The following is a 112,348-nucleotide window of genomic DNA, read 5'->3' as shown; positions in this document are numbered from 1 at the left end:
ATTTGGGCTTCGCTACCGCCGAAGCGAAGCGGGCCGGACGACCGTCGAAGCCGAAGCGCACACCCGAGGAAGAGCGAGAACATCAGCGCGAGAAAAAGGCCCGGCAGCGGGCAGAAGCGAAGGCGAAGAAGGTGGAAGCGGCATGATCGACGGGAACCTTCGCCTATACATTCCCCACAGCCTTCGGAGCGACGTGGCAATCATCGAGTGGGCAGCGGATAATCCCGAAGCAGTAATTCACGGGTCTAGCTCTCTGGAATTCGCTAACGAGGAAATGGCAATCTTGTTCTGGCTCCGCTTCGGCGATGATTTCTACGCCGCCGCAGCCGCCGACGCTGCCAAGGTTGAAAAGCATCGCGAATTGCAGCGATTGAGAAGGCAGAAAATGCGAGAACGAATTAAGCCTGCCACCTGACCAACAGAGAATGCCCCGGACCATCGCGATCCGGGGCAAGTCGTAGTTTGAAAAGAAACAGTCTTAAAGACCTTCCTCTTATATCATCTTTCGAAATTAAGTCCAAATATAACCATGTATTGCCAATGATAAATAAAAGCATCAATCATTATGGTGCTTTAATTATGATTACCGTTACTGCATTCGGCCAGGCAAACCGGCCGACCACTTCCCCCGAAACTTTCAAACCGATCCCTGACTTCACCCGCTACCGCGTTTCCGACCAGGGCCGCATCGCTACCGCTTCCGGCGCGATCATGGCCGACTACGACAGCGGCAAGGGTTACCGCCAGATCGTCCTGATCGACGACAACGGCAAGGCCCGTCACATGTATGTCCATCGCCTCGTCTTGATGGCGCACGTCGGTCTTCCACCTTCGCCGACCCACCAAGCCGCACATTGGCCCAACGCCGACCGCGCCGACAATCGGCTCGCTAATCTCCGCTGGGCCACGCCCCGCGAAAATTCCGCCGATAAGCGTCGCGCCACCACCCCGACCACCCTGCATTGAGAGCCACAGACAATGATCACATTCGACCTTTCCGCCCTCCTCGACTTCCCGTCGATCGTCACCGAATTCGCCGAGGAATTCTGCTTTGATTATGACATCGAAAACATCGGCGATTTCATCGCCCGCGCTTCGAAGCGCATCGGCGCCGACCTCGACGCCGCCATTTACGCCACCGTCCAGGTCATCGACGGCCGCCTCGTCCTGCAAGCGTCGCCGCATCGCCGTGCCCTTGGTCATTTCGTCCAGGCGCACCGAGACATGATCGCGGAGGGCGTAGCGTGACAAACGAAATCATCGCGGTCTGCTATTCGACGGTTTGCCCGTTTTTCCACGTCACAGCCGAAGACGTGACCGACCTGAAGGCTCGGGTAGAAACGATGGCCGCCGAATATCGCGCTGCCTTCCCCACTCGCGCCGCCAACGGCTTCGATACAGCAATTTACCGGACCATGACGCGCGAAGACTACGATGCAATGATCGCGGAGGGCGCGGCATGACCATCGACCGAACCATCACCCACCGGCTGATCACCATCGAGACCAAACTCGACCGCGTCGAAACCAAGCTGGACCGGCTGCTGTCAATGCTCGACCCGGACGGCCCGGATCAGACAGCGATGCATCACGATCTCGAAGCGATCTTGTCGTCGATCGGCCAGGCCGTGCTGACCCCTGCTGCCAGGGAGGTGAAGGGATGACAACTACGACTTTCACACTGCCGCGATCCCTCTTGCAAACCCGCGACCTGACCTTCCGTGAATGGTCGCAGGGGAAGCGTGGCGAACGCCTGGTCGGCCGCTTGGGTGTTTGGATAGAAGAGAACGCCCACGCAGATCATCGCATCGACGGCCGGAAGCTGACGTTCACTGATGAAGTCGATGCGGTCTTTTTCGCCCTTATGTGGCGAGACACAATCTCGGACGAACTATCGGCCGAAGAAGAACAGATGGCCGCCGTTCGCAAAGCCTTTGGATGGACACCCCGCCACCTTTACGCGGCCGTGACCTATTCATCGCTGATCGGTTTTGCGCGTTGCTATGCTGGGGGACAGTCTGCGTGACCGAGCGCCAAACCCTTGCCACTGCCTGGGGCCACCATGGCACCTACCAATGGTCCGAAGCCGATCAGGTATGGCACGGTCGGGTCGAGACGATCGACAACGACATCATCAGCTTCGAAGCCGATACGGAAGAAAAGATCGAAGCCGCGTTTCGTCAAGCCGTGCTGGAAACCCGCGCTCTTGAAGAAATTCGTTCACTGACCGAGGCGCTGTGATCCACCACCGTCTGGCCCGCCTGATAGCCCTTGCGGACGCTGCCGATCGTGGCCTGGTCAAAACGGTGGACGTGACGGGCTGGCCCGACGATCGGGTGATGGCCGCCCTGACCGACCTCGATGTCGTCGTCCTGGTCGAACCGATCACCGAAGATTGGGTCACCCCGACCGGGACCGTCAAGCGAACCGTCCCGGCCGGAACCATCGGCGCAATCGTTGCGACCTACCCAGATGGATCGCGGGAGGTGGAATTTCCGACGACGACAGCGCGGGTGACGGCTGGCCAGATACGGCCGGTCGAACGGCGGGAATGACGGGGCGCGATGACGATAGCCGGAAAATTCCGATCCGTCGATAAATCAAAAATATCGACGTTCCACGCCACTAACGGTAGATCAGGTTATCAACTGTTAGGAACCTGTCCGAGACAAAAATTTCATTCACCGAGTTGACGCTCGGTCCTCGATTATGCCTCTTCTGTATTTGTCCCCAGATTGGACAACAAGAGGCTTCGATGGGAGAACTACGTCTCGCACATTACTATTACCGATGTCCATTCCCACCATCCCCGGCATCATGACCGTCGAGGAATTCGCCACATATCTCCGCGTCAGCGCCAAGACGGTGCGACGCATCATCGCCAGCGGCGAGCTTGCCGTGATCCGGGTCCACAGCATGACCAGGATCACGCGCGAGGCCGTCGCCGCTTACCTTACCGATCAGACACGAAAGACGACCCAATGTCCGCACCAGCAAAGCCCGAAGGCAAACGCCCAAAGAACTGCCACGCCGTCGAAGGTTCGCCATACTGGCAATACGAAATCATCATCGCCGGTCACAAAGAGCGCGGTTCAACTCGCTGTCGAAAAGCGGGCGACGCGGCGGACTTCGTAGCTGCGCGCCGCCTGGCGCTGAAAGAGGAACTGGCGGCGCGCGCGTCTGGCAAAAAGATGACGAAGGGGCCGATTAGCCTCCAGACCGCCTGTGATCGATACTACGAAGACAAGGCCGCGCAGCAAAAGGCAGCCGACACCTATCTGGCGCAGATGGCTTCGCTGGTCGCCATCATGCCCCCCGATACCCATTTGCACGATATCGATCACGCCTTGCTGCTGGACTATCGCCGCAACCGTCAGGCCGAATCCAAGCGCGTTCTCGCTGGGGCGACGATCAACCGGGAAATTGAACTGCTGCGTCGGGTATGGCGCCACCTCGACGATTTGGGCTTCGAATGTGGCGAACAACCCAAATGGGCCAAAGCGATCGACAGGGGGGCGGAAGTCGAACGTATCCGCGACCTGACGGCTGACGAAGAGACGCGGTTGATGGAAGCCTTGTCGGCCATCAGCCCCGAGCTTTGCCTGGTCGTCGAATTCGCCTTGATCGCCGGACAGCGCAAGAGTTCCATCATGTCGCTTCGCCGGTCGATGGTGGACCGCCAGGCCAACCGCGCGACGATCCTTCTCAAGACGAAGGGGGAGGCGCCTCGGCCGCACACTTTCCCCCTGACTTCCCGCGCGTGCGAAATTCTCGACGCCTTCCCGCCTGTGGCCGGAACCGATGCTGTCTTCACATATACCTGCCGCCGATCAGCACCCGCCAAGCAGGGACACCCGCCACGCGTGAAAGGACAGCGCTACGAATTCTCGCGCGATGGCTGGCGGCGGGATTGGGCAACCGCCCTCAAAAACGCGGGGATCGAAGATTTCAAATTCCACGACCTGCGCCACTCGGCCGCGACCCGGATCATTCGCAAAACAGGAAACCTCAAGATCGCGCAGAACCTGCTGGCGCACACCGACATTGCGCAGACGGCCCGATACGCCCACGCGTTTCACGGCGACATTTTGGCTGCGATGGAACTGGTCGCGTCCTGATCAACCGACCGCTGCTAACGAACGGAAGCCCCCGGTGACGGGGGCTTTTTTGTTTCCGGGAAATCCGATCCCCAGAATTTCCCCAGAATTTTTTCGCGAGACGAGGCCTCCATGCCTCGCTATAGACCGCGAACCCGCTGATTCGGCGGGTTCATCACGGGGCAGACCAGGGAAAATCACTCTGGGGAAATTCTGGGGATTTTGGGTTTTTCCCTGTCCCGAATGGTCCAAACTGGGGTGATCTAGGGGAGAAGCCGGTTTGTGAAAAACGGCAGAAAACCTAGGAAAATGGCGGTTTTAAGCCCGTCGGGGAGTAGCGCAGTCTGGTAGCGCGCCTGCTTTGGGAGCAGGATGTCGCAGGTTCGAATCCTGTCTCCCCGACCACTTTCCTTTCCTACAGTGTCTCAACCTGTCCCGAAGCTGTTGCAAACGCACAGCTTTTTGGCCATGCGCCCATCCCGGCGCGTCCTATCCCGGTTCACCCCTTCCCGCATAATGTGGGGGCGTTCCGGGGGCGCGCGCTTCAGGCAATGGGGGCGTTGGATGCTGACGGACAAGGAGTGCAAAGCAGCGAAGGCCGGGGCGAAGCCCGTCAAGCTGTTCGATGCGCACGGTCTGCACCTGTTGGTCAGCACGACAGGTCACAAAAGCTGGCGCCTGAAATATCGGATCGGCGGGAAGGAAAAGCAGATTGGCTTCGGGGCGTACCCGGAAGTCAGGTTGCAGGAAGCACGCGAGAAATCGGCAACCGCGCGCAAGGCGCTGAACGAGGGACGCGACCCGGCGCTGGAATTCAGCACCAAAGCGAAGCGCCGCGCATTGGCGACCGATCCAGACAACAGTTTCGAGGCGGTAACGCGCCGCTGGCACGCATTGCAGGAACCGCAATGGAAGCCGCGCCATGCAGCGGAAGTCTTGAACAGCTTTCAGCGGGACGTTTTCAAGGCCTTGGGTGCGCTGGATATTCGGCACGTCAGGGCGCAGAACGTCCGCGAACTGCTGGTGGGCGTGCAGTCGCGCGGCGCGCTAGAAACTGGACATCGCCTGCTGCAACGCATTTCGGCCGTCTATCAGTACGCGATTGCGGAGGAACTGGCGGAACTCGATCCCACGGTCGCGGTCGCGCATGTTTTGCGCAAGTTCTCGAAGAAACGGCAACCGGCGCTGCTCTCAATTCCGCAAGCGCGCGCGTTCTTGCGTGCATTCGAGGCGTTGCCGGGCTTCCCCACGACGAAACTGGCATCGCGCCTGTTGGCGCTGACGGCCGCTCGGCCGGGCATGGTGCAAATGGCCGAAGCGCACGAATTCGAGCAATTGGACGGATCGGAACCGATCTGGCGCGTCCCTGCTGCCAAGATGAAGCTGCGGCAGGACGAATCTCAACAGGCAGCGTTCGACTTCATTCTGCCCCTATCGCGGCAGGCCGTGGAAACGGTCAGAGCGGCCATGGAGTTTGCGGGCAGACGGAAATATCTGTTTCCATCCGCCCGGCACTCGCATCGGCCGATCACGGACAACGCGCTGAACGTCGCATACCGGCGCGTGACCGGCTGGGAAGGCAAGCACGTTCCGCACGGATGGCGGGCCAGCTTCAGCACGATCATGAACGAGCGGGCGCTCGATCAGGAACGGGCGGGCGACCGGGCAATCATCGACCTGATGCTAGCGCACGTCAGCAAGGGCGTGGAAGGGCGTTACAATCGCGCCGCGTACATGCCACGACGGCGGCAGATTGCGCAGGAATGGGCCGATTTGCTGTGCGAGGGCTTGGCCGCGCCGGTAACGCTGCTGGACATTCCGCGCCACTGACCTTCGCGCAGGAGGCCGCACGATGAGCGCGGTTTCCTTCGGATCGCTTCTGGCCGGTACGGCTGCACAGGCCGTTGCTGAAGCGAGGGCGGGCGTATGGCGTTGCAGCTATGACGTCGATGCGGCACGGGCGAATGTCGCCCGCCCCTTCGGCGATGGCAGCGTAGCTCAATCGCTCGCAACGATCGATGCGATTGTTGCAACTGCGAAGACTTGGGCAAAAAATTTCAAAGAGGCGGGCAAAACGCACCCTCTCACTTGCAACATGATCGAAACGCTTTCGTGCTTGCTGCGCACGCATACGAATTTCAAGACCGGCGCCTGTGAGGCGACCTATGAAATGATTGCCAAGGCAACCGGCTTTGCCCGCGCGACGATCCATCGGCATCTGATCGCACTTCGCGATTTGAAGTGGCTTGATTGGGTTCGTCGTACCAAGCGCACCGATGAAGGCCGCGACGTGCAGACGGCCAGCCAATACTTCTTTGAAATCAGCCGCCTGCCGCTCGCAGCGCAAATCCATCTGCGCCAGTTGCTCAAGAAAAAGGGCATCACCATGAAGGACTGCGCTGACCGTCAAGGGTCTGGGCCAGTTCCGAACCGCGCACAGCGGTTGGCGGAACGTCTCGCAAAGGGCTTCAAGGGCGCGGTCGACACCATGCGTGGCAAACGACACAAGGTGCTGATGGCCGATGCGGCTTTCGTCAGGGCTGAAATGGAGGCGCTGGGGGACGTTCCCACAGACAAGTGGGCTGAGATACGCCACCCCGGCGATTTGGCCTCTCAGGAGGCTTACAACGCCCGCCTTGGCATCCGCCCTTTTTTTGAATTACAGAGTCTCACCCTAGCCATTGATACCCCGCTGATAGGTCAAGATAATATGGAATGATGCAGCTTAGGGCTGCATCATGCGAGTTTGACGATAAAGTGCGCGCCGATAACTAGCCAATCCGACTGAAGACAGTGCCAAGCGGCACCGTTGAAGGGACGGCTACGCCGCCCCTATGCTTGCCAGAGGGGCAAGAGGTTGGGATGGTTTTCATCCTCTGGCGCCGCGCGTGGGGAAAGGGCGCGCAGGGATGCGTTTTGGTGCATCATAGTGCATCAAACCCCTTCCGGGGCCTTTTCGACCCAGAATGGCCCGTTTCGGGCCTCCTGCGCCGCGTAGCGGCCTGACCGGCTGCATAAAATCGATACAAAGAGCGCGAGGGCGGGGCGTGGGGGCAATCGCGGCGCGCGGGGCGGAATGGGCCTCAAAATCTTTGGTGGCGGCCGTCCTGGGCGATCTGCGCCGGGCGCGAAAAAGGGGCCGGGGAACGCGCCCCGGCCCCTGTCAGAGCCTCCGTAGCAATTCGTGCGACCGGCCGCACAAACTCGGCGGCCGCGCTTGGCGGGGCTGTGGCGCGCCTAGCGCGGCTTTCGGCCTGCCTTCTTCGTCAGTAGATCGTTGATCGCTTCTTCCAGCAGCGCTTGGACCGTCGTGTCCTCCTCGACTGCCAGTAAGCGAAGCCGCGTGCTGACCTCCGGCGCGAAGTGGCCGCCGATCATCTTCGTACCTTGGCGCGCGGGCGTCACTGTAGACGTGCCGGTGGCGGCCGAACGGCCGCCCCTTTTCCGCGCTGGCTGCGGCGTCGCTCGATCATCGGCGGCCGATGGCGCCGCCGCTGCCGGAGCCTCCGGCGCCGACGCGCGATCAAGCACAGCCTTCAATGAATTGGTCGCACTCTTTTTCGTCAAGGCGTTGGCTCCTTCGACTCGCCATATAGCCGGTTACACGTATACGTGTAGAGGGCCATAATTTCGGCGGCCGCTGCGCCCTTTGGTTCAAACTCCTGCGCAGCCAGCCCCATCGATTGCGCGCGAAAATAGGCTTTGCGGTTCCCTATGGTCGCCGGGCAGACTTCGGCGCCTAGCTGCTCAATCGCGCTGATCGCGTCGGCCGTCTCCTGCCCCTTTGGCGATACGAATGTGAGAACCACGGCTGAAGGCTTGGCCAACTGGCGGACAAGGGCGAGCGTATGGGTCATGCTCATGGTGTCGAAAACGGCCGCCTTCGTCGGGATCAGCACAAGGTCGGCCTGTTCGGCCGCCTGAAATGCCACGTCTCGCGCCACGGCCGCGCCGTCGATAATCACAAGGTCCGTGCCAGCCTTACGCGCGGCCGCGATGACCGGGCCAAGGCGCACGGCCTGAAGTGATGACACCGCCGGGGTTTCGCCTTCCCGCACATCGCCCCAAAAGGAAGCCGTGGCCTGCGGGTCCAAGTCCAGCACAGCGGTTGATTTGCCATCGGCCTCTGCGGCGACCGCAAGGCAGGTTGCCAGCGTCGTTTTGCCCACGCCGCCCTTTTGCGAAAGAATAGCCACCACCTTCATATGATACCGCTCCTTTTCATTGTATGCGTGTATACAGGTATACGACTTGGTTTACCGGCCGCGTCGCTTTTCTTCGTCCCGGTGACATTCCTGACAGCGCCATGGCCCCCGCGTGCCGTCTAAGCTGAAGGAAGGATGGCATGTGCCGCAATCGGCGCATCCATCCGGTTTCCAGTTGACGGTCGCTACCGGTTGCGGTCGCGCGGTACTGCGCATGGTCATGCTCTCGGCTTCCGCTTCCATTGCTCAAACGCTTCGGCGTGCGTCGGGCATAAGTCTTTGTCGGGCGCTGGTGACATGGTGCAGCGCTCGCACAGTGGCTTGTCGCATGTGGCTGAACCGCGCGCCCTTTCGTGTTCCTTGGCGTTCGGCATCTTCCAGTCGCACAGCAGCGTCGCCGTTCGGCCGCATCTGCATTTTTGCCGGGGTTGGCGCATTCCACATATAATTGCGCTCCCCCCGCCCGGCAGAGGTACATGCTCACAGGCCATACCAGTCACTCCCTACCGGACACAGGCTCATTGTCGGCGTCCAGGTAGATCAATTCCCAAGTTGGATGATAAAGGCCCACGTAGTCCGGCGTGTCGTCCAGTTGGATGCGCAAACGGCCGCTGTCGGCGTCAACTATGGTGCCGGGCTGGTCATAACCGCATCCGCTGTAGACGACGCGGCCGCCGATCTGGGCAGGCACGCTGTAGCGCCGCTGAATATATTCAATGCTCACGACGGAATAACCCCGCGCTGATGCACTCATGAAAATAGGCAACAGCAGCATCGGCCGCTTCGCGGAAGCCATCGCCCATCGGTAGCTGCCCGCCACCGGCGCCTTGGATGATATTCAATTGATCCAGTGCGGCCGTAGCTGTCAGGTTTGTTGGCGCCCTCATCCCGGTGCATTTGCAAGCGATCCGAAGCGCCAGTTCGTCGCGGGGTACTTCGATCATGAGAAGCCTGCGCTTTGTTTTGTCGGTCATGCCCCGGCCCTTCCGATGGCGCACATGCAAAACAGCATGGCGGTGCTGATCATCGCGAAACCGGCAGCGCTGAACCAACGCGGCATTTCTAGCGGTAGCTGCGGCTCCGGCGCGCGGGGCGTCAGCAATTCGGCGGGAACATCGAAAGAGCGGCGGGCGGCATATTTGCCGCGAACGTCGTAGGCGGAACGGGGCGCACGCGGCGCGGCAGGATCAAAGCGCATCATGGTTATTCCATTCCCAAGGCGGCAAGGTAGGTGTCGAGGATGGCTTGATCTTCCTGACGCTGTTCGGGCCGCATCTTCCGCAAGCGGATGATGATGCGCATCATGCGGGCATCGTAGCCGGTCGCTTTGCCCTCCAAATAGACATCCTTGATGTCATCGCTGATGCCCTTCTTTTCTTCTTCCAACCGCTCGATACGCTCGATCATCAGGCGCAGCTTGTCGTCCGGCGCGCGATGCGCTGTCGGCAGTTCGACAGGTATGGTCATTTGTTCTTCAGCCGGGCGTGGCGCGGGGGCGTCGGCCGAAAGCAACTGACGTGCGCCGACATGATTAGGCGCGGACACGATGCCCTCACGCTCCATCTGCTCGATCAGTTTCGCAGCGGGATTGTAGCCGATGCGCATCTGGCGCTGGAGCCATGATGCTGCCGTCTTGCCGTGCTCCTGCACCAAAGCGACGGCGCGGCAATAGTCGGCGGTCAGGCCGATGTCGGGCGCGATCATTGCAATTCCTCGTTCGGATCGATCGCGCACTCGCCGCAAAAGACATAGGTGGCGGCATCGATATAGGAGATGACCCAACCGGCGGGCGCGGTGGCCTCTCGCCGGATTTCGGTGGTTTCACAGCACGCGCACGTGAAAGAGAATGAGCGAAAAACGGGTGGTGTTGGGCTTCCCAATCGGGCGGCCTCTCTCGGATCAATCATGGATCAGGCTCCGGCATTTCGGACTTGCGATGGGTGGCCAATGCTCCCGTTTCGCTTGTCTATACGTGTATACGTGGCGACGTGTATACACAAACGAAAAGATGCAATTTCCTCAATTGAATGCGCCCAATTGAGTAACGAAAAAGGCCGCGCTCCATGTGTTGGAACGCGGCCGCTTCGGACTAGAGAGATTATCGGACGATCAGCCGCCTAAGCGGCCTTGGCAGGAACTAGAGACGCTATATCCTCCGGCTCATCGAATGTTACCACGTCCCTGCCAAGCCATTCGTTCAACTCGGCCAACCGTCCCTGAATTGGCTTGATTTCTAGGCGATAATATGAACGCACCGCATCGATTACATTACCGAAGCCGGTGCCATTCTTCGGGACGATCCCCAAAAGTTGCGGCGGCGTGCGGTGCGCCGAAAGCATGTCGTCGCGCGTCACTTCCTTGATGTTGAGGAATTGATCGTTCGCCGCCACCTCCGCAATCGGGATAATCTTCACGCCATCGGGCTTGCCGTTCGGAATATGCAAGTAGAGGTTGCGAAAGTTTCCGGGGCCTTTGGCATTCTTCAGGGCCTTACGTAGTTCGTTGCTGTCCTCATTCTGCATGCCTGCCTCACTGACATACATGATGAAACCGGCGTGGCTCCCGTTCAGGTAGTAGCGGCGCCGGAACAGTGTGGCGTTTTCGTTCAGCAGGCCCGATTGCAGCGCCGATAGATATTCCGGCATCCCGTAGATTTCCTGAAGCGGGTCGGGTTCCAGCAAGTGATGGACGCTGCCAGCTTCCAGCAAATGGGGCTGATAGGTCAGCATACCGGGCTGGACGAACCAGAATTCTCCCTCTTGAAGCCCTACGCGCGTCCATGCCGCCGGGCTGGGCTTCAGGCGCAGCGTCGTGCCAAGCACATTGCGCTGATGCTCGATATAGGCGTTTCCGAAGATGAGGAAGTCGAGCACCCATCGTGCGAAATCGGCCCGGCTCAACATTTTGGACGGTTTGAAGCTGGCCGTCAGCAGATTGCGCTTTAGCAGGATCGCGGATTGATGGTGTGAGGCCATGCGATAGGCTTTGCCCAGACCAACCGGGCTGATCGGCGGATCATACCATTTCGCGCCGCGTACCACCTCGAACATGTCGAAAAGCTGGCTCCGGTCGAGCACGCTCTCCGGTGCGCCAAACTCGTAGGCGCCCCAGCCTTCGGTGGTGGGAATGGTCGCCATATCAATAAATCTCCATGGTGGATGAACCGTCTGGGCTTTCGCTGCTGTCCAGCGGCTCGAAATAGAGGGCGTGCATGACGGCCCACGCCACGTCCGCGTGGCCGACGCCACCGGAGCGACTTGCGGTATAGGTGATGCCCTTGCTGGTGAATTCTGGCTTGATGGCCATGAAGGCCTGCAGCATGTCCATCCAACCGGCATCGAATTCCAGACGCCCGGCGCTGATGACGTTTTTGGCCTTCAGCACCATGGAAGTCTTCAGCGGCACTGAATAATGATAGGCGTGCGCGAGCGGGAACCACTTTGACACCAAGGCATGGACAGCCTTGCCCGCGCCGGTGGTGTCGATCCCGATCCGCGTCACATTGTATTTGCCCGCCATTTCCTTGATCGCGGCGGCCTGCCCCTCGAAATCCAGCCCCTTCAGGCGCTTCTTTTCGAGCACGCGGAATTTGCCGCCCGGCTTGGCTGGCGGGGCGATAACGACCAGCGCCGCCTCGTCGGCCGTGGCGCTCTCGCTCGCGTTCGGATCATAGCCGATCCAGACTTCACCGTTGCCGAAAGGGCGAAGATCGTAAGGGCCAAAGTCCTTTTGCCACTTGTCCCAAGCGTCAACCATGCACCGCCGCATGAGCGCGAACGGGAACATGCTCTGACTGTCATCAAGGAAGATGCAGCGAAATAGCTGATCGAATTCATCGACCGCATATTGGAAGGCAAGCTGATCGCGGTTCGCGAGATTGAACCCGCCTTCTATGGCGTCGTCCAGCGTGACAATCTGGCGCCAGATGCCATCCGGCCCGACCACCCCAGCCTTCAGGGCGTTGTGGCTTATGTCCACCCTGACCTTATCGGCCTTGGCCCGGCCACGATTGAATCTGTCGCCTGACCACATGGGATAGGCTTCATGGTCGAGCGTGGACGGCGTGGAGAAAAGGGTTACCGTGTAGCGCTCATGCGTCGCCATGGCGGACGCGACCTTGAACAATTCTTCAAAGCCGTAAATCCAAAAGCATTCGTCAACGATGACGTCGCCGGGATAGCTTTGCGCGGTGCGGTAATTGGTCCCAAGGAAGTGAAGCTCGAACGGGTCGAGCATGTTGCCCTCTTCATCGGTGCGCTGCACGACGATGGGGTCGCCCTTCAGGATGACGCCGCAAACTTTCTGCACCCACTGGACGATGTAATTTCGGAATACGTGGGCCTGCGAGCGGCTAGCCGATATGAATAGCTGATTGTTGCCGGTGTCCAGTCCGCGCAGGAACCGTTCGCGGGCGAAATAGTAGGTCGCGCCAATCTGGCGCGACTTCAAAATCATTCGGGTGCGCAGATGGGTGGTGGACAGCCAGAATGATTGATGCCCGAACATTTCATCGCGCATCTGTGCGCGCAACTGCTCGGCCATTTCATGCGTGATAAGGTTTTTGGACGCCGCCTTTTTGTCCAACACATGTGGCGCATTTCGATTGCGGACCTTGGGATTTAGGTCAGCCTCATTGCCGCCATCGGCATATTTCCGGCGCCGGTCGAACCGCTCAAACTGGCGGCCCAACAGGTCGATTTCTTTGAAGTCCGCGCCGGTTTTCTTTTCCTTGGCGATCAGCATCAAATAGCGTTCAAGCGTGCCTTCCTCAGCACGCTCTATCGCGCTGGCCTGATCCCATTTATTGCGGACCTTCCAGCTTGAAACTGTCGCGTAGGGCAAGCCTAACTCTTCGGCGATCTGGCTGATTGCCCAGCCCCGCCAATAAAGGGACCGCGCTTCCACCTTCTGCGCAATCACGGGCGCGATCCGCACAACGTTGCCCGCGCCATCGTTGGGCGCGGCACTGTCGTCTGCCGCATCGGGCAGCGCTTCAGGCGGCAAATCTTCGTCCATGCTGCAACGCTGGGGGAAGGCCGCCTCTATTCACAGGCGCGGCCGTTGTGGCGCCCTTTGGTGACAACGCGCGCGCGTTGTTTTCAGGTGGTTTTCGGCCTGATGTGGGCCAGTCAACGCCGCCTATTTTCTGGCGTCACTGGATCAGAGCAACAGGAGCAACCCATGGCGAAAGCCCGATTTTTCCGCGTCGCCACCGAAGGCGCCACCACCGACGGCCGCGTTATCGAACGCGCGCATATCCAGCAGATGGCGGACAGCTACAGCCAGACCACGCTCGCCGCCCGTCTGAACGTCGAGCATATTCGCAGCATCTCGCCGGATACCTCTTTCGGCTCCTACGGCGATGTCCTGTCGCTGAAAACCGATCAGGTGCAGCTGAAGGTCGGCGACAAGATGGAGACGCGGCTTGCTCTCTATGCCGAAATCAAGCCGCTCGACAATCTGCTCGCGCTCTCCAAGAGCGGTCAGAAGCTGTATACCTCCATCGAAATCAATCCGAATTTCGCGGGCACCGGCAAGGCCTATCTGGCCGCCATCGCCCTGACAGACAATCCCGCGAGCCTCGGCACCGAAATGCTGCAATTCTGCGCAGGCAAGGGCGCCGCTTCGCCTCTGGCGCAGCGTAAACAGCACCCGGAAAATCTTTTCACCGCTGCGGAGGAAGTCACGCTCGACTTCACCGACGAAGCGGCGCCGGACAGCGGCTCGGACAGCTTTTCGGCGTTCTTCGCCGCTTTCAAGTCGATGTTCACCGCCCACAATCCGGCGCCGCCCGCCCCGGCAGCCCCGGCCCCTGCGGCGGCCGTGGCGGGCGCCGGTGATGACGCGGGCAGCAAATTCACCGCCGACGCGCTGGGCGCCGCGCTGCTGACCTTCACCGAAGCGACCGGCAAGGCCGTGGAAGGCTTGGAAGCAAAGCACGGCGACACCGCCGCGCAGCTTGCCGAAATCAAGGCCGCAATGGAGCGCATCGCGCCGCACAGTTTCACCGCTCGGCCGCCCGCAACCGGCGCCGACAATCTCGAACGCGCCGACTGCTGATCGGCGCCGTCACCTTCTGCCCGCGCAAACCCCTATTATTCGCAAGGATTTCCCATGAAGCCGATTACCCTTGAGCGTTTCACCGCCTATGTCGGGCAGATGGCGACCCTGAACAACGTCTCGCCCGAAATCGCCGCCACCAAGAAATTCACCGTCGCGCCCTCGGTCCAGCAGACGCTGGTCAACCGGATGCAGGAAAGCGCCGATTTCCTGAAGCACATCAACATCATTCCGGTGGACGATCAGAGCGGCGAAGCGCTCGGCCTCGGCATCGGCGGCACGATTGCTGGCCGCACCAACACCGCCGGGGGCAACCGCCGCACCGGCGTCGATCCGACCGCCATGGATGGGTCGGAATATGAGTGCAAGCAGACCAACTTCGACACGGCCCTGCGCTATGACAAGCTGGATATGTGGGCCAAGTTCCCCGATTTCGAGACGCGCATCCGCGACCTGATCGTCACCCGTCAGGCGCTCGACCGCATCATGATCGGTTTCAACGGCGTCAAGGCCGAAGCCCAGACCGACCGTGAAGCCAATCCGATGTTGGAAGACGTCAACATCGGGTGGCTGGAAAAGATGCGCATCGATAACGTCAAGCGCGTGCTGTCGGCCGTGCAGGGCGGCAAGGTCGCGGGCAAAGTGTCCTATGGCACGGACGGCGATTTCAGCAGCCTTGACGCCATGGTCTGGCGCGCCAAAAACACGCTGTTGCCGTCGTGGGCGCGCAACGCGCCGGGCCTTGTGGTCATCGTGGGCGACGACCTGTTGGTCGACAAGTACGGCGCCATCATGGATCGCAGCGAAGGATCGCTCGACACGCTCGCAAAGGCGGCCGTCATGGCCGACAAGCAGCTTGGCGGCCTGCCGTCTGTCCGCGTCCCCTACTTCCCGGCAGATGCGTTCAAGATCACGACGCTGGATAACCTGTCGATCTATTATCAGGAGGGCAAGAACCGGCGCCTGATCCGTGACGAACCCGATCTGGATCAGGTGACCGATTACCAGTCCTCCAACGAGGCTTATGTGGTCGAAGATTATAGCTTCGCCTGCATGGTGGAAAATATCGTCGAAAAGAACGCCGCCTAATCCCTCCCTTCGGGGCAGGCGATTTTCCCCCCTTGCGCCTGCCTCTCTAGCCCCGCGCTGTTTCCGCCTTTTCCAGCGCGGGGCTAGTCCCTTCATTCCAAGGATTTCCCGATGAAGTGTCCATTCCGCGCCCATATGGAACGGGTTTCGGCCGCCGCCGCCGCAACCGGCGCTATCATGGCCGCCGGTGGCCTTCCCTCGGCCGAACAGGGCGAAGGTGCGAGCGAATATCGCCTGATGCTAGCGGCGCTCGGCAACGATCTGCGCCAGCTTTCCAATATCCAGTCTCTCGAACGCAAAATCGACGCCAAGCGCGGCATGATCGACCGCTATCGTGACTGGATCGCGGGCGCGCTGACCGCCGAAGCCCCGGCACAGGACGAAATTGTCACCACGATGCTGGTGTGGTCGATCGACCTGGCTGAATGGCCCTTGGCGCTCGATCTGGCCCGCCACGCACTGGCCCATGGCCTTGCGCTGCCCGAACGCTATCGCCGCACCCCCGGCACGCTGATTGCGGAGGAAGTGGCAGAAGCCGGGCTGCTACAGGCGCCGACCGTCGATCTTGCCACCTTGCAACAGGTGGACGGCATGACCGAATTCGCGGACATGCCCGATGAAGTGCGCGCGAAGCTGAAAAAGGCCATGGGCCTTGCGTTCAAGGCGCGCGCGGATGCCTTCGACCCCGAAACCGATAACGAAATCGCGGGCGGCAAAGGCGCCCTGATTGCCGCCGCGCGCGTCCAGTTGGAGCGAGCGCTGGCGCTGGATGCCCGCTGCGGCGTCAAAAAGCTGATCGAACAACTCAACCGCGATGCCAAGAAACTGGCGACGGAGAAACCCGAATGACAGCCATCGTGACCGTGAAGGCCGTCACCCGGCCCGCCGAAGTGTTCCGCTTCCCCATGGATCAGGGCGAGCCGGGCGAAGGCGGCGAATGGCTCCATATTGATACCGTCGAACCGGGCGAAACCCGCGAATATTTCGCGCACAGCCGCAAGGCGATCATGATCCAGACCGTTCCCGATATTCCCGAATAAAGTTGCGCCACCCGCGCCGGGGGGCGGGAGATAGTCGGCGGCTTCAGCCTTGCTTGGCCAGAAGACTATAACCCTCACCCCCCACCCCTTTCTAAGGAGGCACCATGTCCGGCTCCCCGCTTATCTCCCGCCCCGCCGCGCCCGCGTCTCCAAGCGTATCGGTGCTCAAAGGCGATGGCTGGTGGCCGGACATCAGTTGCACTGAAATGCGCGATGCCCTGCGGATCGGCGAAGCCGTCACCCATGAACGGCTGATAGGCGCGCTGGAAAATGCCTTCATCAATGTGGCCGACGATTTGTCCGTCTGGCGCGCGGTACAGGAACAGGCAGGCTGCGCCAGCCTTGACGCCGTGCGACCAGCTGAAAAAGTGAACGGCAAAACGCGCCTGACCGTCCTTTTCACCAATGCCGTGCGCTATGCTGCGGCGGGCGAACTGGCCGACCACACCACCGACATGAGCGCTACCGCATCGGACGAAACCCGCGCCGAAGCCAAGCGAGCGACCGCCTGCGATTATGAAGCCCGGCGCCTTGCCGCTGTGCGCACCATCATGGGTGTGACGCGCGTTGCCGTGGAACTGATCTGATCGCGCTGCCATGACTGTTCCCGCCAATGCGCGCGCCAACGAAACCCTTGATGCCATCTGCTGGCGCGTCCTCGGCACGACCGCCGGGCATGTGGTCGAGGCCGCCTATGAACTGAACCGCAATCTTGCGGATATTGGCGTGGTGCTGCCTGAAGGCACGCCCGTCATTTTGCCGGAAGCGCCCAAATTCGGCGCCGCCATCCTCGAAACCGTCAGCCTGTGGGACTGAGGCAATGAAGCACGTCTCCCTGCGCGAAGCCATCTGCACCGCGCTCCCCGAACTGGCGCGCGATCCCGAACGCCTGTCCATGTGGATCGAAAAAGGCCGCATCCGTTCGCCCATGACGGACAGCCGGGATTTCGAGTGGGAATATACGCTCAACCTGACCGTGCAGGATTTCACCGGACACCCATCTATCCTGTTCCTGACGATCGCTGACTGGCTGCGGGTCGCCCAGCCCGAATTGCTACAGCCCACCGCGTCATCCGGCTTTCATTTCGAGGTGGACGTGGTGGACGATTCCACCGTGGACCTGCACGTCTGGCTTGCACTGACAGAGTGCGTCCGCGTGATCCGGAAGGAAGATGGCAGCGATGATCTGCAACATCTGGAGGAAAAGGCGGACCTTCTGCCCGATGATGCGAAGGGCGCGCGTCTCAAGCGATTGCTGATGAATGACGCCATGCTGCTGGCGGTGGAAGACTGATGGCTGATCTGGACGCGCTGGAACCGTGGCTCATGGACGTGATGGCGCGGGTGTCGCCGGGGCGCCGGTTGAACCTGTCGCGGCGCGTGGGGCAGATTATCCGCCGGGCGAACGCGCTGCGGGTGCTCGCGAATATCGAACCGGACGGCACCCCCATGGTGGAGCGCAAGCCCAAGAAAGAGCGGCAGGCGGAGAAAAAGCGCGGGCGGGTTCGGCCCGCAAAGGCCAAAGGCAAAATGTTTCGGCGGATCGAACTGGCGCGAAACATGGAAGTCCGCCCGGCGGCCGATCATGTGGAATTGGGCTTCAAGTCAAAGGTCGCCAAAACGGCCGAAGTCCACCATTTCGGTTTAGAGGATCTAGTCGACAAGCGACGTAAGAATTCGATCCGCACCCGCTACCCTGCCCGGCGGCTGCTGGGCTTTGGTCCCGGCGATACCAATACACTGATGGTGGAAATCATGGAATGGCTGGACGGCCGATAGGCTGACCGCCTTCACATTTTCGGCACCGGCAGATTTTTCAGCAAAAGCCTAATCCGGTTGCGCGCCGCGTTGGCATTTTGCGAACGCCCAATTTCGTTTTCCCCGTGGAGGGATTTCCAGAACCACACCAGCGTGTCACGCTCGACGCCCCAATCGCGCAGGAAGCGCATTGCCTCCACAACCCTTGCCCCGGCACCTGAACTATAGCCCGCCTGCTCGGTGGCGGTATCCACTATTTGGAGGGCTTCGCGCAGGTTCATATCGCGCCGTTAGCATAATGAGAACGGACAGGGAACAGGGGCAAAAGAGAGGGCGGCAACCTTGCGGCGCCGCCCTGCATGTCATTCCGGTATTGGATTGGGCAAATCCGGCGGCGGCTCCACCTCCCACGCTTCTGCCACGCCTGCATCGATCAGGGCTTGGGCATCCTCACGCACTTGGGCAAGTCGGAGCGAATTGCCGGTGAGCTGGTCGAAGTCCGCGCGGGTGACGGCAACCATGTCGGCTGTTTCACCGGCGCTGTCATGCTGTGCGGTAGCACGATCCGTTCCGGGCAAATCGGCACCGGCGGCGCGACCTTCAGGGCAGGCTTTGCGCACGCCGTTACCAGCAGCATAGCCAGCAGCGGCAGCGCGGCCCTGCTCATAATAGCTTTGTGATTGGACATTGGATGCCTCGGCAATATCGCGCGAAACCTGCGCGGGTTGATGGTTAGCGGCGGCCTGCGCGGCCGTCGCGCGGTCCTGTGCGCCCCTGACAATCCGCAACGCGGACTCTGCATGGTGCGCCCGGTCCTTCAGGCCTTCGATCTGGACGGGACCGAAGTGCAGGCCATCGGCGCGGATGGACAGGGCGGCGCAGGCGATCAGGAGCACGAATGCCACCAGACGCCAGAAATCCGCCACCAGCCAGCGGAATGCCCGTGCAGCGGCCGCGCGCAGGCTCGACAGGACGGACACCGCCGTCACGGTTGAAATCAGCGCCATTATGCAACGTCCTTTCTGCAAATGACCTGTTCGCGCGCACGGCGCTTCACCAGCCCATTGACGACGCGACCGCCTGCTTTGTTGAACCACGTCAGGCTGACGCAGCTTTTCTCGATCTGGCCCGCGTTGATCTGGCGCCGCATGGTGGATTTGCAGTAGGTGGGCCAGCCCACATTATGGGCCAGACTGACGGCTGCGAAGCGCACATGATCGCGGCGCGGCACCGTCAGGGCCAGCCCCGGCGTACAGCGCATGACATGCGTTGACGTGTCCACCAGACTGGCTTCCAGCATCGTTGCGCACTGGGCTTCGGTAAACGTCTTGCCGACCGTGATACCCTTGCCCGTCAGGCCATCGCAGGCGGTCGCAACGCCCACCATATCCAGATAGACCTTCAGATACTGCTTGCCGGAGATATGCCGCACAGTCGCGGCGCCATCCGTGGCGATCTTCGCCTCGACCTTGCGGCCGCTTTCGTCGTGGGCGACTTGCACGAACAGAAGCGAGGCCGTCGCGGCGCCGACGATTGAGGCCAGCGTGCCTTTCTTGAACAGGTTCATGCGGCGCCCCCTGTTTTTCGCTCATGGCGGTGCAGGAGGGTGGGGAGGAGGAAAACGGCCGCACCGATCACGGCGGAAGCCGCGGGGCGCAGGGCCATGGGGACATAGGCGATGAGGCCGGTCAGGATTTCCGGCTGTTCGACAATCGCCCCGGCGATGACGCCCGCGACAATCGCAAGGCGCACGCTCCAAAACCGCCAGAACTGGCGGACTTCTTCAATCAGGTTTCTCATGGGTGGATTGCTCCGTGCCAGCGGTGACGCCGTTCCGCCGCGCGAGAAGCCCCTGCACTGTCGGGGTTTCGTAAATGCGGATGGCGATCCAAATCACGGTCAATATGGTCGATATGTGGGGCAGCAGGCGCAAAAGCACGCCAAGCCATGCCGTGACTGCCAAAAGATCGACAGCGCCCTTTACCGCTGCTGGTAGGGCGTCCCACGCATCATTCATCTTCGCTGCACCAATCATCGCCAAGACCATCAATTTCGGATGATCGGACAAAGCCGGACGCGCGGCATTTGAACAACGCGCGGGCATTGTGGCCACGCCACGCCACAATGCGCGCGGGTTCAGAAGCCGTCGCGTTGTCGCCATTCCGGCTTCATGGCTATTGCATCAGACAGCTTCGCCGGGGTCGATCTTTCCCGCTTGCCCGCACCCGATGTGGTCGAGGCGCTGGATTTTGAAACCATCTATGGGGAAGCGGTAACGCAGTTTCAGGGACTGTTCCCCGACTTCGACGCAACGGTCGAAAGCGACCCGGTGGTGAAGCTGATCCAGCTTTTCTGTTACCGGGAATTGGTAGTGCGCCAGCGCGTCAATGACGCCGCCCGCGCTGTCATGGTAGCCTATGCCAAGGGCGCTGATCTGGACGCGCTGGCCGCCCTGTTCCGTGTCGAGCGCTTCATCCTTAGCCCGGCGGACCCGTACAACAATATTCCGGCGGTCTATGAGGCTGACGACGATCTGCGCCGCCGCATGGTGCTGGCGCCGGAGGGCTACAGCGTAGCGGGACCGGAGGGCGCCTATATCTATCACGCCCTGTCGGCCAGTTCCGACGTGCTGGATGCGTCCGCCACCAGTCCGTCGCCCGGCGTGGTGGTGGTATCGGTGCTGTCGCGCAGCGGCGATGGAACAGCATCGCAGCCCACGCTCGATGCGGTGGCGGCCAAGCTGACCGATCAGAGCATCAGGCCACTAACGGATCTCGTAACAGTCCAGTCGGCCGCCGTGGTGGGCTTCGACATCGCCGCCACCCTGTATTTCTTCAGCGGCCCCGACCGTTCCGTCGTGATGGCCGCTGCGGAAAAGCAATTGGCGGATTATCTGACCAACGCGCGCAAGCTGGGCCGGGACATCAACCGGGCTGGCATCATCGCCGCGCTGCATCCTGAAGGCGTGCAGAATGTCATTCTGCACAGCCCTGCCAATGACATCGTGCTTTCGCGCCAGCAGGCCCAGCATTGCGTTAGCATCACTATCCACGACGCCGGGGTGGCCGAATGACGGCCGCTTCCCTCCTGGCACCCAATGCCACGGCTCTGGAACGTGCGCTTGAAATGCTGGCGGCCGCCCGCCTTGGCAGCTTCGGCACGCCGCTGCGCGAAACATGGTCGGCGCAGAAATGCCCTGAAAACCTGTTGCCGTGGCTCGCATGGGGATTATCGATCGATCAGTGGTCGGCGGACTGGCCGCTGCATATCCGCCGCGCCCGCGTGGCCACGGCCATCGACATTCAGCGCCGCAAAGGCACGCCCAAATCCGTCATTGATGTGGTCAACAGCTTCGGCGGCAGCGTGAAGGTTCGCGAGTGGTTTCAGATGGACCCGCCCGGCGATCCTCATACCTTCAGCCTGTCCGTCGCCCTTGGCGGTCAGGGCAGCACGGCGCCGACCGCCGATTTCATAGATTCCGTCATCGCCGAAGTGTCTCGCACCAAGCCGGTGCGCTCGCACTTCGATTTCACCGTCGCCGTTTCGACCAGCGCGCAAATCGGCCTGCGCGCCGTCGCGCGGCCCGTCACCCATGCCCGTATCTGGTCCCAAGCCCCCGGAGCCTAAGCAATGCCCGTCAACATCATCGTCACCAATGCAGGGCGCGCGGCCATCGTCAACGCGCAGCACAATGGCACCGCGCCTGTTACGATTACGCAGGTTGGCTTGTCCGGCACAGCCTTGGTGCCGGTCGCGACCGCGACGGCGCTGGACGGGGAATTCAAGCGCGTCTCTGCCCTGTCGGGCGAAGTCGTGTCGCCCGATACGATCCACCTAAACATGACCGACGAAACGAATGCGGTTTACACCATGCGTTCCTTTGGCCTGTATCTATCGGACGGCACCTTGTTCGCCATTTATGGGCAACCCGATCCGATCATCAACAAGACGGCAACGTCGATCGGCGCGTTGACGGTGGACATCATCTTCGCCGACATTTCCGCTGCTGCCCTGACCTTTGGCAATGCGAATTTCACCAACCCGCCTGCCACCACCGAACGGCAGGGCGTGGTCGAACTGGCGACAGTTGCGGAAGCGAAGGGCGGCGCCGATACGTTGCGTGCGGTTACACCAGCGGCAGCAAAGCAATCTGTGGTGGACTGGATCGGCTACAATCCTCTCAGCCGCAATGGTGATATTGTCGCGGGAATATTGGGCTTTGGGGACAGCGCCTATAGCGTTTTCCGTGACGGCGCAGGCAATCCGTTCCTTACGTTCGATCAAGGCGACCATCTGGCTTATGATCGCGCTGGCAACGCCCTGCATGTCTCCATCGGAAATGTGACACGCGCAACATTCACGTCCGATGGTTGGGTGAATGCCCAGAGCGGGTTTTCTGTCGGGAATTCGCTGGTTTGGCACGCTGGAAATGATGGGTCTGGCAGCACGCTCGATGCTGACTTGCTCGATGGGCGCCATGCGAGCGCATTTTCTTTGCTGGATGGCTCAACCTCGTATGTCGGTAGTCTGAAAGTTCAGACCGCGAACGCGCTTTTGATGCGCCCCGGCGCGGGCAACTATCCGACGATTATCCATCGCACGGACGGCGCCCAATATTACATGCTGTTGAGCAATGCGGCGGCGGGCCTTTCCGAAACGTGGAACGACCTGCGCCCATTCCAAATCAACCTCTCCAACGGCCGTATCCAGTCAACGAATGGGCAGGATTTCTATGGCGGCACCGCCGTCAGGAATTCCCTGACCTTAGACGGCGCTGGCGTCTGGACTTCGGCAAATGATGGCGCTGGCAGCGGGCTTGATGCTGATTTACTCGATGGTCAGGACAGCAGCTATTACACAAATATTGCAGGACGATTGGGGTTCACTCCTGTCCGGCAGGGCGGCGGCATTGGGCAGCAAAGCCCGAATGCAAATATTGTCAGCATCGGATGGAGCAACGATGCGCGCCTGAAATGCACCGTCGATTCAACCAACCTCGGTAACTTCGTTTTCGACGCGAATTTGTCCAGCGGCTCGCTTGGCATCAACGGGGCATCTGTCGCCCGTAACGGCTCCCAGCTGTTCGGGCCTGACAATGATGGTAGCGGTTCGGGACTGGACGCCGATCTGCTCGACGGGCGGCAGGGTAGTGATTATTCGCTATTGGACGGATCGACGGTTTATACCGGCACCATTCAATCGACCGCGCAGAATGCCATGCTGCTGAAGGGCGCCGCCGGTAGCGTGCCGACCCTGATACAGCGCACCGATGGCATAAATTATTATACACTTATCAGCAATCCATCTGCCGGAATAAGCGCCGCTTACAACGACTTGCGCCCCCTCTCGATAGACCTTTCGACCGGGCGCCTGTCGTCTAACAATGGGCAGGTATTCCGGGGCGGCACCTTTGTCATCGGATCGCTGGCCGTCAACGGCGATAGCGTATGGACAGCGGGCAACGATGGCTCTGGTTCCGGCCTCGACGCCGATCTGCTCGACGGTCAGGACAGCACATATTACACCAATATTCCCGCCCGCCTCGGCTACACCCCTGTCCAGCAAGGAACGGGCGTTGGTCAGGGTGGCAATATCGTCAAAATCGGATGGAACGGCTCTGGGCGATTGAAGGCCACCGTTGATAGCGCGGATCAGGGCAATTTCGTGTTTGACGCACATATCACCGATGTGTGGCGCGCGGCCAATGACGGTAGCGGTTCGGGTCTCGACGCCGATTTGCTCGACGGGCAACAGGGCAGCTATTACACCGATATTGCAGGTCGCTTGGGGTTCCGTCCCGTTCGACAGGGAACCGGGATCAACCAAACCGCGAACAACAACATCCATATCGGATGGAGCACCGCATCGCGCCTGAAATGCACGGTCGATAATGTCGATCTGGGGAATATGGTCTTTGACGGTCACATTTCCGACGTCTGGCGTGCGAGCAATGACGGCGCTGGTTCGGGCCTTGATGCTGATCTGCTCGACGGGCAGGACGGTGGCTATTATTCCAACATTACTGCGCGACTTGGTTATACGCCCCTCAACAGGGATGGCGATACCATGTCCGGCTATCTCACGATCCGGCACACTTCCCCCACGCTGCTGTTGCGCTCGACATCGAACCTTTCCGCTATGCTCCATTGCTCCGGCGACCGTCTCTACTTCCTACGCGGGGAAATCGATGCTGGCACTTGGACATCCGTAGGCGGAACGTGGCCGCTCTCGTTCAATCTCACCAACAACGATGCTAATCTGGGTGGACATGTCTATGCCGCCGGGGACTTCTACGCCCGGAGCGGAAGCAAGGTCTGGGACGCAGGGAATGACGGTGCCGGTTCCGGCCTAGATGCCGATTTGCTCGATGGGCAGCAGGGCAGTTACTACACCGATATAGCGGGACGATTGGGCTTCCGCCCGGTCCGGCAGGGAACCGGGATTAACCAGACCGCGAACAACAACATCCATATCGGATGGAGCACGGCGTCCCGGCTGAAATGCACCGTCGATAGCAGCGACATGGGCAACTTTGTTTTCGACGGTCACATTTCCGACGTGTGGCGTTCGAGCAACGACGGGTCTGGTTCCGGCCTCGACGCTGATATGCTCGACGGCCTGCACGGCAGCAGCTTCGCGTTGCTGGATGGGAACAGCACCTTCACGGGCAGCATCCGATCGACCGCTAACAACGCGCTTTTGATGAAAGGCCCCGGCAACGTCCCGACGATCATTCATCGGGCAGATGCCTCCACATATTACATGCTCCTAAGCGGTGCCAACGGCGCCATTTCCGAAGCATGGAATGAACTGCGCCCGTTCCAAGTCAGCCTTACCAGCGGTCGCATCCAATCGACCAATGGGCAGGATTTCTATGGCGGCACCGCTGTCAGGCATTCTCTGACGCTTGACGGCGCTGGCGTGTGGACCTCGGCAAATGATGGCTCCGGCTCCGGCCTCGATGCCGATCTGCTCGACGGTCAGGATGGTAGCTATTATTCCAACGTCGCGGCTCGCCTCGGCTTCACACCTATCCAGCAGGGTGGCGGCTTCCAACAGGGCAGTAGCAAGATTTATATTGGCTGGGATGGTAGCCGACTACGGGCAACCGTCGATGTCACCGATCAAGGCGCGCTGCTGACAGATGGCCAGCTTGCAGGCGGCGGCCGCGAAGTGAACGGCGCACAGATGAAGCGCGGCGGCAACCACCTTTGGGGGCCTGATAATGACGGCTCCGGCTCCGCGCTCGATGCCGACTTGCTGGATGGCTATCAGGCGGACGCATTTACCCGCGTAGTCAGCCAGAACATGGCGGCAATCGACGGCTATCGCGTGTTTGCCGATGGCACGAAGGAATGCTGGACGCGCATTGCAATCGGGCAGCATCAGTACGCCACATGGAACCTGCCTGTTCCCCACGATAGCTTTGTGCATCCCACCCTTGGTTGCACGACAGCGCCCGGCAATTCCGAAGTGCAGGACAACACCGGAATTACCGCCATCAACGGCACCCCGCCTACCAGCATCACCTTCTGGAACGCGGATGACCGCACAATCACCGTCTATGTCCGAACCATTGGCCGTTAAAACACCTCGAAAGGAAAAACGAATGACCGAACTGACCACGAAAATCGGCACCTTCAACGCCGACGCCAAGACTGTTCCTGTCACCTTCACCAGTGGCGAAATCGTACATAAGCGCACCGTCAATGCGGTACTGAAGGCAAACGGCACCTATGACAAAGCGGCGACGGCCCTGCGCGTGGCCGAAGTCGCAAACGGCGTTGCTGCGAAGATCGCGGCAGGCGTGATTGTCGTTCCGCCGGTCGAGGAACCCGAACTGTCCGGCCCGGTGCCGGTGGTCGATACCACGACGGAAGCCGCCGCTTAATCCCCGTTGTATCTCGCGCGGCCACAACACACCCTCATGTGAAAGTGGCCGCGCCCATGCGCATGGTTCAACCATGCGAACACCCGAAGACGCCCCGACTGACGCCGATCAGCTTATCCGCTTCGGCACCATTGCGTCGGTCGATCTGGCCGCCGCGCGCTGCGTTGTCGATCTGGACGACGATAGCCACACGGCCCCCATCCGCTGGATTGAATTGCGCGCTGGCAAGACGCGCACATGGTCGCCACCAAGCAAGGGCGAGCAGATGGTCGTTTTCTGCCCAGCGGGCGAAATCGGCGCCGCCGTTGCCCTGCGCGGCCTGTCCAGCGATGCGTTTCCGCCTGCGGGCGCCACCCTCAAAGAACTGATCGAATTCGAGGATGGGGCTATCATGTCCTACGATCCGGTTGCGCACGCCATGGAAATCGTGCTGCCTGCCGGTGCATCGCTCGCTATAACCGCGCCGGGCGGTGCCACCATCACCGGCGATCTTACAATCAATGGCGAGGTGCGTTGCACCGGCACCGTGACGGCCGATTCCGATGTGGTCGGCGGCGGCAAGAGCCTCAAGGGCCATAAGCATACCGGCGTACAGGCTGGCGGCGCTCAGTCGGGCGCCCCGGCATGATCGGCATGGACCGCGAAACCGGCGCGCTGATGACCGGCGATCAGCATTTGCGGCAGTCCATTCGGGACATCCTGACAACGCCGCTCGGCACCCGCCCCATGCGCCGCGATTATGGCTCCCTTGTCCCTGAATTGCTCGACCGCCCGCTGCATGCCGCCACGGCGCTGCTGCTGGCTTCGGCGGCCGCAATGGCCATCGCCCGTTGGGAACCGCGCGTGACAGTGCGCAAGGTTCAAATCAGCGGCGATCTGGCCGCCGGGCAGGCAATCGCAACCGTCATCAGCCAGCGCAAAGGCGCGGCCGCCAACGCTCTTACCAACCAGACTATCCCCCTCACACGCTGACAGGAGCCGCCCATGCACGGTATCAAGACGAACCTTCTCACCTCGGCCGCGCGCAGTATCGCTGCGGTGTCCACGGCCGTTATCGGCATCGTTGCCACCGGCGGTGACGCGGATGCCAACGAGTTCCCGCTCGATCAGCCGCGCCTGATTACCGACGTGCGCGCCGCCATCGGCAAGGCAGGCACCACCGGCACGCTGAAAACGGCGCTGTCGGCCATCGCGGACATTACCAGCGCCCGCGTGGTGGTGGTCCGCGTGGCGGTCGATGCAGTCGATCAGAACGGCAAGGTGCTCGGCACCACCGCCGGGTCGGCGTATACAGGTATGCAGGCGCTGTTGACGGCAGAAGCCAAGACGGGCGTGCGCCCCCGCATCCTTGGCGCGCCGGGCCTCGATACCGAAGCCGTCACCAACGGCCTCGTTTCCATCGCGAAGCGCCTGCGCGGTTTCGTCTATGCGATGGCGGAAGGCGATGATCGCGATGAAGCCGTGGCCTATGCCAATGAATTCGGCGACCGCGAACTGATGCTCTTCTGGCCTGCAACCAGCGCGGGCAATGCTGACACCATCGGCCGCGCGCTGGGGATGCGGGCATGGATCGACCAGACGCAGGGCTGGCAAAAAACGATTTCCAATGTCGTCGTGACCGGCGTTACCGGCATCGGCAAGGATGTCAGTTGGTCCATGGACGATGAAAGCACGGACGCGGCCGTGCTGAATGAGGCCAACATCACGACGCTGGTGTGCTTCAACGGCTATCGTTTCTGGGGCAACCGCACCATGTCATCGGAGCCGCTGTTCGCTTTTGAAAGCGCGGTGCGCACGTCGCAGGTTCTTCAGGATACGTTTCAGGACGGGCTTTTCTGGGCGATGGACAAGCCGATTACGGCGGGTCTGATCAAGGACATGATCAGCACCGTCAACGGCGTCCTGCGCAAGATGGTGGCCAACAGCCAGATTATCGGCGGCAAGTGCTGGTATGACCCGGCCAAGAACAGCGGCACCGATCTCGGCGGCGGTCAACTCGCCCTCGACTATGACTTCACGCCTTGTGCGCCGCTGGAAGGCCTGACGGAAAATCAGGTCATCACCGACACCTATTATGCCGATCTGTCGAGCAGCATTTCGAGCGGCACCGCCGCCGCCTGATCGCCCGCGCCTCTCTCTCATTCATTTAGGAGCACCCGAACATGGGCTTTCCCTCGAAACTGAAGCGTATGAACCTGCACCTTGACGGTGTGGGCCACTCCGGCACAGTCGCCGAAGTCACCGTTCCCAAGCTGGTCATCAAAATGGAAGACTGGCGCGGCGGCGGCATGATGGGTCCGATGCAGGTCGATCAGGGCTTGGACAAAATGGACCTCGAATTCACGATGGGCGGCCTGATCGACCGCGCCGTGCGCCGCTTCGGCGCCAGCACCTATGACGCGGTGACGGCCCGCTTCTCCGGCGCCTATCAGGATGACAGCACGGGGCGGACGCGCACCGTCGAAATCACGGTGCTGGGCCGCTATTCGGAACTGGACTTCGGCAATGCCAAGGTAGGCGACGATACGTCGCACAAGTCCAAGCTGGCCTGCGCCTATTACCAGTTGGACGTGGACGGCCAGAACTGGCTGACCATCGACTATATGACCAACACCTTCATCGTGTTCGGTGTCGATCGCTACGCTGAAATTCGCGCGGCCGTCGCCGACTAAGCCTTTCGCCCCGGCGTGAATTTGCGGGCGCGCCGGGGCGGAAACCCTTTAGCCCGCACATATAGAAACAGGAATTTCCCGCATGGAACTCCCCGCGAACAAAGCCCCCGTCCTGCCCGGCACCGACAAAGCTGTCGTCATCAAACTTGTGGAACCGATCATTCGTGAAGGCGGAACCAACGTCGATACGCTGACGCTGCGCAAGCCCAACGCGGGCGAACTGCGCGGGCTGAAGGTGCCGGAAGTCGTCAATGGCGACGTGAATACCGTCATCGCCCTTCTGCCCCGGATCGCATCACCCGTGATTTCGCAGGACGAGGCGGAAACGCTCAATCTGGAAGATTTCGGCGAAATCACAGGCGCGATCTATGGTTTTTTTATGAACAGGGAAGCGAAGGCGAAGATTGCCCAGATGATGGGGGGCTAACCGTCGAGGATTTCATGGCCGACATCGCGGCAATCTTCCGGTGGCCGAAAACCGAACTGGAAGCGATGCCGCTCGATGAACTGTTGGCCTGGCGCGAACGTGCCATCAAGCGCTGGAATGCAATGCAGGGACAAGAATAGTGTCGAATAAACTAAATCTTGTTGTCCAGTTTACGGCGCTTGATGGCCTGTCGGGATCGCTCAGGGGCATGATTGGCCTTGGGCGATCCTCCAAAAATGAAATGAAGGATTTGGGTAGGGAACTGAATAAGGTTTCCCGTGAAGTCAAAGAATACGACGCCCGTATCCGCAACACCTCCGGCAGCGTCAACCATCTTTGGGACGCTCAAAAGAAATTGCTGGCGCAGGAAGATCAACTTCGCGCTAAGATCGCCCAGCGTCAGAAGCTGATGGCAATAGACGGCCGCACCGCCCGCGTGCAGGCGCAGGCCAATCGCTATAAGCAGGAAGGCCAACAGGGCCTGATGTGGGGCGCCGCCATGGCGTATCCGGCCTATGAAATGGCAAAGTCTGCGGGCGAATTCGAGGCGATGCGCAATCGCCTGCATATCCTTGGCCTGAACGACCGCACGGTCGACCATCTGACCGCCTATTCCAAGGCGATGAACATTGCCGGATCTTCGGCTAAGGAAAACCTCCGCTATCTGCTGGAGGCGCAAGGCGCATTCCGCGAAAGCGGCGAACACAGCATGGAAGAGCAGCTGCGCGGCGCGAAGGTCATGGCACCGCTCATGGCCAAGATGGCGGCCACCCTGCGCGCCACTGGCAAGCCACTGGACGAAGAACAGGAGCGTTACTTTCTGCGCTTCATCGAACAGGCAGGCGGCACCACCGATCCGCGCCGGGCTGCATCCCTGACGGATGGCCTTTTTCGGGCGATCCAGTCATCCGGCGGAACGGTTGACGCGGCCGCTTATCAGGGTTTCCTTGCGCGTGCGGGGACCGCTGGCATGAAGCTGTCCACGCGGTCGATGTTTGCGGATTTCGAGCCGCTGATCGCGGAATTGCATGATGCTGCGGGTGTCGGGCTTCAGACGGCCTATTCGCGCGTCAATGGCATGGTCAAGAATCAGGCGGCGGCGCGCGAAATGATCCGGCTTGGTCTTTGGGATCGGGACAAGATCATTTTCAATCAGGTGGGCGGCATCAAGGAATTCAAGCGCGGCGAAAACCCGCTGCGCGCCGATGCAGCTAACTCCATGGCCAGCGACCCAATCGAATTCTATCGTAAGTTCGTCCTACCTGCCTACCAGCAGAATGGCGTGAAGGACGTGCAGCGGGAGAACATGATGCTGTTCGGCCGTACAGGCGGGCAGTTATTCAACCTCATCGACAAGCAATTGCCGACCATCCTTCGGTCGCGTGACGCCTACGCCCGCACGCAAAGCCTCGATAAGGCCTATAACCAGACCAAGGATGGCTTCTTTGGCGAGGGCGGCCAGATGCGCGCCGCGTGGCAGGATTTTATGATTGCCGCTGGCTCCCAAGGTGGGCTGCTGGAAAACATGACCGGGGCGATCCGATTGGCTACCGGCGCCTTGCGCGCGCTGACCGACGCCGCCAACACCAACCCGACCGCGTTTCGCTGGATTGCGACGGGTATCGCTGCGCTGATCGGGATGCGTCTGGCCATAGCCGGGACCAAACTGGCATTCGGTGGCCTGCTGGGGCCTGTAGGGCAGCTATGGGGTGCGTGGAGCAAGTTCCGTCAGGTTGGGAGCATCGCGGCCGCGTTTCCCCGTCTGGCGGCCGCATTCGGCATTGTGCGCGGCGCCGCGCTGTTCATGGCGCAGGGCGTCATGCGTGCAGGCCTGATGATGCTGGCCAATCCGATGGTGCTGGCCATCACCGGCATAGTGCTTGCGCTCGGCGCCGCTGGTTATCTGATCTATTCTCATTGGGGACGGATCAGCGGCTATTTCCGTGATAACTGGACCCAAATCCGCAACATCATGCTCGGCGCCGTCGTGATATTCGCGCCGTGGATTGCCGCCATCGTCTATGCCGCATCGGTTGTTTACCGCAATTGGGGAACCATCATTGCGGCGACGGGCAGAATGGTCGGCTATGTCGGGTCCATTGTCGGCCCCTTCCTTCAGCCTTTCGTGGCCATCGGCTCGTATCTTGGCGGATTGGCAGGCCGCTTCTTCGGCTACGGTGTCGATATTGTCGGCGGCCTGATCCGGGGCGTCGCATCCATGACGGGCAGCGTCATCAAGGCATTTCTCAATCTTGCTGGCGCAGTCGGTGCGAAATTTGCGGCGGCGCTCGGCATCAAGTCGCCTTCCCGTGTCTTCATGGCCATGGGCGGTCATATCAATGACGGCTTGGCCTTGGGCGTCACGCGGACCAGCGGACGGCCGATGCAGGCTATGACGCGCATGGCGGCTGCGGTAGCCGGTGCAGGAGCGATCACGCTTCCAGCCCCCGCTCTTGCCGACGCCAAACCGCTTTCTGTCGCAGCGCAGCGTTTCGCCAATTCGGTTCCGGCAGGTGCGCTAACAGCCGCACAGCAAAGCCCCCGGCCGGTCACTATGCCGGCGCCCGCTGTGGTGCTCCAAAGCAGGCCCGCGCCAATCGCGATGCCTGCCCCGTCCGTCGCGCTTCAGGGCAGGCCGGTGCCGATCGCTATGCCAGCGCCCGTCGTGCTCCTTCAGAGCCGCCCAGCAACGATTGCGATGCGTGCGCCTGCGGTCATCCTTCAGAGCCGTCCGAACACGATAGCGGTGCGGGCGCCTGCCTTCATTCTGCAAGGCCGCTCGGCGCCGGTGACAATGCGCACGCCTGCGGTGATGCTTCAGAGCAGGCCGGCCCCTGTCTCGATGCGGGCGCCTGCGATCCTTCTTCAGAGCCGACCGGCCACGATGACCATGCGCGCGCCTGCGGTGGTGCTTCAGAGCCGCCCGGCGCCGGTGCCGATGCGCACGCCTGCGGTGATGCTTCAGGGCCGACCCGTTCCTGTAACGATGCGGGCGCCTGCGGTGATGCTTCAGAGCCGCCCCGCCACAATAGCAATGCGCGCGCCTGCGGTGATGCTTCAGAGCAGGCCTCTCCCTGTTACGATGCGCGCCCCTGCGGTCATTCTTCAGAGCCGCCCCGCCACAATAGCAATGCGCGCGCCTGCGGTGGCATTTCGGGGCAGGCCTTCGCCTGTCGTGACGCCACCGAATGCACCTCTCCCCCCGCGCAAGTCTTTCGCCCTTACGCCCATGGCGCAACGGGAAGGCCGCGAGAATGGCGGGAAGGCATTTGCCCCGCCCGCTGGCACGCTCGACCGTCTGGCAGCGGCAAGAACGCTGGCGATTGCGCCCACGGCTGCGTCCAGGCCGATCCGTGCCAGCCAGCCACCGGCGAAGATTGAAATTCACCTCCACCAGCAGCCCGGCGAAGATGCCGACGCGCTGATCCGCCGCATGATGGAAGCGCTGAAGCGTGAACAGCGCAAAACCAGCCTTTCGCAACACGCCGACGATTTCTGACGGGAACGCCCATGCTTGCCGCCCTTGGCCAATTCGTATTCGATACCAGCAGCGCGCTATTCGATCAGTTGGAGCGGCAGCGCAGTTGGCGTCACGCGCGCACGGATCGTTTCGGCGCTATGGCAGCAAGCCAATATACTGGACCCGGCGATGATCGCATCCGCCTCTCCGGTAGGCTAATCCCTGAGATTTGCGGCAGCTATTACAGCAGCATCGAAACGCTCGCCGAAATGGCAGGCACCGGGGATGCTTACCCGTTTGTGAAGGGTTCCGGTGATGTGCTGGGCCAGTTCACCATCGAAATTATCGATGAACGGCACACCAACTTGGTGGACACGGGACAAGCGCGAGCCGTCGATTTCACCATTGAACTAAGCAGGGTGCCAGAAGAATGAGCGGGCAAGCCTATGTCGAGCCGGTGGCAGCATGGTCGGTGATGCTGGACGGGAAAGACCTTGCCGACAAGATCGCGCCGCGCCTGTTCAGCCTCACGCTGACTGAACGACGCAACGAAAGCACTGACGAACTGGAATTGACCCTCAATGACCATGACGGCAAGCTGACCTTGCCAGCGCTCGGCGCCCTGTTGAATGTTTCCATCGGTTGGGAAAAAGGCACCGGCGTCCAAAAGGGCCTCGTCGGCAAGGGCAGCTTCAAGGTTGATGATGTCACATATGATGGCCCCCCGGATCGGGTAACCATCCGTGCTCGCTCTGCCGACATGGCCAGCGGCTTCCGCAACCGCAAATCGCGGACGTGGCATGGCAAAACGCTCGGTGCCATCGTCAAACAGGTCGCCGACGATAACGGGCTGACCGCTCGCTGCCATGCCGATCTGGCGGCGATGGTGGTCACCTCGGCCGAACAGTCAAACAAGAGTGATATGCAGTTTCTGCGCGACCTCGGCCGACGCTACGACGCTGTTGCGACGGTCAAGAACAAGAGCCTGATATTCTCTCCGATCAATGCGACCACGACGGCAACCGGAAAGCCGATAGGCTCTGTGAAGCTGTCTAAATCGACGGGCGACCATTACCGCTATTCCAAGTCGTCGCGCGAAAATGGGCAAGACGGCGCTGAAGCGCAATGGCACGATCAAGGGACCGGCAAACGCCACACACAACAGGAAGGTGGATCGAACCGGCGGCGCCTGAAACGTATCTATTCCAGCCAGAGTGACGCCAAGGCGGCCGCGCGCGCCGAAAGTAATCGGCTGAAGCGGGCGGCCGCGACCATGGAAATCAACATGGCCCTTGGCGATGCGACGATAACGGCGGGCATGGGCGCGACCGCATCAGGCTTCAAAGCAGAAATAGACAAGCACAGTTGGAAAATTGCCACAGTTAAGCATGTCTTTGACAGCCGTGGATTTCGCACGGAATTGGAAATGGAAGTGGCGGGTTAAACTTCGCCGAACGCGGCTATTCCAAGTGACGCCCGCACTGACGGCGCGACATCCTGTTTTCATTAAGCATTGCCAGAACTTCCTCTTTTCCTGAAGTTCCGCGCTTCAACCAATGTTCAGCTATGCGCTCAGGAGCGAAATATGCGTCTCCGCACTGGTCAATTTCTTGTTCCTGCGCGTCTGTTTGGGATGCTGGCGCGGCCGCGTAATAGTCAGGTGACACGGAATGGCAGGCGGATGAGATGGCCTTAGCGGCTTTGTCGGCCTCAGTTACGGGAAGCGCCATCAACGCCTTCTCTAACGCCTCTACGGCAACGTCACATTTTTTCATAGCGGCTAGCGCCGTCATCAATGTCACCGGCGGTTTTTCCTGAGTGACAGGCTTTCGCGGTGCGGCTTCCTCTTTCATTCGGGTTTCGCCTTGCGGTGCCATCATAGCTGCAAGGCTGACGCACGCCGCGAAAACCGCAAGAGCCGCAATTTTAATTTTAGTCATTGAATTGGCGCACCCCAACTGGATCGACACCCCAAGTTGGGGCGCCAGTTGGCGCGCGCTAAAACAGTCCGAACGATTCGAGCGAGTCTAAAATTTCAACATGTTGCCATGTATCAGCGTAGGATAGTATACAGGTATACGCCTATAACTTGCGCATGAGGCCCACGACCAATCCCATGATCTGTATGTCCTCGGCTTGCGCCATGTCATCCGGCAAGCTGGGGTTGTCCGTGATAAGGCGGACGCCGCCGGGCGTCGGGCGTAGGCGCGTGACCATGCACGTTCCTGCATAAGTATAGGCCCACACTTTGTCCGAAACGTCCAGCGTCTGCCGCGACGTGTCGATTAAGAGCATGTCGGTATCGGTAATGGTGGGCGACATGGCGTCGCCTAAGTCCTGTGCCACCATCAAATAGCGAGCGTCGGCCCGGCTGTAGCTATTTAGCAAGTCGCGACTGAAAAAACGATTATGTAATTTGACCGGGATGCCTTGGTGGATCATCCGGGTTTGCTGGGTCAAATCGATTTCCCGAAGCGCCACCATATCGGCTTCGACCTCAACCTTCAGGCACTCTTCGTCGGAAGTCGGCACGCGCGATGCACGCTGACGAACGAAATCATCCATCTTCAATAGTTCAGGCAGAGCATCTTCGGTAATCGGCGAACCATCAAGCGCAGTCATATTGATCTGCTGTTCGGTATCGCCATGCAGCCAAGCAACATTGACTTGCAGCGCTTGCGCGATAGCGCCGAAATGGCGCGTGGTATTCGTCTTGCCACTCAAAATCAGACTTACAGCGCCGGGCGTTATGCCTGCCCCCGCCGCTAATGCCGTCTGTCCCATCCCCAACTCGTTCATCCGCAGCTTGATGCGTGCAAGGCGGATCGGCGTGAATGAAACCTTTTGGCCGTCGCGCACCGGGCTTCCGGCCTTGAACGCGCCATAGTGGACGTTGTCCGAGTCCTTTTCGCTCATATTTTACTTAACCGCCTTGAGTAAAGGTTAAATTGCGCATATTCCCGTGCGATGCACAGGAACGACGCGCACGAATTTCCCCCGGCGTGGCTCTCGCCAATGCCGATTCGCGCTTGTCGTGTCCATTGCTTAATCGGTTGTTCGGTCAGAGCACAGTCTGAAGTGCCGGAGAATGGCACTTTTACGGCCCGTCATTGCCCTACCGGCACAATCCAAACCGTTAGAATCGTTGCTCATTTGTCACGCATTTGGCGGCACGCATTTGCGACGTTAACCATATTTTATTTAACTGACGTAAAGGAGGGCGACACTCAATCATGAGCGAAAATATAGCATTTCCCATGCCTAGATTGGCCCGTCGCAACTCCGATTTACGTTGTCCGCATTGCAAGATGCCGGGCCTTCGTCGTTCGAGCCAAGAGGTTGTGATAACCCTTCGGCAAATCTTCTATTCGTGTCCAAATCCGTTCTGCGCGCATTCGTGGAAGGCTTCGCTTTCCTACGAATATGGCACGTCGCCATCTGCCATCCCATGCCCGGAAATGGTCGATCTGCCTTTGAAACTGCCGCCGCGTGATGAGGTGATGGCGGCCGTCCGCGAGGCGCGGTTGCGCGATCACACCTTCGCCGTGGACCCGGCGCAAATCGACCTTTTTACCGCGCTGTCGCTCTAAGCCGAAGGAAATCCGCCATGAAAACCGTTGCGCCCGGCGATCTGCCGTCAATGCCCAATCCCGCTGCCGACCGCCGGACTCTGGCTATTCAGGTGGTGCGTGCCGCACTCGATAGCGGACCCGAAACAGTGGCTTGGCAGCTTGGCCTTGCCCCGGATCAATTCAAGCGCGCGCTGGCGAGCGCAGTCGCAGAATTTAATTTGGTCACTGCGGGCATCATCGACGCAGAACAGGGCGCGCGGATCGGCAGCGAAGGCCTTGCGGCTTCGATCCGCATCGCCGGAATTCGCATTGTGGCAGCGCAGCGCACACCGCGCGCAAATTGCGATCAGCGCTCGAAAATGGCGGGAGTGCATGGACGGCTGATAGCCGTCGATGAGTGCCACACCCGCCATGGAGCATTAAATGCCTGAAGCTGCCGCCCAGATTATCGCCACCGTCGATCTGGACGCTATCCGCGCCCTTGGCTTGCGGGTGGAAATCGTGGGCGACGCCATCCTGATATGCGGTGACAGCCTCCGCGCGCTCCCCTTCATTCGGGGCGCTACGGACGTGATGACCGATCCTCCATATAGCAGCGGCGGTGCTTTCCGTGGCGACCGGGTATCGGCTACCAGCCAGAAGTATCAGTCGCCGCAAGCGCGCGGACTCTATCCTGAATTTTCCGGGGACAACCGCGATCAGCGCTCGTTCGCTCACTGGTCGGCCTTGTGGCTCGGCGCATGTCGTGAAGCGGTGCGTCCCGGCGGCCTCCTTGGGTGCTTCACGGACTGGCGCCAATTGCCGACGACGACGGACGCCGTACAGGCCGGAGGCTGGGTCTGGCGCGGCATCGCGGTCTGGGACAAAACCGAAGGCACCCGCCCGCGCAAAGGCGCTTATCGCAATCAGTGCGAATATCTGGTCTGGGCCAGCAGCGGCCAGATGGGCAAAGATGGCGTTTGCGCACCCGGCGTGTTTCGCGTTTCGGTCAACAGCGAGAAAAAGCATCACATCGCAGGCAAGCCCACGGCGTTGCTGCAAGACCTGCTTGCGATCTGCGGCGACGTCATCCTCGATCCGTTCATGGGCAGCGGCACCACGGGCATTGCGGCCGTGCGGAGCGGCCGCAAATTCATCGGCATTGAAATGGATGCCGCCCATTTTGAAGTCGCCTGCGCACGTATCGCGGACGTGCAGGGCCTTGGCGAGCCGGAGGCTATCGCCGCATGACCGGCGCCGTCGCCATGTCAGAAACCGTCCAGGTGGTGCTTTGGCATCCGCACCATGGCGGCTATCTAGACAACAGCGGCGACGGCTACACCCGCCGGATTTCGCGGGCCGCGCGCTTTACCCTTGGCGATGCCAAGGCGTTGATGCGCGATCCGGCCAACTGTCATTTGAAGATTGAGGCTGTCGCGGCGGTGCCTGCTGTCGCCCCTGCGAACCGCGCGCCGCGTCGGTCGGACCTCTCCACAATGACCCAAGAGGAATTGCTACGCCGGGCGGTGAAAGCCCTGCGACCCACGGGGGGATCGCAGGTGCCGCGCTGGTTCGTGGTGATGGATGCGCTGGGCCTGAACAGCGCGGGGGCGATCAATTTGTGTCGGCGCCTCCAAATCGACCAAAACGAAAGGACGGACCGTTGATTTTGCGGAATATTTCGGGGGGACCGAAGCGCAAGCACTTGCCTGTTAGTGCGAATCCCATTAGTGCTTTTCTTGTCGGCGCGAAAACGGTGTCGGCGCGGGTTGATAGCCGCTTATTGTTTAGCGATCTTTCGCGCCATCGGTTTATTTCCGGTGGGCTTTTTTATGGTCGGGCGTACTGCGGAGGCGTTGAGCCTGCCGGTGCCGCTAAACGATCCGGTCTATCAACCCGGTATAGCCCGACCACCAAAATTCCCTTTGTTCGTCGGGCCTACGCTGGGGGCGCAGACTGATGAGCATTGTTTCCACCGCTGGAATGACCGGCACGCCGATCGATCACACCGCGCTTGATCCGCGCTATTCGATCACGGAAGCGGCAAAGCTGGAACTCGATACGCTTTTCGAGGCAATGCAGACTGTCACGCTGCTGGCGGAAATCCCCGACGAAAAGCGCGGCGATGACCTTGAAACCGCGCACTTCGCAGCCCTCTATCGCGCCATGTCGTTCCTCGGCAAGCGGGTGATGGCTGATGCCCGGATCGAATTCCCCGCCGGTCTGGTGAAGGCGGCCTCCTGATGTTTGAGCCGCACAAAGCCGCTTTCGCGCGCGATCACGCCAACACCGTCCTTCGGACCCCCGAAGTGACCAGCCTGACGGGCCTTAGCCGTTCGACCATCTATCGCTTGATGGGTGACGGCTCTTTCCCCCGGCAACGCAAGCTCGGCCCCAATTCGGTGGGCTGGCTGCATGGTGAAATCGCCAATTGGATCAACTCGCGCCCCATGGTTCACACCTGAATTTTGGGGGCGTTTCTGGGGGCGTTCCGCCCCCTCTTCTTGTTAAAAATCCAAGTAAATAGGGCTTCGCTAATGGTCAGTTCGGCTTCTGTCTCCCCGACCATTTCCAAATATTATCAGTTGGATATACGGCGTCGCTGTTACGGCTTCAGCGCGACGCCATTGATCGGCGGAAATCGTCCGTTCCGCCAGCCATGGCCATGTCGGCCTGAGCCACCGCCTCGCCGATCAGGATCAGGGTCGGGCGATCATCGGCAAAAGCCTGTGTCACCAGCGGCAGGAGATCGAGGCGCGTGCGCAACTGCTGTTCCTGCGGCAGCGAAGCATCGCAGGTGATGAGCGCCGGGGTCGCGCCCGGCAAGCCAGCGGCGATCAGCGCGCGGCTGAGTTCCGGAGCGGCCTCACGTCCCATATAGACGGCCAGGGTGCAGGCCGGATCGGCCAGGGCATCCCAATCCAGATCCAGCGCCTGGCCCCGGCGGCTATGCGCCGTCACGAACTGGACCCGGCGCGCAATGCCGCGCAGCGACAGGGAAATGCCCGCCGACGCCGCGACGGCGCTGGCCGCGGTGATGCCGGGGCAGATCCGAACGCGAACGCCGACCGCGCGCAGCGCCGTCATTTCCTCGGTCGAACGGGCGAACATCGCCGGATCGCCGCCCTTCAGCCGAACCACGCGCTTGCCCGCCAGCGCCGCCTCCACCAGCATCTCGTCGATCGTCTGCTGATCCTTCGAATGGCGTCCCGACCGCTTGCCGACGCTGACCCGTTCGGCATGATCGGGAATGAGGTCCAATATGCCCGGCCCGACCAGCGCGTCGCAGAAGATGATGTCCGCCGCGCAGATCAGCCTTTCGGCCTTGCGCGTCAGCAGGTCGGGATCGCCCGGCCCGGCACCGACCAGCCAGACGTCGCCCGGCGCGATGAGGTCATTCGGCTGCATGCAATGTCTCCTGAGAGGTCTGGGCCAGGATATTGGCGATGGCGGGGCGGCAGGAACCGCAATTGGTGCCCGCGCCCAGCGCCTTGCCGATCGCAGGCACGTCGACCAGCTTCTGATCGCGGATCGCCGCGACGATCTGGTTGAGGCCGATATCGAAACAGACACAGATGGTGGCGCCCTTGTCCGGCTGGCTACCCGGCCCGCGGGCGGCCAGAACGGTTGCGCCTACATCGTCGGCCGCCAACTGGCCGATCAGCCAGTCGCGCGAGGGCAACAGGCCGGTGCGGGTGACGAACAGCACGCCAGCCAGCCGGCCGTCCTGGATGATCGCGACCCGTCGGCTGCCGCGCACATGATCGATCGCCTCGACCCGCTCGCCCCTGGGCAGGCAGGCTTCCAGCCGGGCGGCATCGCCATTGCCGGCCAGTTCATAGAGTGCGCCGCCCAGCACCGCGACCCGCGTGGCCCAGAGGCAGGGCAGCTTCACTGGCTCCTGCCCGCGCAGGATCAGGAATCCCTGCCATTGGGTCGAGACCTTCTCGATCGCCGCCGGGGTCGACTTGAAACCGGGCTGGCCCGAATGCGGATCGACCAGCGGACGCGGCAGCAGGCCGGTACGTCCGCCGCTCGATATCTGATCGGTCCAGTGGATCGGGGTGAAGATTTCGCCCGGCCGCTGCCCGTCGCTGATGCTGACGCGGAAGATGCTGTTGCCCTGCGCGGTCGACACCCGCGCCAGATCGCGATCGGCCAGGCCCAGCGCATCGGCATCCTGCGGGTGGATTTCGACCAGCGGCTCCTCGCGATGACGCGCCAGCTTGGGCGCCAGACCCGTGCGGGTCATCGTATGCCATTGATCGCGATAGCGACCGGTGTTGAGCGTCAGCGGCCAGTCGCGCAGCGGCCCCTGCAAATCCATCTGCCTCATCAGCACCAACCGCGCTTTACCGTCCGGAGTGGGGAAATGCCCATCGGCAAAGGGCACCCCACCCCAGCGGAAACTGTCCATCGCGTCATAGGCATCGTTGCCGATCGCCGCCTGCGCACGCAGGTTGAGCAGCCGCTGCCCCTCATTCTGATAGGCGGTCAGACGCGCATGTTCGCGCCAGATGTCAGCCGGCCGATCATAGGCAAAGGCGTTTTTCCAGCCCATGCGGCGGGCGACCTGGGTGATGATCCACCAGTCGGGCCGGGCCTCGCCGGGCAATGCCATGAACGGGCGCTGGCGGCTGATGGTGCGGTCCGAATTGGTGACCGTGCCATCCTTTTCGCCCCAGCCGGCGGCCGGCAGGCGGACATGGGCATGGGCGCTGCTGTCGGTGTCGGCGATGATGTCCGACACGACGAGGAAGGGGATCGCCTCCAGCGCATCACGCACCCGGCCGGCATCGGGCAGCGAGACGGCGGGATTGGTCGCCATGATCCAGAGGGCCTTGATCCGGCCTTCATCGATGGCGCGGAACAGGTCGACAGCCTTCAGCCCCGGCTTGCTCGCCATCTGCGGCGCGGCCCAGAAGCGGCCGACGCGGGCGACATTTTCCGGCGCAAAGTCCATATGCGCGGCAAGCGTGGACGCCAGCCCGCCGACCTCGCGCCCGCCCATGGCATTGGGCTGGCCGGTGATGGAAAAGGGCACCGCGCCCGGCTTGCCGATGCGCCCCGTGGCGAGGTGGACATTGATGATCGCATTGACCTGATCGGTGCCGCGGATCGACTGGTTGATGCCCTGGCTGAACAGGGTGATGGTGCGCGGGGTCGCCGCGAACAACTCGAAAAAGGCCTTCAGCAGCGCCGGGTCGAGGTCGCAGGCCTGGGCCGTCGTCCACAGGTCATGGCCGGTGCGGACATGATCCCAGAATCCGTCGGGCGCGTTCACATGATCGGCCAGATAGGTCGGATCAGTCACGCCCTGTGCGTCGCACCAGGCGAGCAACCCGGTCATCAGCGCGACGTCGCTGCCGGGCCGGATCGGCAGATGAAGGTCCGCGCCCTCGCAGGTTTCTGTGCGGCGCGGGTCGATCACGACCAGCTTCGTGCCGCGCGCTGCGCGGGCAGCCTGGATACGCTGATAGACGATCGGATGGCACCAGGCGGTGTTGGAGCCGACGAGGAGGATGAGGTCGGCCTGCTCCAGATCATCATAGCTGGCCGGCACGATATCTTCGCCAAAGGCGCGATTATGGCCGGCGACCGCGCTCGACATGCACAGGCGGCTGTTGGTGTCGATGTTCGCCGAGCCGATGAAACCCTTCATCAGCTTGTTGGCGACATAATAATCCTCGGTCAGCAACTGGCCCGAGACATAGAAGGCCACGCTGTCCGGGCCATGGCGCTCGATCGTCTCGCGAAATTTCTTCGCGACCAGATCCAGCGCCTTGTCCCAACTGGCGCGGCGCTTGCCGATCATCGGGTGGAGCAGGCGGCCGGTCAGCGCCACCGTCTCGCCCAGATGGGTGCCCTTGGAACAGAGGCGCCCGCCATTGGCCGGATGCCCCGCGTCCCCCTTGATGATCACCGAGCGCGGCCCGGTCGGCGTGGCGGCAATGCCGCAGCCGACGCCGCAATAGGCGCAGGTGGTGCGGATCGCCTGTGCCATCAGGCCGCCTTTGCCGCGCTGGGCACGGGAATGACTGCTTCGCGCAGCAGGAAGATGCGCCCTGCCTCCACCTTGAGCGGAATGGTGGGGACGCAGCCTTCATCGCTGCCCAGTGCCTTGCCGGTCTTGAGCGAGATGTTCCAATTGTGCAGCGGACAGGCGACGACCGATCCATGGACGATGCCCTGGCTCAGCGGTCCCTGCTTGTGCGGGCATTTGTTGACCAGCGCGTAGAACTGGTTGTCCTGCGTGTGGAAGATGGCGATTTCCTCGCCGCCGCGCACCGGCAGGGTGCGGGCATTGCCGGGCGAGATCTGATCGACGGGGCCAATGTCCAGCCAGGTGCCGACTTGGGTGTTCGGGATCATGCGAGCGTCTCCATGGGGCGGACTTCGGCCAGATGCTGGTGCAGTTCGGCGTCCTCGCCGGCGGCGCGACGCGCCCAGGGATCGTCCTGCATGAACTGCTGGGAGAAGAGGAAGCGGGCGCGCAGTGCTTCGCGGCCGACATCATCGGCGACGATGCGGCTCTTCACATAATCGACGCCGACGCGCTCGATCCAGGGAGCGGTGCGCTCCAGATAGCGGGCTTCCTCGCGGTAGAGCTGGATGAAGGCGGCGCAATAATCCATCGCCTCCTGCTCGGTCGCGACCTTGCACAGCAGGTCGGTGGCGCGGACATGGATGCCGCCATTGCCGCCGACATGCAGTTCATAGCCGCTGTCGACGCAGACCACGCCGAAATCCTTGATCGTCGCCTCCGCGCAGTTGCGGGGGCAGCCGGACGCCGCGATCTTGAACTTGTGGGGCATCCACGATCCCCAGGTCATATGCTCCAACTTGACGCCCAGCCCGGTCGAATCCTGCGTGCCGAACCGGCACCATTCCGACCCCACGCAGGTCTTCACCGTGCGCAGCGACTTGCCATAGGCATGGCCCGACACCATGCCGGCAGCATTGAGATCGGCCCAGACGGCGGGCAGGTCTTCCTTCCTGATGCCGAAAATATCCAGCCGCTGGCCGCCGGTCACCTTGACCATCGGGGCGTTATATTTTTCGACCACATCGGCGATCGCGCGCAGTTCCCTGGGGTTGGTCAGCCCGCCCCACATGCGCGGCACGACCGAATAGGTGCCGTCCTTCTGGATATTGGCGTGCATCCGTTCGTTGACGAAACGGCTGCGCTGGTCGTCCTGATAGTCGCCCGGCAGCGCGCAGAGCAGATAATAGTTGAGCGCGGGGCGGCAGGAGGAGCAGCCCTCCGGCGTCGACCAGTTCAATTTCTGCATGACTTCCGGAATCGAGCGCATGTCCTGTGCCACGATTTCGCGACGGACATCATCATGGGTGAAGCTGGTGCATTTGCACATCGTCTTCGGCCCCGACTGGACATCGTCGCCCAGCGTCAGCGCGAGCAGGGTTTCGACCAGGCCGGTGCAGCTACCGCAGCTGGCCGACGCCTTGCAGGTCGCGCGGACCGCATCCAGGCTGTGCGCGCCCTTGGCGATGCAGGATACGACCTGGCCCTTGGCTACGCCGTTGCAGCCGCAAATCTCGGCATCGTCCGAGAGCGCCGCAACGGCCGCCTTAGGGTCCAGCGCGCCCCCTCCCGAGGCGAAGGCCTGGCCGAAGATCAGCATGTCGCGCATGTCGGCGACATTTTCCTCGCGCTTCAGCAAGTCGAAATACCAGCCGCCATCGACGGTATCGCCATAGAGCACCGCGCCGATCAACTTGTCGTCCTTGACGATGACCCGCTTGTAGACCCCGCGCGAGGCGTCGCGCAGGACGATATCCTCGCACCCCTCGCCGCCGGAAAAATCCCCGGCGGAAAAGACGTCCAGCCCCGCGACCTTGAGCTTGGTCGAGGTGACCGAGCCCTTGTAGCCCGAATGCTGATCGGTCAGGCCGTCGGCCAGGCTGCGGCACATGTCCCACAGCGGCGCGACCAGGCCATAGACATTGCCGTCATGCTCGACGCATTCGCCGACCGCCAGCACATCGGGATCGCTGGTGACCATATGGTCGTCGACCTGGATGCCGCGATTGACGGCCAGGCCGGCGTCGCGCGCCAGTGCGGTCGCGGGGCGAATGCCGACCGCCATCACCACCAGGCTGGCCGGGATTTCGCGGCCGTCCTTCAGCCGCACGCCCTCGACCTTGCCGTCGCCATAAATGGCTTCGGTATTGGCGCCGGTCAGGATGGTCTGGCCGCGGCCTTCCAGCGCGGTCTTGAGCAGCCAGCCCGCCGCCTCGTCCAATTGCCGCTCCATCAGCGTGTCCATCAGGTGGATGACGGTCACCTTCATGCCGCGCAGGGCCAGGCCATGGGCGGCTTCGAGGCCCAGCAGGCCGCCGCCGATGACCACCGCGCTGCCGCCATCGGCAGCGGCGGCGAGCATGGTGTCGACATCCTTCATGTCGCGGAAGCTGATGACGCCGGGCAGATCCTTGCCGGGCACCGGAATGATGAACGGATCGGAGCCGGTCGCGATCAGCAGCTTGTCATAGCCGATGGTGCGGCCCGACTGGCTGGAAACGGTTTTTGCGGCCCGGTCGATGGCCTTTACCGGATCGCCGGCGATCAGTTCGATGCCATTGTCGGCATACCAGGCGGCGTCGTTGATGACGATCTGCTCGAACGTCTTTTCGCCGGCCAGCACCGGCGAAAGCATGATGCGGTTATAGTTCACATAGGGTTCGGCGCCGAAGATGGTGACGCGATAGCGCCCTGCATCGCGGGCCAGCAATTCCTCGACCGCGCGGCAGCCGGCCATGCCGTTGCCGATGACGACCAGATGTTCCCGTGCTTGGCCCACGGGCGGCAGGACATTGTCCTCATCCTGCGTGACCGGGTCGATCCCGTCCTGAAAGTCCATCCCCGTTACTCCAGAAAAGAAAAAAGCCGCCATCCAGACCCTCGGAGGTTGAAACCCGAGAGTCTGGATGGCGGCTTTGCCATCATCTAGTGCCTTGCCGATCCTACCCTGAACCGTCGCAGCGATGTGAAGCGGGACATCCTTGTCCCTTGCAGTGCAGCATATGGGGAATCGCCCGAGCGCTCAAGCGATTCCTCTCATGGCTTTTCAATCAGATGCTCCAGTCGGCCTGAAGCCACAATTTCTCGGTATCGCTCGCCATCGCCCGCGCATCATAATGGGCGTAGCGCACCGACAGGGCCGTCCTGCGTAGCTTCGCAGATGCGATCAGGTCCCACTCATTGCCATAATGCTGGTCGAGCCGGTCGCTCTCAAACCTGTGCCAGGTCGCGGCCAGGGCGACGCCCGACAGCGGCCCTATCTGCTTCCAGCCATAGCCGGTGCCAACATAGAGGTCGCGCATGCCGTTGGCGGGCGTGGTCAGGAACTTGTCGGCCCAGCCCTGGAACTTGAAATTGGTGCCGAGCGGCGTCTGGAAGCTGGTGAGCGCAGCGCCATGGCTCGCGCCCAGCACCTCATAGCCGGCATTGAGTTTCCAGCCATGCAGGTCGAGCGTGGCGTCGGCCAGCCAGTAATCGGCGGCATAGTCATTGGGATTGCGGTGATAGTCCGACTGACGGGCATAGCTGAGCTGATAGGCGAGCTTCGCAAATTTGGAGAGCGGCTGGTTGCCCGCCAGGCGCACGCCATAGGTCTGGCTCGACAGGCGATAAGCCTGCACCGCCGCCTCATCCTGATCGACCAGATAGGCAAAGCCGCTGAGCGTACCCAGCGGCGTGGCATAAGAAAGATTGGCGAGGATATTGTCGCCGCTGACCGCCTGCTGGCGCGCGCCCTTGCCCTGAAAGCCCCAGACCGTGCGCACGCTCCACGCATAGGAGACGTCCAGTTTCAGTCCCTTGGCCGGGGTCAGTTCGGCCCGCACCGCATCGAAGGTCTGGCCATTGTCGCGAAAGGCGACATTGCCGACGAAGCGCTCGTCATCCAGCAATATCTTCTGCCGCCCGCCGGTCAGGGTCAGCGTCCTGGTTCGATATTGCAACTGGGCGATATAAAGGGCAACATTCTGCGGATCGGCGACCAGCGGCTTGGTCGCGGCATTGTCGAAACCGTCGAAATAACGGTCGATGATCGCCAATGTCCCCTGCCCCACCAATGTCGCCGACAGTGCGCCGCTGGTGGCCGTCAGGCCGGCGCGGGCCCGGACGGTCAGCGCGTCGGCCTGCTGCGCTAGGCCATCCTGATCGACATGTTCGTAGCGCAGCCGCGCCTCGGCGACGGGTTTCAGCTCGATCTGCTGGGCACAAGCAGGCCCGGCGACAGCCAGCGCGGCCGTCGTTGCGAGAAGATATTTCATGGATGATCGTCCCCCCTCGGACGGAAAGAGCGTGGCTCGGGGCGGCAGTGCTCAAAGGAGGCCGCCGCCCTCCTCTCCAACTCAGATGCGAGCGCCACTGGTCCAGTTGGCGCGCCACTTCGCCTTGACCAACGCCACGCCCAGCAGGGCCAGCACGGCAAGCCCGGCGAAGATCAGGAAGCCGGGCGCGAAGCTGCCGGTCAGTTGCTTGGCGAGGCCGAGCGAGCTGGCGAGGTAGAAGCCGCCGATGCCGCCCGCCATGCCGACCAGGCCGGTCATCACGCCGATTTCCGCCTGGAAACGCTGCGGCACCAGTTGGAAGACCGAGCCGTTGCCGGTGCCCAGCGCCAGCATGGCGAGGACGAACAGCGCCAACGCGCTGGCCAATGTCGTCGCCTGCGACACGCCGGCCAGCGCCAGCGCCGCGACGACATAGACGATCATCAGCGCCTTCACGCCGCCGATCCGATCCGCCAGCGCGCCGCCCATCGGCCGCACCAGCGACCCGGCGAAGACGCAGGCCGCGGTGCAATAGCCCGCGATGATCGGGGTCAGCCCGAACTGGTCGGTGAAATAGATGGGCAGCGATGCCGCCAGCCCCACGAAACCGCCGAAGGTGACGGCATAGAAGGCCATCAGCCACCAGGCATCCGCCGTCTTGAGCGGCTCGAAATAATCGACCAGCCGCTTGGCCGGCGGCGCGTTGGGCGCATCCTTGGCCATGATCATATAGGCGACGAAGACGATCGACAGCGGGATGCAGGCAAGACCCAGCACTGCATTCCAGCCAAATGCCTTGGCCAGCATCGGCGCGAACAGCGAGGCCAGCACCGTGCCCGAATTGCCCATGCCGGCAAGGCCCATCGCCTTGCCCTGATGCTCGGGCGGATACCAGCGGCTGGCGAGCGGCAGCGCGATCGCGAAGCTGGCGCCGGCAAAGCCCAGGATCACGCCCAGCACCAATGTGCCACCGAAGCTGTTGACGCCCATCAGCCAGGCCAGGAACAGGCCGGCGATGACGATGATCTGGCTGATCGCGCCCGACCGCTTCGGGCCGATGCGATCGACCAGCAGGCCGTTGACGACGCGAAGCAGCGCGCCGGCGAGCGTCGGTGTCGCCACCATAAGCCCTTTTTCCGCGGGCGTCAGCGCCAGCGTCTTGGCGATCATCGGCGCCAGCGGCCCCAGCAAGACCCAGACCATGAAGGCCAGGTCGAAATAGAGAAAGGCGGCAATCAGGGTCGGCGCGTGGCCGGCCTTCCAGAAGCTTGTCGTGGCGGGGCCCGATGCGGCCTCCCCTTCGCGGTCCCAATAAGCAGTAGCCATGATGCGTCCCCCAACCAATGGAATTGGAAACGAAAAAAGCCGCAGGCCGGACGCGCGCACTCATGGCGTGGTCCGGTCAGCGGCTTTGCTGCGAAAAATGGATGGAATGGCGATCCCACCCTTGGGACGGCGCATTCGTCTGGACGCGCCTCGTCGCGCGATCCTTTATCTTATCCCGTAGAATGCGTTATGTTGCAAGGCACAAATTCGCCCTTCATTTCAACGGAGGGGCGCAGAATCCCGCAGGAAATCCTCAATCCGTTCGGGGTCGAAGATTCGCCCGTCGAAAAAGCGATCCGGGCCAAGCGTCAGGTCGCCGCGATGGGCACCGACCGGCATCGGGGTCGTGAGCGCCCCTTCCAGTTTCATACTAGCGCCCGGCATCGGCAGGCCGCTATCGGCCAGCGCCCGGCGGAAAATATCCGGCCGGAAGACGGCGGCGGCCCGCGCCGCTGTTTCCGCATCATGGGCAACCATGCCCCAGCGCACCAGCTGCGAATAGATCCACAGCGCCTGGCTGCGCCAGGGGAAGGCGGTCGCTTCGCGCGCGAACAGCATGAAATCGGGATTGACGATCGGCGCGTCGCCGAGGCGCGCCACGATCCGCCCCGACAGTGCGCGCAGGATCAGGTCGGCCGGCTGATCGACATAGCGGGGGTCGGACAGGAGATCGGCGAGCGCCTCATGATGCGCCGGATCGTCGCACCAGACGGCCGACCGGGCGAGCGCGCGCAGCAAGCGATCGACCGTTTCCGGGTTCGCCTCCAGCCAGTCCTGACGAAAGGCCAGAACCTTTTCCACGCCGCGCTGCCAGATGCGTTCGCCGATCGCGACGGTTTCAGCCAGCCCGGCTTCGATCGCCGCGCTGCCCCAGGGTTCGCCGGCGATGAAGCCGTCAATTTCGCCCGCCCGCATCGCCTCGACCGTCAGCGAGGGCGGCAGCACGCGCAGCACGACATCCCGATCGGGATCGATGCCCGCGCTCGCCAGCCAATAGCGCAACATGATCGCATGGCTGGAAAAGCGGTGGACGACACCGATCACCGGCTTGCGCCGCCACAGCCCGATCGCGGCGGCGAAATCATGGGCTGTGCCCAGCGGGTCGGCGAGCCGCCGGGCGATGTCGGGTTCCAGCGCCCTGGCGAAGTCCGGCGCCATCACCAGCATATTGCCGTTGACGTTGAGCTTGTAGGGCGCGGCCAGTGCGGCGGGCTGCTGGCTGAGGCCAAGCGTCACCGCCACGGCCAGCGGCGCCAGCATCTGCGCGCCCTGCACCTGGCCATAGACCAGCCGGTCGCGCAGCGTCGCCCAGCTGGTGGTGCGCACCAGATCGAGCGCGATCCCCTCTTCCTCGGCAAAGCCCCGTTCGCGCGCGACCGCCAGCACGGCCACATCCGTCAGCGGCAGAAAGGCTATCCGCAGCAATTCGCTCATATGCCCCCTCCCAGCAGGTCGCTGGCGGTAATCAGCGCCTGCGCCACATCCACGATCTTCTTGCCCTGGTTCATCGCGCTCGACCGCAGCAACGCATACGCATCCTGCTCGGACAGGCTGCGCTGGTTCATCAGGATCGATTTCGCCCGGTCGATGACCTTGCGTTCGGCGAGCGCGGTGCGCGCCTCGTCCAGTTCCGACTGCATGCGGGCGAAGGCATTGAAGCGCCGTACCGCCAGTTCCAGCACCGGCTTCACCCGTTCCTTGCGCAGACCATCGACGACATAGGCGGATACGCCGGCATCGATCGCCGCGCCGATCATCGCATCATCGGACTGATCGACGAACATCGCGATCGGCCGAGCAAGCGCACGACTGACCGTCAGCATCTCCTCCAGCGTGTCACGACTGGGGCTGCCAAGATCCATCAGCACCACATCGGGCGCCATCCGCTCCAGCCGGGCAACGAAGGCGCCGCGGGGCGGGACGATATGAATATCGTCATAGCCCGCCTCACGCAGCCCTTCTTCCAGGACCGTCGCTCTCAATCCGCTGTCGTCGATGATGACAATTCGCATGGCGCCCCTTTGGATACGCCCTTAGCAGCAGTCCGACGGCTCAGGTCAATCGAAAGCGAACGGCAATCGCCGGATCATTTCCGCATGCCGCCGGCGACGATGTCGTCCACGTCATGGATGACGCCGTTCATCATCACCTTCTTCACCTTGAAGGTGTTGGCGATGTCGGCGCGCGGATCGCCATCGACCAGCACGATGTCGGCCAGCTTCCCGGCCTCCAGCGTGCCCGCATCCAGGTTCAGATCCTTCGCCGAATTGACGGTCGCGGTCTGGAGCGCCTGGAACGGCGTCAGCCCCGCGTCGACATAGGAGGAAATCTCCGCATGGAGATTGTTGGCGATCATCGTGTCGGTGCCTGCCGTCACCAGCGTGCCGGCATCATACATCTTCTTCAGGCTCTTATATTGCCCCTCCAGCAACGGGCGCAGCATGCTGGCCATCGGATCGGCTTCGGTGATCGTTTCCCGTGCCCAGACCGGATAGAGATTGAGGCGCGGGTCGTCCTTGTAGCCGGGATGCTTGGCCAGATAGGGCGTCATCGCGCCGAAATGGGTCGGCGTCAGCGTCCGGCCGCTGCGACCGAAAAGCTGGATCACATCCTCATAGGCCATGCCCTGCGGCCCCTGCTTGGGCGAATAGCCGCGCCGGCTGGTCGCGCCCATATGCTCGGTGCCATCCACGCCGGAAAAGGCGGCCGGGAAGATTTCATGGCCGCTGACCGGGATGCCCATTTCATGGGCGGCGCGCACGATCTGGCGCTGGAACAGGTCAGGCATGCGCACATAGCTTTTGATCATGTCATAATGAAGCGCGCGCATGCGGGTGAATTCCCGCTCCAGATGGGCCGGGCTGGAGACCGCCACGCCCATCTTGTAATAGACACGCTGCCATTCGAGCAGCGGCCCGGCGACATAGAGGCGCGGCGACAGGCGCACGCCCGATTCCGCCGCCTCGCGATCCTCCACCGCATCATAGATTTGCGTACCCGGATCGCGCACCGTGGTGATGCCATAGGCAAGCCAGGCCCGTTCCAGATTGGAGCCGAAATCCTTCTGGGCATGGGAATGATGCTCGATCAGGCCGGGAATGGCGGTGAGGCCCGTGCCGTCGACAAAATGCTCCGCCTGATGCAGCGCGGGATCATGGTCGCGGATTTCGGCGATGCGGTGGCCGTCGACGATGATGTCCTTGTCATGCTGGGTCACGTCATGGACGGAGTCGACCAGATTGCTGACATGGATGACGGTGCGCCCGGTCGGGTTGGCGATGCGATAGGTCAGGTCCAGCGGGATGTCGGTGATCGCACCGGTTTCGGTGTCGAGCGACTTCAGCTTGTCGGCCGACTGAAACAGGATCGTCTTGTTGTCGCCGGCCCAGCTCGGGAAATAGGAGATGTCGGAGGTGTAGGAGCGCGGCGGCCCCAGCGGCTTGCCGTCGGCGGCCACCGGCCAGATCTTCAGCAGCCCCTCATAGATGGCGGCCATCTTCGTCCCGTCGGGCGACCAGGCAGGGCCGCCGCCGGCGCGGGTATCCATCGACATATTCGGTTCGGGCAGTTGCCAGAAGGGTTTGCCCACGCCATCGGTCGGCACCATGTAGACCTGGTTGGTGCCCTCGCGGAAGCTGTTGGAATATTTGTAGGATAGCGGGATGGCGACATATTTGCCGTCGGGCGACCAGCTGGGGCTGCCGGGCTGGCCCAGCGATCCCTGAAGGCGGGTGATCTTGCCGGTCGCGACATCGACCACGCACAGGCCGGCGACGCCCCAGCGGCCGTCGACATCGATATAGGCGATCCGCGTGCCGTCATGCGACCAGGCGGCGCCCAACGGCTGGGTGTCGATATCGGTCAGCCGGCGATCCTTGCCGGTCTTCAGGTCGCGGATCCACAGCTGCGGCAGGCCACCGCCCTTGTCGGAGGTGTAGACCAGGCTCTGGCCATCGGGCGACCAGGCCGGATCGGTGTCGAGCGCGCCATCCTTGGTCAGATTTTCCGGCACCCCGCCCTTGGACGACATGACATAGAGATCGCCGAGCGCGGCAAATGCGATGCGGCTACCGTCGGGCGACAGGGTCGGATGGACGATGCCCAGCGCCTTGCGCGGCGCGGTCGAATCCCAGTCGCGCTTGGCGCGGGTGTAGCTGGGCTTCACCACCTCCAGCGTGGCAGCGAAGTTGACGGTCGACAGGCTGGTGCCCTTGCGGCTGCGGATTTTGCCGTCGGACACATAATAATAGCCGCCCTTCCCCCAGGACACACGGAAGGGGAAGACATTCTCGGCGCCACTGACGGCCTTGCCATCGACCTCCAGACGGCTCCCCTGCGCGTCCTGCACCACATAGGCGAGTTCGCCGCCGGGGCCGAAGGAGGGCGCATCGATCTTGCCCTGCACCTGCTTCAACAGGCTTTCCTGCCCATCGGCAAGGGCCGTGACATAGAGGGCGGTCTTGGCGCCGTCCGTGCCGGAATAGGCGATGCGCGCGCCGTCGGGCGACCAGCTGGGCATGCGATCCTCGCGCCCGTTGCTGCTGACCTGCTTCATCGCGCCGCTGGCGATGTCGAGCGTCCAGATGTCGTAATTGCCGCTGCGATCCGACGAGAAGGCGATTGTCCGGCCATCGGGCGACCAGGCCGGCTCGCGATCATCATAGGCGCCCTCGGTCAGCTTGCGCATGTCGCTGCCGTCCGGCTTGATCGTCCAGAGATCATAATTGCCGTCGCGATAGGAAAAATAGGCGAGGCGCGAACCGTCGGGCGACCAGACCGGCTGGCGGGCATCGTTGAAATAGTCGGTGATCCGCTTCGCCTTGCCGCCGCTGGTCGGGATGATCCACAGGCTGCCCTGCAGGTCCACGGCCAGCCATTTGCCGTCGGGCGATACCGACACCGCCATCGACGTGCCTTCATGCACATCGAACGCGACCGGGGTCTCGCCGCCGGGCGGGGGCAGATTGGCGGGCTGGGCATAGGCCTGAACGGCGCCGGCCGACAACAGGGCCAGCGACAGAAGCTTGAAGGCAGATTTCATCGGATCGATCCCCTTACCAACCAAATATATAGCGTTCGCGGCGCACATCCGCGCCACCGCGCAGCGTGCCGCTGCCTGGCACCACGCCGGCCGCGACGATGCCAGTCGACACCGCGAACGGCCCCAGCACGTCCAGCTTGTGACCGCGCGCGGTCAGATCGTCGCGCACCGCCTGGGGCACGCGATCCTCGATTTCCAGCACACCCGGCTCATCCTTCTTGATGCCGAAGGAGCCGTGGAAATGATTGGAATTGATCCGCGGCGCCTCGATCGCGGCCTGGAGCGGCTGGTTGAAGGCCAGCACCCGCAGCAGCACATTCATGATCTGCTGATCCTGATTGTCGCCGCCCGGCGTCCCGATCGCCAGATAGGGCTGGCCGTCCTTGAGCACCATCGATGGCGACAGAGTGGTGCGCGGCCGCTTGCCCGGCACCAGGACGTTGGGGCTTTCCGGATCAAGGTCGAACACGGTCAGGCGGTTGCTCATCGGCACGCCGGTATCGCCTGCAATATAGGCGCCGCCCAGCATCCAGCCGGAACTGGGCGTGCAGGAAAAGAGGTTGCCGTCCTTGTCCACCACTTCGATCGCGGTCGTGTCGGCGGTCGGCTTGGGCGGGGCTTTCAGCATATGCGGCGTGAATTGCGGCGTGGTCCGCGCCCTGCCCTCGAACGCCCAGGGATTGCCGAAGCGATGCTCCAGCGAGGCGCGCGGACCGATCTGCTTCGCCCGCTGCGCCGCATAGTCCTTCGACAACAGCCCCTTCATCGGCACCGTCGCGAAATCGGGGTCGCCAAAATACATGTTGCGATCGTCGAAGGCGAGCTTGATCGCCTCGGCAACGGTATGGAGATAGGGCGCGGAGCCCGGCTCCATGGTCGCGATCCCGGCCGCCTCGGCAATGTTGAGCGCCATCAGCATGGCCGGCCCCTGGCTCCAGAAACCCGCCTTGCAGACCTGATAGCCAAAGACGCTGGTCATCGCCGGCGCCTCGACCTTGCCCTTGTACTTGGCCAGATCCTCGTAGCGCATCAGGCCGCCGTCCCGCTCCATCGCGGCGCCGATCCGGCGGGCGATGTCGCCCTTGTAGAAGGCATCGCGCCCGGCCTGGATCGCGGCCTTGCGATCCTTGGTCTTCTTGAACGCCGCAGCATCGGCGTCGGCAATGATCCGCATCGTGCGGGCGAGATTGGGCTGGCGGAAAATTTCCCCGGTCCTGGGCAATTGGCCACCGGGATAATAGGCGTCGTAGGCGTCCTTATATTTGGACGTCGCCTTCTGCTGGCTGACGAACACTTCGGCCAGGAAATTATACATGACGAAGCCGTCGGCCAGCTCGATAGCGGGCTGCATCACTTCATGCAGTCCCATCGTGCCGTTGAGCTGGAGCGCGAGCGCCATCGCATCGACCATCGCCGGCACGGTGCCGCCATTGGGGCCATTGCCCGGAATGACGCCAGCATCGGCGAACTTGTCGGGCGTGGCCAGCCCCGGCGCGACGCCCTGGCCGCTGATCAGCGACACCTTCTTCGTCTTGCCGTCATAGATGATGGTCGGCGCTTCGCCGCCAAAGCCGAAATGCGAAATCTCGGTCACGGCCGCGGCAAAGACCGCCGCCACGCCCGCGTCGGTCGCATTGCCGCCGGCCAGCAGGATGCGCGTCCCCGCCGCCACGGCATAATGGCGCCCTGCCGCAACGATGCCGAACTGGCCGACGATCTCCGGCCGCAGCGTTTCGCCTGTGCTAACCAATCTGGTTGGCTCGATCGCTGCCTTGCCGGGCTTTGTCGGCGCATTGCCCGCCTGGGCGGAGGCTGGCCCAGCACCCGCGACCAAGGCCGCACCGGCCATGGCCGACGCCGCGAACTCCCGCCGGGTCACCCCCTGCTTTGCGTTATCGCTCATCGATGGAATCCCCTGTTTTCGGCCTGTCCGGCATCACCCGAGGGAAGGCGTTTGCCGGCCGATACGCGCAACAACGAGCCAACCCGATTTTTCCGCTATATGCCGGTAAATCCGATTTTATTTCAAAAATATTTCGAAACATATGGCGGAAATTTCATTCCCGTCAGTTTTATCGCAATGAACGCGCACAATGGTGGGTGTTGTGCCCGGAAAAAGCCTTGCCGTCGTGAGGGCGACAGCAGCAACGATTTCCCACGCAAGGGATGATGCCGGAACTCCAGTTTTTCGGGAGGGCCTGCAAATGCACTATCTGAACGGTCATCAATAAACATGGGTCGCTGCACGCGTCGTGCGGCGCCGACATTTGCCGACCTCCCCAATCTCTGAACCGGAAAGGCACCTTTGCCTAACGGCGCGAAGCTCAAGGCTTCATCACAGGGGAACAATAATGACGAGAGAAAGAGGAAAGACGCTTTTCGCCTTAACCACCGCCCTAACCAGTGCCAGTCTCTGGGCGTTGACGGCCGGCATGGCCCAGGCCCAGTCCAACACAGAAGCCGCCCCGCAGGCCGGTGAACCGGCCGCTGCGGAAATCGTCGTCATCGGTTCCCAGATCAAGGGCGCCAATACCGCCGGCGCGCTGCCGGTCAGCCTGGTCGGCGAAGAGCAGATCGAGGCCGTGGCCGCCGTTTCGGGCGCCGACCTCTATCGCTCCATCCCGCAACTGGGCGGCGTCACCTTCAACGAACAGGTGCTGGGCGGCGGCAACGCCAATGCCGCGCGCGGCGACGTATCGACCGTTTCGCTGCGTGGCCTGGGCCAGGGCAATACGCTGCTGCTGATCAACGGCCGCCGCACCGTGTTGCACCCGACATCGCAGGCGATCACCGGCGTCGTCGATTCCGGCGTCCCGACCTTCGGCTACAATGCCAACACCATTCCCGTCGGCAATATCGAGCGCGTCGAAGTGCTACGCGACGGCGCGGCGGCGCTCTATGGCTCTGACGCGGTTGCCGGCGTCGTCAACAATGTGCTCCAGTCCGATTACAAGGGCGCCAAGTTCGACGTCCAATATGGCGGCGCGGAAGGCACCAATCTGCGCGAATTTGCCGCCAATGGCCTGGTCGGCTTCGATTTCGACGAAGGCCGCGGCAATATCTCGATCTTCGGCGGCTATGCCCAGAAGTCGAAACTCTATCTCAGCGACCAGGATTATACCGCCAGCGTCGATCGGCGCGGCTATGTCGCCGGCACCTCCTTCGCCAATGTCGCGGCCTGGAACGGCACCAGCACCAGCACGCCCTGGGGCACCTTCCGCGTCGTCCGTCCCGGCGGCGGCGCCAATTTCCTCAACCAGACGCTCACCAGCAACGGCACTGCCTTCACCAACAGCTCGGGCCAGTTCCACATCCAGCCCAGCGCCAATGCCGGTTGCCGCATCGCTTCGGGCACACCCGACACCTGCTATGATGACGGCAATGGCGCGACGGAAATGTCGGGCGCGGATTCCAACCTGCGCTTCAATTCGCCGGCAACCTTCGACGACCTGACCGCCCAGCCCTCGGTCAAGCGCATCAACATCTTCTCCTACATCAACTATGAACTGTCGGACGCCCTGTCCTTCTTCGGCGAGGTCGGCTTCTATCGCGGCAAGACCAGTTCGACGATCGGCGCGCCCGGCTCGCTCGCCAACATCCCGATCACCGTAGCGGCCAATGCCTATTGGAACCCGCTCGGCCCGGTCGGATCGCCCAACCGCCTGCCCGGCCTCGATCTTTCGGTGGTCCCGGCCGAGGGCCTGCCGGTGCAGATCACCTCGCTCAGTTATGTCGACGTGGGATCGCGCAAGGTCGACGTGACCAATTACCAATATCGTTTCCTGGGCGGCCTGCGCGGCAGTATCGGCGATTTCGACTGGGAATCGGCCGGCCTCTACACCTGGGCCACGGCCAAGGACACGCAGGAGAATTTCTCCAACATGCTGCTGCAACAGGCGATCAACAAGACCACGCCCGACGCCTACAACCCGTTCAACGGCGGCTGCGTCGACACGCCCTCGATCGGCGACTGCACGCCCAACAGCCAGTCCACGATCGACAGCTTCATGATCGAGGCGACCCGCAAGACCCGCACCTCGCTGGCCCTGTGGGACTTCAAGGTGTCGAACGCCAATCTGCTGGGCCTGTGGGCCGACAACAGCATCGGCGTCGCGGCTGGCATCGAATGGCGGCGCGAAACCTATCATGACAATCGCTCCACCTATCAGGGCGGCATTGCCGGGGTCGACACCACCTACACCGACGCGGTCACCGGCGTCTTCTATGGCTCCGACCTTGGCGGCGCCAGCCCCAGCCCGGACGTGCGCGGCAAGCGCAACGTGAAGTCCGCCTATGCCGAACTCGCCATCCCGATCTTCAGCCCGGAAATGGAAATCCCGATGTTCCGTCGCCTGAACTTCCAGGTCGCCGGCCGTTACGAGGATTATAGCGACGTGGGCTCTGTGGCGAAGCCCAAGATCGCGGGATCGTGGGAATTGCTGGAAGGCATGATGCTGCGCGGTTCCTGGTCGCAGGGCTTCCGTGCGCCGAACCTGGAGGTCATCAACACCTCCACGCTCGACCGCGTCAATGGCGGCTTCGACTATGTGCTGTGCGATGCCGATGTCCGATCCGGGCGCGCGACGAACTTCTCCAGCGCGGTCTGCAACGTGTCGGTGCTGCGTCGCAGCGGCGGCAACCCGAACCTGAAGCCGGAAGAATCGACCAGCTGGAGCTTCGGCGCCGTGCTGTCGCCGAAACTGGGCGATGGCTTGGGCAAGGTCACCTTCACCGTCGACCGCTGGAAGATCCAGCAGAAGAATGTCGTGGGCCTGCTCGACTATCAGAATGCGCTCAACCTCGACTATCTGCTGCGCACCCAGGGCAGCAGCAACCCCAACGTCATCCGCCGCGATCCCACGGCGGACGATATCGCCCGCGTCGCCGGCACCGGCCTCGCGCCGGTCGGCGAATTGCTCTACGTCGTCGCCAATTTCCAGAATCTGTTGCCGGTCACCGTTCAGGGCATCGACTTCAATCTGGACTATTTCCTGCCCACGACGTCGGTCGGCACCTTCTCGCTCAACGTGAATGCCTCGCGCCTGATCAGCTATTATGTCGACGCCCCGGCGGGCGTGCAGCAGGTGATCGCGGGACAGGCCGCTGGCGAGATCAATGCCGGCGTGCCGATCCAGGGCGGCGGCGACGTGATCGGCCGCGATGGCCAGCCGCGCTGGCGGCTTTCGGCAACCTTCGACTGGTCGCTCGGCCCGTGGAAGATCGGCGCCTTCACGCAGTATATCGACAGCGTCTATGAAAATGGCGTGCGCGATGCGTCCGCCAATCCCTGGACGGTGAAGGGCCAGACGACGGTCAATCTCTATGGCCAATATACATTCAAGAATGATGGACCGTTGAACGGCACCACCGTTCAGATCGGCGCGCGCAACATCTTCGACAAGGATCCGCCGCTGGCATCGGGCGGCTATTTGTCGAACCTCTACCAGCCGCAGGCGCGCTACTGGTACACCAGCCTGAAGAAGGTCTTCTAAAGGCTTGCAAGACATGGGCACGGCGCGATGCTGCCGTGCCCATTTTCTCCTTTTCCTTTCCCCTGCAAGGTCGCTCCGCCATGTCCGATACGCCCCCATCCTTCCTGGATCGCCGCGAAATGCTGGCCGCCGGCCTTGCCGGCATGGCGCTCACCACCCTGCCCGGCCGCGCTTTGGCCCAATCGGGCGCACGCGCGCCCGATGCGCCTCGCACCGGCAGCGCCAGCGTCGCCGCGCACCGGGTCGAAGTGCCCATGCCGCATGGCGGCGTGACCGCCGGCCATCCGCTGGCGGCCATGGCCGGCACCCGCATGCTGATGCAGGGCGGCACCGCCGCCGATGCCGTGGTCGCGGCGATGGCGGTCATGAACGTGGTCGAACCCTGGGCATCCAGCGCGGGCGGCAACGGCTTTGCCACCTGCCTCGATCGCAAGACCGGCAAGGTCCAGTCACTGGCCTTCACCGGCGGCGCGCCGCGCCTGCTCGATCCCGATGGCGATCCCAAGGCGCTGGACCATGGCCCCAAGGCATTGACCGTGCCGGGCGCCTTTGGCGGCTGGATCGCGCTGGCCCGCCGGTTCGGCAAATTGCCGCTCTCGACCCTGCTCGAACCGGCGATCGGCTATGCCCGCGACGGCCACCCCCTCGATGCCTCCATCGCCATGTTCATCACGCGCGCGCAAAAGACGCTGGCGCTCTACCCGACCAGCGCGGCGATCTTCCTGCCCGGTGGCCAGCCCCCCGCCCCGCGTTCCATATTCCGCAATCCCGATCTCGCCCGCAGCTTTCAGGCCCTTGCCGACGCGGAGAGCCAGGCGCTCAAGGGTGGCGCCGATCGGGATCGCGCGCTGCAGGCGGCGCATAACTATTTCTATACCGGCCCGATCGCGCAGGAATTTGCCCGCTTCTCGACACAGACCGGTGGCTGGCTGCGGCTCGATGACCTCAAGGCCTATCAGCCGCGCTGGGACGATCCGGTCACGACCAATTATCGCGGGCTGGACGTCTATTGCAGTCCGCTCACCTCGCGCACGGGGCTGGAATTGTGCGAGCAGCTCAATCTGGTCGAGGGGTTCGACCTGGCCGCGCTGCCCGCCGACGATCCGCTCTTCACCCATTATCTGATCGAGGCGATCAAGGTCGCGAAGGCCGACGTCTATAAATATGCCGCCGATCCCAAATTCGCCAGGTCGCCGGTCGAGGGACTGCTGTCCAAGCGCTTCGCCGCCGAGCGACGCCAACTGATCGATGCCGCCCGTGCGGGCCTTTATCCCGAAGGCGGCAATGCCGCCGCCTTCGACCGGGCCGCGCTGGACCGGGCACGGCAGGATTTCGCCCATCAGGGCGACGATCACACGCGCGGCGGCGACACCACCAGCCTGTCGGCGGTCGATGCCGACGGCAATGCCATCGCGGTCACGACGACGGTTGGCGGCGGCTTCGGCACCTTCCTGGTGATGGGCAATACCGGCATATTGTTCAACAACGGCCTGCGCTTGGGGTCGTCCGCCCCCTATGCCGGCCATCCCAACAAGGTCGCACCGGGCAAGATCGCCCTGCTCGGCAATGGCCCGACCATCGTGCTCGACAAGGGCCGGCTGAAACTGGTCTTCGGCTCGCCCGGCGGCGAGACGATCGGCCAGACCCAGTTCCAGTTCCTGGTCAATATCGTCGATCGCGGCCTGCCGATCCAGGCCGCGATCGAGGCGCCACGCTTCGCGATCGACGCCGATCCCAATTTCTACAGGCCCGGCGCGGCGATCACCGTACAGGCGGAACGGCGCGTCCCCGATGCCACGATCCAGCGCCTGACCGCGATGGGGCACAAGATCGAACTGGTCGGCCCCTATGCGATCGGCAGCGTGCAGGGCATTTTGGCCGATGCGTCGGGCGCCCGCATGGCCGGCGCCGATCCCCGACGCATGGGCTATGCTGTGGGCTATTGAGCAAGCCGGCCAGTCGCGGCGACGCGGCTGACCGGCTTGCGTTACGGTTGTCCTATTCCGGCAAGCCTTCCTCGCTGGCCGCATGGCCGGTGGTGCGCAGCAGGCTGCGACCCCGACTATAGGCAAAATAGAGGGCCAGGCCAGCCAGGTTCCACAGGCCGAAACGCAGCAGCGTCTTTTCCGGCAGGCTGATCAGCAGATAGATGCAGCCGATAATCGCCAGCGTGCCGACCAGATAGGGCTGCGGGCAGCGAAACACGCGCTTCATCTCCGGCGCCTTGCGGCGCAGCGCCATCATGCAGCCGGCGACCGCGATGAAGGCGATCAGCGTGCCGGCATTGGCCAGTTCGGCAATCTCGTCGAGGCGGAAGAAGCCGGCGACGGCCGCGACGAAGAGGCCCGTGATCGCGGTGATGCGCGCGGGCGAGCCAGTCTTTTCCGAGACTTTGCTGAGCGACCGCGGCAGCAGGCCGTCGCGCGCCATGACGAAGAAGATGCGGCTCTGGCCATACATCATGACCAGGATGACGGAGGGCAGCGCCACCAGCGCAGCGCCCGCCACCAGCCAGGCGGCGACCGGATGCTCCAGCGTGCGCAGCACCAGCGCCAGTGGCTCGGACGAACCGGCCAGCGCCCGATAGTCGAGCGCGCCGATCGCCGCGACAGCGACCGCCATATAGATGAGGGTGCAGACCGCCATCGATCCAACGATGCCGATGGTGAGGTCACGGCCGGGATTGCGCGCTTCCTCGGCCGAGGTCGCCACCGCATCGAAGCCGTAGAAGGCGAAGAAGACGATCGCTGCCGCCGCCATCACGCCGCGCGTCATGCCCCCCTCCACATGGCTGACGAAGCCATAAGGCATGAAGGGCTGGAGATGGTCGGACTGGAAGGCGGGCAGCGCCAGCGCGACGAAGGCGGCGAGCGCGGTCAGCTTGATGACGACCAGAATGATGTTGAGCGTCGCGCTTTCCCGCGTGCCGGCGATCAGCATGCCCGCGATCGCCAGTGCCACCAGAACGGCGGGCAGGTTGACGATGCCGCCGCCATGCGGCCCGGCCAGCAGCATCGGCGGCAGACTGATCCCCGCCTGCTGGATCCAGCCGACCAGATAGCCCGACCAGCCGACCGCCACCGTGCTGCACGCCAGCGAATATTCCAGGATCAGGCTCCACCCCACGACCCAGGCCAGCGTCTCCCCCAGCACCGAATAGGTGTAGGTATAGGCGCTGCCCGCGGTCGGGATCAGCGTGGCCAGTTCGGCATAGGCCAGCGCCGCGCAGGCGCACACGGCCCCTGCAATGGCGAAGGCCAGGATCACCGCCGGCCCCGCCCGGTCGGCCCCCACGCCGGTCAGCGTATAGATGCCGGTGCCGACGATCGCCCCGACCCCCAGCGCGATCAGATGCGGCCAGGACAATGTCTTGCGCAACTGCTGATGCTGCGCGTGATGACTGGCGCCGATCGGCTTGATCGGTCCCCAAAATCCAGTGCTCAACCGAAATTTCCTTCCCTGTTCTTATGGACGTTCCGGTTGCTCGGTTATGGTTCAGTCGTCGGCGTCGAGCTGAACCATGAGATCGTCCATGGTTTTGCGGATATGTGCGACCGTGAGTTCGCGGATCAGTTGGCCGTCGCGGGCGAGCCAGGCGTCGAGCATCTCGCGATGTTCGTCATTGGCGCGTTCGTCGCGGCCAAGCGGCTCCAGATGCTTGCGGACATAGCGTTCCGACAGGATATGGAGCCGTTCGAGAATATTGACCGACAGCGGCTGGCTGCTGGGACGCAGCAACGCCATGTGGAAGGCGCGGTTGAACGCCCCCACCCCGTCGCCACCTTCGTCGGTGACCTGATAGAGGGTGGCCAGCGTGTTGATCGCCGCCTGATGCTCCGCCTCGTCCGCCCGTTCGGCGGCCAACGCCATCACATCGGGCTCCAGCTTCAGGCGCAGCGCATAGACTTCGTCCGCCTCCACCCGGTTGAGGCTGCGCACGAAGAAACCGCGATTGGCCTGCGACTTGAGCAGCCCTTCCTGCTCCAGTCGGGCGAGTGCCTCGCGCAGCGGAATCTTGCTGATCCCCAGTTCGGCGGCCAGCGCGTCCTGGCGGATCGGCCCGTCGGGCGGCACCCGGCCAGACAGGATGCGCTCACGGACAAGATCGACCAGCTGGTCGGACAGGTTTCGGATGACTAGGCTCATGCGGCGAACATAGCACAGAGCGGACGGCGGAATACAACTTCGTATATGATGGACGATCCTGTTCGACCGCTCTCCGCCTTGGGTTTCATACGACCGTGAAGCCGGCCCAGAACGGGTCTTCGCGATCGACCCAGATGGTGTTGAAGCCGGTGGCGATCGCCGATCCTTCGATCGAGGGAATGATCGCCTTCTGGTCGCCGATCATCGTCTCGGCCTCGACCCGGCCGATGAAGCGGCTGCAGATATAGCTTTCATGCACGAACCGGTCGCCGACCTTCAGCTTGCCCTTGGCTGCCAGATGCGCCAGCCGCGCCGACGTGCCGGTGCCGCAGGGGCTGCGGTCAATCGCCCGCTCGCCATAGAAGACGGCGTTGCGACCGTCCGCACCCTCGCCCTTGGGCTGGTCGGCCCACAGGACATGGCTCACCCCCTTGATGCTGGGTTCGAGCGGATGGACCGGCTGATATTGCGCGCGCACCAGTTCGCGAATGGTGCGGCTCAGTTCCACGATGCGCGATGCGCCGAGGTCGTCGAGGCCGGTATAGGCGCCCTGCGGTTCGACGATCGCGTAATAATTGCCACCATAGGAAACATCGACGTTGAGCGGACCGAAGCCCGGCACGTCGATTGCGATCCCCTCCGCCGCCAGATAGGCGGGGACGTTGCGGATCTTGACCGATGTCACGCGCTTGCCGTCGGTCGTGTAATCGATGTCGATGACGCCGGCTGGCACTTCGACCCGCAGCCTGCCCGGCGTTGCCGGCTGGATCAGGCCATTTTCCAGGCCGAACGTCACCATGCCGATCGTGCCATGGCCGCACATCGGCAGGCATCCGCTGGTTTCGATGAAGAGAATGCCGATATCGGTATCCTCTCGCGTCGGCGGGTAGAGGAAGCCGCCCGACATCATGTCATGGCCACGCGGCTCGAAGCAGAGACTGGTGCGGATCCAGTCGAAGCGGTCGAGAAAGTCCAGGCGGCGTTCCGCCATGGACTTTCCCTTGAGCAGCGGCGCGCCGCCCGCGACCAGACGGACGGGGTTGCCCGCCGTATGGCCGTCTATGCAAAAGAATGTGTGGCGCACCGCCGACATCAGGCCGCCGTCAGGCTGGGCTGGGTGGCGGCGCACTGCTCGACCCAGCGGATGACGTCGGCGCGGCGCTGGCCTTCCAGCGGCATGCGCGGCAGGCGGACATGCTCGGTGCCGCGTCCCATGATGCTTTCCGCGAGCTTGATCGACTGGACCAGATCATGATCGGCATCGAGGTGCAGCAGCGGCATGAACCAGCGATAGATGCGCAGTGCTTCTTCCAGATCGCCCCGGTTGATCGCCGCGACCAGCGCCACGGATTCGCGCGGGAAGGCGCTGGTGAGACCGGAAATCCAGCCATGGGCGCCCAGCAACAGGCCCTCGAACGCGACATCGTCCAGGCCCGCCATCAGGATATAGCGGTCGCCGAAGGCGTTGATCAGGTCGGTGAAGCGACGCGGATCGGGCGCGCTTTCCTTGACCGCGACGATGTTGGGCGTGTCGGCGAGGCGAGTGAGCGCGTCGATGCCGATATTCACCCGATAGGCCGGCGGGTTGTTGTAGAGCATGATCGGCAGCGACGTCGCTTTGGCCACCGTCTCGAAATGAGTGCAAAGTTCGCCCACGGTCGGCACATAGACCATGGCAGGCAGCACCATCAGCCCATCGACACCCAGCTTTTCCGCGTCCTGCGCGAAGGTGACAGCGCGGCGAGTGGTGAATTCGGACACGCCGACCAGGATCGGCACGCGGCCATCCACAACCTCGACCGCCGCCTTGACGACAGCACGCTTTTCTTCGGCTTCCAGCGAGTTGTTCTCACCGCAGGTGCCGGCGATGATGAGGCCGTCGACGCCATCCTTCACCAGCGCGTCCAGGACAGCCTGGGTAGCGGGGATATCAACGTCCAGATCGGGGGTGAACTGGGTGGTGGCGGCAGGGTAGACACCACGCCACGTCAATTTTGAGGAATTCACATAAGCCTCCGTTGAAACTGAGGATCGTATACGGTATCTAATCGTCATCGCCAAGTGAAAAGAAGTCAATTGACCCAACACGCAATCATCATCGGCGGCGGCATCGTCGGAATATCCTGCGCTATCCGATTGCAGGAAAAGGGAATTTCAACGCTGCTGATCGAACGGGAAAACCCGCTGCGCGGCGCATCCTGGGGCAATGCCGGCCATGTCGCGGTGGAGCAGATCGACCCGCTCGCGTCGATGGCGACGGTATGCAGCTTTCCCCGGCGACTGTTCTGGCGCGGGGGGGCGCTCGGCCTGCCCTGGCGCGACATCGGCCGCTGGCTACCCTTCTCACTGCGCCTGTTGAATGCCGCGCGCCCGTCGCGCTTTGCGGCAGGACGCGCCGCGTTAAAGGCAATGTTGAAAGAAGCAATGCCGGCCTGGCAGCGGATCGACGCGCTATGCGCGGGCCAGAGCCGCCTGATCGAGGATGGGCATTTCATCGTCTGGGAAAGCGAGGCAAGTGCGCAGGCCGGGCGCCAAGCCTGGATGGGGGCCGATTGCGGCACGGCGCGCTTCCGCGACGCGACGGCGCGCGAGATGGCCCTGCTCGAAGCCCTGTTTCCCCATCCGATTATCGGCGCGATTCGCTGCGAGGGCAGTGGCCGCATCGCCGACCCGACCCGGCTGGCGCAGGATCTGAAGGATGCTCTGCTGGCGGCAGGCGGGCGGATCGAGCAAGCGGAGGTTAGCGCACTGCCCATCCGTGATGGGCAGGCGCAGGTGCAACTGGCCGACGGCCAGACGCTGGACGCCGACCATATCATCGTCGCGACCGGCGCCGCATCAGATGTCCTGCTGCGCCCGCTGGGCCACAAGGTGCCGATCATCGCCGAACGGGGCTATCATCTGCAGACGCCGAACGCGCCCGAAGGCTGGCCGATGGACATGCCGCCGGTGGTGTTCGAGGATCGATCGATGATCGTCACCCGGTTCGAGAGTGGGCTCCGCGCGGCGAGCTTCGTCGAATTTTCCAGCCTCTCCGCCCCGCCCGACCCGCGTAAATGGCAGCGGCTGCGCACCCATGCCGCGGCACTGGGCCTACCGATCGAGGTGGATGCCAGGCCCTGGATCGGCGCGCGCCCGACCCTGCCCGATTATCTGCCCGCGATCGGCCGGAGTGACCGGGCGGAAAACCTGCTCTATGCGTTCGGCCACCAGCATCTGGGGCTGACATTGGGACCGCTGACCGGGGAAATCATCGCCGCGCTGGCCACCGGCGCACCGCCACCGGTCGATGCCACGCCCTTTTCGCTCCGTCGCTTTGAAGGATAGAGTATGACACAGCAGATCGGCGGTTCCGACGCCGCCACCGAACTGGCCGGCCTCCAGCCCTGGACCGATCGCGCGCCGGCCATCGCCGCCGCCGAATATCAGGCCCGCATTGCCAAGGCTCGCGCCTTGATGGCGCAGGAAGGGCTCGACGCGCTGTTGATCGATGCCGGGACCAGTCTTGCCTATTTCGCTGGCGTGCCCTGGGGCGCAAGCGAGCGACTGGTGGCGATGCTGCTGCCGCTCACCGGCGAGCCGATCCTGATCTGCCCGCGCTTCGAACGCGGATCGCTGGAAGCCGACCTCAAGATCGACGCCGGCGACCTGCGCCTGTGGGAAGAGGATGAAAGCCCGTCCGCCCTGGTCGCCGATGCGCTCAAGACGCTGGGCGTCGCCCGGCTGGGGATCGATCCGGCCATGGCCTTCCTGTTCGTGGAGCGCATTCGCGCTGCCGCGCCGGATGTGACGCTGGTTGCCGCCTCGGCCGTGATCGACGGTTGTCGCAGCCGAAAGTCGGCCGCCGAACTGGCGCTGATGCAGCAGGCCAAGTCGATGACGCTGGAGGTGCATCGCCGCGCCGCCCGCATCCTGCGCCCCGGCATCACCGCGACAGAGGTGCGTCGCTTCATTGAAGCCGCGCACCGGGCGCTCGGCGCATCGGGCAGCAGCTTCTGCATCGTCCAGTTCGGCCGATCGACTGCCTATCCCCACGGCCTGCCGGGCGAGAGCGTGCTGGCCGAAGGCGAGATGGTGCTGATCGATACCGGCTGCACCATCGGCGGCTATCATAGCGACATCACCCGATCCTATGTCTATGGCGAGGCGGACACCGAGCAGCGGCGCATCTGGGCACTGGAAAAGGACGCGCAGCAGGCCGCATTCGACGCGGTCAAGCCCGGCATTCCCTGCGGCGCGATCGACGCGGCGGCGCGTCGCGTGCTGGAGGCGGCGGGCCTTGGCCCCGACTATCGCCTGCCCGGCCTGCCCCATCGCACCGGCCATGGCATCGGCCTGTCGATCCATGAGGCACCCTATCTGGTACGCGGCGACATGACCCCGCTGGAGCCGGGCATGTGCTTCTCCAACGAGCCGATGATCGTCGTGCCGGATCGCTTTGGCGTGCGGCTGGAGGATCATTTTTACGTGACCGATACCGGGGCGGCCTGGTTCACCCCGCCCTCGGTCGCGATCGACCAGCCGTTCGCCTGAAATCGCTGGCGGCGCTCAGCTGAGCGCCGCCAGTTCCTCATAGAGCGCGCGGGGAATGCGACAGCCCTGATCGGGGGTGCGACGACGCGCCGCGAAGCGCCGCTGCGATGGCAGGCGTGCGCCTTGACCGGTAATGCCGTCGAACAGCGCCTCGGCCCGCTGCATATGCTCGGCGGCCGCCGCGCCCAGGAAGCCGACGGGATCGATGGCGATGATCAGTTCGCCGCCATAGGGCGATGCCTTGGCGCCATCGTCATGCGCCAGCGATTCCGCACTGGTCATGTCACCGATCAGCGGCCCGGCAATCAGTTCGACCATCGCCGACAGGGCCGATCCCTTGTGCCCGCCAAAGGTCAGCAATGCGCCGGCCAGGCCCGCTTCCGCATCGGTGGTCGGATGGCCCTGGGCATCGATCGTCCAGCCTTCCGGGATCGGCTTGCCGGCGCGGCGGTGCAGTTCGATCTCGCCGCGCGCGACCGCGCTGGTGGCGAAATCGAAGACAAAGGGATCGCCGCCGGGGCGCGGCCAGCCAAAGGCGATCGGGTTGGTGCCGAACAGCGGCGAGGTGCCGCCGGCCGGCGCGACCCAGGCATGGCTGGGGGTGCAGGCAAAGGCAACCAGCCCCTGATCCGTCAGCGCCTCGATCTCCGGCCAGAGCGCGGCAAAATGCACGCAGCGATTGATGCCCATGGCGGCGATGCCCATCGTCCGCGCCTTTTCCACCAGCAAAGGCAATCCCGTAGCGAAAGCCAGTTGGGCAAAGCCGCCGGCCGCATCCACGCGCAGCAGCGCGGGCGAGACAGGGTCGACCACCGGCACAGCGTCCGGCACGACCTTGCCGCTGTTCAGCGTATGGACGCAGTTGAGCAGGCGATAGACCCCATGCGACGCACATTCGTCGCGCTCGCCAGCGATGATCGTCGCGGCAACTGGGCCGACATGCGCCTCCGCCAGACCATGGCGGCGCAGCACGGCATGGGCCAGATCCGCGACCTGCTGCAGCGTCAGCGTGACGCTTTCGTCCGCGCTCATGCCTTTATTGCCCATGCCGCAGCGTTGAAGATAGACATGCATCCTCCGTCTTGATCCCGAACCATAATCGCAATATCGTATACCGTATAACGATTGCAGACAAGCCGGAGCCGCCATGTCCCACCGTCACACGCCCCTCAGCCGCAGGGCCATGTTGCTGGCCGCGACCGCCGTCGCGACGGCCCCCGCCTGGCAGGGATGGAGCAGCGTCGCCCATGCCGCAACCGGCAGTGCGCTGCCCGAATCGGCGCGCGCCTTGCCGCTGCAGGGGACCCGGCTTCTCCCCTCCCCCTTTGCCGACGCGGTCGAGAGCAATCGCCGCTATCTGCTGCGGCTGGAGCCGGATCGGCTGCTGCACAATTTCCGCAAACATGCCGGCCTGACTCCCAAGGGGGCAATCTATGGCGGCTGGGAAAATGATACCATCGCCGGCCATACGCTGGGCCATTATCTGACCGCGCTGGCGCTGATGCACGCCCAGACCGGCGACGCCGAATGCGCCCGCCGCGCCGCCTATATCATCGACGAACTGGCCGCCTGTCAGGCGGCAGCCGGCGACGGCTATGTCGCGGGCTTCACCCGTCGCCGCGACGATGTGATCGAGGATGGCAGGCTGATCTTTCCGGAGATCATGCGCGGCGACATCCGATCGGCCGGGTTCGATCTCAACGGCTGCTGGGTGCCCTTCTATAATTGGCACAAGCTGTTCGCCGGCCTGTTCGACGCCGAAACCCATCTGGGCAACAGCCAGGCGCGCGGCGTCGCGCTGGCCCTGGCCGCCTATATCGACGGCGTGTTCGCGAGACTGGACGATGCACAGGTGCAGCAGGTGCTGGACTGCGAGCATGGCGGCATCAACGAGAGCTTCGCCGAACTGCACGCCCGCACCGGCGATCCGCGCTGGCTGGCGCTGGCGACGCGGTTGCGCCATCGCAAGGTGCTCGACCCGCTGGCCCAGCGACAGAACAGCCTGCCCTGGATCCACGCCAATACCCAGATCCCCAAGCTGATCGGCCTTGCCCGCCTGCACGAGATCACCGGCAATGCCGCAGACGCGATCGCCGCCAATTTCTTCTGGGAGACCGTGGTCGGCCAATATAGCTATGTCATCGGCGGCAATGCCGACCGGGAATATTTCCCTGATCCCGGCACCATTTCCAAGCATATCACCGAACAGACCTGCGAAAGCTGCAACAGCTACAACATGCTGAAGCTGACCCGGCATCTCTATGCCTGGAAGCCCGAGGCGCGCCTGTTCGACTATTATGAACGCGCCCATATCAACCATATCCTGGCGCATCAGAATCCGGCCACCGGCATGTTCGCCTATATGGTGCCGCTGATGTCGGGGTCGCACCGCGTCTGGTCGGAACCGTTCGACGATTTCTGGTGCTGCGTGGGCAGCGGCATGGAAAGCCATGCCAAGCATGGCGAATCCATCTGGTGGGAAGATGCCGACCGGCCAGCCGACATGCTGATCGCCAATCTCTATATCCCCAGCGAAGCCGACTGGGCGGCACGGGGGGCAAAGCTGCGGATCGAGACCGGCTATCCGTTCGATGGCCACATCGCCCTGTCGATCCCGAAACTGGCGCGGGCCGGCCGCTTCACTCTGGCGCTGCGCATTCCCGGCTGGTGCCAGGGCGCGCGTATCGCCGTCAACGGCACGCCCCTGCCCGCCCCGCGCATCGCCGATGGCTATGCCCTGATCGATCGCAAGTGGAAGGCCGGCGATCAGGTGACGCTGGACCTGCCGATGGCATTGCGGGTCGAAGCAACGCCGGATGATCCCCGCACCATCGCGCTGCTGCACGGCCCGGTCGTGCTGGCGGCCGATCTGGGCGCGGCCGACCAGCCCTTTGACGGTCCCGCCCCGGCGCTGGTCGCCGCCGATGTGACGCAGGGCTTTGCCGCCACCCCCGGCGCCGTACCCGCCTATCGCACCGTTGGCATCGGCAAGCCCGCCGACCTCAGCTTCTCGCCCTTCTTCCAGCAGCGCGATCGCCGCACCGCCGTCTATTTCAAGCGCTTCACCCAGCAGGAATGGGACGTCGAGCAGCAGGCCTTTGCGGTCGAGCAGGCCCGGCTCCGCGACCTGGAGCGGCGCTCGGTCGATGTCATGCATCTGGGCGAGATGCAGCCCGAGCGCGATCATGGGCTGGAGGCGAAACTTTCCTACACCACCACCTATCGCGGACGGCATGGGCGCGACGCGCGCACCGACGGCCATTTCCAGTTCCGCATGAAGGTGAAGCCCGGCCCGCTGATCCTGCAGGCCACCTATTGGGGCGAGGAGCGTAACCGGCTGTTCGACATATTGGTCGACGGCCAGAAGATCGCGACGCAGAAACTGGATGCCGACCGGCCCGGCGAATTTTTCGACGTCACCTATGCCATTCCCGAGGCGCTGACGCGCGGCAAGAGCATGGTGATGATCCGCGTCCAGCCGGCGCCCGGCATGACGCGGGCCGGCCCCATGTTCGGCGCGCGCATTTTCACCCCCGCGGGCGAAACGCGCACTTGACCCACCCCAACCAAGGTATATCGTATACATTATTGACATAAACGGGGCGCCGGGTCGCGTCACCGAACAGGGAAGAGAGACATTCATGAAAATGCCCCATGCCGCATCCTTGCTCGCCATCGCATGGCTCGCCGCCACGGCCCCGATTGCCCTCGCTCAGGCCGCCCCGCCTGCTGCCGCTCCGGCCGCCCAGCCGACCGCCGCCGACCTGAAGCTCAAGGCGCTCTATGACGCCGAATGGAGCTGGCGCCAGAAGGAATTTGCCCGCCTGCCCGGCAGCGGCCGAACCGAAGGCGGCGCCGACGATCATCTACCCAGCGTGACGCCCGCCACCCAGCAGCGCCGCTATGCCTATTGGAGCGATGTCCTCAAACAGCTCGACCAGATCCCCGATGCCCAGCTGTCGCATGAGGAATATATCAACAAGGCGGTGTTCAAGACATCGGTCTGGGAGAATGCGACCAAGATCAAGTACAAGACCTATGAGGCGCCGTTCAACAGCGACACCTTCTTCTGGACCGGCCTCAACCCGCGCACGCCCTTTTCCAGCGCCGACAATTATCGCCGTTATCTTGGCCGGATGAAGGACATTCCCCGCTATTTCGACGAGCAGATCGCGAATATGCAGGCGGGCCTGAAGCGCGGCTATACCGTGCCGCGCGTATCGATCGAGGGACGTGACAAGACGATCGAGCCGTTCCTGGCCGCCGGCACCGACAATCCCTTCTACAAGGCGTTCGCCGCGATGCCGGACACCATCCCGGCCGATCAGCGCCAGGCGATGCAGGCACAGGCCCAGGCACTGATCCGCGACGCCATCGCGCCCAGCTACCAGAAGCTGCTGACCTTCATGCGCGGCGAATATATGCCCAAGGCGCGCAAGACGATCGACGCCTATTCGCTGCCCGACGGCAAGGCCTTCTATCAGGACCAGATCCGCGAATATACGACGCTGGACCTGACGCCGCAGCAGATCCACGAGATCGGCCTGAAGGAAGTCGCACGCATCGACGCGGACATGAAGAAGACGATGGCGGACGCCAAGTTCCAGGGGAGCTTCGCCGAGTTCCTGGAATTCATGCGCACCGATCCGCAATTCTACGCCAAGACCCCGCGCGAGCTGCTGTCCTATTCCGCCTATGTCACCAAGAAGATGGACGGCAAGCTGAAGGACACGTTCAACAACCTGCCGCGCTATCGCTTCACCATCCTGCCGGTGCCGGACGAAATCGCGCCCATCTACACCTCGGGTCGGGGCGGGCTCGAATCCTGCCTGATGAACACCTATGACCTGCCATCGCGGCCGCTCTACAATCTGACCGCACTGACGCTGCACGAATGCAATCCGGGCCACAGCTTCCAGGCCGCCTATGCGCTGGAGGCCCCCAATCGCCCGGCCTTCCGTGGCCAGACCTATTTCTCGGGCTATGGCGAAGGCTGGGGCCTCTATACCGAATGGCTGGGCACCAAGCTCGGCATGTATGAAACGCCCTATGAGGAATTCGGCCGCGAGACATTCGAGATGTGGCGCGCGGTGCGGCTGGTGATCGACACCGGCATGCACTCCATGGGTTGGACGCGCCAGCAGGCGATCGACTATATGGCCAGCCACACCGCGCTTGCGAAGCTCGACATCACCAACGAGGTCGATCGCTATATCGCCTGGCCGGCGCAGGCGCTGGCCTACAAGCTGGGCGAATTGTCGATCCGCAAGATGCGCGCCAAGGCCGAGGCGGAACTGGGCGACAAGTTCGACCAGCGCCCGTTCCACGACACGCTGCTGACCATGGGATCGGTGCCGCTGCCGGTGATGGAGGCGGAGCTTGACCGCTTCATCCAGGCGGAAAAGGCCAAGACCGCATCCGGGGCGCCCGGTGCGGCGCAGTAAGCGCATTCTCCTCCCCCTGATCGGCGCGGCGCTCTGCATGGGTGCCGCGCCGATCTCCCCTTCGGCGGAGACGGAGACGGCGGCGATCCGCCAGGTGATTGCCGACATGGAGATCGCCTGGAACCGGGGTGATTTTCGGGGCTATATGGCGGGCTTCCTCAACCCCGGCGTCACCTTCGTGTCGCGCGGCCAGTTCCAGCGCGACTGGCAAGGGACGCTCGACCATTATGTCCGCGACTATGGAGCCTCGCCCGAAACGCGCGGCACGCTCCATTTCTGCGACATCAGGATCGAGATGCTGGCGCCCGACGCGGCCCAGTTGATCAGCCGCTTCCACCTTGCAGCCAAACCCGGCCAGTCCGGCATCAACACTCGGCTGATGCGCAAGGTCGAGGGCCGCTGGGTGATCGCCCTGAACCATGTGTCCGCGTTCGAGCCGGACTCGACCCACCCTGCCTATTGCCAATGAGCGCCATGCCCCCTGCCGATCATCACGCCACCGCTACTTTCCTCGGCCATCCGCGCGGCCTGTTCATCCTCTTCTTCACCGAATTGTGGGAGCGTTTCTCCTTCTACGGCATGCGGGCGCTGCTGATCTTCTACCTGACCAAGCAGTTCCTCTTCTCCGACGAGCGCGCCGGCATGCTCTATGGCGCCTATATCGCGCTGGTGTTCGTCAGCCCGCTGGTCGGCGGCTGGCTGGCCGATCGCTATCTGGGCGCGCGCAAGGCGGTGCTGTTCGGTGGCATCGTCATCGCCTGCGGCCATATCCTGCTCGGCCTCGATGCGCTGGGCGGCGACCGTGAGAGCGCGACCCGCATCTTCCTCGCCGGCATGGCGGTCATCGTGGTCGGCACCGGCTTCCTCAAGGCCAATGTCTCGGTGCTGGTCGGCCAGCTCTACCCCCGCGACGACATGCGTCGCGATCCGGCCTACACCATATTCTACATGGGCATTAACCTTGGCGGCGCACTCGGCCCGCTCGTCTGCGGCCTGCTGGGCGAAACGATCGGCTGGTCCTGGGGTTTTGGCGCGGCGGCGCTAGGCATGATCCTGGGCATCATTGTCTTCGTCATGGGCAGGCCATTGTTGCAGGGCCAGGGCGAGGCGCCCGATCCGGGCTGGCTGGCGAGCCCGCTGTTCGGCATCCGGCGCGAATATTGGCTTTACGCCAGCGCCCTGCCCTTAACCGCGGCGATGCTGGCCCTGCTCGCCAGCCCCGCGACGGTCGGCTATCTGCTGAGCGCCAGCGGCTTTGCGATGGGAATCGGCCTGGTCACCTATGCCTGCCTGAAGCTCGAGCGCGCGGCGCGCGGGCGGTTGCTGGTGGCGATCTTCCTGCTGGTGGTGCAGCCCGTCTTCTGGGGTCTGTTCGAACAGACCGGCTCCTCGCTCAACCTGTTCATCGACCGCCATGTCGACCGCACCATGTTCGGCATCACCGTGCCGGCCTCGCTGTTCCAGGCGGTCGGCCCCTTCTCCATCTTCCTGCTCGCGCCCTTCTTCGCCTGGCTATGGTTGAAGCTCGGCCGGCGCGGGCTGGAGCCATCCACCCCCGCCAAGTTCGGCCTGGCCATCATCCAGGTCGGCGCCGGTTTCCTGCTGCTGGTCGGCGCGGGCATGATGCTGCCGGGGGCGAAGATGCCGATGCTCTTCATCCTGCTGCTCTACCTGCTCCACACCATGGGCGAGCTGTGCCTGTCTCCGGTCGGACTGGCAGCGATGTCGCGCCTGTCGCCGCCCCATATGCTGGGGCTGATGATGGGCACCTGGTTCCTGGCGACGGCGGGCGGCAATTTCATGTCGGGCGTGATCGCCGCCGCCATCGGCGCATCGGCAGGGGCAGATCAGACCGGCACGGTGCTCGCCGCTTATGGCCGGATCGGCGGCCTTGCCATGCTGATCGGCCTAATCATCCTGATCGTATCGCCGCGTATCGGCCGCCTCATGCAACAAGGCGGCCGATAAAAGGTCAGTTACTCCGCGCCAGCAGCGCGACCAGTTCATCCTTCCAGAATTTCGCCCAAGTGTGGGTGCTGTGCCCCCGCGTCTCGGGCGAATAGGGGATCAGCTTGTAGCGGGTGGTCTTCAGGCGCTTGGCTGCCGTTTCGGCCATGCCCATTTCCGGCGGATTGATGAAGTCGTCGGAGGAATTGATCCAGGTCATCGGCGCGCTGATCTTCTCCAGATCGGCGGACGGATCATAATCGCGCGACGAATCCAGCTGATAGAGATAATCATTGGCGTCGCGGCTGGCGATGTCGCGATCGAACCGCTCCTTCCAATAGGTGTCGACCGCGTCGCGCGTGGGAAATTGTACCTGCATGTACCAGGCAGCGGCGCCGGCAATCTGCGACAGGCTGGATGCCGTGCGCAGGCCGAGCAGCGGCTGCGCCTTGTAATTGCCATCCTGCCAGGCGGGATCGGCGCGGATGCCGTCCATCGCCGCCTTGCGCCACATCCGGTTGCGCCCCGCGATCGGCGCCGCCTGGCACGCCATCGGCATCAGCGCACTGGCAAAGCCGGGATGCTTCTCGCCCCAGACGAAGATGTGCATGCAGCCCATGGAGGTGCCGAAGGTCAGCCGCAGATGATCGACCTTGAGCCCGTCGACCAGCATGCGGCGCTGCGCCTCGACCATGTCGTCATAATCATAATGAGGGAAGGCCATGCGCAGCCCGTCGCTGGGCTTGGAGGAATCGCCATGGCCGATATTGTCGGGCAGGATGATGAAATAGCGGCTGACGTCGAGCGGCTGGCCGGGACCATAAAGTTCGTCGGCAAATTGCGGTTGCAGGAATTGCGCGCCCGATCCGCCGGTGCCGTGAAGGATCATCACCGCATTGTCGATCCGCCCCTTGGCATCGCGATGCGGCGTGCCGATGGTGCGATAATGCATCCGCAGTTCGGGCAGCGTCTCACCCGAACGGAAAGCAAAGTCGCGAATGACATGGTCGCCCTGCTTGACCTGCGCGGCATCGAAGCCCTGCGCCAGTGCCGGCGTGGCGAGCAACAGTGCGGCAGCGGCGGCGAGCCGGGGCCATCGGTTCTTCATGTTCTGCTCCTCCCTTGGAACTTTACGAAGATGATGCATATGCGCATTTGACAGATTTGGTATACGATGTACGGTTCGCCGCAAGTTTAGGCAACAGGCAGAGTCATGATCCCGAAAAACATCGCATATTCCGCCCTTCCCCTGCTGCTGACGGCACTGGCTGCGCCGTCGATCGCCGCCGACAAGCCTGCCCCGGCGGAGAAGGAAGAGGCCAAGAAAGACGATAGCGCCGTCGCCCCGGTCGAGGAACAGGCGATGCCCAGCCGCGCGTCGGTGACGGTCGCCGGCAAGCTGATCCACTACACCGCCACGCCCGGCACGCTGACGATCCGCAACGATGCCGGCGAGCCGATCGCGAGCATGTTCTACACCGCCTATGTCGCCGATCGGGCCAAGGGCGCGAAGGAACGCCCCGTCACCTTCCTGTTCAACGGCGGTCCGGGGTCGTCGACCATGTGGCTGCACATCGGCTCCTTTGGCCCCGTCCGGGTGGATACGCCGACGCCCGACACCGCCCGCCCCGCCCCCTTCGCCATCGGCCCCAATCCCGACAGCCTGATCGACCGCAGCGACCTGGTCTTCATCGACGCGATCGGCACCGGCCTGTCGCGCCCGCTCGGCAAGGCGCAGGGCAAGGATTTCTGGGGCGTCGATCCGGACATCGACGCATTTGCCAGCGCCATCCAGCGCTATCTGACGATCAACAATCGCTGGAATGCACCCAAATTCCTGCTCGGCGAAAGCTATGGCACGCTGCGCGCCGCGGGCCTGGTCAACACGCTGCAGGAACGCGGCGTGCAGATGAACGGCGTGGTGCTGCTGTCGTCGATCCTGAACTATGGCATCCGCAATCCGGGCTATGACCAGATCAACGTCACCTATCTGCCCAGCTATGCCGCGACCGCCTGGTATCATAACCGCCTGCCCAACCGGCCGGCGACGCTGGAGCCATTCCTGAGCGAAGTGCGCGCCTTTGCCCTGGGCCCCTATCTGTCCGCGCTGGCCAAGGGCGACGACCTGCCCGATGGCGAGCGCGATGCGATCGCGACCCAGCTGGCCGCCTATACCGGCCTGTCCAAGGGCTTCATCCTGCAGAACAAGCTGCGCATCGATCTCGGCCGGTTCCGCAAGGAGCTGATGCGCGACAGCAGCCGCACCGTCGGACGGCTGGATTCCCGCTTCGTCGGCATCGATGTCGATGACAGCGCCGCCGATCCCGAATTTGACGCGGCCGACACCTCGATCAGCGGCGCCTATATCGCGGCGCTCAATTCCTATCTGTTCGGCACGCTGGGCTACAAGACGCCGCTCAGTTACCGCCCGAATTTCTACAAGGAGATCAGCCCGGCCTGGGACCAGCGCCATCGCGCGCCGGGCGGCGGCGGCCGGCCAATGCCGGCGGCCGACACCGCGCTGGACCTGGCCCGCGCGATGCGCACCAACAGCCATCTCAAGGTGCTGTCGCTCAACGGCTATTATGACATGGCGACGCCCTTTGCCGGCGCCGAATATGACCTGAAGCACATGCAGCTCGACAAGGCGCTGCAGGCCAATATCAGCTATCGCTATTATGAATCCGGGCACATGATCTACATCCACCCGGAGTCCATGAAGGGCCTGCGCCGCGACCTGCTGGCCTTCTACGACAGCGCCATGTGAGACAGCGGCGCCGCGTCCATGAGGATGCGGCGCCGATTATGCTCAGCGCTTGTCCGCGACCATGAACAGGTGCGTCTGCGGCAGGGCCTGAAGATCGACCTCCTTGCCGGCAACGAACAGCCGGTCGAGGCGGCGGATATTATGGATGTCGGCCAGCGGATCGGCGTCCAGCAGCAGCAGGTCGGCGATCTTGCCCGCCTCCACCGTGCCCAGATCCTGTAGTCGCCCGGCGGCCCGCGCGCCGTTGCGGGTTGCCGCGACAATCGCCTGCATCGGCGTCATGCCCAGTTCCACCAGCCCTTCGATCGCCAGCAGGCTCCCCTCGCCTGGCTCCTGCTCCGGCGATTTGGGGCCGCGGCGAAATTCGGGCGCATCACCCAGATAATTGTCGGTCGCGATCGTGACCGGGCATCCGGCCGCGACCAGCCGCTCGGCATTGCGCCGCTCGATCTCCGCATCGTCGCCGCGCATCGCTGCCCTGCGACGCAATTCGGTGCTGGTCAGCGCCGGCGGCATCTGCGCAATGTCCGCCACCGCCCTGGCGCGCCGGGCGATCTGCTTCTGTCGTACCGCGCCGGTGACCATGTTGGAGCGCATCGCGCACAGCGTCCCCTTTGACAGGATCAGCGCGATCAGATCGTCGGGATAGTCGCGGCTCAATATCTCGGGATGCTGGATCAGGTCGATCCCCGCCTCGACCGCCAGGCGCAGCCCTTCCGAACTGGTGGCATGGGTTTCGGCCATCTTGCCACGCTTGTGCGCCTCCGCCACGATCACCGCCTGCTGGCGCGGCGAGAAGCCGATCAGCGAGGGCATCATGAAATGGCTGGTGCCGCCATATTTGAGGAAATCGACCCCGCGGTCGAGATAGGCGCTGACGGCGGCGCGCAATTGTTCCGGCGTCATGTCCATCAGTTCCTCGCCCATGCCCTGGGCGAGCAGGTCGTTCCACTGTTCCTGAAACAGGGTCAGGTCGCGATCGCCGGTCAGCGAATAGGTCAGCGAAAATGGCCCGCCCCAGCCCAATATATTGCCCGCCACCAGCATGCGCGCGCCGATCGCCTGGCCGCTGGCGATCCGGTCGCGGACCGCCAGCAGCGGCGGCAGCACGCCATAGCTGTCGCGCATGGTGGTGACGCCCGCGCGCAACTGGCGCTGGGCAAATTCGAGCGCCAGTTCCTCGTTCCGGTCGGCATAGCGTGATGAGGTGTCGCGGCGCGCCGGGTTGCCATAGACGGTCGCATGAACATTGGAATCGATGAAGCCGGGCAACAGATAACGCCCGCGACCATCGACCTGCCGCGCCGAGGGGGGCGCCTTCAGCTTTGCGCCGACCGCTGCGACCTTCCCATCGGCGATGAGCACGTCCTGCCCTGCTTTCGCTGCAGCCCCGGTGCCGTCGATGACGGTTACGTCGCGTATCCATATTGTTTCAGCTGCAACAATGTCGGGCCGGAACAGCCCCAGAGCCGCTCCAGACAGCAGCAGGGCACGAACAATTTTTCTATTTATTTTCATATCACTAACTCCCCGTTCGACGCTTTTTGCCGGCGACTGCGGACTGACATTTAACTGCAATCTTGACAGCATCATGCAGCCTCAGCATGATTAAAGTATACGATATTCAATATACATTGAAGCGGTCAAAGAGCCGCAAAGACAGAGAGAGGAGCTGAAAACCCGTCCGGGGGACCGTCAGGCGGTCCGGTACGCAGGAGCCGACATCGGCGCAGCATCCCACATTGCTGCGCATGCAAAATCATAATCTGTGTCGAATGAATTGAATCCTAGCGATTACAAGGGGATAGACTAATGATGACGATCCGACCGGCGGGCCTGTACGGCCGCCGCAATGCCTTTCTGTTGCTGTCGACTATCCTGGCCGGCGGCGGCTTGGGTTCCACCGCCCAGGCCCAGGAGGCGGCCCAGCCCTCCACCGATATCGTCGTCACCGGGTCGCGCCTGGTCCGCACCGATCTGACCGCGCCCAGCCCGATCTCGGTCATGGGCAGCGAGGATGTAAAGCTGTCGGGCAACGTCACGCTGGAAAAGACCCTGAACGAAATGCCGCAGCTGGCATCGGGCAACACCTCCACCGTCAATAATGGCGGCGGGTCGGGCGTGCTGACCGCCAATCTGCGCGGCCTGGGCAACACCCGCACGCTGGTGCTGGTCAATGGCCGCCGCTTCATCCCCGCCGATTCCAACGGCAATGTCGACCTTGCCTCCATCCCCGACGCCCTGATCAAGCGGGTCGAGATCATCACCGGCGGCGCATCGGCCGTCTATGGCTCCGATGCGATCGCCGGCGCGGTCAACTTCATCCTCGACGACAAGTTCGAGGGCGTCGAAGCCAGCGCCCAATATGGCATCAGCGACCGCGGCGACGCCGAATCGAAGAAGCTCGACCTGACGTTCGGCACCAGCACCGCCGATGGCCGGGGCAATGTCACCCTGTCGGGCAGCTGGACGCGCCAGTCGTCGATCACCCAGAATGATCGTGGTTTCAGCCGCACGCCGCTGGGCGAGGTCAACGGCCAGCTGGTCTATTCGGGATCGGGCAGCATTCCCGGCACCCGCGTGCCGCTGAGCGCCGCGCAGCGCGCCGCCCTGACCGGCGTCAACCTGACCCCCGGTGGCAGTTGCACATCGGTCACCGGCATTCGTTTTGGCGAGAATGGCACCGTCCTGCCCTATTGCCAGCCGGAAGATACCTACAACTACGCGCCCTATAACCTGCTGCAGCGCCCGCTCGATCGCTTCAATGTCGCCGCCAACGCCCATTATGAGGTGGCCGACAAGATCACCGCCTATGCCGAGGCCTATTTCGTCAACGCCAAGAATGACATGATCCTGGCGCCCGACAGCTTCACCCCGCTGACGCCCGGCGCCGCCTCCTCGACATTGCTGATCCCCAACTATGCCAGCAATCCGGTGCTGCCCGAAAGCCTGCGCCAGTTCTTCACCAACAATGCCGCCATTTTCGATACCAATGGCGACGGCACGGCGGAAATCGTCGGCGGCGGCCGCCGCGCCGACGAACTGGGCACGCGCAACTATCGCTATGAACGGCAATCCTACCAGATCACCACCGGCCTGCGCGGCGACGTATCGCTGCTGGGCAGCGAGTGGAAGTGGGACGCCTTCTACCAATATATGCGCAACCGCACCGACACCCGGAATGAAGGGCTGATCTCGCAGACCCGCCTGTCGATGGGCCTGGACGCCGTCATCGATTCCTCCGGCAATGTCGTCTGTCGCAACCAGTCGCTGGGCTGCGTGCCGGTGTCGATCCTGGGCCTCAATTCAATCAGCCCGGAAGCCGGCGCCTTCCTGACCCCGGTGCGCGAAAGCCATGACATCTTCACGCGCCAGGTCGCGGGCGCCAGCATCGCCGGCACCCTGTTCGAACTGCCGGCCGGCCCGGTTTCGGTCGCGCTGGGCGCGGAGTATCGCAAGGACAAATACACGTTCAGCCCCAGCCCGCTCGACCTTGCCAATGAATATGGCGCGGTGTCGCAAAAGGCGCTGGCCGGTGCCTATGACGTCAAGGAGCTGTTCGGCGAACTGCGCATTCCAATCCTGGCGGACATGCCCTTCTTCGATACGCTCGCGATCGAAGGCGCGGCCCGCTATTCGGATTACAGCTCGGTCGGCAAGGTCTTCACCTGGAAGCTGGGCGGCGAATATGCCCCGGTCAGCTGGATCCGCATCCGTGGCGCCTATAACAGCGCGATCCGCGCGCCCAATATCGCCGAACTCTATACGGCGGTGACGCGCGGCTATTCCAGCGGCACCGATCCCTGCGCCATCCCGACCTCGGGCGGCGACAGCCGCAGCGACGCGCTCAAGAATTTCTGCGTCGCCACCGGCGTACCGGCCGGCGAGATCGCCAACTTCACCCAGGCGACGCTCGGCCTCAACCAGGACAGCGGCGGTAATCCGAACCTGCATGAGGAAAAGTCGAAGACCTACACGATCGGCGCCGTCATCTCGCCGCCCTTCATCCCGCGCCTCAACATCACGGTCGACTATTTCAACGTGAAGGTCGACGACGCGATCATGACCGTCAACGCGCAGCAGACGATGAACGACTGCTACACGATGATGGATGCCGGCAGCGCCACCTGCCGGGCGATCACGCGCCTGGGCAATGGTCAGCTCGACTATGTCAGCGTGTCGAGCAACAATATCGGCTCGCTCAAGGTCAACGGTATCGACGCGCAGGTCGATTATCGCGTGCCGCTGCCCGGTGCGCTGTCGCTGGGCGACGATGCCAGCCTGTCGCTGCAGGCGATCGCCAGCTGGCTGTTCGAGCGCACGACGCAGGTGCTCGCCACCTCCGCCCCGCAGGATTGCGCCGGCTATTATGGTGCGGGCTGTTCGGTCGGCACCGGCGGCTTCATCACCCCGGACTTCAAGCTGAACCTGGGTGCCACCTATGCCAGCGGCCCGCTGAGCTTCCGCCTGCAGGGCCGGATGATCGGCGATCTGAAGCTCTATCCGACCGCGACCAATGTAGTGAAGTCGGTGGACCCGGTCTGGTATCTCGACACCAGCTTCTCGATCGACGCGACGGAGACCTTCTCCTTCTTCGGCGGCGTCAACAACCTGCTCGATCGCCAGCCGCCGATCCTGGGCACGACGCTGGTCGGCGACGCCAATACCGACGTGTCGCTCTATGACACGCTGGGTCGCCGCTACTTCGTCGGCGCGCGGATGAAGTTCTGATCCGACGAGCAGGCGGGCCGGGGCAGTGATGCTCCGGCCCGCCTTTCACAACAGCGATAGAGGAGAGCGTCGCATGGCCGTCCGGTCCCGTCCCATTCTCGCCCTGGCGGCGCTGCTCCTGAGCGGCAGCGCGCTCGCGGCGCCCGAAGCATCCAATGCGCCGGCAGCAAAGGCGGCCGATCCCATTCCCGCCCGCAACCAGGGCGTGGGGCCGTTCCAGCGCACGGTGCTGCGCCATGTCTATATGATCGACGGCACCGGCGCCCCGGCTCAGGGGCCGTTCGACATCGTCCTGTCGAACGACCGCATCGCCGAGATCAAGTCGATCGGCGCGCCCGGCGCGATCAATCCCGCGCTGCGCGCCGCGCCCGGCAACCATGAGATCGACCTGGCCGGCGCCTATGTCATGCCTGGCTTCGTCGACGCCCATGTCCATCTTCATTCGCTGAGCGACGCGCAGAAAGTGCCGTCCGACTATATCCTCAAGCTCTGGATGGCGCATGGCATCACCTCCGTCCGCGACCTGGGCAGCGGCCATCCGATCGAGTGGCTGGCCGACATCAAGGCGCGCAGCGCCCGCAACGAGATCGTCGCCCCACGCATCGACATCTATCCGATGTTCCACCAGATACGCGGCCCGGTGAACGACGCCGCCACCGCCCGCGCGGTGATCCAGGAAGCCAAGAAGCGCGGCGCCGACGGCATCAAGTTCATCGGCGGCGCGCCGGAGGACGTGCTCTACGCCGCACTCGACGAGACGAAGAAGCTCGGCCTGCACAGCACCATGCACCATGCCCAGCAACTGGTCGCCTATGCCAATGTGCTGGGCACGTCGGGCGCGGGCCTCGAAAGCATGGAACATTGGTATGGCCTGCCCGAAGCGATGTTCACCGACCAGCGTATCCAGGCCTTTCCCACCGACTTCATCAACAATGACGAGCAGATGCGCTTCGGCGAAGCCGGGCGGCTGTGGGCGCAGGCGGCCGAACCGGGGTCGGACCAGTGGAACAAGGTGATGGACAGGCTGCTGGAACGCGGTTTCACCCTGGACCCCACCTTCACCGCCTATCTCACCAGCCGGGACTTCATGCGGATGAGCCGAGCGCAATGGCATGCCGATTACACCATGCCGGCGCTGTGGGACTATTATCGCCCCAGCCGCACCAATCATGGCGCCTATTGGTTCGACTGGACCACCGAGCATGAAATGGCGTGGAAGGACAATTATCGCCGCTGGATGCGGTTCGTGAATGATTACAAGAACCGTGGCGGCCGCGTCACCGTGGGCAGCGATTCCGGCTATATCTACAATCTCTATGGCTTCGGCTATATCCAGGAGATGGAATTGCTGCGCGAGGCGGGGTTCAGCCCGCTGGAGGTGATCCACGCCGCGACGCAGGAAGGCGCCCGGCTGCTCGGCCATGAGGACCAGATCGGCACCATTCGCGTCGGCCGCAAGGCGGACCTGGTGGTCATCAAGGGCAACCCGCTGGCGAACATGAAGCTGCTGTTCGGCACCGGATCGATCAGGCTCAATGACGCGACCGGCAAGGTCGATCGGGTCGGCGGCGTCGATTACACGATCAAGGACGGCATCATCTATGATGCAAAGGCGTTGCGCGCTGAAGTCCGCGCCATGGTCGCCCGGCAGAAGGCCGAGCGCGGCATGCCACCGGGCATCATGACGATCGAGAATGCGGAGGCCTCTACGCTACCATGAGGTCTTCGCAGCGACAGGCAGAAGGCGGCCTTTGAGGCCTGACCGGAGCCTGTCGACGGGCGCTCTTTCCTGTCGCCGACAGCCCTTGTCAGCCGCGGGGAAGAGCGCCGATTTGCCTTTACCCCGTCAACCGCCCGCCGGGCCGAAGCGGGCCACCATGTCATAGGCGTCAGCCAGGAAGACCTGGCGGACATAGGTGATCGGATCGCCGCCGCGCCAGGTATGGCGCTCGACGCACAGGCAGGGCGCACCGGGCGCGATGCCGAGCTGGGCGGCCTCCTCCCGCGTCGCCCCCACGGCCGAAATCCGGTTTTCCGCCTCGGTCCAGGGCACATGCTGCAGCAGCCAGGTGCCCGGCGAGATGCTGTCGAAATCGCCATCGACGATCGCGGGCACGGCGCGGGTCGCGATCAGGCGATGCTCCGCCGCCAGCGGCCGATCATCGGCGCAATGAATGCCATCCAGTTCCAGCAGTTGCGCACCATTGGCCAGCGCCGCTTCCTCATCGCGCCCGGCAATCGGGCCGCGCAGCTGCCGCCGGGTCAGGCGATAGCTGTGGCGCTGGCCGCGCTCGCCAATCTGGACGGCAAGGTCCGGGATATCCAGCACCATCGAATGGACGCGCGGCCGGGCGACGAAGCTGCCCGCCTTCTTGCGCCGTTCGACAAGGCCCGCCGATTGCAGCGCCGACAGCGCCTTGTTCACGGTCATGCGCGAACAGCCATGCGCCTGCATCAGTTCCTGCTCGGTCGGCAGCCGGTCGCCCGGCGCCAGCGTGCCGGCCAGGATCCGGGCCTCGAAATCGGCGCGGATCTTCTCGTGCAGCGGCTGTTTCACGCGGTCAGTTTCTCCAGCGTCCGGCGATAGCGGGTGGCGATGGTCTCGCCGGCGCGATGCCGCCCGCCGCTTACCATCTGCACGCCCCGGCGCCAGACCGTATCGATGGCGTCACGGCCAGCGCCGAAGATCAGCCCATCCAGCAGACGCTCGACCGGGCGATGGGCCAGCGAAGGATGATCAAGGTCCAGCGTGACGAAGTCCGCCGATGCGCCGACGCGCAATCCGGCCGCGACGCCCAGCGCCTGCGCGCCTCCCGCCACCGCCGCACGGTAAAGGCCATCACCGGTCGACATGCCCGCTTGGCGCGCCAGCACATTGCGCTGCTGGAGGCCAAGGCGTTGGCCATATTCGAGCAGGCGCAGTTCCTCTGTGGCATCGATGCGGACATTGGAATCGCTGCCGACACCATAGACGCCGCCAGCGTCGAGGAAGGCCTCCGCTGGAAATAGACCGTCGCCCAGATTGGCCTCGGTAATCGGACAGAGCCCCGCCACCGCGCCGCGGGTTGCGATCGCCCGCGCCTCCTCGTCAGTCATATGGGTCGCATGGACCAGGCACCAGCGGTTGCTGACCGGCGCATGGTCGAGCAGCCACTCGACCGGCCGCTGGCCGCTCCAGGCGATGCAGTCGGCCACTTCCTTCTGCTGCTCGGCGATATGGATATGGACCGGATTATGAGCCGCGATCCGGGCGAGCAGCGCCAGTTCATCGGGCGCGACCGCGCGCAGGCTGTGCGGCGCCACGCCGACCACGGCATCGGGCAGATCGCGTGCGCCCGTGATTGCCGCTTCACGCAACCGGGCGAAACCGTCCAGATCATTGATGAAGCGCCGCTGGGCCTCGCTCGGTGGCTGCGCACCGAAGCCCGACCAGGCGTAGAAGACCGGCAACAGCGTCAGGCCGATGCCGCTTTCCGCCGCCGCCGCCATGATCGCCAGGCTGGTCTCCGCCGGGTTCGCATAGGGCGCGCCGTCCGGGGCGTTATGCAGATAGTGAAATTCGCCGACGCGGGTGAAGCCGCTTTCCAGCATCTCGACATAGGCCTGGGCCGCGATCGCCGCGATATCGTCCGGGTCCATGCGACCGACGAAGCGATACATGAGGTCGCGCCAGGTCCAGAAACTGTCGCCCGCCGGGCCGCGCACCTCGGTCAGCCCCGCCATGGCGCGCTGGAAGGCGTGACTGTGCAGATTCGGCAGGCCCGGCAGCGCGACGGCGTGACGTATATCCTCGGCCTGCGGGGTGGCGCCTTGCTCGATCGACGCGATCGTGCCGCCCTGCAACTGCATGCGGACGTCCCGCGCCCACCCCTCCGGCAGCAACACATGGTCGAAAAACAGGGACGTCATGGACTGCAAATCTCCCGGACCGATATAATGTCTATACATTAAATATCGAATCATGCAATCTGGACGGAAGGCCGTGAAGGGAGGCTGGCGATGACGATGATATGCGACCGGCTATGGACCAATGCCCGACTGGCGACGATGGCGGGCAATGGGATCGGCGCGGTCGAGGACGGCGTAATTGCCGCGCGCGACGGCCGCATCGCCTTTGCCGGTTCGCGTGCCGATGCCCCTGCCTTCGCCCCCACCGAAACGATCGACTGCGCCGGCCGCTGGATCACGCCGGGCCTGGTCGACTGCCACACCCATCTGGTCCATGGCGGCGATCGCGCCGCCGAGTTCGAGCTGCGCCTGGCCGGCGCCTCCTATGAGGAAATTGCCCGAGCCGGCGGCGGCATCGTCTCGACCATGCGCGCCACCCGCGCAGCGAGCGAGGCGGAACTGGTCGCCAGCGCCCTGCCCCGGCTCGGCGCGCTGATCGCCGAGGGCGCAACCACGGTCGAGGTGAAGTCCGGCTATGGCCTTGATCCCGTCTCCGAGTTGCGGATGCTGCGCGCCGCGCGCCAGCTGGGCCGCGAACGGCCCGTGCGGATCATCACGACCTTCTTGGGCGCCCACGCCCTGCCGCCCGAATATGCCGGCGATGCCGATGCCTATATCGCTATGCTGTGCGACGAATTGCTGCCCGCCGTCGCGGCCGAAGGGCTGGCGGATGCGGTCGATGCCTTTTGCGAGGGGATCGGCTTTTCGCCGGCGCAGACGGACCGGCTGTTCATCGCCGCGCGCGCGCTCGGCCTGCCGGTGAAGCTCCATGCCGAACAGCTTTCCAACCTGCATGGCGCCGCGCTCGCCGCCAGCCATGGCGCGCTGTCGGCCGATCATCTGGAATATCTGGACGAGGACGGCATCGCCGCCATGGCCCGCGCCGGCACGGTCGCAACCTTGCTGCCCGGCGCCTATTATTTCGTGCGCGAGACGAAGCTGCCGCCGATCGACGGGCTGCGCCGTGCCGGCGTGCCGATCGCGCTGGCGACCGACTGCAATCCCGGCACCTCGCCGCTCACCTCGCTGCTGCTGGTGATGAACATGGGCGCGACCCTGTTCCGCCTGACCGTCGACGAATGCCTGGCGGGCGTCACCCGCAACGCGGCCCGCGCGCTGGGTCTATCCGACGAAATCGGCACGCTGGAGGTCGGCAAACGCTGCGACCTTGCCATCTGGGACATCGAGCGCCCCGCCGAACTGGTTTATCGCATGGGGTATAACCCGCTCCATGCCCGCATCTGGAGTGGTCAATGAACGCTATCATCCTCGTCCCCGGCGAAGCCTCGCTGGCCGACTGGCGCGCCATCTATCGCGGCGCGACGGCCAGGCTCGATGGCGGATCGGCGCCGCGCATTGCCGAGAGCGCAGCGGCCGTGGCGCGCATCCTGGCGAAGGGCGAGCCGGTCTATGGCATCAACACCGGCTTCGGCAAGCTGGCGAGCGTGCGGATCGGTGACGAAGACCTCGCCACGCTCCAGCGCAATATCGTGCTGAGCCATGCTGCCGGCACCGGTGCCCCCTCCCCCGTGCCGGTCATCCGCCTGATGATGGCACTGAAGCTCGCGAGCCTCGGCCAGGGCGCATCGGGCGTGCAGCCGCAGACCGTCGCCCTGCTGGAGGCGATGCTGGTCCAGGGGCTGACCCCGGTGGTGCCGGCCCAGGGATCGGTCGGCGCGAGCGGCGATCTGGCGCCCTTGTCGCACATGGCCGCCGCGATGATCGGCGTCGGCGAGATCATGCTGGGCGAAGAACGCCTGCCCGCCGCCGAGGCGCTGGCCCGTGCCGGCCTCGCCCCGCTGGAGCTTGGCCCCAAGGAAGGGCTGGCGCTGCTCAACGGCACCCAATTCTCGACCGCCAATGCCCTCGCTGGCCTGTTCGAGGCGGAAACGCTGTTTCAGGCGGCGCTCGTCACGGGCGCGCTCTCGACCGAAGCGGCCAAGGGCTCCGACACCCCCTTCGACCCGCGCATCCACGCGCTGCGCCGCCATGCCGGGCAGATCGAGACCGCCGATGCACTGCGCGGCCTGATGGCCGGATCGGCGATCCGCGCCAGCCATCTAAGCGGCGATGCGCGGGTGCAGGATCCCTATTGCCTGCGCTGCCAGCCGCAGGTGATGGGCGCCGCGCTCGACCTGCTGCGTCAGGCAGCGACCACGCTCGCCATCGAGGCCAATGGCGTGTCGGACAATCCGCTGATCTTCCCGGAAAGCGACGAGGCGCTGTCGGGCGGCAATTTCCATGCCGAGCCGGTCGCCTTCGCTGCCGACATGATCGCTCTCGCCATCTGCGAGATCGGATCGATCGCTGAGCGCCGCATCGCCATGCTGGTCGATCCCGCGCTGAGCGGCCTGCCCGCCTTCCTGACGCCGAAACCCGGTCTCAATTCCGGTTTCATGATCCCGCAGGTGACGGCCGCCGCTTTGGTCTCGGAGAATAAGCAACGCGCCTATCCCGCCAGCGTGGACTCGATCCCGACCAGCGCCAATCAGGAGGATCATGTCTCGATGGCCGCGCATGGCGCCCGCCGCCTGCTCGACATGGCCGAAAATGCGACCGCAGTGATCGGCATCGAATTGCTGGCGGCGGTGCAGGGCATGGACTTCCACGCCCCGCTCACCTCCAGCACCGCGTTGGAAGCGGCGCGCGCCTGCGTCCGGGATCAGGTGCCGCACCTGACCGACGACCGCCATTTCCACCCGGATATGGAGGCAGCCAACCGCATCGTCCGGTCAGGCGCGCTGGTGGCGGCCGCTGGTCACGCCCTGCCGGTGCTGGGATGAGCGACTGGCTCGACATCCGGCGGAGCGAGGCGGCGCTGATCGTCGCCTTCCCGCATACCGGGACCGATCTCGCCGATGTCGGCGACGCCTTCCGCTCGCCCTGGATCGCGCGCGCCGATGCCGACTGGTGGGTGGATCAGCTCTACGCCTTCGCTTGCGATCTGGGCGCGACGACGATCCGCACCGCCATTTCGCGCAGCGTGATCGACGTCAATCGCGATCCCTCCGGCGCCTCGCTCTATCCGGGACAGGCGACGACCGAACTCTGCCCGACCACCGATTTCGACGGCGAACCGCTCTATGCCGGCGCCGTCCCCGATGCGGCTGAGATCGACCGGCGGCGGGCCAACTGGTTCACGCCCTATCATGCCGCGCTGCAGGCGGAGATCGACCGGCTGCGCGCCCGGCACGACCGGGTCGTCGTCTATGACGCCCATTCGATCCGCAGCCATGTGCCGCGCCTGTTCGACGGCGCATTGCCGCAGTTCAACATCGGCACCAATTTCGGCACGACTTGTTCGCCGGAACTGACCGCCGAGGTCGCCCGGCTCTGTGCGGCAAGCGGCATGAGCCATGTCGTCGACGGCCGCTTCCGTGGCGGCTGGACCACGCGCCATTATGGCCGGCCCGAACAGGGCGTCCATGCGATCCAGATGGAGCTGGCCATGCGCGGCTATCTCCACGAACCGGCCCAGCGGACCGAGGCCAACTGGCCGCCGCCGCTCGACCCGGCCCATGCCGCGCCGCTGACCGCCACCCTCACCGCCATCTTGAAGGCCTGCCTCGCCTTCACCCGCCAGGAAGGCTGATCCTCCATGACCCGCATCGACAATAGCCGCATCATCAAGCCCGCCACCGGCACCGTTCTCAGCGCCAAGAGCTGGCTGACCGAAGCGCCGCTGCGCATGCTAATGAACAATCTCCATCCCGACGTCGCCGAGCGGCCCGAGGAACTGGTCGTCTATGGCGGCATCGGCCGCGCCGCGCGCGACTGGGAAAGCTATGACCGGATCGTCGAGACGCTGAAGCGGCTGGAGGATGACCAGACCTTGCTGGTCCAGTCGGGCAAGCCGGTCGGCGTGTTCCGCACCCATCGCGATGCACCCCGCGTGCTGATCGCCAACTCCAATCTGGTGCCGCACTGGGCCAATTGGGAGCATTTCAACGAACTCGATAAGCGGGGCCTGGCCATGTACGGCCAGATGACCGCGGGTAGCTGGATCTATATCGGCACCCAGGGCATCGTGCAGGGCACCTATGAGACGTTCGTCGAGATGGGGCGCCAGCATCATGGCGGCAGCCTCAGCGGCAAATGGCTGCTGACGGCGGGCCTCGGCGGCATGGGCGGCGCCCAGCCGCTCGCCGCCGTCATGGCCGGCGCGTCCTGCCTCGCGATCGAATGCCAGCCCAGCCGCATCGAGATGCGCCTGCGCACCGGCTATCTGGATGTCGCGGCCGCGACGATCGAGGAAGCCATGGCGATCATCGAGAAGAGCTGCGCCGACAAGAAACCCGTCTCGGTCGGCCTGCTCGGCAATGCGGCGGAAATCCTGCCCGACATGTTCGCGCGCGGCATCCGCCCCGACCTGCTGACAGACCAGACCAGCGCCCATGATCCGGTCAATGGCTATCTGCCCGCCGGCTGGCGCGTCGCCGAATGGATCGAGCGGCGCGAGCGCGAACCCGAAGCGGTGGCGAAGGCCGCCAAGGCCAGCATGGCCGTCCATGTCCGCGCCATGCTGGATTTCCAGGCTGCCGGCGTCCCCACCACCGATTATGGCAATAATATCCGCCAGATGGCGAAGGACGAGGGCGTGGACAATGCCTTCGACTTCCCCGGCTTCGTCCCCGCTTATATCCGCCCGCTCTTCTGCCGGGGCATCGGCCCGTTCCGCTGGGCGGCGCTGTCGGGCGATCCGGAGGATATCTACAAGACCGACGCCAAGGTGAAGGAACTGCTGCCCGACAACGCCCATCTCCACAACTGGCTCGACATGGCGCGGGAGAAGATCCACTTCCAGGGCCTGCCCGCCCGCATCTGCTGGGTTGGCCTGGGCGATCGCCATCGCCTTGGCCTCGCCTTCAACGAAATGGTGGCGAAGGGCGAACTCAAGGCCCCGGTCGTCATCGGCCGCGACCATCTCGACAGCGGATCGGTCGCTTCCCCCAATCGCGAGACCGAAGCGATGATGGACGGGTCGGACGCGGTCAGCGACTGGCCTTTGCTCAACGCCCTGCTCAACACCGCCTCGGGTGCGACCTGGGTGTCGCTGCACCATGGTGGCGGCGTCGGCATGGGTTATAGCCAGCATAGCGGCATGGTCATCGTCGCCGACGGCACGGCGGAAGCGGCCGCGCGGCTGGAACGGGTGCTGTGGAACGATCCGGCAACCGGCGTGATGCGCCATGCCGATGCGGGCTACGAAATCGCGCGCGACTGTGCCCGTGACAAGGGACTGGATTTACCGGGGATATTGGGCTGAGCCGTCGGCTCAGCCTCGATCAGGCGAGCTTGCCGGCCAGCATCTGCAAGGATGCGGCATAATAGTCGGTCGACAGGCCTGCCGGTTGCGGCAGGCCCATGATCTTGCCGGCAATCGCCATGCCGCCCGCCGACAGGGCATAGGGCGCGACCTCCCCGGACTGGACATCGACCCAGGCCGGGATCGGCTGTTGCCGGGTGACATAGCCCTGCCAATAATCCCGGATCGGCTTCAGCAGCGCAGCCCGGCCCCCGGCCTGGGCGTAGAGCGGCACGCGGATCGCATCGAAGCCGAAACGAGCGGGCTTGCCCACGGCCGGCACGACCATGTCATGCCCCGTCACATCTACCCAGTCGGTCGGCAACTTGAGCGGACCGAATTGGGCTGCCGCCATCAGCGCTTCACTATCGCTGATGATCCGCCCCCAGGCCGCCTCGCCCTCCAGGCGACGGAAGGCGTCAAGTGCAGGCCAGACGAAATAGGAAGGGTTGAGCGTCACCGCCTCTGGCGTGACGAAGCCCTGAAGGCCGGGCAGCAGCAATTTGCGCCCATGACGTTCCAGCACCAGATGCTGGCGGATGGCGGCACGGATCTCCGCCGAACGACTGGCATATCGCCCCTCGCCCCAGCTTTTCGCGGCTTCGGCCAGCGCCCAGGCGATGAACAGGTCGCCATCGGTCGCATTATTGGTGTCCGCCACCGGATTGGGCTGCCGCGGGTCATAGCGCCAGGCGTAAAGCGCCATGTCGGGCCGGACCAGGTTGCTATCGGTCCAGCGCAGGATCGCGTCGAACGCTTCCCGGTCATCGTTCCACAATGCCAGGCCCAGGCCGTAACCCTGTCCCTCGCTATGGCTGACACCGCCATTGCCATTGTCGATGATGCGGCCGGACGGGTCGAGGAAGGCGGCCTTGAAACGGGCCCAGTCGCCATTGGTCACGCTGCTGCCCCGCGGCTGACGCGCCTTGGCGCAGGCTGCCGTGAAAACCAGTCCCATCCCCACCAGCAACGCACGCCGGTCAACGCCCATGGCGTATTTCCATGATGCCGTCGCGCCATTGCAGCACGGATGTATGCAGGTCCGCGCCGCCGCCCAGCGCCCGAAACCAGGCGTCATAGGCGCCACGCAGCAGCGGCGGCGCCATGTCCGCCCAGCGGCCATCGACATCGCCCTGGAGCGTTTCGGGCACACCGACATGCTGGATCATGATTGCATCGTCCGTCATCCGCAATTGCGCCTCACCCCAGCCCAACGTCCGCCACAGCCGGTTGATCCGCGCCATCAGCGCATCGCCGTCCGAAATGTCGGCGACCTGAAGCAGGGACGCGATGCGCCGACCGACCGCGCCGAAAAAGGCATCGGCCTGACCACGGGTCGCGGTGCCGAACACCTCGCTGCCGATCATCGCGGTCAGCAGCGACAGCCCGTCCATCGTCCACTGATCGGTTTCGGCGGGCTGATATTCCACGGCTTCCCGGATCATCAATTGCCTCCCAGAGACTGTTTGATCCCAATCAGCGACTTGAACTCGTCATAGCTGCCGAAGGTGTTGATGCTTATCTCACCGCCGACCCGCGTGCTGGGACTGACACGATAATAGATCGAGCCGTCCGCCGAAAGGGCAAAGCCGGTCTTGCTCAGGCTGTCATAATAGGAGCGCACGTCGCTGTTCTGGGCCTTGAGGCCATCCAGCACCGCCTGTGCCGCCGGATCGGTCGGATAGACGTTGACCTGATCCTGGCTGTAGCTCTGATAGCCAGGCGCCACGCCGGCCTTCACCTCCAGCAGGTCCGACGCATAGGCATAACGCACCGGCAGGCTGATGCTGAAGAAGCTCTGCGGGCTGAAATAGCCACCAAAGCCATAGGTGAAGTAGTTCTGATTATTGTCGAAATCCTGATAGTTCACATTGACGCCGCCGGTGATCGACGAGCGATCGCCGCGATAGAAGGGCAGATAGCCACCGACATTGGCCTGGAAACCATGGTTCTTGCGGACGTCATGCCCGGCATATTTATAATAGGACAGGTCGCCATAGACCCCCGCCCCATCCTGATCATAGGAGAAGGATGCGCCACCACCGGTCCGCATCACCTGGCCCCACATCGCCCCGGTCACGGGATCGCGTGTGCCAGCATAGGACAGGACGCTGTCGGTCACCGGCTTGCGCTCGAACCAGGCGCGGGCCGTCGCATAGGGCGAGAAACGCGGGCTGATCGCCGCATGCCAGGTCACGTCGCTATCCTCGAAACCGAGCGGCGTGACGCCAGCCTCCAGCTTCAGCAGCGGCGTCTCATAAGCAGCCGACAGCGCCACGCCGGACGCATGCTGGGTATCGGCATCCACCAGTGCGGACTCCTCCTGATCGACGATCCCCTGCGCTTCGGGCGTCGCATTGCGACCGAAGCGGGCAAGGCCCGACCGGCTGGGACGACCGGCATCCAGCACCACGGCTTCCGCCCTCGCCTTGATCCGCCCGTTGCCAAGGCTGGTGGACACTTCGGCCGATCCGGTCAGTTCCTTGAGTTCGCTCAGGCCCGCTTCACCCGATCGCTCGCGATAGCCGGTGCGCAGTTCGGCGCGTGGGCCGCTGTCACGGGTCAGGGTGCGGATCTCGGTCTGGATGCGGTCCATCACCGGATCACCGCTTGTCATCATCGATCCGCCGGGCGCAGATGCCGGTACGCCAACGGCAGGATAGCCGCCCGGCATCGGCGCGGACTGGGCCACGACAGCGGGCGGGAAGCCACCCGTTTCACCAACCTGCGGCATCGGCGCGAACGCCATGCCTGCCGGTGACGGCGCCTGTCCGGCCAGCCGCGCGCCCGATCCCAGCGCGAACGGATTGACCGCCGCCGGAGAGGCCGCAGCCGACTGGTTACGGAACGGGTTGTTGCCCTGCATCGTCGCAGCAAAGGGGTTGCTCGCAGTGACATTGCCTGCGCCGCTCTGCGCGGCATAGACTTCCTTCGCGCGCTTCAGGTAGCGCAGCGCGGCGCCCTCGTCGCCCCGCGCCTGCTCCATCCGCGCCGCCGCCATGTAGATCTGATAATCATTGGGCGATTGCTGCAAGGCGCGCTCGATCGTGGCGCGTGCCAGATCCTTGTCGCCCGCTGCGCCCGCCGTCTCGATCAGGCCCATCAGCGCGCCCTTGTCATTGGGCGACTGGGCCAGGACCAGTTGGTAGGTCTGGGCTGCCTGGGCCGGCATACCACCCGACTGATAAAGCCGTGCCAGCGCGGCCAGCACTTCCTGATTGCCCGGCGCAGCGTTCCACGCGCCCTGCAGCAGGTCGAAGGCCTGGGCGTTCTGGCCTGCGAGCCGCAGCCGATCGGCCTGCGACGCCGCCATGATGCCGTTCATCCGCGCGACGACACGCTGGCCGTCGGGCGTATTGCCCGCCAGTTGCGCGGCGCGCTGCACGGCGCTGGTGGCAAAGGCATCGCGCCCGGTCTTGGCCAGCACGCGCACGATCGGTTCATAGCCGGCCGGGTCGGTGATGGTCCCGGCGGTCAGCGCCTGCTGCGCCAGTTGCGCCGCCCCTTCCCGGTCACCCAGTTCGAACATCGCATCGGCCACCGCAGCCTGCTTGGTCGGGTCGATGCCGGGCGTCGCGGCCAGTTGGCGCAGCGCCATCAGCGCATCGGCCTGCCGCCCCTGCGCGGCCATCGCCTTGGCCCGCTCGATCGCACCGTCCACCTTCAGGCCGACGGCGAAATTGCGCATCTGTTCGGTGCGCTGCATTTCGGGAATGCGCGCCATCAGCGTATCGGCGGCCGACGCCCGGCCGCGATCGGCGTTGAGCAGCGCAGCGGCATAAAGCCAGTCGGGATCACTCGACGATCCCAGCGAGTTGATCAGCGATTCCGCCTCGGGCAGGCGCTGGCGCTGGATCAGATAGCGGGCAAATTCATAACGGATCCACGGATCCTGCTGGTCCAGCAGCAGGCCGGAATGAAATTCCTGTTCGGCGGTGACATCATCGCCGCGCGCAGCCGCGGCACGGGCGCGATCGCGCGCGGCCCGGCTCGCCAGCCGACCATCGGACTGCTTGGCCCCTTCATTTGCCTGCCGGTAGAGGTCTGCCGCATCGGCATAGCGCCCCTGCCGCTCATAGATATCGGCCAGCAATTCGAGCGCCGGGCCACGCTGCGGATAGCCGGAACGGACCAGCGCCTCGGCATCGGCCTGCGCTTCGCCAAGCCGCCCCTGCGCCAGCGCCGCACGCGCATCGGCCAGCCCGCCAAAGAAGCGGGCGGAGGCCAGCGCCTGCGCCCATTGGCCCGCCGAACCGCGCTGCGACGCCTGATCGAGCAGGTCACGCGCTTCGCCAAAGCGCCCCTGGCGCAGGCGCACCAGGCCAAGACCGCCCAGCGCGTCGGCATCATTGCGATTGGCCGCCACGGCGCGCTCGAACGCACGCTCCGCGCCATCCAGATCATTGGCGTCGAGCGCCTTGAAACCACTCGCGCGCGACGCGCCGCCGCCAGCATTGCCGCTTGGGCGCGCTGCTTGCGTCCGATTTGCCGCCAAGGGGGCCGCAGCCGGCGTGGGCGTCGGGCGTGGCGTCGCTTCGGCGCGCCGTGCCGGCGTTGGGGCAGGCGTGGGTTTCGGTGCCGGCTGTGCCTTGGGCGGCGGGCCGGCCAGCCCCTTGCGCGCTTCGGCATTATTGGGATCGAGCGCCAGCGCCCGGCGATAGGCCTGGTTAGCGAGATCCTGTCGCCCCTTGGACTGCCAGTAACGGCCCTGCTGGATCAGCGGCGCAACGCCCGGCACATCGGCCAGCGTGGGCATCGGCGCCATGCAGGCCAGCGCCAGGGCGGCGCATGTGACACGCAGACGGAGGGTGCGGCTCATGCCTCATCCTCCTTGCTCAGGCGGCGGCGCTGCTGCCGGCTGAGGTAGAGATAGAGCGGTCCGGCGAGGATGAGCGCCGCGAGCAGGCCGCAGGCGGCCATCAGCAAAGGACGCTGGCTGAGCCAGAAAGCGGCCTTCATCCAGAAGGGCAGATAGCCGACCCAATAGCCGGGCCCGACGGCGAAACTGCTCATCCCGTCGCCGCTGGTAACGGCCAGGTCGCCCTGGATCTGGGCGTTGATCTTGGCATCGGCCATGCCGCCGACCAGGTCGGGCAATGCGCGCGGATCGTCCGCCAGCAGGGCCACGACGCTGCGACCACCCTCGAATGGGGATTCGAAGCCGACAATGCCGGCAAAGCCGCTGGACGAGGTGACGAACGCGTCCGCTTCGCCATCCCCCGATCGGTCGAACGGCGAGAAGAAAGCGAAGATGCGCTGGATCGGGCTCATCTCCGTCACCTGCAGCCGGCCATTTTCATAACGGACCGGTGCGCCCGCGAAGAGCTGGTCGGAACCCGCGACGCTGCTGCCACCGATAACGATGATGTCACGCCCCTGCAGTCGCTCGCCATCGACGGCGTTGGCGACGACGACCCCGGTCACTGGCGCGCCGGTGGAATCGCCCATGCGGCCCATCAGCACCAGGAAGGCCTCGACCGCTCCGGCCGAAGGCTGACCACCCATCAGCACCGTGGTCTCCGACAGGTCGGGACGAATGGTGAAGGGATAGCCGGCGCCCGCAAAGGTGGCGAGATCGGGCATGTGCAGCGCGTGATAGGCGCGGCTGAGGTCGATGCTGCTGCTCGGACGCACGCTGACCCGGACATTCTCGGGCAGCGTCCCTTCGCATTTCTTCTTGTCGGCAATGATCAGATTATAGTCGAAGATCAGCTCGTTCTGGCCGAACAGATTGTAGCGCGGCAGCACGATCGAGGCGCTGGAATCGTTGGACGATGCGCCCTGCGCCCCGAACAGGCTGTCCCACCAGCCCGCCCCGGCGAGCGGCAGCGTGCGCAGATATTGATTGTTGATCGAGACATCGAGGCGCGAGGCACGACGATCGAGCCATTTGGCCGCCGGATAGCGATAGCGCAGGTCGAGGCGACCGCCCTGGCGCGGCCAGAAGAAGAGGTCGGGGGCGACCCGGAAGCGCGCCGACAGCGGGCCAGGCGGCAGGCCCATGCCCTGCAGCGCATTGGCATCCATGATCTCGCCCAGCTGGACCGGGCGGTCGGTGCGCAGCCAGCGCGGCGCGGCATAGCGCGCATAGGTCGGGATGCGGACGCCGTCGAAATTCATCCGCGCGCCGCTCAGCACACCGCGACCGCTGGCGATCGCCGCAGCGGCCAGCTTCAATTCGCTGGCGTTGCGGCCCATCACCACCAGCAATTCGCCGAACGTGTCGCGAGGATTGCGGATGACCGTCGCGCTCGGCCCGGTGATCAACAGGTTGAGGCCGGCGATCGGCCGGTCGGGCGTCGCGAACAGGATCGCGTTTCCGGTCGGGATCTGGTTGTAGACCGGCTTGAACGAAAAGCCGCGATAGCTTGCCTGGGCGCCCAGCCAGGAGGCAAGGCTGGCGGCCGCCTCCAGTTCACCTGCGCGCGGCGTGCCGGCGAAGACGAAGGGCAGGCGCAGCGGCAGATTGTCGTGCCGGTCGAAGAAGGGACCGGGCAGACGGCCCAGATCCGGCGCCATCGGCAGCGTCTGGACGCTGAGGTCGAACCAGGACCGGACATTGCTGATATTGGCCCAGAGCGAACTGTGGAACGGATCCTCGCAATCGCGCGCATAATGGCCGACCAGGCGCAGGTTCAGTTGGTTGTCGCCGGGCAGGAACAGCGCCGGATTGACCGGAATGGTGATGTTCTGGCCACCGGATTCCGCCGGGGTCAGGCGAATGGTGCGGACCACTTCGCCGTTCAACAGCACGACCAGCTGGCTGAGATCGCCGAGCATGGCCGGCGACCAGGCGAAGTTCAGCGTCAGGCTGCTGTCGGTCACCACCTCGTTGCGGCGCATGCCGAAGGGAATGCCGATTTCGCCGCGCGTGCCGGCCAGGCGGATCGGCATCTTGACCTGCAGGTCGCGGAAGCTGAGCCGCTGCTTCTGCACGCCCGCCGCGGTGGCGGGTGCCAGCGTCGCGGCAGGTGCCTGTGCCGCCTGCGCGAAGGCGTGACCGCTGCCTGCGAGCAGCAGCGTCCCGATCGCGGCCAGGCCCAGCAATGCGGCCGCAGCCTGCTTGGCGGCTTTCGCCGCGGCGGCCAGGCGAACGGCCTTCTTCTGCTTGCGGCGCTCCGTGCGGTTGAGGCGGAACAGGCGCTTGAGGGTCATATAGTCGACCACGATGATATCCCAGAGAGAGTGCAGGGCCGAAACCGGCTTGCGGGGGGCAGCGGGCTGCCAGGCATCGGCACGGCCCATCACCGCGCGGACAAGGTGACGCGAAGAGATCATGTCCAGTTCCTGGAAGCGCAGATTGACCTCGCCCCGATCGAACCGGACCATTTCGACCGGGATCGTCAGCTTCTCGTCACCCATCGGCAGCGACATATAGGCGACGCGCCGGTCGCGCAGCGGGAAGTCGGGCGGCACGGCGATCGCCGCGCCCCCCATCGAAATGTCGATCGTCGTCGCGTCGATCACATAGCCATCGGCCATGTAGAGGGTGACCGGCAATTCGGTGACGATGCGGATATATTCGCGCGCCTGCCGCGTCTCGCGCGCGACCGAGACGGCGGCGATCAGGATGATCAGGCTGAACACGGCCCAGACGACGTTCAGCACCAGCGTATCGGTCTGGATGTTGAACAGATGCGGGAAGAAGACCCGCTTCACGATCGCCAGCCCGATGCCGAAGATGATGAGGCCGATGCAGATCAGGTGCGGGCGCACCGTCGATAGGTCGAAATAGGTCCGGTCGAGCAGGCTGCCCTTGTCCGTCACGTTGAACTTGCCCTTGCGCGGCTGGAAGAAGGTCATGACCGTGGGGCGCGCGAGGTGGAAGGCCAGGATCGTCTCGTAGATTTCGCCCCAGAACGGTCGGCGATCCCCGCCCTGCGTGTTCGCCGACGAGGTCATCGAACAGACCAGATGCGGCAGCGCATAGGCGAAGATCAGCGAGGCCGAGGCATGGATGATGTTCTGGCCGAAGATCAGATAGGCAAGCGGGCTGGTCAGGAAGACGATGCGCGGCAGCGGAAACTGGAAATGCAGCATCGCATTCAGGTAACAAAGCCGCTGCTGCCAATTGAGGCCGCGCCCGAACAGCGGATTGTCGATCCGCAAGATCTGCGTCATGCCGCGCGCCCAGCGGATGCGCTGGCCGATATGCAGCACCAGCCGCTCGGTCGCGAGACCGGCGGACAGGCGCGCGCCGATATAGGCGGTATTCCAGCCCATGCGCTGCAACTTCAACGCGGTATGCGCGTCCTCGGTCACCGTCTCGCCGGCAAAGCCGTTGGTCTGGGCCAGCGCATCGCGGCGGATGACGGCGCAGGAACCGCAGAAGAAGGTCGCGTTCCAAAGATCGTTGCCGGACTGGACCGCACCATAGAACAGGTCGCCCTCGCCCGGCAGGTCGCGCACCGTGCCCAGGTTGCGCTGGGCGGGATCGGGCGAATAGAAATGGTGCGGCGTCTGCATCAGCGCCAGCTTGGGATCCTGCTGGAACCAGCCGACGGTCATCTGCAGGAAGGCGCGGGTCGGCACATGGTCGCAGTCGAAGATCGCGATCAGTTCGCCATTGGTCTTCTTCATCGCGGCATTGAGGTTGCCGGCCTTGGCATGAAGATTGTCGCCGCGGGTCAGATAGCCGCAACCGGCCTGGCGCGCGAACGCCTGGAACTCCGGGCGGCGGCCGTCATCCAGGATGAAGACGCGGAAGCGATCGGCCGGATAGTCCATGTCCATCGCCGCGAACACGGTGTTGCGGACGATCTCCAGGCTTTCATTATAGGTCGGGACATAGACGTCGACGCTGGGCCACTGATCGGGCTCCCCCTCGATCTCGACAACTTCGCGGTCAAGCGGCCAGCCGGTCTGCAGGAAGCCCAGCACCAGGATCAGCCAGGCATAGACTTCGGCCAGATACAGGCCCGACCCCAGCAGAAATTCTGCCAGGGTGCCAAACTCCAGCGTCTCGGTGGTTCGCCAGAACATGTAGCGGGTCGATACGATCATCGACAGGATCGCGAGCACCAGAAGTGCGCGGCGGCTGCTCATGCGCCCCAATATGGTCGCGCCCACAATGGTGATGCCGGCAAAGATCCACTGCGCTTCCAGGTCGAGCGGCACGGTGATCGCCAGCAGGGCGAACAGCCCGGCCAGCACCAGCAGTCCGTTGCTCAGGATCGCCTGCCGGGCCTTCACGAAGCAGCCTCCTCGGCCGCCTCGACCAGGCCAGCCGCCTGTTCCACGGTCGTTACCAGCCTGCGCAGATCGTTGAGCGCCACGCTGGCCGGCGCGAAGCGGGCCAGCGGCTCGAACATCGCGCTCGCCTCGTTCACCGCCTCGTCACGGCGGATCGTGCCGAGCAGCTTGCTGCCGAACAGTTCGCGCAGGAAGATATGGGTGTGGCGCGACAGGCGATGGGTATCGTCCAGATGGTTGAGCACGAACCCGGTCTTGGCGAGATCGATCGTCGCCGTGCCCGGCTCGACCTTGGGCAGGGCCGCCAGCGATCCGGGACGCGGATGCAGGGGGCAGACATGCAGGGCGGCATGCGGCAGCAACATGTCCTTGGTCTCGCGGTCACCCGCCGCGACATCGGCAATGAAGATCTTCTTGCCAGCGAATGGCGAATGATCCGGCTTGCCCAGCAGATCCTGGAAGGTCGCGTCACGGCGCAGGCCATAGGCGGAAAAGAGCGCGACGCCCGACACCGCGATCTGGTCGGCGCTGCCGTCGTTCAGTTCCGGCAGGCCCTGGGCCGGGGTCAGGCCGAAATAGAGCTTGAGAGAATCCTGATAGGTGAAGTCGAGCGCGCTGACATCATGCCCACGCTGCGCCAGATGGATCGCCAGTTGGGCCGCGATGAAGCTGGTGCCGACGCCGCCCTTGGGCGAATGACAGAGGATCAGCGGCATCAATAATCTCGCTTGTCGGGATCGTTCGACAGATGGCCCAGGAAATCGCGCAGATTGCCGCGCGGCGCAGCGGATGGCGGCGCGTCCTGATAGGCGTCGAACATGCTGGTCACATTGGCGCGGGGTGCGGGCGCATGTTGCTCGGGCTCGGCGCGGCGGATCGCCAGCACGGCTTCGGCCTCGCGCGCTTCCAGTTTGGACAGGGGGCGTCCGACCACGCGCGGGTCGGTCAGCAGGGCCTCGAAGATCGGCCACAATTCCATGTCCGCGAAACTGTCCGCGAACTCGCGATAGCGAAAATCCCGGCGCCCCAGCCGGGCCAGAAGGCTTTCTGCGTCGGAGCGCATGGCCCTGTTCTCCCTGATATCCAAGGAAAACCTAGAGTAAAATGGTTAACAAAATCTTTAGAAATTCGAAGAAGTTGCGGCATTGCGGGCGCTGCGTGCGACGCACCGTTCGTCGCACGCAGGAAAATCCCCTTTTTGCTTCAACATCTTGGCACCGCGAGCCGCAAAAGCGCGCCGCGGCCATTGCCGCGCTTATTTGCGCGGCAATGCAACTTCCGCCTTGGCGGTCGCCAGGGTCGTGCCCAGTTGATTGACCATGCGGCAGTCGATCTGCACCACGTCGCGACCGTCATCGTCAACGAACTTGTCGACCACCGTGCCGGTCATGATCGTGATGTCGCCGGTGAAGGCCGGCCCGCGATAGGAGGCGACCGAATGGGTCACCATGCCCCATTCGCCGGCCCAGCCCGCCAGATAATCGACGATCCAGGCGCCCATCGACGCGCCATAGCCATAGGCCCGCGGCATGCCGATGAAGCGGGCCCAACGCGGGAAGAGATGGCCGCGCGATGGCCCGAAATAGGCGCCATCGGTCAGTTCCGGATTGATCCGCTCCATCACCGGGTCATTTTCATGCCCCGCCATTTCCTTGACGAATCCCAGCGCCTCCATGTCGAGGTCGGTGCGCCGGTGCGTGCCGCCCCAGATGGTGAAGAGATAAGCGCGCCATTCGGTGGTGAAGCTGGCAATGCTGTGCGGGCCGATGACGCGCTCGGGCAGCGCGGCGCCGATCTGGATATCGTCCCAATAGCGTTTGCCATGGCCCAGTTCATGCAGCATCTGCACCCAGTCGAACTTGCGATCCTGGATCTGGGCCAGTTCCTCGTCGCTCCACACCGGATCTTCGGTGCCCTCGACCACATCGGTCGTCTTCTCGCGCCCCGCCTCGGCCAGATAGCGGATCGAGGTCGAGCGTTGCTTGGCGATCAGTTCGCCATTCTGGTTGTAATAATTATTGTCGCCGCGCTGGAAACAGGTCGGCCCGGCGAACTTGGTATCCTTGACCGTATAGTCGAACGGAATACGCTCATTATGGACCAGGTCGCCGCCCTGGATGCGCGGGCCATAGAACCACCATTCGTCGCCGCCGAACAGCAGGTGCGAATTGGGGATGGCCCCCACGCAGGCCGGTCCGGCGCCATGGCCGTCATCCATCGTCACGGCAAAGCTCTGCGGCGCGACCAGCCGCCCCCAACGCCCTTCGGCGGCATAATCGGCATCATAATGCAACAGGTTGGGATAATGCATCGCCTGCGCCCAGCGGCGGATATCATTATTGTGGATCGGCTCGCGCATCCGCGCAGGCTGCATCGGCTTGCCGAGATATTGGTCGATGTCCGAACAGTCGAAGACGGCTATGCTCATGGTTCCCCTCCGAGGAAATCTTTGTTCCGCCCTGCCATGGCGGAGCAGCGCCCGACGGCACAAGTCCATGGCCGGCGACAGCATGCGCACCGACGAGCGGGAACATCCCGCCAAGCCGCAGAAAAGCGCGGTTTTTCGCCGTTTATCGCGATGCCGATGTTTGTCCTGTGCCGCCCGGCGCTTGAACAGGACATCGATCGCAGCTAGATTGCCGCCGCAATTCACAAGAAAAGAGACCGTGCCGTGGATTTCAACCTGACCGCAATGCCGATCTGCAACGCTGCCAGGGAAATTCATGCTCATGCCCGCCATATCCTGTTCCAATCTCGGCTGGACCACGCCTGACGGCCAGTCCGTCCTTTCCGGCCTAGACCTTCGTTTTCAGAGCGAACGCACCGCCCTTGTCGGCCGCAACGGCGTCGGCAAGACGACCTTGCTGCGCCTGATCGCCGGCGATCTCACCCCCAGCAGCGGCAGCATCGCCGTGCAGGGCCGGCTCGCCCGCCTGCGCCAGGCCGTGCAGTTCGGCGCGAATGAGCGCATTGCCGATCTCTGGGGCGTCGCCGATGCCATCGCCCTGTTGCGCTTGGCCGAAAGCGGCGACGCCACGGCCGAGCAACTGGCCGATGCCGACTGGACGCTGGAAAGCCGGATCGACGCCGCGCTGGAGCGGGTCGGACTCGCTGCCGGGCCGGATACCCGGCTTTGCACTTTGTCGGGCGGCCAGCGCACCCGCGCCGCGCTTGCCGGCGCGATCCTGGAAGCCCCCGATTTCCTGTTGCTAGACGAACCGACCAACAATCTCGACCGGGCCGGGCGCGCGGCCGTCGCTGAACTGGTTGATGGCTGGCGCGCCGGCCTGATCCTCGTCAGCCATGATCGCGAGCTGCTGGAGCGGGTCGACGCGATCGTCGAACTCACCGGCCTCGGCGCCCAGCGCTATGGCGGCAACTGGTCCCATTATCGCGAGCGCAAGGCGGTCGAACTCACCGCCGCCGCCCATGATCTCGACATCGCGGAACGACAGGTGAAGCAGGCCGCGCGCAAGGCCCAGGTCGCGACCGAGCGCCAGCAGCGACGCGACGCCGCCGGCGCCCGCAAGGGCGCGCGCGGCGACATGCCCCGCATCCTGATCGGCGCCCGCAAGAATCAGGCGGAGGCATCCTCCGCCGCCGGTCGCCATGTCGCGGAGCGGCTGCGCACCGAGGCGGAGGATCAGGCGCAGGCTGCACGCGGCCGGGTCGAGATATTGGAGCCTATCCGCATCACCCTGCCCTCGACCGGCCTTGCGCCGGATCGGATCGTCCTGCGCCTCACCGATGTCAGCGTCGGCCATGATCCCGCAACGCCCTTGCTGGCGCATGTCGACCTTCTGGTCGAAGGGCCGGAACGGATCGCCATCACCGGACCCAATGGATCGGGCAAGACCAGCCTGCTTGCGACCATGGCCGGCACATTGCCACCGCTCGCCGGGCGGATCGACCGGCCGGTGCGTCACGCCGTGCTCGACCAGACCGCTGCGCTACTCGATCCTGCGCTGTCGATCGCGGACAATCTCGCGCGCCTACATCCCGAACTGGACGAAAATGGCCGTCGCGCCCTGCTCGCCCATTTCCGCTTTCGCGGCGATGCCGCGCTACAGCGGGTCGGGAGCCTCAGTGGCGGGCAGATGCTGCGCGCGGGCCTGGCCTGTGTGCTGGGCAGCGCACCGCCGCCGCTGCTGATCCTCGACGAGCCGACCAACCATCTCGACCTCGAAGCGATCGAGGCGGTGGAGGCTGGGCTGCGGGGCTATGACGGCGCCCTGCTGGTCGTCAGCCATGACGAGCGCTTCCTCGACGCGATCGGCATCACGCGCCGGATCGCACTCGGCTAGGCAGCCCGCAACGCATCCGCCAGTGGCTCTGCCTGATCGCCTAGGATCAGGTGCAGCCAGCCATCGGCCGATGCCGGCAGCACCCAGGCCTTGACCCCGGCGCCCTGCAACGCCGCCGCATCCACGGCAGCGGGCCGATCGACGCGCACCAGCAAACGCGTGCCGCGCGGCTCGACCGCGCGCACACCCGCACCCTTGAGCAGCGCGACCAGATCGGACGTGCCCGCGATCGGCGCCGGATCATGCCCGGCCAGCGCGCTGCGGATTTCCGCCGCGACCTGATCGGCGATCGGCCCCAGCACCACCTGGAAGCCGCCGTCGCGCAGGCGGACGATGCCCCGCGCGCCCAACGCCCGCAGCCGCGCCTCGTCCGCGATTGCGCTGTCGCCCAGCACCAGCCGCAGCCGGGTGGTGCAGGCATCGACCGATCGGACATTGACCTTCCCGCCAAGCGCCGCGACCATCGCCGGCCCGCGCGCACCGGCCATGCTCGGCACGTCCCCGGCCGCAGCGGCGGGCTCATCCTCGCGCCCCGGCGTCTTCAGGTTGAAGCGGCGGATGCACCAGCTGAAGGTGGCATAATAGACAGCGAAATAGACAAGCCCTACCGGGATCAGCATCAGCGGCTTGGTCGCGAGGCCATAGTTCATCAGATAGTCGAACAGGCCGGCGGAAAAGCCGAAGCCCAGCTTCACGCCCAGCGCGTCCATGACGACCATCGACAGGCCGGTCAGCACCGCATGAACGACATAGAGGATCGGCGCCAGGAAGATGAAGCTGAACTCGATCGGCTCGGTTACGCCGGTGAGGAAGGAGGTGAGCGCGAGGCTGAGCAGCAGGCCGCCCACCCGCTTGCGCCGATCGGGCAAGGCGGTGCGATACATGGCAAGGCAGGCGGCCGGCAGGCCGAACATCATCACCGGGAAGAAGCCTGACATGAAGCCGCCAGCGGTCGGATCGCCCGCGAAGAAGCGCTTGATGTCGCCGGTCGCGCCATGGAAGTCGCCGAGCAGGAACCAGGCGACATTGTTGATGATATGGTGCAGCCCGGTAATCAGCAGCAGCCGGTTGAGCAGGCCATAGACGAACAGGCCGAGCGGCCCGGCGGCCACCACCCATTGGCTGAGGCGATCGATCCCCGCCTCGATCCAGGGGAAACCAAGGCCGAACATCAGCGCACCGAACAGGCCGGCCAGCCCCGCGACGATCGGCACGAAGCGCCGCCCCGCGAAGAAGGCCAGATAATCGGGCAGCTTGATGTCCGAAAAGCGGTTGTAGAGCAGCCCGGCGACGATGCCCGACAGGATGCCCGCGGGCACGGAGACCTTGGCGATTTCCTTGGCCCGCCAGGCGGCCTGCGCCACCTCCGCCACGTCGGGTGGCAGGACCAGCAGCACCTTCGCGCCCTCGGTCGTCACCAGATAGGCAATCACGCCGGCGAGGCTCGCCGCACCATGATTTTCACGCGCCAGGCCGACCGCGACACCGGCCGCGAAGAGCAGGCCAAGATTGGAAAAGATCGCGTCGCCCGCCGCCGCGATGAAGGGAATGGCGAGCATGTCGGGCTGGCCAAGGCGCAGCAGCAGCGCGGCGATCGGCAACACCGCGATCGGCAGCATCAGCGCCCGGCCAAGCGGTTGCAGCCGGGCCAGCAGAGTGGCAGGACGGAAGCTCATGCCAGGACTCCTTGGGCCATTTCGCGCACGGCGGCGGCGCTTTCGGCAGCGCAGGCGCGCTCCGCCAGGTCGATGCAGCGATCCATGTCGAGCGTGCGCACCACCGCCTTCAACCGGGCGATGGCAGCAGGCGTGGCCGACAATTCAGTGATGCCAAGGCCGATCAGGATCGGCGCGGCGAGCGGGTCGGAGGCGAGGCCGCCACAGACGCCGGCCCAGCGGCCATGACGCTGTGCGCCGCGGCCGACTTCGCGGATCAGGCGCAGCACGGCGGGATGCAACGCATCGATCCGGTGCGACACCGCCGCATTGCCGCGATCGACGGCCAGCGTATATTGGGTCAGGTCATTGGTGCCGACCGACAGGAAATCGGCCTCGGCCGCCAGCATGTCCGCCAGCATCGCCGCCGCCGGCGTCTCGATCATCACGCCCAGCGGCACCGCCACATCGATGCCCAGCGCCGCCTTCTCCGCGTCCAGCATCGCCTTCACCGCGCGATAGTCGGACAGGTCCACGATCATCGGCAGCATGATGCGGCACTGGTCCGCCGGCACGGCGCGCAGGATCGCGCGCAACTGCACCTGCATCAGGTCCGGCCGGGCGAGGCTGAGGCGTACGCCGCGCAGGCCCAGCGCCGGATTTTCCTCGGCCGCCATCGGCAGATAGGGCACCGGCTTGTCGCCGCCGATGTCGAGCGTGCGGACAATCAGCGGCCGATCGCCCAATGTCGTTGCGATACCGGAATATATTTCTCGCTGTTCGGCCTCGTCCGGCGCCTCCGCCCGTTCCAGAAACAGGAATTCGGTGCGCAGCAGGCCGCATCCCTCCGCTCCGGCCGCCACGGCGGCGGCGGCATCGGCCTGCGATCCCAGATTGGCGAAAATCTCGATCCGGGTGCCGTCCGCCATGCGGCAATCGGCATGGGCCTGTGCCCGGTCGCGGCCGCGCTGCTCGCGCGCCGCGGCGATCCGCTCACTGACCTCCGACAATGTGTTCACGCCCGGATCGGCATCGATCCGCGCCCCGTCCGCATCAAGAATGACCGTCCGCCCGTCGGCGATGGCCAGCACATCCCGGCCGGCAGCGACCAGCATCGGGATGCCAGCCGACGCCGCGAGGATCGCGACATGGGAAGTGGGACCGCCGGCCGCCGTGCAGATTCCGGCCAGACGGTCCCTATCGAGCGCCAGGAACTGCGAGGGGAGCAGATCCTCAGCGATCAATATGCTTTGAGGGGGCAGCGGCGGCACCGCGATAGCCTCGGTGCCAAGCAGGGCGGCGATCAGCTGCCGCTCGATATCGACAAGGTCGGCGACGCGCTCCATCAACAGCGGATCTCCGGTCGCACGGATCGCCTCGGCCGCCTGCGCGGTCGCATGGCGCCAGGCAAAGGCCGCGCTGCGCCCGGCATCGATCTGATGCCCGGCTGCCTCGGCCAGTTCCGGATCGGCCAGCAACGCGCGATGCGCCGCGGCGATCTCGGCGGCCAGCCCATGGCCGGCCGACAATTCGGCATCGACCGCCGCCATCGCGCGGGCGAGCGCGGCATGTTCGACCGCGCCGCCCTGCCCGTCGCGTGGCACATCGACATCGGCGACGCGGAGCTGCACCACCTGGCCGATCGCCAGGCCCGGCGCGGCCGTCACTGGCCCATGCTGTGGCACGACCGGTGCCGGCGCGGGATGATCGGCCTTCGCCTCCTCGCCCAGCCCGGCCTCGATCAGCGCCACCAGTGCCTCGACCGCTGCGCGGGCATCGCTGCCCTCGCCCCGGACGATGATCTCATCGCCGCAGCGCACGCCCAGGCCAAGCAGTGCGACGGTGCTGCGCGCATTGACGCTCTTGCCGTCCCGCATGATCGACACCGGCGCGACGAAGGTGCGCAGCAGCGCCGCGATCCGCGCGGCCGGACGGGCATGAATGCCATGGGGGGCATCGACGCGCACGACCCGCTCATGGCTGTCACCTTCGCTGTCATCTTTGACCGCTCCAGGCGCCAGCGCCGTGATCCGCGCAACGCCATCCTGCCAGCCGACCAGCCGGTCAAGCGGCTCCAGCGACAGGGCATAACCCTCGCCCGCCAGCACCATCGGCGTGATCAGCGCCTTGGCCCCCTCGGCTACCGCATCGAGATCGAAGCCGATCAGCAGGTCTCCGGTCGCCACGGCATCGCCCGGCTTCACTTGCGGCGCGAAACCCTTGCCGCCCAGCGTCACCGTCTCCAGCCCGACATGGATCAGCAGTTCGGCGCCATTGGCCAGGCGCAGCGAGACCGAATGGCCGGTCGGCGCCACCGTCAGCACGGTCGCGTCAGCCGGCGCGCGCACTTCGCCTTCGATCGGGTCGATGGCAAAGCCCTCACCCATCATCCGCTCGGCAAAGACCGGGTCGGGTACGCTTTCGATCGGTGCCAGCCAGCCCGCCAAGGGCGCGCGCAACGTCACGCTGGCCATCATGCCGCTCATGGGATCAGTTCCACCTGCTTGATCGCCCATAGGGGCTCAACATCCTTCGCCGTATAGGTGATGCACAATGTTTCCTTGCCGCTGCGCGGCGCGATCGGCGCGACCAGCCGGGTGACTTCCGGATTGCCGACGGCCGGTGCCAGCGGCAGCACGGCGATGCGCTCGCCCTCGCAACCGCCGGCCCGAACCTCCACTTCGCCGGCCGGGGTCGCCGGGGCGCGGAAATGGATGGCGTCGCGATCCTTGCCGATCTGGAAATTGAACGGCAGCTGGCCGACATCGATCGCGATCCTGGTCGCGCCGCCGACCGGGGCGTCGGCATAGAGCCAGCAGGGCTCAAGGATATCGGTCAGGAAATGCGCCCGCTCGCCCTGCGCCGGGGCATCATCCTCCAGCGACAGCACCACCTTGTTGGCGCAGCTCGCCAGTTGCTCGTCGGTGCGGCGGCGCAGGAAGGACGCGTCGAGGCCGATGTCGATCGCGCCCGGCATCATCCCGCCGTGCCAGGCGGTGCCGGCGCGCAACCGGGTGCCGACCGGCAGGCTGAGGCCGTCCTTGTAAACCGGTGCGCGCGGCGTCACCGCGCTGCCGTCCAGCGTATAATGGATCGGGAAGCCGGACTGGCTTTCCAGCGTCACCCGCGTGTTCTTGTCACCCGGCGCATAGTCGGTCTTTGCCGTCACCGTCAGCGCGCTGATCGCGGGCTTCAGGCCCAGCGTCCCCATCCGCGTCATCTGCGGCACCAGCCGGTCCATGAAGCTGGCGAAATCATGGCTTGTTACCGGCGACCAGCCGATTTCGGCGACGGCGCTGCCGCGCGGAAATTGCTGCCACTGGGCGCGTTCCTCGGTGCGGACATGCTCGGTGAACAGGTTGCCCTGCAGCCCCAGAATATGCTGCTGCTCGGCGCCGCTCAGTCCTTCGGGCTCGGGATTGAAGTCATAGACGCTGTGCAGGTCGGACAGATGGCCACGCCCCGGCGGTTCCAGCGGCCCAAATCCCTGGCGATTGTCGAAATAGAGGATCGGGGCCGGGCTCAATATCGCGTCATGGCCCGACTTGGCGGCCGTCACCGCACCCTCGATCCCGCGCCAGGAGGTGATGGTGGCATGGGGCGAGGCGCCGCCTTCCAATATCTCGTCCCAGCCAATCGGCTTGCGGCCATGTTGCGTCAGGAAATCGTCGATGCGGTGCATGAACCAGCCCTGCATCGCGTCCTCACTGCCGATGCCCAACGCCTTCATCTTCGCCTGCATCGCTGGCGAGGATTTCCACTGGTCCTTCACCGCCTCGTCGCCGCCGATATGGATATAGGGCGACGGGAACAGCGCCATCACATCGGTCAGCACGTCCTCCAGAAAGCCGAAGGTCGCGTCATCGGCATTGTAGAGCCAGGGGAAAACGCCCCAGTCGGACTCGGTGCCCGGCGGGATCGCCACGCCCATGCCGAGCTTGGGATAGGCGCGGATCGCCGCCAGCGCATGGCCCGGCATCTCGATCTCCGGCACGATCATGACCTCGCGCGCGGCGGCATAGGCGACGATCTCGCGGATTTCGGCCTGGGTGTAGAAGCCGCCGACCTTGGGCAGCGGCGGCCCGCCGGGTGCGCCGGCGGGCACGCGCCAGGCGGAAATTTCCGTGAGGCGCGGATATTTGGGGATCTCGATGCGCCAGCCCTGATCATCGACCAGATGCCAATGCAGCCGGTTGAGCTTGTTGACCGCCATCCAGTCGATCAACTGGCGGACATAGGCAGGCGACTGGAAATGGCGGGCGCTGTCGAGCATCAGCCCGCGCCACTGGAAGCGCGGCGCGTCGGCAATCTGCATCGCCGCGACCGATACCGGGCCAGCAGCCTGATCCTGCGTCATCGCCTGCCACAGCGTCACCGCGCCATAGAGCAGGCCGGCATCGTCGCCGGCGGCGATTTTGACGCCCTTGTCGCTGACGTCGAGGGTGTAGGATTCCGCCGCACCGGTCTTCGCTCGGCGAAAGACTATGGCATTGCTGGCGTCACCACCCGTCTCGATCCGAGGACGAAAGCCCCGGCTGCGCGCGACCAGATCGGCGAACCGCTCGGCCGCGTTGCGGGCAGCGACATCGCCGGCAGGCACCCGGACCGGCGTAACGGATGTAATCTGGAAACTACCCTGCCCCTCGCGCATCTGCGCGGGCACCGGCAACAGGCGGGGCAGTTCGGCCATGGCCGGGGCGGTGGCGATGCCGGACAGCATCAGCGACGCAAGCAGCGTCAGGCGGCGGGCACGGATCACGAAACAGGCTCCCGAAAATAGCGTGCCCTTGCCGCGCCGCGCGGACGCGACAAGGGACGTGCGGCGGGCGGACGCTGTTGCGTTCCGTCCCGCCGTCTTCAAGTCATGCGCCTTCTGACAGGCGAGGCAATCAATAGTTGAAGTTCACCGTCGCCAGGAACTTGCGGCCCGAGCGATAGACGCCGCGCGGCAGCGCCGTAGTGTTGGCATAGGCATAATATTCCGCGTCGGTCAGGTTCATGCCCGACAGGGTGATGCCGATCTGCGGCGTGACATTATAGGTCGCCGACACGTCCAGATTGTCGGAGTCCCGCACGAACATATTGTCGCCACGGTCGATGCCGGTGAAATATTTCGACTGCCAAGTGTAGGTGGCGCGCAGCGCGACCGGGCCGCTTTCGAAGAAGGGGCTGACGCTGGCCTGATGCTTGGAATTATAGGGCAGCGCCTGGCCGCCTTCACCCGAACCGTCGGAATAGGTGTAGTTGGCCAATATGCCGAAGCCATAGGGCAGGTTCTGCTGATAGGCGACGGCAAAACCCTTCACCTCGGCCGAACCGGCATTGTAGGGACGGCTGATCTGATAGGTCGTCACCCGGCCCTGAGACTGGTTGAAATAGCTCTCGGGCGCCGTCTTCTGCAGGATATAATTGCTGATATCTTTGTAGAAGACTTCCGCCGACAGGATCGACCCCTGCTTGAAATACCATTCGACCGAGGCGTTGAGATTACCCGACGTATAGGGCTTCAAGTTCGGGTTGCCGCCACCGCCGGTCAGCACCGTGTCCGACAGCCAGAAATAATTGGTCATGTCGGCATAGTTGGGACGCGACATCACCTTGGCGGCGGAGAAGCGCAGGATCAGATCCTGCTGCGCGGTCCAGGCGATATTCGCGCTGGGCAGCCAGTTGTCATAGCTGCGCTTGGTCGTCTGCCAGGTCCAGTCGGCTGCGCTGTTGCAGGGCGCGCCAGCGTTGCAGACATAGCCAGCGCTGTCGGTCTTGGTATTCACATAGCGCACGCCAAAATTGCCGCGCAGCGTGCCGGTGTCGAAATTAGCCTGGGCATAGACCGCGTTGATATCTTCCTGGATGTTCCAGTTGCCGGCGGTAAATTCCGCCGGCAACTGGAACATCCAGGAAGATATCAACGCGGTCTATGCCCAGGCTACGATGCAGTGACCAGCAAGGATGAAGCGGACAGGCACCTG

101 protein-coding genes, 1 tRNA gene and 3 pseudogenes are annotated in these 112,348 nt (G+C 64.0%); 58 read left to right on the top strand and 47 right to left on the bottom strand.

Translation table 11 applies throughout. The features are described from left to right. Positions 1–193 precede the first annotated feature (193 nt). The 13 genes and pseudogenes from BRX37_RS16805 (at position 194) to BRX37_RS16745 (ending at position 6,815) form a co-directional block, all read left to right on the top strand. A complete protein-coding gene (locus BRX37_RS16805) occupies positions 194–415 on the top strand; it encodes a hypothetical protein (protein WP_164522478.1) in 222 nt (73 codons plus the stop codon). Positions 416–540: 125 nt separating this feature from the next. After that, positions 541–966, top strand: coding sequence for an HNH endonuclease (locus BRX37_RS16800; RefSeq protein WP_125988413.1), 426 nt, complete (start codon positions 541–543; stop codon positions 964–966). Positions 967–978: 12 nt separating this feature from the next. After that, a complete protein-coding gene (locus BRX37_RS16795) occupies positions 979–1,248 on the top strand; it encodes a hypothetical protein (protein ID WP_125988411.1) in 270 nt (89 codons plus the stop codon). Then, positions 1,245–1,463, top strand: coding sequence for a hypothetical protein (locus BRX37_RS16790; protein ID WP_125988409.1), 219 nt, complete (start codon positions 1,245–1,247; stop codon positions 1,461–1,463). Before BRX37_RS16795 ends, BRX37_RS16790 begins: the two co-directional genes overlap by 4 nt. Continuing rightward, complete coding sequence (locus BRX37_RS16785; protein ID WP_125988407.1) at positions 1,460–1,663, top strand: hypothetical protein; 204 nt, start codon at positions 1,460–1,462, stop codon at positions 1,661–1,663. The genes BRX37_RS16790 and BRX37_RS16785 overlap by 4 nt, the downstream gene beginning before the upstream one ends. After that, on the top strand, positions 1,660–2,025 hold the full coding sequence (locus BRX37_RS16780) for a hypothetical protein (RefSeq protein ID WP_125988405.1): 366 nt from the start codon (positions 1,660–1,662) through the stop codon (positions 2,023–2,025). Before BRX37_RS16785 ends, BRX37_RS16780 begins: the two co-directional genes overlap by 4 nt. Continuing rightward, on the top strand, positions 2,022–2,240 hold the full coding sequence (locus BRX37_RS16775) for a hypothetical protein (protein ID WP_125988403.1): 219 nt from the start codon (positions 2,022–2,024) through the stop codon (positions 2,238–2,240). The genes BRX37_RS16780 and BRX37_RS16775 overlap by 4 nt, the downstream gene beginning before the upstream one ends. Beyond that, the gene (locus BRX37_RS16770) at positions 2,237–2,554 is read left to right on the top strand and encodes a hypothetical protein (RefSeq protein WP_125988401.1); all 318 of its coding nucleotides are present in this window, start codon (positions 2,237–2,239) and stop codon (positions 2,552–2,554) included. The genes BRX37_RS16775 and BRX37_RS16770 overlap by 4 nt, the downstream gene beginning before the upstream one ends. Positions 2,555–2,708: 154 nt before the next feature. Next, a pseudogene (locus tag BRX37_RS27640) lies at positions 2,709–2,951 on the top strand (helix-turn-helix domain-containing protein); the annotation flags it as partial. 29 nt (positions 2,952–2,980) lie between these two features. Next, the gene (locus tag BRX37_RS16760; RefSeq protein ID WP_125988397.1) at positions 2,981–4,117 is read left to right on the top strand and encodes a tyrosine-type recombinase/integrase; all 1,137 of its coding nucleotides are present in this window, start codon (positions 2,981–2,983) and stop codon (positions 4,115–4,117) included. Positions 4,118–4,424: 307 nt separating this feature from the next. Next, a tRNA-Pro gene (locus BRX37_RS16755) sits at positions 4,425–4,501 on the top strand. 159 nt (positions 4,502–4,660) lie between these two features. Beyond that, on the top strand, positions 4,661–5,926 hold the full coding sequence (locus BRX37_RS16750; protein ID WP_125988395.1) for a tyrosine-type recombinase/integrase: 1,266 nt from the start codon (positions 4,661–4,663) through the stop codon (positions 5,924–5,926). 22 nt (positions 5,927–5,948) lie between these two features. Beyond that, complete coding sequence (locus tag BRX37_RS16745; protein WP_125988393.1) at positions 5,949–6,815, top strand: LexA family transcriptional regulator; 867 nt, start codon at positions 5,949–5,951, stop codon at positions 6,813–6,815. Positions 6,816–7,333: 518 nt separating this feature from the next. On the opposite strand, the gene BRX37_RS16740 is transcribed toward BRX37_RS16745, so the two are convergent. From BRX37_RS16740 to BRX37_RS16700, 10 genes and pseudogenes are all read right to left on the bottom strand, one after another. Next, the gene (locus tag BRX37_RS16740; RefSeq protein WP_125988391.1) at positions 7,334–7,663 is read right to left on the bottom strand and encodes a ribbon-helix-helix domain-containing protein; all 330 of its coding nucleotides are present in this window, start codon (positions 7,661–7,663) and stop codon (positions 7,334–7,336) included. Then, positions 7,660–8,301, bottom strand: coding sequence for a nucleotide-binding protein (locus tag BRX37_RS16735; RefSeq protein ID WP_125988389.1), 642 nt, complete (start codon positions 8,299–8,301; stop codon positions 7,660–7,662). Before BRX37_RS16735 ends, BRX37_RS16740 begins: the two co-directional genes overlap by 4 nt. A 496-nt stretch (positions 8,302–8,797) precedes the next feature. Further along, complete coding sequence (locus BRX37_RS16730) at positions 8,798–9,025, bottom strand: hypothetical protein (RefSeq protein WP_125988387.1); 228 nt, start codon at positions 9,023–9,025, stop codon at positions 8,798–8,800. Then, complete coding sequence (locus BRX37_RS16725) at positions 9,015–9,275, bottom strand: hypothetical protein (protein ID WP_125988385.1); 261 nt, start codon at positions 9,273–9,275, stop codon at positions 9,015–9,017. Before BRX37_RS16725 ends, BRX37_RS16730 begins: the two co-directional genes overlap by 11 nt. Beyond that, positions 9,272–9,502: a hypothetical protein gene (locus BRX37_RS16720; RefSeq protein ID WP_125988384.1), complete on the bottom strand. Its 231-nt coding sequence runs from the start codon at positions 9,500–9,502 to the stop codon at positions 9,272–9,274. The genes BRX37_RS16725 and BRX37_RS16720 overlap by 4 nt, the downstream gene beginning before the upstream one ends. 2 nt (positions 9,503–9,504) lie before the next feature. Beyond that, entirely contained in the window at positions 9,505–9,768 is a 264-nt protein-coding gene (locus tag BRX37_RS27100; protein WP_206434174.1) for a DUF2312 domain-containing protein, read from the bottom strand. Positions 9,769–9,819: 51 nt separating this feature from the next. Beyond that, positions 9,820–10,005: pseudogene (locus BRX37_RS27095) on the bottom strand (DNA translocase FtsK); the annotation flags it as partial. Next, on the bottom strand, positions 10,002–10,208 hold the full coding sequence (locus tag BRX37_RS16710) for a hypothetical protein (RefSeq protein WP_125988380.1): 207 nt from the start codon (positions 10,206–10,208) through the stop codon (positions 10,002–10,004). The pseudogene BRX37_RS27095 and the gene BRX37_RS16710, both read right to left, overlap by 4 nt. A 210-nt stretch (positions 10,209–10,418) precedes the next feature. Continuing rightward, positions 10,419–11,438: a phage portal protein gene (locus BRX37_RS16705; RefSeq protein WP_125988378.1), complete on the bottom strand. Its 1,020-nt coding sequence runs from the start codon at positions 11,436–11,438 to the stop codon at positions 10,419–10,421. A gap of 1 nt (position 11,439) precedes the next feature. After that, entirely contained in the window at positions 11,440–13,317 is a 1,878-nt protein-coding gene (locus BRX37_RS16700; protein ID WP_125988376.1) for a terminase large subunit domain-containing protein, read from the bottom strand. A gap of 165 nt (positions 13,318–13,482) precedes the next feature. Here BRX37_RS16700 and BRX37_RS16695 point away from each other — a divergent pair, with 165 nt between their 5' ends. The 8 genes from BRX37_RS16695 (at position 13,483) to BRX37_RS16660 (ending at position 18,269) form a co-directional block, all read left to right on the top strand. Next, positions 13,483–14,361: a GPO family capsid scaffolding protein gene (locus BRX37_RS16695; RefSeq protein WP_125988374.1), complete on the top strand. Its 879-nt coding sequence runs from the start codon at positions 13,483–13,485 to the stop codon at positions 14,359–14,361. 54 nt (positions 14,362–14,415) lie between these two features. Next, entirely contained in the window at positions 14,416–15,450 is a 1,035-nt protein-coding gene (locus BRX37_RS16690; RefSeq protein WP_125988372.1) for a phage major capsid protein, P2 family, read from the top strand. A gap of 111 nt (positions 15,451–15,561) precedes the next feature. After that, positions 15,562–16,299 (top strand): phage terminase small subunit, encoded by a 738-nt coding sequence (gpM, locus tag BRX37_RS16685; RefSeq protein WP_125988370.1) that lies wholly within the window; start codon positions 15,562–15,564, stop codon positions 16,297–16,299. Then, positions 16,296–16,490, top strand: coding sequence for a hypothetical protein (locus tag BRX37_RS16680; RefSeq protein WP_125988368.1), 195 nt, complete (start codon positions 16,296–16,298; stop codon positions 16,488–16,490). Before gpM ends, BRX37_RS16680 begins: the two co-directional genes overlap by 4 nt. Before the next feature lie 104 nt (positions 16,491–16,594). After that, a complete protein-coding gene (locus BRX37_RS16675) occupies positions 16,595–17,077 on the top strand; it encodes a head completion/stabilization protein (RefSeq protein WP_125988366.1) in 483 nt (160 codons plus the stop codon). Positions 17,078–17,087: 10 nt separating this feature from the next. Next, entirely contained in the window at positions 17,088–17,306 is a 219-nt protein-coding gene (locus BRX37_RS16670; protein WP_125988364.1) for a tail protein X, read from the top strand. A 4-nt stretch (positions 17,307–17,310) separates the two neighbouring features. Further along, the gene (locus BRX37_RS16665; RefSeq protein WP_125988362.1) at positions 17,311–17,784 is read left to right on the top strand and encodes a phage tail protein; all 474 of its coding nucleotides are present in this window, start codon (positions 17,311–17,313) and stop codon (positions 17,782–17,784) included. Beyond that, positions 17,784–18,269 (top strand): phage virion morphogenesis protein, encoded by a 486-nt coding sequence (locus tag BRX37_RS16660; RefSeq protein WP_125988360.1) that lies wholly within the window; start codon positions 17,784–17,786, stop codon positions 18,267–18,269. Before BRX37_RS16665 ends, BRX37_RS16660 begins: the two co-directional genes overlap by 1 nt. Before the next feature lie 11 nt (positions 18,270–18,280). Here the strand turns inward: BRX37_RS16660 and BRX37_RS16655 are convergent, their stop codons facing one another. From BRX37_RS16655 to BRX37_RS16635, 5 genes are all read right to left on the bottom strand, one after another. Next, a complete protein-coding gene (locus BRX37_RS16655) occupies positions 18,281–18,529 on the bottom strand; it encodes a hypothetical protein (RefSeq protein WP_125988358.1) in 249 nt (82 codons plus the stop codon). Between the two features lie 81 nt (positions 18,530–18,610). Then, positions 18,611–19,255 (bottom strand): hypothetical protein, encoded by a 645-nt coding sequence (locus BRX37_RS16650; RefSeq protein ID WP_125988356.1) that lies wholly within the window; start codon positions 19,253–19,255, stop codon positions 18,611–18,613. Continuing rightward, positions 19,255–19,815 carry a lysozyme gene (locus BRX37_RS16645; RefSeq protein WP_125988354.1) on the bottom strand — a complete coding sequence of 187 codons (561 nt, stop codon included), beginning with the start codon at positions 19,813–19,815 and terminating at the stop codon, positions 19,255–19,257. Before BRX37_RS16645 ends, BRX37_RS16650 begins: the two co-directional genes overlap by 1 nt. Continuing rightward, the gene (locus tag BRX37_RS16640; RefSeq protein ID WP_125988352.1) at positions 19,812–20,048 is read right to left on the bottom strand and encodes a DUF7940 domain-containing protein; all 237 of its coding nucleotides are present in this window, start codon (positions 20,046–20,048) and stop codon (positions 19,812–19,814) included. The genes BRX37_RS16645 and BRX37_RS16640 overlap by 4 nt, the downstream gene beginning before the upstream one ends. Further along, positions 20,032–20,316, bottom strand: a complete 285-nt coding sequence (locus BRX37_RS16635) for a hypothetical protein (RefSeq protein WP_206434172.1) — start codon at positions 20,314–20,316, stop codon at positions 20,032–20,034. Before BRX37_RS16635 ends, BRX37_RS16640 begins: the two co-directional genes overlap by 17 nt. 102 nt (positions 20,317–20,418) lie before the next feature. On the opposite strand from BRX37_RS16635, the gene BRX37_RS16630 reads away from it, so the two are divergent. The 13 genes from BRX37_RS16630 (at position 20,419) to BRX37_RS16570 (ending at position 34,142) form a co-directional block, all read left to right on the top strand. Further along, positions 20,419–21,321, top strand: coding sequence for a baseplate assembly protein (locus BRX37_RS16630; protein WP_125988348.1), 903 nt, complete (start codon positions 20,419–20,421; stop codon positions 21,319–21,321). Continuing rightward, positions 21,318–21,875 carry a phage tail protein I gene (locus BRX37_RS16625; RefSeq protein WP_125988346.1) on the top strand — a complete coding sequence of 186 codons (558 nt, stop codon included), beginning with the start codon at positions 21,318–21,320 and terminating at the stop codon, positions 21,873–21,875. The genes BRX37_RS16630 and BRX37_RS16625 overlap by 4 nt, the downstream gene beginning before the upstream one ends. Before the next feature lie 3 nt (positions 21,876–21,878). Further along, positions 21,879–25,835 (top strand): phage tail-collar fiber domain-containing protein, encoded by a 3,957-nt coding sequence (locus tag BRX37_RS16620; RefSeq protein ID WP_125988344.1) that lies wholly within the window; start codon positions 21,879–21,881, stop codon positions 25,833–25,835. 22 nt (positions 25,836–25,857) lie between these two features. Beyond that, a complete protein-coding gene (locus BRX37_RS16615) occupies positions 25,858–26,139 on the top strand; it encodes a hypothetical protein (protein ID WP_125988342.1) in 282 nt (93 codons plus the stop codon). Positions 26,140–26,212: 73 nt separating this feature from the next. Next, on the top strand, positions 26,213–26,767 hold the full coding sequence (locus tag BRX37_RS16610; RefSeq protein ID WP_125988340.1) for a phage baseplate assembly protein V: 555 nt from the start codon (positions 26,213–26,215) through the stop codon (positions 26,765–26,767). Beyond that, positions 26,764–27,111 carry a GPW/gp25 family protein gene (locus BRX37_RS16605; protein ID WP_125988338.1) on the top strand — a complete coding sequence of 116 codons (348 nt, stop codon included), beginning with the start codon at positions 26,764–26,766 and terminating at the stop codon, positions 27,109–27,111. The genes BRX37_RS16610 and BRX37_RS16605 overlap by 4 nt, the downstream gene beginning before the upstream one ends. 12 nt (positions 27,112–27,123) lie before the next feature. Further along, positions 27,124–28,260 (top strand): phage tail sheath subtilisin-like domain-containing protein, encoded by a 1,137-nt coding sequence (locus tag BRX37_RS16600; protein WP_125988336.1) that lies wholly within the window; start codon positions 27,124–27,126, stop codon positions 28,258–28,260. 41 nt (positions 28,261–28,301) lie between these two features. Further along, positions 28,302–28,811 carry a phage major tail tube protein gene (locus BRX37_RS16595; RefSeq protein ID WP_125988334.1) on the top strand — a complete coding sequence of 170 codons (510 nt, stop codon included), beginning with the start codon at positions 28,302–28,304 and terminating at the stop codon, positions 28,809–28,811. A gap of 82 nt (positions 28,812–28,893) precedes the next feature. Continuing rightward, entirely contained in the window at positions 28,894–29,238 is a 345-nt protein-coding gene (locus BRX37_RS16590) for a phage tail assembly protein (RefSeq protein WP_125988332.1), read from the top strand. Positions 29,239–29,252: 14 nt separating this feature from the next. Next, positions 29,253–29,378, top strand: a complete 126-nt coding sequence (locus BRX37_RS16585; protein WP_125988330.1) for a GpE family phage tail protein — start codon at positions 29,253–29,255, stop codon at positions 29,376–29,378. Further along, positions 29,378–32,737: a hypothetical protein gene (locus tag BRX37_RS16580; protein ID WP_125988328.1), complete on the top strand. Its 3,360-nt coding sequence runs from the start codon at positions 29,378–29,380 to the stop codon at positions 32,735–32,737. Before BRX37_RS16585 ends, BRX37_RS16580 begins: the two co-directional genes overlap by 1 nt. A gap of 11 nt (positions 32,738–32,748) precedes the next feature. Then, on the top strand, positions 32,749–33,132 hold the full coding sequence (locus tag BRX37_RS16575) for a phage tail protein (RefSeq protein ID WP_125988326.1): 384 nt from the start codon (positions 32,749–32,751) through the stop codon (positions 33,130–33,132). Further along, positions 33,129–34,142 carry a contractile injection system protein, VgrG/Pvc8 family gene (locus BRX37_RS16570; protein ID WP_125988324.1) on the top strand — a complete coding sequence of 338 codons (1,014 nt, stop codon included), beginning with the start codon at positions 33,129–33,131 and terminating at the stop codon, positions 34,140–34,142. The genes BRX37_RS16575 and BRX37_RS16570 overlap by 4 nt, the downstream gene beginning before the upstream one ends. 16 nt (positions 34,143–34,158) lie before the next feature. Here the strand turns inward: BRX37_RS16570 and BRX37_RS16565 are convergent, their stop codons facing one another. Both BRX37_RS16565 and BRX37_RS16560 read right to left on the bottom strand, forming a co-directional pair. Beyond that, complete coding sequence (locus BRX37_RS16565; RefSeq protein WP_125988322.1) at positions 34,159–34,638, bottom strand: hypothetical protein; 480 nt, start codon at positions 34,636–34,638, stop codon at positions 34,159–34,161. A 142-nt stretch (positions 34,639–34,780) separates the two neighbouring features. Further along, on the bottom strand, positions 34,781–35,614 hold the full coding sequence (locus tag BRX37_RS16560; RefSeq protein WP_125988320.1) for an XRE family transcriptional regulator: 834 nt from the start codon (positions 35,612–35,614) through the stop codon (positions 34,781–34,783). A gap of 317 nt (positions 35,615–35,931) precedes the next feature. Between BRX37_RS16560 and BRX37_RS27635 the strand changes: the two are divergent. From BRX37_RS27635 to BRX37_RS16530, 7 genes and pseudogenes are all read left to right on the top strand, one after another. Beyond that, positions 35,932–36,108: pseudogene (locus BRX37_RS27635) on the top strand (ogr/Delta-like zinc finger family protein); the annotation flags it as partial. Positions 36,109–36,156: 48 nt separating this feature from the next. After that, a complete protein-coding gene (locus BRX37_RS27345) occupies positions 36,157–36,288 on the top strand; it encodes a hypothetical protein (protein WP_318276727.1) in 132 nt (43 codons plus the stop codon). 17 nt (positions 36,289–36,305) lie between these two features. Next, positions 36,306–36,701, top strand: a complete 396-nt coding sequence (locus BRX37_RS16550; RefSeq protein WP_125988316.1) for a hypothetical protein — start codon at positions 36,306–36,308, stop codon at positions 36,699–36,701. Continuing rightward, a complete protein-coding gene (locus BRX37_RS16545; protein WP_125988314.1) occupies positions 36,694–37,500 on the top strand; it encodes a DNA-methyltransferase in 807 nt (268 codons plus the stop codon). Before BRX37_RS16550 ends, BRX37_RS16545 begins: the two co-directional genes overlap by 8 nt. Continuing rightward, on the top strand, positions 37,497–37,916 hold the full coding sequence (locus BRX37_RS16540; protein ID WP_125988312.1) for a hypothetical protein: 420 nt from the start codon (positions 37,497–37,499) through the stop codon (positions 37,914–37,916). Before BRX37_RS16545 ends, BRX37_RS16540 begins: the two co-directional genes overlap by 4 nt. Positions 37,917–38,208: 292 nt before the next feature. Next, positions 38,209–38,493 carry a hypothetical protein gene (locus BRX37_RS16535; protein WP_125988310.1) on the top strand — a complete coding sequence of 95 codons (285 nt, stop codon included), beginning with the start codon at positions 38,209–38,211 and terminating at the stop codon, positions 38,491–38,493. After that, positions 38,493–38,714: a helix-turn-helix transcriptional regulator gene (locus tag BRX37_RS16530; protein WP_125988308.1), complete on the top strand. Its 222-nt coding sequence runs from the start codon at positions 38,493–38,495 to the stop codon at positions 38,712–38,714. The genes BRX37_RS16535 and BRX37_RS16530 overlap by 1 nt, the downstream gene beginning before the upstream one ends. Positions 38,715–38,862: 148 nt before the next feature. Here BRX37_RS16530 and cobA read toward each other — a convergent pair whose 3' ends face one another. From cobA to BRX37_RS16480, 10 genes are all read right to left on the bottom strand, one after another. Further along, entirely contained in the window at positions 38,863–39,657 is a 795-nt protein-coding gene (gene cobA / locus BRX37_RS16525) for a uroporphyrinogen-III C-methyltransferase (protein ID WP_125988306.1), read from the bottom strand. Continuing rightward, positions 39,644–42,253: a nitrate reductase gene (locus tag BRX37_RS16520; protein WP_125988304.1), complete on the bottom strand. Its 2,610-nt coding sequence runs from the start codon at positions 42,251–42,253 to the stop codon at positions 39,644–39,646. Before BRX37_RS16520 ends, cobA begins: the two co-directional genes overlap by 14 nt. Next, entirely contained in the window at positions 42,253–42,621 is a 369-nt protein-coding gene (nirD, locus tag BRX37_RS16515) for a nitrite reductase small subunit NirD (protein WP_004212514.1), read from the bottom strand. The genes BRX37_RS16520 and nirD overlap by 1 nt, the downstream gene beginning before the upstream one ends. Next, the gene (gene nirB, locus BRX37_RS16510; protein ID WP_125988301.1) at positions 42,618–45,131 is read right to left on the bottom strand and encodes a nitrite reductase large subunit NirB; all 2,514 of its coding nucleotides are present in this window, start codon (positions 45,129–45,131) and stop codon (positions 42,618–42,620) included. The genes nirD and nirB overlap by 4 nt, the downstream gene beginning before the upstream one ends. Before the next feature lie 211 nt (positions 45,132–45,342). After that, positions 45,343–46,548, bottom strand: coding sequence for a hypothetical protein (locus tag BRX37_RS16505; protein ID WP_125988299.1), 1,206 nt, complete (start codon positions 46,546–46,548; stop codon positions 45,343–45,345). A gap of 81 nt (positions 46,549–46,629) precedes the next feature. Beyond that, on the bottom strand, positions 46,630–47,874 hold the full coding sequence (locus BRX37_RS16500; RefSeq protein WP_048936513.1) for a nitrate/nitrite transporter: 1,245 nt from the start codon (positions 47,872–47,874) through the stop codon (positions 46,630–46,632). A 219-nt stretch (positions 47,875–48,093) separates the two neighbouring features. Further along, entirely contained in the window at positions 48,094–49,308 is a 1,215-nt protein-coding gene (locus BRX37_RS16495; RefSeq protein WP_125988297.1) for a CmpA/NrtA family ABC transporter substrate-binding protein, read from the bottom strand. Next, positions 49,305–49,886: an ANTAR domain-containing response regulator gene (locus BRX37_RS16490; RefSeq protein WP_125988295.1), complete on the bottom strand. Its 582-nt coding sequence runs from the start codon at positions 49,884–49,886 to the stop codon at positions 49,305–49,307. Before BRX37_RS16490 ends, BRX37_RS16495 begins: the two co-directional genes overlap by 4 nt. A gap of 74 nt (positions 49,887–49,960) precedes the next feature. After that, the gene (locus tag BRX37_RS16485; RefSeq protein ID WP_125988293.1) at positions 49,961–52,915 is read right to left on the bottom strand and encodes an amidohydrolase family protein; all 2,955 of its coding nucleotides are present in this window, start codon (positions 52,913–52,915) and stop codon (positions 49,961–49,963) included. 13 nt (positions 52,916–52,928) lie between these two features. Further along, a complete protein-coding gene (locus BRX37_RS16480) occupies positions 52,929–54,818 on the bottom strand; it encodes a gamma-glutamyltransferase family protein (protein ID WP_125988291.1) in 1,890 nt (629 codons plus the stop codon). Between the two features lie 2 nt (positions 54,819–54,820). Here BRX37_RS16480 and BRX37_RS16475 point away from each other — a divergent pair, with 2 nt between their 5' ends. The 3 genes from BRX37_RS16475 (at position 54,821) to BRX37_RS16465 (ending at position 60,353) form a co-directional block, all read left to right on the top strand. Further along, positions 54,821–55,048: a hypothetical protein gene (locus BRX37_RS16475; RefSeq protein ID WP_164522476.1), complete on the top strand. Its 228-nt coding sequence runs from the start codon at positions 54,821–54,823 to the stop codon at positions 55,046–55,048. Positions 55,049–55,347: 299 nt separating this feature from the next. After that, positions 55,348–58,407 carry a TonB-dependent receptor domain-containing protein gene (locus BRX37_RS16470; protein WP_318276730.1) on the top strand — a complete coding sequence of 1,020 codons (3,060 nt, stop codon included), beginning with the start codon at positions 55,348–55,350 and terminating at the stop codon, positions 58,405–58,407. 80 nt (positions 58,408–58,487) lie between these two features. Then, entirely contained in the window at positions 58,488–60,353 is a 1,866-nt protein-coding gene (locus tag BRX37_RS16465; protein ID WP_125988285.1) for a gamma-glutamyltransferase, read from the top strand. A 52-nt stretch (positions 60,354–60,405) separates the two neighbouring features. Here the strand turns inward: BRX37_RS16465 and BRX37_RS16460 are convergent, their stop codons facing one another. The 4 genes from BRX37_RS16460 to BRX37_RS16445 all read right to left on the bottom strand — a co-directional run bounded on the left by BRX37_RS16460 (position 60,406) and on the right by BRX37_RS16445 (position 64,545). Further along, positions 60,406–61,851: an amino acid permease gene (locus BRX37_RS16460; protein WP_125988283.1), complete on the bottom strand. Its 1,446-nt coding sequence runs from the start codon at positions 61,849–61,851 to the stop codon at positions 60,406–60,408. A gap of 51 nt (positions 61,852–61,902) precedes the next feature. After that, the gene (locus BRX37_RS16455; protein WP_048936520.1) at positions 61,903–62,553 is read right to left on the bottom strand and encodes a GntR family transcriptional regulator; all 651 of its coding nucleotides are present in this window, start codon (positions 62,551–62,553) and stop codon (positions 61,903–61,905) included. Positions 62,554–62,638: 85 nt separating this feature from the next. After that, on the bottom strand, positions 62,639–63,646 hold the full coding sequence (locus BRX37_RS16450; RefSeq protein WP_125988423.1) for a 4-hydroxyproline epimerase: 1,008 nt from the start codon (positions 63,644–63,646) through the stop codon (positions 62,639–62,641). Next, positions 63,646–64,545: a dihydrodipicolinate synthase family protein gene (locus BRX37_RS16445; RefSeq protein ID WP_017502462.1), complete on the bottom strand. Its 900-nt coding sequence runs from the start codon at positions 64,543–64,545 to the stop codon at positions 63,646–63,648. Before BRX37_RS16445 ends, BRX37_RS16450 begins: the two co-directional genes overlap by 1 nt. Positions 64,546–64,629: 84 nt before the next feature. Between BRX37_RS16445 and BRX37_RS16440 the strand changes: the two genes are divergently transcribed. Both BRX37_RS16440 and BRX37_RS16435 read left to right on the top strand, forming a co-directional pair. Then, on the top strand, positions 64,630–65,880 hold the full coding sequence (locus BRX37_RS16440; RefSeq protein WP_206434171.1) for an NAD(P)/FAD-dependent oxidoreductase: 1,251 nt from the start codon (positions 64,630–64,632) through the stop codon (positions 65,878–65,880). Between the two features lie 3 nt (positions 65,881–65,883). Next, positions 65,884–67,086: a M24 family metallopeptidase gene (locus tag BRX37_RS16435; RefSeq protein WP_125988279.1), complete on the top strand. Its 1,203-nt coding sequence runs from the start codon at positions 65,884–65,886 to the stop codon at positions 67,084–67,086. A 15-nt stretch (positions 67,087–67,101) separates the two neighbouring features. Here BRX37_RS16435 and BRX37_RS16430 read toward each other — a convergent pair whose 3' ends face one another. Further along, positions 67,102–68,118 (bottom strand): Ldh family oxidoreductase, encoded by a 1,017-nt coding sequence (locus tag BRX37_RS16430; protein ID WP_318276725.1) that lies wholly within the window; start codon positions 68,116–68,118, stop codon positions 67,102–67,104. 115 nt (positions 68,119–68,233) lie between these two features. Between BRX37_RS16430 and BRX37_RS16425 the strand changes: the two genes are divergently transcribed. From BRX37_RS16425 to BRX37_RS16410, 4 genes are all read left to right on the top strand, one after another. Beyond that, positions 68,234–70,642 carry a beta-L-arabinofuranosidase domain-containing protein gene (locus BRX37_RS16425; RefSeq protein WP_318276722.1) on the top strand — a complete coding sequence of 803 codons (2,409 nt, stop codon included), beginning with the start codon at positions 68,234–68,236 and terminating at the stop codon, positions 70,640–70,642. An 85-nt stretch (positions 70,643–70,727) separates the two neighbouring features. Then, positions 70,728–72,530, top strand: coding sequence for a DUF885 domain-containing protein (locus BRX37_RS16420; protein WP_125988275.1), 1,803 nt, complete (start codon positions 70,728–70,730; stop codon positions 72,528–72,530). Positions 72,531–72,567: 37 nt separating this feature from the next. Further along, positions 72,568–72,999 (top strand): YybH family protein, encoded by a 432-nt coding sequence (locus BRX37_RS16415; protein ID WP_125988419.1) that lies wholly within the window; start codon positions 72,568–72,570, stop codon positions 72,997–72,999. Further along, positions 72,996–74,498, top strand: a complete 1,503-nt coding sequence (locus tag BRX37_RS16410; RefSeq protein ID WP_125988273.1) for a peptide MFS transporter — start codon at positions 72,996–72,998, stop codon at positions 74,496–74,498. Before BRX37_RS16415 ends, BRX37_RS16410 begins: the two co-directional genes overlap by 4 nt. 4 nt (positions 74,499–74,502) lie before the next feature. On the opposite strand, the gene BRX37_RS16405 is transcribed toward BRX37_RS16410, so the two are convergent. Next, positions 74,503–75,585, bottom strand: a complete 1,083-nt coding sequence (locus BRX37_RS16405) for an alpha/beta fold hydrolase (RefSeq protein ID WP_125988271.1) — start codon at positions 75,583–75,585, stop codon at positions 74,503–74,505. Between the two features lie 105 nt (positions 75,586–75,690). Here BRX37_RS16405 and BRX37_RS16400 point away from each other — a divergent pair, with 105 nt between their 5' ends. Further along, positions 75,691–77,244: a S10 family peptidase gene (locus BRX37_RS16400; protein ID WP_125988269.1), complete on the top strand. Its 1,554-nt coding sequence runs from the start codon at positions 75,691–75,693 to the stop codon at positions 77,242–77,244. 42 nt (positions 77,245–77,286) lie between these two features. Here BRX37_RS16400 and BRX37_RS16395 read toward each other — a convergent pair whose 3' ends face one another. Then, the gene (locus BRX37_RS16395) at positions 77,287–78,762 is read right to left on the bottom strand and encodes an amidohydrolase family protein (RefSeq protein ID WP_318276721.1); all 1,476 of its coding nucleotides are present in this window, start codon (positions 78,760–78,762) and stop codon (positions 77,287–77,289) included. Positions 78,763–79,056: 294 nt separating this feature from the next. Here BRX37_RS16395 and BRX37_RS16390 point away from each other — a divergent pair, with 294 nt between their 5' ends. After that, positions 79,057–81,975 carry a TonB-dependent receptor domain-containing protein gene (locus tag BRX37_RS16390; RefSeq protein ID WP_125988267.1) on the top strand — a complete coding sequence of 973 codons (2,919 nt, stop codon included), beginning with the start codon at positions 79,057–79,059 and terminating at the stop codon, positions 81,973–81,975. A 73-nt stretch (positions 81,976–82,048) separates the two neighbouring features. Then, the gene (locus BRX37_RS16385; RefSeq protein WP_125988265.1) at positions 82,049–83,695 is read left to right on the top strand and encodes an amidohydrolase family protein; all 1,647 of its coding nucleotides are present in this window, start codon (positions 82,049–82,051) and stop codon (positions 83,693–83,695) included. A gap of 126 nt (positions 83,696–83,821) precedes the next feature. Here the strand turns inward: BRX37_RS16385 and hutC are convergent, their stop codons facing one another. Together hutC and BRX37_RS16375 are read right to left on the bottom strand one after the other, a co-directional pair. Further along, positions 83,822–84,532: a histidine utilization transcriptional repressor HutC gene (hutC, locus tag BRX37_RS16380; RefSeq protein WP_125988263.1), complete on the bottom strand. Its 711-nt coding sequence runs from the start codon at positions 84,530–84,532 to the stop codon at positions 83,822–83,824. Next, a complete protein-coding gene (locus tag BRX37_RS16375; protein ID WP_125988261.1) occupies positions 84,529–85,884 on the bottom strand; it encodes a formimidoylglutamate deiminase in 1,356 nt (451 codons plus the stop codon). Before BRX37_RS16375 ends, hutC begins: the two co-directional genes overlap by 4 nt. Before the next feature lie 96 nt (positions 85,885–85,980). On the opposite strand from BRX37_RS16375, the gene hutI reads away from it, so the two are divergent. Genes hutI through hutU form a run of 4 tightly spaced genes read left to right on the top strand, consistent with a single transcriptional unit; the run spans position 85,981 to position 91,189 of the window. After that, the gene (gene hutI / locus BRX37_RS16370) at positions 85,981–87,180 is read left to right on the top strand and encodes an imidazolonepropionase (RefSeq protein ID WP_206434173.1); all 1,200 of its coding nucleotides are present in this window, start codon (positions 85,981–85,983) and stop codon (positions 87,178–87,180) included. Beyond that, positions 87,177–88,706 (top strand): histidine ammonia-lyase, encoded by a 1,530-nt coding sequence (gene hutH, locus BRX37_RS16365; RefSeq protein WP_125988257.1) that lies wholly within the window; start codon positions 87,177–87,179, stop codon positions 88,704–88,706. Before hutI ends, hutH begins: the two co-directional genes overlap by 4 nt. Then, positions 88,703–89,515 carry an N-formylglutamate deformylase gene (gene hutG / locus BRX37_RS16360; RefSeq protein WP_125988255.1) on the top strand — a complete coding sequence of 271 codons (813 nt, stop codon included), beginning with the start codon at positions 88,703–88,705 and terminating at the stop codon, positions 89,513–89,515. Before hutH ends, hutG begins: the two co-directional genes overlap by 4 nt. 6 nt (positions 89,516–89,521) lie before the next feature. Next, positions 89,522–91,189 carry a urocanate hydratase gene (hutU, locus tag BRX37_RS16355; RefSeq protein WP_125988253.1) on the top strand — a complete coding sequence of 556 codons (1,668 nt, stop codon included), beginning with the start codon at positions 89,522–89,524 and terminating at the stop codon, positions 91,187–91,189. A gap of 19 nt (positions 91,190–91,208) precedes the next feature. On the opposite strand, the gene BRX37_RS16350 is transcribed toward hutU, so the two are convergent. The 7 genes from BRX37_RS16350 to BRX37_RS16320 all read right to left on the bottom strand — a co-directional run bounded on the left by BRX37_RS16350 (position 91,209) and on the right by BRX37_RS16320 (position 102,848). Beyond that, positions 91,209–92,219, bottom strand: a complete 1,011-nt coding sequence (locus BRX37_RS16350) for a family 8 glycosyl hydrolase (protein WP_125988251.1) — start codon at positions 92,217–92,219, stop codon at positions 91,209–91,211. Further along, entirely contained in the window at positions 92,209–92,673 is a 465-nt protein-coding gene (gene bcsD, locus BRX37_RS16345; protein ID WP_069338408.1) for a cellulose biosynthesis protein BcsD, read from the bottom strand. The genes BRX37_RS16350 and bcsD overlap by 11 nt, the downstream gene beginning before the upstream one ends. After that, entirely contained in the window at positions 92,673–96,047 is a 3,375-nt protein-coding gene (locus BRX37_RS16340; RefSeq protein ID WP_125988249.1) for a cellulose biosynthesis protein BcsC, read from the bottom strand. Before BRX37_RS16340 ends, bcsD begins: the two co-directional genes overlap by 1 nt. Then, positions 96,044–100,420: a UDP-forming cellulose synthase catalytic subunit gene (gene bcsA, locus BRX37_RS16335; RefSeq protein WP_125988248.1), complete on the bottom strand. Its 4,377-nt coding sequence runs from the start codon at positions 100,418–100,420 to the stop codon at positions 96,044–96,046. Before bcsA ends, BRX37_RS16340 begins: the two co-directional genes overlap by 4 nt. Beyond that, on the bottom strand, positions 100,417–101,136 hold the full coding sequence (locus BRX37_RS16330) for a ParA family protein (RefSeq protein ID WP_017499185.1): 720 nt from the start codon (positions 101,134–101,136) through the stop codon (positions 100,417–100,419). The genes bcsA and BRX37_RS16330 overlap by 4 nt, the downstream gene beginning before the upstream one ends. Beyond that, entirely contained in the window at positions 101,136–101,483 is a 348-nt protein-coding gene (locus BRX37_RS16325; protein ID WP_010339105.1) for a hypothetical protein, read from the bottom strand. Before BRX37_RS16325 ends, BRX37_RS16330 begins: the two co-directional genes overlap by 1 nt. A gap of 192 nt (positions 101,484–101,675) precedes the next feature. Next, the gene (locus BRX37_RS16320) at positions 101,676–102,848 is read right to left on the bottom strand and encodes an FAS1-like dehydratase domain-containing protein (RefSeq protein WP_037521545.1); all 1,173 of its coding nucleotides are present in this window, start codon (positions 102,846–102,848) and stop codon (positions 101,676–101,678) included. A gap of 295 nt (positions 102,849–103,143) precedes the next feature. Here BRX37_RS16320 and BRX37_RS16315 point away from each other — a divergent pair, with 295 nt between their 5' ends. Then, a complete protein-coding gene (locus tag BRX37_RS16315) occupies positions 103,144–104,724 on the top strand; it encodes an ABC-F family ATP-binding cassette domain-containing protein (RefSeq protein WP_125988246.1) in 1,581 nt (526 codons plus the stop codon). On the opposite strand, the gene nagE is transcribed toward BRX37_RS16315, so the two are convergent. From nagE to BRX37_RS16295, 4 genes are all read right to left on the bottom strand, one after another. After that, entirely contained in the window at positions 104,721–106,400 is a 1,680-nt protein-coding gene (gene nagE / locus BRX37_RS16310) for an N-acetylglucosamine-specific PTS transporter subunit IIBC (protein WP_125988244.1), read from the bottom strand. The genes BRX37_RS16315 and nagE overlap by 4 nt on opposite strands. Continuing rightward, positions 106,397–108,865: a phosphoenolpyruvate--protein phosphotransferase gene (ptsP, locus tag BRX37_RS16305; RefSeq protein ID WP_125988242.1), complete on the bottom strand. Its 2,469-nt coding sequence runs from the start codon at positions 108,863–108,865 to the stop codon at positions 106,397–106,399. The genes nagE and ptsP overlap by 4 nt, the downstream gene beginning before the upstream one ends. Beyond that, positions 108,862–111,138 carry a beta-N-acetylhexosaminidase gene (locus BRX37_RS16300; protein WP_125988240.1) on the bottom strand — a complete coding sequence of 759 codons (2,277 nt, stop codon included), beginning with the start codon at positions 111,136–111,138 and terminating at the stop codon, positions 108,862–108,864. Before BRX37_RS16300 ends, ptsP begins: the two co-directional genes overlap by 4 nt. 130 nt (positions 111,139–111,268) lie before the next feature. Next, positions 111,269–112,273, bottom strand: coding sequence for a TonB-dependent receptor domain-containing protein (locus tag BRX37_RS16295; protein WP_318276720.1), 1,005 nt, complete (start codon positions 112,271–112,273; stop codon positions 111,269–111,271). Positions 112,274–112,348: the final 75 nt, after the last annotated feature.

This window comes from Sphingomonas sp. S-NIH.Pt3_0716 (genome assembly GCF_003950715.1).
GTDB lineage: Bacteria > Pseudomonadota > Alphaproteobacteria > Sphingomonadales > Sphingomonadaceae > Sphingobium > Sphingobium yanoikuyae_A.
The sequence above is the reverse complement of the archived record's forward strand: the minus strand, read 5'-3'. Positions and strand labels throughout refer to the sequence as shown.

Bases quoted from the DNA above. Each gene is read 5' to 3' on its own strand.
- BRX37_RS16800 (WP_125988413.1), top strand. From the start codon at position 541: ATGATAAATAAAAGCATCAATCATTATGGTGCTTTAATTATGATTACC.
- BRX37_RS16795 (WP_125988411.1), top strand. From the start codon at position 979: ATGATCACATTCGACCTTTCCGCCCTCCTCGACTTCCCGTCGATCGTC.
- BRX37_RS16785 (WP_125988407.1), top strand. From the start codon at position 1,460: ATGACCATCGACCGAACCATCACCCACCGGCTGATCACCATCGAGACC.
- BRX37_RS16780 (WP_125988405.1), top strand. From the start codon at position 1,660: ATGACAACTACGACTTTCACACTGCCGCGATCCCTCTTGCAAACCCGC.
- BRX37_RS16760 (WP_125988397.1), top strand. From the start codon at position 2,981: ATGTCCGCACCAGCAAAGCCCGAAGGCAAACGCCCAAAGAACTGCCAC.
- BRX37_RS16750 (WP_125988395.1), top strand. From the start codon at position 4,661: ATGCTGACGGACAAGGAGTGCAAAGCAGCGAAGGCCGGGGCGAAGCCC.
- BRX37_RS16745 (WP_125988393.1), top strand. From the start codon at position 5,949: ATGAGCGCGGTTTCCTTCGGATCGCTTCTGGCCGGTACGGCTGCACAG.
- BRX37_RS16735 (WP_125988389.1), bottom strand. From the start codon at position 8,301: ATGAAGGTGGTGGCTATTCTTTCGCAAAAGGGCGGCGTGGGCAAAACG.
- BRX37_RS16725 (WP_125988385.1), bottom strand. From the start codon at position 9,275: ATGACCGACAAAACAAAGCGCAGGCTTCTCATGATCGAAGTACCCCGC.
- BRX37_RS16720 (WP_125988384.1), bottom strand. From the start codon at position 9,502: ATGATGCGCTTTGATCCTGCCGCGCCGCGTGCGCCCCGTTCCGCCTAC.
- BRX37_RS27100 (WP_206434174.1), bottom strand. From the start codon at position 9,768: ATGACCATACCTGTCGAACTGCCGACAGCGCATCGCGCGCCGGACGAC.
- BRX37_RS16710 (WP_125988380.1), bottom strand. From the start codon at position 10,208: ATGATTGATCCGAGAGAGGCCGCCCGATTGGGAAGCCCAACACCACCC.
- BRX37_RS16705 (WP_125988378.1), bottom strand. From the start codon at position 11,438: ATGGCGACCATTCCCACCACCGAAGGCTGGGGCGCCTACGAGTTTGGC.
- BRX37_RS16700 (WP_125988376.1), bottom strand. From the start codon at position 13,317: ATGGACGAAGATTTGCCGCCTGAAGCGCTGCCCGATGCGGCAGACGAC.
- BRX37_RS16695 (WP_125988374.1), top strand. From the start codon at position 13,483: ATGGCGAAAGCCCGATTTTTCCGCGTCGCCACCGAAGGCGCCACCACC.
- BRX37_RS16690 (WP_125988372.1), top strand. From the start codon at position 14,416: ATGAAGCCGATTACCCTTGAGCGTTTCACCGCCTATGTCGGGCAGATG.
- gpM (WP_125988370.1), top strand. From the start codon at position 15,562: ATGAAGTGTCCATTCCGCGCCCATATGGAACGGGTTTCGGCCGCCGCC.
- BRX37_RS16680 (WP_125988368.1), top strand. From the start codon at position 16,296: ATGACAGCCATCGTGACCGTGAAGGCCGTCACCCGGCCCGCCGAAGTG.
- BRX37_RS16675 (WP_125988366.1), top strand. From the start codon at position 16,595: ATGTCCGGCTCCCCGCTTATCTCCCGCCCCGCCGCGCCCGCGTCTCCA.
- BRX37_RS16670 (WP_125988364.1), top strand. From the start codon at position 17,088: ATGACTGTTCCCGCCAATGCGCGCGCCAACGAAACCCTTGATGCCATC.
- BRX37_RS16665 (WP_125988362.1), top strand. From the start codon at position 17,311: ATGAAGCACGTCTCCCTGCGCGAAGCCATCTGCACCGCGCTCCCCGAA.
- BRX37_RS16660 (WP_125988360.1), top strand. From the start codon at position 17,784: ATGGCTGATCTGGACGCGCTGGAACCGTGGCTCATGGACGTGATGGCG.
- BRX37_RS16655 (WP_125988358.1), bottom strand. From the start codon at position 18,529: ATGAACCTGCGCGAAGCCCTCCAAATAGTGGATACCGCCACCGAGCAG.
- BRX37_RS16650 (WP_125988356.1), bottom strand. From the start codon at position 19,255: ATGGCGCTGATTTCAACCGTGACGGCGGTGTCCGTCCTGTCGAGCCTG.
- BRX37_RS16645 (WP_125988354.1), bottom strand. From the start codon at position 19,815: ATGAACCTGTTCAAGAAAGGCACGCTGGCCTCAATCGTCGGCGCCGCG.
- BRX37_RS16640 (WP_125988352.1), bottom strand. From the start codon at position 20,048: ATGAGAAACCTGATTGAAGAAGTCCGCCAGTTCTGGCGGTTTTGGAGC.
- BRX37_RS16630 (WP_125988348.1), top strand. From the start codon at position 20,419: ATGGCTATTGCATCAGACAGCTTCGCCGGGGTCGATCTTTCCCGCTTG.
- BRX37_RS16625 (WP_125988346.1), top strand. From the start codon at position 21,318: ATGACGGCCGCTTCCCTCCTGGCACCCAATGCCACGGCTCTGGAACGT.
- BRX37_RS16620 (WP_125988344.1), top strand. From the start codon at position 21,879: ATGCCCGTCAACATCATCGTCACCAATGCAGGGCGCGCGGCCATCGTC.
- BRX37_RS16615 (WP_125988342.1), top strand. From the start codon at position 25,858: ATGACCGAACTGACCACGAAAATCGGCACCTTCAACGCCGACGCCAAG.
- BRX37_RS16610 (WP_125988340.1), top strand. From the start codon at position 26,213: ATGCGAACACCCGAAGACGCCCCGACTGACGCCGATCAGCTTATCCGC.
- BRX37_RS16605 (WP_125988338.1), top strand. From the start codon at position 26,764: ATGATCGGCATGGACCGCGAAACCGGCGCGCTGATGACCGGCGATCAG.
- BRX37_RS16600 (WP_125988336.1), top strand. From the start codon at position 27,124: ATGCACGGTATCAAGACGAACCTTCTCACCTCGGCCGCGCGCAGTATC.
- BRX37_RS16595 (WP_125988334.1), top strand. From the start codon at position 28,302: ATGGGCTTTCCCTCGAAACTGAAGCGTATGAACCTGCACCTTGACGGT.
- BRX37_RS16590 (WP_125988332.1), top strand. From the start codon at position 28,894: ATGGAACTCCCCGCGAACAAAGCCCCCGTCCTGCCCGGCACCGACAAA.
- BRX37_RS16585 (WP_125988330.1), top strand. From the start codon at position 29,253: ATGGCCGACATCGCGGCAATCTTCCGGTGGCCGAAAACCGAACTGGAA.
- BRX37_RS16575 (WP_125988326.1), top strand. From the start codon at position 32,749: ATGCTTGCCGCCCTTGGCCAATTCGTATTCGATACCAGCAGCGCGCTA.
- BRX37_RS16570 (WP_125988324.1), top strand. From the start codon at position 33,129: ATGAGCGGGCAAGCCTATGTCGAGCCGGTGGCAGCATGGTCGGTGATG.
- BRX37_RS16565 (WP_125988322.1), bottom strand. From the start codon at position 34,638: ATGACTAAAATTAAAATTGCGGCTCTTGCGGTTTTCGCGGCGTGCGTC.
- BRX37_RS16560 (WP_125988320.1), bottom strand. From the start codon at position 35,614: ATGAGCGAAAAGGACTCGGACAACGTCCACTATGGCGCGTTCAAGGCC.
- BRX37_RS27345 (WP_318276727.1), top strand. From the start codon at position 36,157: ATGGTCGATCTGCCTTTGAAACTGCCGCCGCGTGATGAGGTGATGGCG.
- BRX37_RS16550 (WP_125988316.1), top strand. From the start codon at position 36,306: ATGAAAACCGTTGCGCCCGGCGATCTGCCGTCAATGCCCAATCCCGCT.
- BRX37_RS16545 (WP_125988314.1), top strand. From the start codon at position 36,694: ATGCCTGAAGCTGCCGCCCAGATTATCGCCACCGTCGATCTGGACGCT.
- BRX37_RS16540 (WP_125988312.1), top strand. From the start codon at position 37,497: ATGACCGGCGCCGTCGCCATGTCAGAAACCGTCCAGGTGGTGCTTTGG.
- BRX37_RS16535 (WP_125988310.1), top strand. From the start codon at position 38,209: ATGAGCATTGTTTCCACCGCTGGAATGACCGGCACGCCGATCGATCAC.
- BRX37_RS16530 (WP_125988308.1), top strand. From the start codon at position 38,493: ATGTTTGAGCCGCACAAAGCCGCTTTCGCGCGCGATCACGCCAACACC.
- cobA (WP_125988306.1), bottom strand. From the start codon at position 39,657: ATGCAGCCGAATGACCTCATCGCGCCGGGCGACGTCTGGCTGGTCGGT.
- BRX37_RS16520 (WP_125988304.1), bottom strand. From the start codon at position 42,253: ATGGCACAGGCGATCCGCACCACCTGCGCCTATTGCGGCGTCGGCTGC.
- nirD (WP_004212514.1), bottom strand. From the start codon at position 42,621: ATGATCCCGAACACCCAAGTCGGCACCTGGCTGGACATTGGCCCCGTC.
- nirB (WP_125988301.1), bottom strand. From the start codon at position 45,131: ATGGACTTTCAGGACGGGATCGACCCGGTCACGCAGGATGAGGACAAT.
- BRX37_RS16505 (WP_125988299.1), bottom strand. From the start codon at position 46,548: ATGAAATATCTTCTCGCAACGACGGCCGCGCTGGCTGTCGCCGGGCCT.
- BRX37_RS16500 (WP_048936513.1), bottom strand. From the start codon at position 47,874: ATGGCTACTGCTTATTGGGACCGCGAAGGGGAGGCCGCATCGGGCCCC.
- BRX37_RS16495 (WP_125988297.1), bottom strand. From the start codon at position 49,308: ATGAGCGAATTGCTGCGGATAGCCTTTCTGCCGCTGACGGATGTGGCC.
- BRX37_RS16490 (WP_125988295.1), bottom strand. From the start codon at position 49,886: ATGCGAATTGTCATCATCGACGACAGCGGATTGAGAGCGACGGTCCTG.
- BRX37_RS16485 (WP_125988293.1), bottom strand. From the start codon at position 52,915: ATGAAATCTGCCTTCAAGCTTCTGTCGCTGGCCCTGTTGTCGGCCGGC.
- BRX37_RS16480 (WP_125988291.1), bottom strand. From the start codon at position 54,818: ATGAGCGATAACGCAAAGCAGGGGGTGACCCGGCGGGAGTTCGCGGCG.
- BRX37_RS16475 (WP_164522476.1), top strand. From the start codon at position 54,821: ATGGAATCCCCTGTTTTCGGCCTGTCCGGCATCACCCGAGGGAAGGCG.
- BRX37_RS16470 (WP_318276730.1), top strand. From the start codon at position 55,348: ATGGCCCAGGCCCAGTCCAACACAGAAGCCGCCCCGCAGGCCGGTGAA.
- BRX37_RS16465 (WP_125988285.1), top strand. From the start codon at position 58,488: ATGTCCGATACGCCCCCATCCTTCCTGGATCGCCGCGAAATGCTGGCC.
- BRX37_RS16455 (WP_048936520.1), bottom strand. From the start codon at position 62,553: ATGAGCCTAGTCATCCGAAACCTGTCCGACCAGCTGGTCGATCTTGTC.
- BRX37_RS16450 (WP_125988423.1), bottom strand. From the start codon at position 63,646: ATGTCGGCGGTGCGCCACACATTCTTTTGCATAGACGGCCATACGGCG.
- BRX37_RS16435 (WP_125988279.1), top strand. From the start codon at position 65,884: ATGACACAGCAGATCGGCGGTTCCGACGCCGCCACCGAACTGGCCGGC.
- BRX37_RS16430 (WP_318276725.1), bottom strand. From the start codon at position 68,118: ATGAGCGCGGACGAAAGCGTCACGCTGACGCTGCAGCAGGTCGCGGAT.
- BRX37_RS16425 (WP_318276722.1), top strand. From the start codon at position 68,234: ATGTCCCACCGTCACACGCCCCTCAGCCGCAGGGCCATGTTGCTGGCC.
- BRX37_RS16420 (WP_125988275.1), top strand. From the start codon at position 70,728: ATGAAAATGCCCCATGCCGCATCCTTGCTCGCCATCGCATGGCTCGCC.
- BRX37_RS16415 (WP_125988419.1), top strand. From the start codon at position 72,568: ATGGGTGCCGCGCCGATCTCCCCTTCGGCGGAGACGGAGACGGCGGCG.
- BRX37_RS16410 (WP_125988273.1), top strand. From the start codon at position 72,996: ATGAGCGCCATGCCCCCTGCCGATCATCACGCCACCGCTACTTTCCTC.
- BRX37_RS16405 (WP_125988271.1), bottom strand. From the start codon at position 75,585: ATGAAGAACCGATGGCCCCGGCTCGCCGCCGCTGCCGCACTGTTGCTC.
- BRX37_RS16400 (WP_125988269.1), top strand. From the start codon at position 75,691: ATGATCCCGAAAAACATCGCATATTCCGCCCTTCCCCTGCTGCTGACG.
- BRX37_RS16395 (WP_318276721.1), bottom strand. From the start codon at position 78,762: ATGAAAATAAATAGAAAAATTGTTCGTGCCCTGCTGCTGTCTGGAGCG.
- BRX37_RS16390 (WP_125988267.1), top strand. From the start codon at position 79,057: ATGATGACGATCCGACCGGCGGGCCTGTACGGCCGCCGCAATGCCTTT.
- BRX37_RS16385 (WP_125988265.1), top strand. From the start codon at position 82,049: ATGGCCGTCCGGTCCCGTCCCATTCTCGCCCTGGCGGCGCTGCTCCTG.
- BRX37_RS16375 (WP_125988261.1), bottom strand. From the start codon at position 85,884: ATGACGTCCCTGTTTTTCGACCATGTGTTGCTGCCGGAGGGGTGGGCG.
- hutI (WP_206434173.1), top strand. From the start codon at position 85,981: ATGATATGCGACCGGCTATGGACCAATGCCCGACTGGCGACGATGGCG.
- hutH (WP_125988257.1), top strand. From the start codon at position 87,177: ATGAACGCTATCATCCTCGTCCCCGGCGAAGCCTCGCTGGCCGACTGG.
- hutG (WP_125988255.1), top strand. From the start codon at position 88,703: ATGAGCGACTGGCTCGACATCCGGCGGAGCGAGGCGGCGCTGATCGTC.
- hutU (WP_125988253.1), top strand. From the start codon at position 89,522: ATGACCCGCATCGACAATAGCCGCATCATCAAGCCCGCCACCGGCACC.
- BRX37_RS16350 (WP_125988251.1), bottom strand. From the start codon at position 92,219: ATGGGCGTTGACCGGCGTGCGTTGCTGGTGGGGATGGGACTGGTTTTC.
- bcsD (WP_069338408.1), bottom strand. From the start codon at position 92,673: ATGATCCGGGAAGCCGTGGAATATCAGCCCGCCGAAACCGATCAGTGG.
- BRX37_RS16340 (WP_125988249.1), bottom strand. From the start codon at position 96,047: ATGAGCCGCACCCTCCGTCTGCGTGTCACATGCGCCGCCCTGGCGCTG.
- BRX37_RS16330 (WP_017499185.1), bottom strand. From the start codon at position 101,136: ATGCCGCTGATCCTCTGTCATTCGCCCAAGGGCGGCGTCGGCACCAGC.
- BRX37_RS16325 (WP_010339105.1), bottom strand. From the start codon at position 101,483: ATGCGCTCCGACGCAGAAAGCCTTCTGGCCCGGCTGGGGCGCCGGGAT.
- BRX37_RS16320 (WP_037521545.1), bottom strand. From the start codon at position 102,848: ATGAGCATAGCCGTCTTCGACTGTTCGGACATCGACCAATATCTCGGC.
- BRX37_RS16315 (WP_125988246.1), top strand. From the start codon at position 103,144: ATGCTCATGCCCGCCATATCCTGTTCCAATCTCGGCTGGACCACGCCT.
- nagE (WP_125988244.1), bottom strand. From the start codon at position 106,400: ATGAGCTTCCGTCCTGCCACTCTGCTGGCCCGGCTGCAACCGCTTGGC.
- ptsP (WP_125988242.1), bottom strand. From the start codon at position 108,865: ATGAGCGGCATGATGGCCAGCGTGACGTTGCGCGCGCCCTTGGCGGGC.
- BRX37_RS16295 (WP_318276720.1), bottom strand. From the start codon at position 112,273: ATGTTCCAGTTGCCGGCGGAATTTACCGCCGGCAACTGGAACATCCAG.